The 111,560-nt window shown below is 68.8% G+C and carries 110 protein-coding genes and 1 pseudogene (2 of these 111 running past the window's edge); 62 read left to right on the top strand and 49 right to left on the bottom strand.

Annotated elements, in window-relative coordinates; all coding sequences use genetic code 11:
• The 3 genes in view from ABC419_RS01330 to timA are tightly spaced (at most 56 nt apart) and all read right to left on the bottom strand, a layout consistent with a single transcriptional unit that may run on beyond the window.
• On the bottom strand, window positions 1-868 hold the 5' portion of the coding sequence (locus tag ABC419_RS01330) for an amidohydrolase (protein WP_412876561.1). The gene continues 863 nt to the left of window position 1, outside the view; 868 of the gene's 1,731 nt are visible here — the first part of the coding sequence; the start codon lies at window positions 866-868; its stop codon lies off the left edge, out of view.
• Between the two features lie 56 nt (window positions 869-924).
• Window positions 925-2,067 (bottom strand): MltA domain-containing protein, encoded by a 1,143-nt coding sequence (locus tag ABC419_RS01335; RefSeq protein WP_412876560.1) that lies wholly within the window; start codon window positions 2,065-2,067, stop codon window positions 925-927.
• Window positions 2,067-2,684 (bottom strand): TIM44-related membrane protein TimA, encoded by a 618-nt coding sequence (timA, locus tag ABC419_RS01340; RefSeq protein ID WP_412876559.1) that lies wholly within the window; start codon window positions 2,682-2,684, stop codon window positions 2,067-2,069. The genes ABC419_RS01335 and timA overlap by 1 nt, the downstream gene beginning before the upstream one ends.
• Window positions 2,685-2,937: 253 nt before the next feature.
• Here timA and secB point away from each other — a divergent pair, with 253 nt between their 5' ends.
• Together secB and ABC419_RS01350 are read left to right on the top strand one after the other, a co-directional pair.
• Window positions 2,938-3,465 (top strand): protein-export chaperone SecB, encoded by a 528-nt coding sequence (gene secB, locus ABC419_RS01345; RefSeq protein WP_125900792.1) that lies wholly within the window; start codon window positions 2,938-2,940, stop codon window positions 3,463-3,465.
• A 103-nt stretch (window positions 3,466-3,568) separates the two neighbouring features.
• Window positions 3,569-3,910, top strand: a complete 342-nt coding sequence (locus ABC419_RS01350; protein WP_412876558.1) for a putative quinol monooxygenase — start codon at window positions 3,569-3,571, stop codon at window positions 3,908-3,910.
• On the opposite strand, the gene dnaQ is transcribed toward ABC419_RS01350, so the two are convergent.
• The 6 genes and pseudogenes from dnaQ to ABC419_RS01380 all read right to left on the bottom strand — a co-directional run bounded on the left by dnaQ (window position 3,868) and on the right by ABC419_RS01380 (window position 8,333).
• A complete protein-coding gene (gene dnaQ / locus ABC419_RS01355; RefSeq protein ID WP_412876557.1) occupies window positions 3,868-4,593 on the bottom strand; it encodes a DNA polymerase III subunit epsilon in 726 nt (241 codons plus the stop codon). The two genes, ABC419_RS01350 and dnaQ, sit on opposite strands and share 43 nt — an antisense overlap.
• 38 nt (window positions 4,594-4,631) lie before the next feature.
• A complete protein-coding gene (locus tag ABC419_RS01360; RefSeq protein WP_412878290.1) occupies window positions 4,632-5,468 on the bottom strand; it encodes an aminoglycoside phosphotransferase family protein in 837 nt (278 codons plus the stop codon).
• Window positions 5,448-6,035 (bottom strand): annotated as a pseudogene (gene coaE, locus ABC419_RS01365) (dephospho-CoA kinase); the annotation flags it as partial. The pseudogene coaE and the gene ABC419_RS01360, both read right to left, overlap by 21 nt.
• On the bottom strand, window positions 6,032-6,871 hold the full coding sequence (locus ABC419_RS01370) for a shikimate dehydrogenase family protein (protein WP_412876556.1): 840 nt from the start codon (window positions 6,869-6,871) through the stop codon (window positions 6,032-6,034). The pseudogene coaE and the gene ABC419_RS01370, both read right to left, overlap by 4 nt.
• The gene (locus ABC419_RS01375; RefSeq protein ID WP_412876555.1) at window positions 6,868-7,467 is read right to left on the bottom strand and encodes a Maf family protein; all 600 of its coding nucleotides are present in this window, start codon (window positions 7,465-7,467) and stop codon (window positions 6,868-6,870) included. Before ABC419_RS01375 ends, ABC419_RS01370 begins: the two co-directional genes overlap by 4 nt.
• On the bottom strand, window positions 7,464-8,333 hold the full coding sequence (locus ABC419_RS01380; protein WP_412876554.1) for a pyruvate, water dikinase regulatory protein: 870 nt from the start codon (window positions 8,331-8,333) through the stop codon (window positions 7,464-7,466). Before ABC419_RS01380 ends, ABC419_RS01375 begins: the two co-directional genes overlap by 4 nt.
• 484 nt (window positions 8,334-8,817) lie before the next feature.
• Between ABC419_RS01380 and hemE the strand changes: the two genes are divergently transcribed.
• The 10 genes from hemE (at window position 8,818) to ABC419_RS01430 (ending at window position 19,160) form a co-directional block, all read left to right on the top strand.
• Window positions 8,818-9,852, top strand: coding sequence for a uroporphyrinogen decarboxylase (hemE, locus tag ABC419_RS01385; RefSeq protein ID WP_412876553.1), 1,035 nt, complete (start codon window positions 8,818-8,820; stop codon window positions 9,850-9,852).
• On the top strand, window positions 9,849-10,928 hold the full coding sequence (hemH, locus tag ABC419_RS01390; protein WP_412876552.1) for a ferrochelatase: 1,080 nt from the start codon (window positions 9,849-9,851) through the stop codon (window positions 10,926-10,928). The genes hemE and hemH overlap by 4 nt, the downstream gene beginning before the upstream one ends.
• 10 nt (window positions 10,929-10,938) lie before the next feature.
• Entirely contained in the window at window positions 10,939-11,406 is a 468-nt protein-coding gene (locus ABC419_RS01395; protein ID WP_412876551.1) for a CopD family protein, read from the top strand.
• Between the two features lie 251 nt (window positions 11,407-11,657).
• Window positions 11,658-13,154 carry a transcription termination factor Rho gene (rho, locus tag ABC419_RS01400; protein WP_412876550.1) on the top strand — a complete coding sequence of 499 codons (1,497 nt, stop codon included), beginning with the start codon at window positions 11,658-11,660 and terminating at the stop codon, window positions 13,152-13,154.
• Window positions 13,155-13,242: 88 nt separating this feature from the next.
• Entirely contained in the window at window positions 13,243-13,482 is a 240-nt protein-coding gene (locus ABC419_RS01405; protein WP_105564219.1) for a DUF6489 family protein, read from the top strand.
• A gap of 4 nt (window positions 13,483-13,486) precedes the next feature.
• Entirely contained in the window at window positions 13,487-14,809 is a 1,323-nt protein-coding gene (mnmE, locus tag ABC419_RS01410) for a tRNA uridine-5-carboxymethylaminomethyl(34) synthesis GTPase MnmE (RefSeq protein WP_412876549.1), read from the top strand.
• A gap of 63 nt (window positions 14,810-14,872) precedes the next feature.
• Window positions 14,873-16,786: a tRNA uridine-5-carboxymethylaminomethyl(34) synthesis enzyme MnmG gene (gene mnmG, locus ABC419_RS01415; RefSeq protein WP_412877984.1), complete on the top strand. Its 1,914-nt coding sequence runs from the start codon at window positions 14,873-14,875 to the stop codon at window positions 16,784-16,786.
• On the top strand, window positions 16,786-17,406 hold the full coding sequence (gene rsmG, locus ABC419_RS01420) for a 16S rRNA (guanine(527)-N(7))-methyltransferase RsmG (RefSeq protein ID WP_412876548.1): 621 nt from the start codon (window positions 16,786-16,788) through the stop codon (window positions 17,404-17,406). Before mnmG ends, rsmG begins: the two co-directional genes overlap by 1 nt.
• Before the next feature lie 19 nt (window positions 17,407-17,425).
• Window positions 17,426-18,232 carry a ParA family protein gene (locus tag ABC419_RS01425; protein ID WP_125900819.1) on the top strand — a complete coding sequence of 269 codons (807 nt, stop codon included), beginning with the start codon at window positions 17,426-17,428 and terminating at the stop codon, window positions 18,230-18,232.
• Between the two features lie 40 nt (window positions 18,233-18,272).
• Window positions 18,273-19,160, top strand: a complete 888-nt coding sequence (locus ABC419_RS01430) for a ParB/RepB/Spo0J family partition protein (protein ID WP_368923074.1) — start codon at window positions 18,273-18,275, stop codon at window positions 19,158-19,160.
• A gap of 470 nt (window positions 19,161-19,630) precedes the next feature.
• Here ABC419_RS01430 and ABC419_RS01435 read toward each other — a convergent pair whose 3' ends face one another.
• The 5 genes from ABC419_RS01435 to ABC419_RS01455 form a co-directional block, all read right to left on the bottom strand.
• Window positions 19,631-20,230, bottom strand: coding sequence for a DUF6624 domain-containing protein (locus ABC419_RS01435; RefSeq protein ID WP_200167238.1), 600 nt, complete (start codon window positions 20,228-20,230; stop codon window positions 19,631-19,633).
• A gap of 103 nt (window positions 20,231-20,333) precedes the next feature.
• Window positions 20,334-21,386, bottom strand: a complete 1,053-nt coding sequence (gene holA, locus ABC419_RS01440) for a DNA polymerase III subunit delta (RefSeq protein WP_368923077.1) — start codon at window positions 21,384-21,386, stop codon at window positions 20,334-20,336.
• A gap of 10 nt (window positions 21,387-21,396) precedes the next feature.
• Entirely contained in the window at window positions 21,397-21,882 is a 486-nt protein-coding gene (lptE, locus tag ABC419_RS01445; protein WP_125900779.1) for an LPS assembly lipoprotein LptE, read from the bottom strand.
• Window positions 21,882-24,461 carry a leucine--tRNA ligase gene (leuS, locus tag ABC419_RS01450; protein ID WP_412876547.1) on the bottom strand — a complete coding sequence of 860 codons (2,580 nt, stop codon included), beginning with the start codon at window positions 24,459-24,461 and terminating at the stop codon, window positions 21,882-21,884. The genes lptE and leuS overlap by 1 nt, the downstream gene beginning before the upstream one ends.
• An 87-nt stretch (window positions 24,462-24,548) precedes the next feature.
• A complete protein-coding gene (locus tag ABC419_RS01455; protein WP_125900777.1) occupies window positions 24,549-25,004 on the bottom strand; it encodes a DUF3576 domain-containing protein in 456 nt (151 codons plus the stop codon).
• A gap of 340 nt (window positions 25,005-25,344) precedes the next feature.
• Here ABC419_RS01455 and ABC419_RS01460 point away from each other — a divergent pair, with 340 nt between their 5' ends.
• A complete protein-coding gene (locus tag ABC419_RS01460; protein ID WP_289647872.1) occupies window positions 25,345-25,749 on the top strand; it encodes an NtrZ family periplasmic regulatory protein in 405 nt (134 codons plus the stop codon).
• Between the two features lie 15 nt (window positions 25,750-25,764).
• On the opposite strand, the gene ABC419_RS01465 is transcribed toward ABC419_RS01460, so the two are convergent.
• Window positions 25,765-26,427: a thiamine phosphate synthase gene (locus tag ABC419_RS01465; protein WP_412876546.1), complete on the bottom strand. Its 663-nt coding sequence runs from the start codon at window positions 26,425-26,427 to the stop codon at window positions 25,765-25,767.
• Between ABC419_RS01465 and ABC419_RS01470 the strand changes: the two genes are divergently transcribed.
• The 4 genes from ABC419_RS01470 (at window position 26,426) to ABC419_RS01485 (ending at window position 29,052) form a co-directional block, all read left to right on the top strand.
• Window positions 26,426-27,136 carry a YggS family pyridoxal phosphate-dependent enzyme gene (locus tag ABC419_RS01470; protein WP_412876545.1) on the top strand — a complete coding sequence of 237 codons (711 nt, stop codon included), beginning with the start codon at window positions 26,426-26,428 and terminating at the stop codon, window positions 27,134-27,136. The two genes, ABC419_RS01465 and ABC419_RS01470, sit on opposite strands and share 2 nt — an antisense overlap.
• 62 nt (window positions 27,137-27,198) lie before the next feature.
• On the top strand, window positions 27,199-27,885 hold the full coding sequence (locus ABC419_RS01475; protein ID WP_003166566.1) for a response regulator transcription factor: 687 nt from the start codon (window positions 27,199-27,201) through the stop codon (window positions 27,883-27,885).
• A gap of 7 nt (window positions 27,886-27,892) precedes the next feature.
• Complete coding sequence (gcvA, locus tag ABC419_RS01480) at window positions 27,893-28,834, top strand: transcriptional regulator GcvA (protein WP_313519396.1); 942 nt, start codon at window positions 27,893-27,895, stop codon at window positions 28,832-28,834.
• 95 nt (window positions 28,835-28,929) lie between these two features.
• On the top strand, window positions 28,930-29,052 hold the full coding sequence (locus tag ABC419_RS01485; protein WP_256375772.1) for a hypothetical protein: 123 nt from the start codon (window positions 28,930-28,932) through the stop codon (window positions 29,050-29,052).
• A 7-nt stretch (window positions 29,053-29,059) separates the two neighbouring features.
• Here ABC419_RS01485 and ABC419_RS01490 read toward each other — a convergent pair whose 3' ends face one another.
• A complete protein-coding gene (locus ABC419_RS01490; protein ID WP_412876544.1) occupies window positions 29,060-29,968 on the bottom strand; it encodes a hypothetical protein in 909 nt (302 codons plus the stop codon).
• 87 nt (window positions 29,969-30,055) lie between these two features.
• On the opposite strand from ABC419_RS01490, the gene ABC419_RS01495 reads away from it, so the two are divergent.
• Window positions 30,056-31,489 (top strand): SLC13 family permease, encoded by a 1,434-nt coding sequence (locus ABC419_RS01495; RefSeq protein ID WP_412876543.1) that lies wholly within the window; start codon window positions 30,056-30,058, stop codon window positions 31,487-31,489.
• Window positions 31,490-31,496: 7 nt separating this feature from the next.
• Here ABC419_RS01495 and xth read toward each other — a convergent pair whose 3' ends face one another.
• From xth to ABC419_RS01510, 3 genes are all read right to left on the bottom strand, one after another.
• Window positions 31,497-32,294 (bottom strand): exodeoxyribonuclease III, encoded by a 798-nt coding sequence (gene xth, locus ABC419_RS01500; protein ID WP_412876542.1) that lies wholly within the window; start codon window positions 32,292-32,294, stop codon window positions 31,497-31,499.
• Between the two features lie 229 nt (window positions 32,295-32,523).
• On the bottom strand, window positions 32,524-33,165 hold the full coding sequence (locus ABC419_RS01505; protein ID WP_003166570.1) for a LolA family protein: 642 nt from the start codon (window positions 33,163-33,165) through the stop codon (window positions 32,524-32,526).
• Between the two features lie 294 nt (window positions 33,166-33,459).
• Window positions 33,460-35,973 (bottom strand): DNA translocase FtsK 4TM domain-containing protein, encoded by a 2,514-nt coding sequence (locus ABC419_RS01510; RefSeq protein WP_412876541.1) that lies wholly within the window; start codon window positions 35,971-35,973, stop codon window positions 33,460-33,462.
• 163 nt (window positions 35,974-36,136) lie between these two features.
• Between ABC419_RS01510 and ABC419_RS01515 the strand changes: the two genes are divergently transcribed.
• Window positions 36,137-37,390, top strand: a complete 1,254-nt coding sequence (locus ABC419_RS01515; protein ID WP_412876540.1) for a UbiH/UbiF/VisC/COQ6 family ubiquinone biosynthesis hydroxylase — start codon at window positions 36,137-36,139, stop codon at window positions 37,388-37,390.
• A gap of 15 nt (window positions 37,391-37,405) precedes the next feature.
• Here the strand turns inward: ABC419_RS01515 and ABC419_RS01520 are convergent, their stop codons facing one another.
• The 8 genes from ABC419_RS01520 to ABC419_RS01555 all read right to left on the bottom strand — a co-directional run bounded on the left by ABC419_RS01520 (window position 37,406) and on the right by ABC419_RS01555 (window position 43,092).
• Complete coding sequence (locus ABC419_RS01520) at window positions 37,406-37,597, bottom strand: MGR2/ROMO1 family protein (protein WP_003166572.1); 192 nt, start codon at window positions 37,595-37,597, stop codon at window positions 37,406-37,408.
• Window positions 37,594-37,797 (bottom strand): hypothetical protein, encoded by a 204-nt coding sequence (locus ABC419_RS01525; RefSeq protein ID WP_003166573.1) that lies wholly within the window; start codon window positions 37,795-37,797, stop codon window positions 37,594-37,596. The genes ABC419_RS01520 and ABC419_RS01525 overlap by 4 nt, the downstream gene beginning before the upstream one ends.
• Window positions 37,794-37,928, bottom strand: coding sequence for a hypothetical protein (locus ABC419_RS01530; protein WP_412876539.1), 135 nt, complete (start codon window positions 37,926-37,928; stop codon window positions 37,794-37,796). Before ABC419_RS01530 ends, ABC419_RS01525 begins: the two co-directional genes overlap by 4 nt.
• An 89-nt stretch (window positions 37,929-38,017) precedes the next feature.
• Window positions 38,018-38,212 carry a Trm112 family protein gene (locus tag ABC419_RS01535; protein WP_003166576.1) on the bottom strand — a complete coding sequence of 65 codons (195 nt, stop codon included), beginning with the start codon at window positions 38,210-38,212 and terminating at the stop codon, window positions 38,018-38,020.
• 102 nt (window positions 38,213-38,314) lie between these two features.
• On the bottom strand, window positions 38,315-38,974 hold the full coding sequence (locus ABC419_RS01540; protein WP_412876538.1) for an LON peptidase substrate-binding domain-containing protein: 660 nt from the start codon (window positions 38,972-38,974) through the stop codon (window positions 38,315-38,317).
• 10 nt (window positions 38,975-38,984) lie between these two features.
• Window positions 38,985-39,884 (bottom strand): thioredoxin, encoded by a 900-nt coding sequence (trxA, locus tag ABC419_RS01545; protein ID WP_412876537.1) that lies wholly within the window; start codon window positions 39,882-39,884, stop codon window positions 38,985-38,987.
• Window positions 39,885-40,150: 266 nt separating this feature from the next.
• Window positions 40,151-41,917 (bottom strand): tetratricopeptide repeat protein, encoded by a 1,767-nt coding sequence (locus tag ABC419_RS01550; RefSeq protein ID WP_412876536.1) that lies wholly within the window; start codon window positions 41,915-41,917, stop codon window positions 40,151-40,153.
• A 629-nt stretch (window positions 41,918-42,546) separates the two neighbouring features.
• The gene (locus ABC419_RS01555) at window positions 42,547-43,092 is read right to left on the bottom strand and encodes a prolyl-tRNA synthetase associated domain-containing protein (RefSeq protein WP_412877983.1); all 546 of its coding nucleotides are present in this window, start codon (window positions 43,090-43,092) and stop codon (window positions 42,547-42,549) included.
• Between the two features lie 91 nt (window positions 43,093-43,183).
• Here ABC419_RS01555 and ABC419_RS01560 point away from each other — a divergent pair, with 91 nt between their 5' ends.
• On the top strand, window positions 43,184-43,924 hold the full coding sequence (locus ABC419_RS01560; RefSeq protein ID WP_412876535.1) for a DUF6065 family protein: 741 nt from the start codon (window positions 43,184-43,186) through the stop codon (window positions 43,922-43,924).
• 95 nt (window positions 43,925-44,019) lie between these two features.
• On the opposite strand, the gene ABC419_RS01565 is transcribed toward ABC419_RS01560, so the two are convergent.
• From ABC419_RS01565 to ABC419_RS01580, 4 genes are all read right to left on the bottom strand, one after another.
• The gene (locus ABC419_RS01565; RefSeq protein ID WP_371412940.1) at window positions 44,020-44,571 is read right to left on the bottom strand and encodes a CC0125/CC1285 family lipoprotein; all 552 of its coding nucleotides are present in this window, start codon (window positions 44,569-44,571) and stop codon (window positions 44,020-44,022) included.
• Between the two features lie 88 nt (window positions 44,572-44,659).
• Window positions 44,660-45,292, bottom strand: coding sequence for a LysE family translocator (locus tag ABC419_RS01570; protein ID WP_412876534.1), 633 nt, complete (start codon window positions 45,290-45,292; stop codon window positions 44,660-44,662).
• A 53-nt stretch (window positions 45,293-45,345) separates the two neighbouring features.
• A complete protein-coding gene (locus ABC419_RS01575) occupies window positions 45,346-45,879 on the bottom strand; it encodes a hypothetical protein (RefSeq protein ID WP_412876533.1) in 534 nt (177 codons plus the stop codon).
• A gap of 100 nt (window positions 45,880-45,979) precedes the next feature.
• Window positions 45,980-46,453, bottom strand: a complete 474-nt coding sequence (locus ABC419_RS01580) for a translation initiation factor IF-2 (RefSeq protein ID WP_412876532.1) — start codon at window positions 46,451-46,453, stop codon at window positions 45,980-45,982.
• Window positions 46,454-46,639: 186 nt separating this feature from the next.
• Here ABC419_RS01580 and ABC419_RS01585 point away from each other — a divergent pair, with 186 nt between their 5' ends.
• The 11 genes from ABC419_RS01585 to ABC419_RS01635 all read left to right on the top strand — a co-directional run bounded on the left by ABC419_RS01585 (window position 46,640) and on the right by ABC419_RS01635 (window position 55,136).
• Complete coding sequence (locus ABC419_RS01585; protein WP_412876531.1) at window positions 46,640-47,200, top strand: NifU family protein; 561 nt, start codon at window positions 46,640-46,642, stop codon at window positions 47,198-47,200.
• 64 nt (window positions 47,201-47,264) lie between these two features.
• Window positions 47,265-47,858 carry a helix-turn-helix domain-containing protein gene (locus ABC419_RS01590; RefSeq protein WP_412876530.1) on the top strand — a complete coding sequence of 198 codons (594 nt, stop codon included), beginning with the start codon at window positions 47,265-47,267 and terminating at the stop codon, window positions 47,856-47,858.
• A gap of 63 nt (window positions 47,859-47,921) precedes the next feature.
• Complete coding sequence (locus tag ABC419_RS01595; RefSeq protein WP_125900753.1) at window positions 47,922-48,308, top strand: type II toxin-antitoxin system RelB family anti-toxin; 387 nt, start codon at window positions 47,922-47,924, stop codon at window positions 48,306-48,308.
• Window positions 48,309-48,329: 21 nt separating this feature from the next.
• Window positions 48,330-49,037, top strand: coding sequence for a tRNA (adenosine(37)-N6)-threonylcarbamoyltransferase complex dimerization subunit type 1 TsaB (gene tsaB / locus ABC419_RS01600; protein ID WP_200167269.1), 708 nt, complete (start codon window positions 48,330-48,332; stop codon window positions 49,035-49,037).
• The gene (gene rimI / locus ABC419_RS01605; protein WP_412876529.1) at window positions 49,034-49,468 is read left to right on the top strand and encodes a ribosomal protein S18-alanine N-acetyltransferase; all 435 of its coding nucleotides are present in this window, start codon (window positions 49,034-49,036) and stop codon (window positions 49,466-49,468) included. The genes tsaB and rimI overlap by 4 nt, the downstream gene beginning before the upstream one ends.
• A 37-nt stretch (window positions 49,469-49,505) precedes the next feature.
• Window positions 49,506-49,973: a Fur family transcriptional regulator gene (locus ABC419_RS01610; protein ID WP_125900750.1), complete on the top strand. Its 468-nt coding sequence runs from the start codon at window positions 49,506-49,508 to the stop codon at window positions 49,971-49,973.
• Window positions 49,974-50,043: 70 nt separating this feature from the next.
• Entirely contained in the window at window positions 50,044-51,447 is a 1,404-nt protein-coding gene (gene miaB / locus ABC419_RS01615; protein WP_412876528.1) for a tRNA (N6-isopentenyl adenosine(37)-C2)-methylthiotransferase MiaB, read from the top strand.
• 104 nt (window positions 51,448-51,551) lie between these two features.
• The gene (locus ABC419_RS01620; RefSeq protein ID WP_088491473.1) at window positions 51,552-52,559 is read left to right on the top strand and encodes a PhoH family protein; all 1,008 of its coding nucleotides are present in this window, start codon (window positions 51,552-51,554) and stop codon (window positions 52,557-52,559) included.
• The gene (gene ybeY / locus ABC419_RS01625) at window positions 52,559-53,029 is read left to right on the top strand and encodes an rRNA maturation RNase YbeY (protein WP_412876527.1); all 471 of its coding nucleotides are present in this window, start codon (window positions 52,559-52,561) and stop codon (window positions 53,027-53,029) included. The genes ABC419_RS01620 and ybeY overlap by 1 nt, the downstream gene beginning before the upstream one ends.
• Complete coding sequence (lnt, locus tag ABC419_RS01630; RefSeq protein WP_412876526.1) at window positions 53,026-54,618, top strand: apolipoprotein N-acyltransferase; 1,593 nt, start codon at window positions 53,026-53,028, stop codon at window positions 54,616-54,618. Before ybeY ends, lnt begins: the two co-directional genes overlap by 4 nt.
• Before the next feature lie 98 nt (window positions 54,619-54,716).
• On the top strand, window positions 54,717-55,136 hold the full coding sequence (locus ABC419_RS01635; protein ID WP_412876525.1) for a helix-turn-helix domain-containing protein: 420 nt from the start codon (window positions 54,717-54,719) through the stop codon (window positions 55,134-55,136).
• Window positions 55,137-55,213: 77 nt separating this feature from the next.
• Here the strand turns inward: ABC419_RS01635 and ahpD are convergent, their stop codons facing one another.
• Both ahpD and ABC419_RS01645 read right to left on the bottom strand, forming a co-directional pair.
• Window positions 55,214-55,747, bottom strand: a complete 534-nt coding sequence (gene ahpD, locus ABC419_RS01640; RefSeq protein ID WP_292059207.1) for an alkylhydroperoxidase, AhpD family — start codon at window positions 55,745-55,747, stop codon at window positions 55,214-55,216.
• A gap of 238 nt (window positions 55,748-55,985) precedes the next feature.
• Window positions 55,986-56,540, bottom strand: coding sequence for a peroxiredoxin (locus ABC419_RS01645; protein WP_200167278.1), 555 nt, complete (start codon window positions 56,538-56,540; stop codon window positions 55,986-55,988).
• A gap of 282 nt (window positions 56,541-56,822) precedes the next feature.
• Between ABC419_RS01645 and katG the strand changes: the two genes are divergently transcribed.
• Both katG and ABC419_RS01655 read left to right on the top strand, forming a co-directional pair.
• On the top strand, window positions 56,823-59,051 hold the full coding sequence (katG, locus tag ABC419_RS01650) for a catalase/peroxidase HPI (protein WP_412876524.1): 2,229 nt from the start codon (window positions 56,823-56,825) through the stop codon (window positions 59,049-59,051).
• Between the two features lie 113 nt (window positions 59,052-59,164).
• Window positions 59,165-60,052 carry a hydrogen peroxide-inducible genes activator gene (locus ABC419_RS01655; RefSeq protein ID WP_125900742.1) on the top strand — a complete coding sequence of 296 codons (888 nt, stop codon included), beginning with the start codon at window positions 59,165-59,167 and terminating at the stop codon, window positions 60,050-60,052.
• 6 nt (window positions 60,053-60,058) lie between these two features.
• Here ABC419_RS01655 and ABC419_RS01660 read toward each other — a convergent pair whose 3' ends face one another.
• The 3 genes from ABC419_RS01660 to acnA form a co-directional block, all read right to left on the bottom strand.
• Window positions 60,059-60,535, bottom strand: a complete 477-nt coding sequence (locus tag ABC419_RS01660; RefSeq protein WP_412876523.1) for an RES family NAD+ phosphorylase — start codon at window positions 60,533-60,535, stop codon at window positions 60,059-60,061.
• Window positions 60,536-60,543: 8 nt separating this feature from the next.
• On the bottom strand, window positions 60,544-61,029 hold the full coding sequence (locus tag ABC419_RS01665; protein WP_412878762.1) for an antitoxin Xre/MbcA/ParS toxin-binding domain-containing protein: 486 nt from the start codon (window positions 61,027-61,029) through the stop codon (window positions 60,544-60,546).
• Between the two features lie 138 nt (window positions 61,030-61,167).
• Window positions 61,168-63,873, bottom strand: coding sequence for an aconitate hydratase AcnA (gene acnA, locus ABC419_RS01670; RefSeq protein ID WP_412876521.1), 2,706 nt, complete (start codon window positions 63,871-63,873; stop codon window positions 61,168-61,170).
• Window positions 63,874-64,059: 186 nt separating this feature from the next.
• Between acnA and ccmA the strand changes: the two genes are divergently transcribed.
• Window positions 64,060-64,680, top strand: coding sequence for a heme ABC exporter ATP-binding protein CcmA (ccmA, locus tag ABC419_RS01675; protein WP_412876520.1), 621 nt, complete (start codon window positions 64,060-64,062; stop codon window positions 64,678-64,680).
• Window positions 64,677-65,342 (top strand): heme exporter protein CcmB, encoded by a 666-nt coding sequence (ccmB, locus tag ABC419_RS01680; protein WP_412876519.1) that lies wholly within the window; start codon window positions 64,677-64,679, stop codon window positions 65,340-65,342. The genes ccmA and ccmB overlap by 4 nt, the downstream gene beginning before the upstream one ends.
• On the opposite strand, the gene ABC419_RS01685 is transcribed toward ccmB, so the two are convergent.
• Genes ABC419_RS01685 through ABC419_RS01695 form a run of 3 tightly spaced genes read right to left on the bottom strand, consistent with a single transcriptional unit; the run spans window position 65,339 to window position 66,825 of the window.
• Window positions 65,339-65,959, bottom strand: coding sequence for a Smr/MutS family protein (locus ABC419_RS01685; protein WP_125900737.1), 621 nt, complete (start codon window positions 65,957-65,959; stop codon window positions 65,339-65,341). The genes ccmB and ABC419_RS01685 overlap by 4 nt on opposite strands.
• 2 nt (window positions 65,960-65,961) lie before the next feature.
• Window positions 65,962-66,195: a helix-turn-helix domain-containing protein gene (locus ABC419_RS01690; protein WP_412876518.1), complete on the bottom strand. Its 234-nt coding sequence runs from the start codon at window positions 66,193-66,195 to the stop codon at window positions 65,962-65,964.
• Between the two features lie 24 nt (window positions 66,196-66,219).
• Window positions 66,220-66,825, bottom strand: coding sequence for a DUF2975 domain-containing protein (locus tag ABC419_RS01695; RefSeq protein ID WP_243637619.1), 606 nt, complete (start codon window positions 66,823-66,825; stop codon window positions 66,220-66,222).
• Window positions 66,826-67,265: 440 nt separating this feature from the next.
• Between ABC419_RS01695 and rdgB the strand changes: the two genes are divergently transcribed.
• The 10 genes from rdgB (at window position 67,266) to ABC419_RS01745 (ending at window position 78,156) form a co-directional block, all read left to right on the top strand.
• The gene (gene rdgB / locus ABC419_RS01700; RefSeq protein WP_368923130.1) at window positions 67,266-67,868 is read left to right on the top strand and encodes an RdgB/HAM1 family non-canonical purine NTP pyrophosphatase; all 603 of its coding nucleotides are present in this window, start codon (window positions 67,266-67,268) and stop codon (window positions 67,866-67,868) included.
• Between the two features lie 100 nt (window positions 67,869-67,968).
• A complete protein-coding gene (gene hemW / locus ABC419_RS01705; RefSeq protein ID WP_412877982.1) occupies window positions 67,969-69,099 on the top strand; it encodes a radical SAM family heme chaperone HemW in 1,131 nt (376 codons plus the stop codon).
• 33 nt (window positions 69,100-69,132) lie between these two features.
• Entirely contained in the window at window positions 69,133-70,005 is an 873-nt protein-coding gene (rsmI, locus tag ABC419_RS01710) for a 16S rRNA (cytidine(1402)-2'-O)-methyltransferase (protein WP_412876517.1), read from the top strand.
• On the top strand, window positions 70,002-70,430 hold the full coding sequence (locus tag ABC419_RS01715; RefSeq protein WP_412876516.1) for a YraN family protein: 429 nt from the start codon (window positions 70,002-70,004) through the stop codon (window positions 70,428-70,430). The genes rsmI and ABC419_RS01715 overlap by 4 nt, the downstream gene beginning before the upstream one ends.
• Entirely contained in the window at window positions 70,427-71,239 is an 813-nt protein-coding gene (locus ABC419_RS01720) for a SirB1 family protein (RefSeq protein WP_046652650.1), read from the top strand. Before ABC419_RS01715 ends, ABC419_RS01720 begins: the two co-directional genes overlap by 4 nt.
• A gap of 211 nt (window positions 71,240-71,450) precedes the next feature.
• Window positions 71,451-72,401, top strand: coding sequence for a glutathione synthase (gshB, locus tag ABC419_RS01725; protein WP_412876515.1), 951 nt, complete (start codon window positions 71,451-71,453; stop codon window positions 72,399-72,401).
• A gap of 26 nt (window positions 72,402-72,427) precedes the next feature.
• Window positions 72,428-73,132, top strand: coding sequence for a hypothetical protein (locus ABC419_RS01730; RefSeq protein ID WP_368923136.1), 705 nt, complete (start codon window positions 72,428-72,430; stop codon window positions 73,130-73,132).
• Between the two features lie 66 nt (window positions 73,133-73,198).
• Window positions 73,199-74,809, top strand: coding sequence for a YifB family Mg chelatase-like AAA ATPase (locus ABC419_RS01735; RefSeq protein WP_412876514.1), 1,611 nt, complete (start codon window positions 73,199-73,201; stop codon window positions 74,807-74,809).
• A 23-nt stretch (window positions 74,810-74,832) separates the two neighbouring features.
• Window positions 74,833-76,416 (top strand): response regulator, encoded by a 1,584-nt coding sequence (locus ABC419_RS01740; RefSeq protein ID WP_412876513.1) that lies wholly within the window; start codon window positions 74,833-74,835, stop codon window positions 76,414-76,416.
• 54 nt (window positions 76,417-76,470) lie between these two features.
• Window positions 76,471-78,156 carry an AmpG family muropeptide MFS transporter gene (locus ABC419_RS01745; protein ID WP_412876512.1) on the top strand — a complete coding sequence of 562 codons (1,686 nt, stop codon included), beginning with the start codon at window positions 76,471-76,473 and terminating at the stop codon, window positions 78,154-78,156.
• Window positions 78,157-78,235: 79 nt separating this feature from the next.
• Here ABC419_RS01745 and ABC419_RS01750 read toward each other — a convergent pair whose 3' ends face one another.
• Both ABC419_RS01750 and dapF read right to left on the bottom strand, forming a co-directional pair.
• A complete protein-coding gene (locus ABC419_RS01750) occupies window positions 78,236-80,515 on the bottom strand; it encodes an NADP-dependent malic enzyme (RefSeq protein WP_200167328.1) in 2,280 nt (759 codons plus the stop codon).
• A 100-nt stretch (window positions 80,516-80,615) separates the two neighbouring features.
• Window positions 80,616-81,503 carry a diaminopimelate epimerase gene (gene dapF / locus ABC419_RS01755; protein WP_412876511.1) on the bottom strand — a complete coding sequence of 296 codons (888 nt, stop codon included), beginning with the start codon at window positions 81,501-81,503 and terminating at the stop codon, window positions 80,616-80,618.
• Window positions 81,504-81,552: 49 nt separating this feature from the next.
• Between dapF and ABC419_RS01760 the strand changes: the two genes are divergently transcribed.
• From ABC419_RS01760 to ABC419_RS01785, 6 genes are all read left to right on the top strand, one after another.
• Window positions 81,553-82,356 carry a potassium channel family protein gene (locus ABC419_RS01760; protein ID WP_125900726.1) on the top strand — a complete coding sequence of 268 codons (804 nt, stop codon included), beginning with the start codon at window positions 81,553-81,555 and terminating at the stop codon, window positions 82,354-82,356.
• A 111-nt stretch (window positions 82,357-82,467) separates the two neighbouring features.
• Window positions 82,468-84,639, top strand: a complete 2,172-nt coding sequence (locus tag ABC419_RS01765; protein WP_412876510.1) for a prolyl oligopeptidase family serine peptidase — start codon at window positions 82,468-82,470, stop codon at window positions 84,637-84,639.
• An 18-nt stretch (window positions 84,640-84,657) separates the two neighbouring features.
• Window positions 84,658-86,862, top strand: a complete 2,205-nt coding sequence (locus ABC419_RS01770; protein ID WP_412876509.1) for a prolyl oligopeptidase family serine peptidase — start codon at window positions 84,658-84,660, stop codon at window positions 86,860-86,862.
• Window positions 86,863-86,942: 80 nt separating this feature from the next.
• Window positions 86,943-87,695, top strand: a complete 753-nt coding sequence (locus ABC419_RS01775) for a DUF1223 domain-containing protein (protein WP_200167314.1) — start codon at window positions 86,943-86,945, stop codon at window positions 87,693-87,695.
• Window positions 87,696-87,772: 77 nt separating this feature from the next.
• Window positions 87,773-89,740, top strand: coding sequence for a potassium transporter Kup (locus ABC419_RS01780; RefSeq protein ID WP_412876508.1), 1,968 nt, complete (start codon window positions 87,773-87,775; stop codon window positions 89,738-89,740).
• Entirely contained in the window at window positions 89,737-91,134 is a 1,398-nt protein-coding gene (locus ABC419_RS01785) for an RsmB/NOP family class I SAM-dependent RNA methyltransferase (RefSeq protein WP_412876507.1), read from the top strand. Before ABC419_RS01780 ends, ABC419_RS01785 begins: the two co-directional genes overlap by 4 nt.
• 12 nt (window positions 91,135-91,146) lie before the next feature.
• Here the strand turns inward: ABC419_RS01785 and ABC419_RS01790 are convergent, their stop codons facing one another.
• The gene (locus tag ABC419_RS01790; RefSeq protein WP_412876506.1) at window positions 91,147-91,557 is read right to left on the bottom strand and encodes a metallopeptidase family protein; all 411 of its coding nucleotides are present in this window, start codon (window positions 91,555-91,557) and stop codon (window positions 91,147-91,149) included.
• 147 nt (window positions 91,558-91,704) lie between these two features.
• On the opposite strand from ABC419_RS01790, the gene ABC419_RS01795 reads away from it, so the two are divergent.
• Window positions 91,705-94,032 carry a PAS domain-containing sensor histidine kinase gene (locus tag ABC419_RS01795; protein ID WP_412876505.1) on the top strand — a complete coding sequence of 776 codons (2,328 nt, stop codon included), beginning with the start codon at window positions 91,705-91,707 and terminating at the stop codon, window positions 94,030-94,032.
• Window positions 94,033-94,086: 54 nt separating this feature from the next.
• Window positions 94,087-94,941 (top strand): HAD family hydrolase, encoded by an 855-nt coding sequence (locus ABC419_RS01800; protein ID WP_368923154.1) that lies wholly within the window; start codon window positions 94,087-94,089, stop codon window positions 94,939-94,941.
• Between the two features lie 26 nt (window positions 94,942-94,967).
• On the opposite strand, the gene ABC419_RS01805 is transcribed toward ABC419_RS01800, so the two are convergent.
• Window positions 94,968-95,522, bottom strand: a complete 555-nt coding sequence (locus ABC419_RS01805; RefSeq protein ID WP_200168900.1) for an ActR/PrrA/RegA family redox response regulator transcription factor — start codon at window positions 95,520-95,522, stop codon at window positions 94,968-94,970.
• A gap of 69 nt (window positions 95,523-95,591) precedes the next feature.
• On the bottom strand, window positions 95,592-97,100 hold the full coding sequence (locus ABC419_RS01810) for an ActS/PrrB/RegB family redox-sensitive histidine kinase (RefSeq protein WP_412876504.1): 1,509 nt from the start codon (window positions 97,098-97,100) through the stop codon (window positions 95,592-95,594).
• A gap of 89 nt (window positions 97,101-97,189) precedes the next feature.
• Between ABC419_RS01810 and ABC419_RS01815 the strand changes: the two genes are divergently transcribed.
• From ABC419_RS01815 to ABC419_RS01825, 3 genes are all read left to right on the top strand, one after another.
• A complete protein-coding gene (locus tag ABC419_RS01815; protein WP_412876503.1) occupies window positions 97,190-97,810 on the top strand; it encodes an SCO family protein in 621 nt (206 codons plus the stop codon).
• Window positions 97,811-97,907: 97 nt separating this feature from the next.
• Entirely contained in the window at window positions 97,908-99,188 is a 1,281-nt protein-coding gene (locus tag ABC419_RS01820; protein WP_412876502.1) for a polyhydroxyalkanoate depolymerase, read from the top strand.
• Window positions 99,154-99,867 (top strand): M48 family metallopeptidase, encoded by a 714-nt coding sequence (locus tag ABC419_RS01825; protein WP_412876501.1) that lies wholly within the window; start codon window positions 99,154-99,156, stop codon window positions 99,865-99,867. The genes ABC419_RS01820 and ABC419_RS01825 overlap by 35 nt, the downstream gene beginning before the upstream one ends.
• Window positions 99,868-99,900: 33 nt before the next feature.
• Here the strand turns inward: ABC419_RS01825 and ABC419_RS01830 are convergent, their stop codons facing one another.
• The 3 genes from ABC419_RS01830 to ABC419_RS01840 form a co-directional block, all read right to left on the bottom strand.
• Window positions 99,901-101,970, bottom strand: a complete 2,070-nt coding sequence (locus ABC419_RS01830) for a transglycosylase domain-containing protein (protein ID WP_412876500.1) — start codon at window positions 101,968-101,970, stop codon at window positions 99,901-99,903.
• Between the two features lie 197 nt (window positions 101,971-102,167).
• Window positions 102,168-102,788: a class I SAM-dependent methyltransferase gene (locus tag ABC419_RS01835; protein ID WP_412876499.1), complete on the bottom strand. Its 621-nt coding sequence runs from the start codon at window positions 102,786-102,788 to the stop codon at window positions 102,168-102,170.
• Window positions 102,785-103,729 (bottom strand): alpha/beta fold hydrolase, encoded by a 945-nt coding sequence (locus tag ABC419_RS01840; protein ID WP_412876498.1) that lies wholly within the window; start codon window positions 103,727-103,729, stop codon window positions 102,785-102,787. The genes ABC419_RS01835 and ABC419_RS01840 overlap by 4 nt, the downstream gene beginning before the upstream one ends.
• A gap of 98 nt (window positions 103,730-103,827) precedes the next feature.
• On the opposite strand from ABC419_RS01840, the gene ABC419_RS01845 reads away from it, so the two are divergent.
• The 3 genes from ABC419_RS01845 (at window position 103,828) to ABC419_RS01855 (ending at window position 107,429) form a co-directional block, all read left to right on the top strand.
• Window positions 103,828-104,943 carry a Rieske 2Fe-2S domain-containing protein gene (locus ABC419_RS01845; protein ID WP_412876497.1) on the top strand — a complete coding sequence of 372 codons (1,116 nt, stop codon included), beginning with the start codon at window positions 103,828-103,830 and terminating at the stop codon, window positions 104,941-104,943.
• A 57-nt stretch (window positions 104,944-105,000) separates the two neighbouring features.
• Entirely contained in the window at window positions 105,001-105,648 is a 648-nt protein-coding gene (locus tag ABC419_RS01850; protein ID WP_412876496.1) for a DUF1345 domain-containing protein, read from the top strand.
• Between the two features lie 278 nt (window positions 105,649-105,926).
• Window positions 105,927-107,429, top strand: a complete 1,503-nt coding sequence (locus ABC419_RS01855; RefSeq protein WP_412876495.1) for a DEAD/DEAH box helicase — start codon at window positions 105,927-105,929, stop codon at window positions 107,427-107,429.
• Window positions 107,430-107,508: 79 nt separating this feature from the next.
• Here ABC419_RS01855 and ABC419_RS01860 read toward each other — a convergent pair whose 3' ends face one another.
• Both ABC419_RS01860 and ABC419_RS01865 read right to left on the bottom strand, forming a co-directional pair.
• Entirely contained in the window at window positions 107,509-108,804 is a 1,296-nt protein-coding gene (locus ABC419_RS01860) for an OmpP1/FadL family transporter (protein ID WP_412876494.1), read from the bottom strand.
• Window positions 108,805-108,989: 185 nt separating this feature from the next.
• Window positions 108,990-109,760, bottom strand: a complete 771-nt coding sequence (locus tag ABC419_RS01865; RefSeq protein ID WP_412876493.1) for a competence/damage-inducible protein A — start codon at window positions 109,758-109,760, stop codon at window positions 108,990-108,992.
• Between the two features lie 151 nt (window positions 109,761-109,911).
• On the opposite strand from ABC419_RS01865, the gene map reads away from it, so the two are divergent.
• The 3 genes from map to ABC419_RS01880 all read left to right on the top strand — a co-directional run.
• On the top strand, window positions 109,912-110,733 hold the full coding sequence (gene map / locus ABC419_RS01870) for a type I methionyl aminopeptidase (protein ID WP_412876492.1): 822 nt from the start codon (window positions 109,912-109,914) through the stop codon (window positions 110,731-110,733).
• A gap of 26 nt (window positions 110,734-110,759) precedes the next feature.
• On the top strand, window positions 110,760-111,425 hold the full coding sequence (locus ABC419_RS01875; protein ID WP_412876491.1) for a JAB domain-containing protein: 666 nt from the start codon (window positions 110,760-110,762) through the stop codon (window positions 111,423-111,425).
• Between the two features lie 117 nt (window positions 111,426-111,542).
• Window positions 111,543-111,560: the start of a tyrosine-type recombinase/integrase gene (locus tag ABC419_RS01880; RefSeq protein ID WP_125999597.1), read on the top strand. It continues 1,236 nt past the right edge of the window; the window shows 18 of its 1,254 coding nt (coding positions 1-18); it begins with the start codon at window positions 111,543-111,545; its stop codon lies beyond the right edge, outside the window.

Below are 111,560 nucleotides of genomic sequence, written 5' to 3' on the forward strand. Positions count from 1 at the left end.
TGGGCAGGGCGCCTGCTTCGGCCAGGCCCGCGTTCATGCGGCAGGTGTCCGTGGACGACCGTCCGTCCTGGGCCGTGGTGTAGCCGAAGCGGGCGTAGTAGCGCGCGCCCTCGACGATCATCTGACGATTGGCTTCGGCGTCCAGACGGGTGAACAGGGCGCCCATGACGGCGAACAGGGCGGTTTCCTCCAGCACGCCGTTCGGCTCGCGCGAGCCGTCCTTGCGCCGGAACACCCCGCCGGGCGGGTCCGCCGTGTCCGCCGCGATCCCCGCCGCCGCCAGGGCCGCGCCGTTGGCCGCGCCCAGATGGCTCGACTGATGCAGGAACAGCACCGGCACGGCGTCGGATATGGCGTCCAGCTCGTCCCGCGTGGGGTGCCGCCGCTCCTTCAACTGGGAGTCATCATAGCCGAAGCCGATGATCAGGCCGGTGTCGCGCACCAGGGCCTCATGACGGTTCATCCAGTCGCGCGTGATCCGTTGCAGGGCGGCGATGTCGTTCCCCTCGCCATCCGGCGCAGGCAGGAGGTTGGCGTAGCGCGCCTGCAGCCCGACCATGGAGACGTGCCCATGCGGGTCGAAGAAACCCGGCAGCACGGTCCGGCCGTCAAGGTCGACCAGGCGCGCGCCTCGTCCCGCCGCCGCCTGCACCGCGTCCAGGGCGCCGACCGCCAGGATGGTCTGCCCGCGCACCGCCACGGCCTCGGCCGACGGCTGCGCATCGTCCATCGTGCGGATCGGACCGCCGTGGAAGATGGTCGTAGCAACCGCGCGGGCCTGCGCCGCCCCGCTCGCCACCAGACCGCCGACGGCGACCCCGGCCATGAACAGGCGGCGATCCATCGGATAGGCAAGGGTGCGTGTCATGGCGTCCTCCCGGCGACGGCTTCACAGTAGCAACCTTTTGCGGCGTCGAGCGGTTCCTAGCCGCGCGGGATCAGCCGCCACATGCGCAAGGGGTGGCGCACGGCGCCCGCCTCATGCCCCGCCGCATCGCCGCGACCGATGTAGAGGTCAGCACGCACCGGGCCGCGAATGGCCGAGCCGGTGTCCAGCGTCATGACCAGGCCGCGATAGCTGGCGCGGGCGCCGCGAAGATTGCCGCCGTCCGCCTCGATCCAGGCTGCTTCGCCATAGGTCCAGCGCGACGGATCCACCGCCACCGAACGCCGCGCAGGCAGAGGCACGCCCGCCGCGCCCGTCGCCTCATTGCCGTCGTCAGGGCTGGTGGTGAAGAAGATGTAGCGCGGGTTCAGCGCCATCACCCGGCGCGCCTCGGGTCCGCGATGCGAAGCCAGCCAGCCGCGAATGGCTTCGCCCGACGTGCCGTCGCGGGGCAAGAGGCCTTCCTCGGTCATCGGTCGGGCGATGCCGACGAACTTGGCCCCGTTGTCGGCGGCGTAGGCGGCGCGCAGGCGGGCGCCGTCGGGGAAGGTCAGGGTTCCCGAGCCCTGGATCTGCAGGAAGAACAGATCCTCCGCCTTCATCCAGGCCAGGGCCGAGGACTGGGCCGAGCCCGCCTCGATGGCCGCGCGATCGCCGACGCTGGACAGATTGGCCGGGCGGCTCAGAACCGGGGCGTCGAACTCGGCGTCCGGCACGCGGCGGGCCGGATACTCGGGCGCGAAATAGGCGGTCAGCAGGCCGCGCCCGCCGTCGTCGGTGCGCACCTCGGCGGCGGTGAAACGGCTTTCCAGGAAGGCGCGGGCGTCGCTGGGATTGGCGCGGGCGGCCAGGGCGCGGGCGTCGCGGCAGGTTTCAATGGCGATGCGCGACGGGCCGCAACCGGCGGCATAGGCGCGCAGGGCCGCCAGATGGTCTTCCTCGGCCCAGCCGGGCAGGGCGGCCAGGTTGAGATCTCCGGCGGCCGGCGGAACCGGCGGCGACACCGGCGGCGGCAGGGGGACAGGACCAGGCGTCGGCGGAACCGGACGCGGCGTCGACGCGCAGGCCGCCGCCAGCAGGGTCAAAGCCAGAACGCCGGACAGGCCGCCCAGGCGCCCAAGCGGAGCCGTAAGGAGACGGGCCGCGCCCGTCTGATCGAGGGGCGCGGACCGTGCGATCATCAGGCGGTCGCCGGCTCGACGCGGGCCAGGGCCCAGTTGGGGTCCGAGGCGCCCAGGCGGCGCTCGAAGGTCCAGATCTCGGCCGTGCGGCGCTCTTCGGTGACGGTCTCGCCGCCCGAAGGCGTGACCGAGCCGCGCACCTCGGCCAGGAAGCGCACCTTGGCCAGGGCGCGGTCGCCCTCTGTCGTGGCCAGTTCCAGATCGGCGCGCGGGGCGTGGACCAGTTCGACGCTCTCGGCGTCGCCGCGCGCCTCGCGCGCCGCAATGCCGGCCTCGAACGAGCCCATAACCTTGTCGGTCAGCAGTGGACGCAAGGCGTCGCGGTCGCCCTTGGCGTAGGCGCGGACGATGGTCTCATAGGCCTGGCGCGCGCCTTCCAGGAAGCGGTGCGGGTCGAAGTTCGGCTCGCGCGCCTTCAAGCCTGCGATGGCGGCCGTCAGCGCGGGGTCGACAACGGGGCCGCGCACGGCTTCAGGCGCGCCGGCAGGGGCTGCGGGAACCGGGACGGGCTTGGGATTGTCCTCGGGCTGACGGCCGACCTTCTTGCCCAGCACATTATAGAGTTGGAACAACAGCACCGCCGCGATGACGGCGAAGATCACGATCTGAAAGGTCACCGGCACGGTGGGTTCCTCGACTGGTCAGGCCTCATCTTCCCGACAGGGAAGCGCCTCGGGTTTCTCCCCAAAGGCGAAAGGGTAGCTCATACAACGTGATTAGGGGTCGATCCGGGCGGGCGCAAGGCGAAGCGAGAGGCGAACGCGGGTCTCGACGTTGCGACACAGGGTCTCGCCATGCTACCGCCGCCCCCTCAGACCCGCCTCCAGGGGGAGCGGGACGCCTCATTCCTATAAGACGGTTTTCAGACTCATGACCGACGCCACGCCGCCCGCCGACGCCAACGGCCAGACGCCCGACCAAGCCCAACCGCAGGGCGGCCAGCCGCAAGGCCCCGGCTTCCGCATCCTGGCCCAATACGTCCGCGACCTGTCGTTCGAGAACCCCAAGGCCCCGGACAGCCTGCGCATCGACGGCAAGCCTGCCATCGACATGGGCGTCGAGATGAACGCCCAGGGCCGTCCCGACGGTCTGTTCGAAGTCGACCTGAAGCTGTCGATCAAGGCCACGGCCGACGATCAGTCGCCGGTGTTTCACGTGGAACTGCTCTACGGCGGCCTGTTCGCCCTGCAAGGCGTCCAGCCTCAGGACATCGAGCCCCTGCTGCTGATCGAGTGCCCGCGCTACCTCTTCCCCTTCGCGCGTCAGGTCATCGCCCAGGCCACCTCGGACGGCGGCTTCTATCCGCCCTTCATGGTCGATCCGATCGACTTCGCCGCCATCTACGTCGCCCGCCAGCAGCAGATCGCCGGCGCCCCGGCCGAGACCGGCCAGGCATGATTTAGGTCGCTAGCGCGAGGCGCGCGGCGCCTCGCTGCTTGAGCGACCATCTATGTAGAAGGGGCGTCCGGTCGGGCGCCCCTTTTCTTGCGCAGGAGGGCCCATGCTCAAGGTCATCGCTGAGGACTTCATCAAACCCGAGCATGTCGAGGCGGTGCGGCCCCTCTATGCCGAACTGGTGCGGCTGACGCGGCGGGAGCCCTTGTGCCGCGCCTATGATCTGTTCGAGGATCGCAAACAGCCCGGCCATTTCATCTTCATCGAGGAATGGCCTGACCAGGCCGCGCTCGACGCCCACTGCGCCAGCGAGCATTTCCGGCGCCTGGTCCCCCAGATCGACGCGCACCAGGCCCGACCCGGAACCTACATATTGATGAGCCCCGTCCCGACGGACGCGCCCGATCAGGCGGCTTCTTCAGTCTCGGTCGTGACCGTCACGCCGTAGCCCGCCCACAGGCTGAAATCCTTGATCGTCGCCTTGAGGAAGGCCAGGTGGGCGGCCTCTTCCTCGGCCGTGACGAAAGAGGGCAGGGGACGCGGCCGGGCGCCGTAGGCGACCCGCTCCGCCGTTTCGGCCGCGCCGCCGCGCGTCGAGGTCAGGTCGAGCGCGCGTTCCTTGCCGCCGCGCAACTCCAGATAGACCTCGGCCAGCAGACGGGCGTCGATCAGGGCGCCGTGCAAGGTGCGCTCGACCAGGCTGATCTTGTAGCGTTTGCACAGGGCGTCCAGCGAGTTGGCCATGCCCGGAAACCGCTTCTGGGCCAGGGCCAGGGTGTCGATCCAGCGGTCCTGCGGCGGCGGCTTGCGGCCGATGCGGCCGATCTCGAAATCGATGAAGTTGCGGTCGAAGTTGGCGTTGTGCGCGATCAGGGGCGCATCGCCTAGAAACTCCATCAGGTCATCGACGACCTCATGAAACTTGGGCGCGTCCTTCACCTTGTCGTCGGTGATGCCGTGCACCTTGATGGCGTCCGGCGGGATCAGCCGCTCAGGGTTGATGAAGCGGTGAAAGGTCCGCCCCGTCGGCAGCAGATCCTCGATCTCGATGCAGCCCACTTCGATCAGCCGGTCGCCCGTCTTGGGATCGAAGCCGGTGGTTTCAGTGTCGAGAACGATTTCGCGGGCCATGCCCCTTAATGCCGGGGTTCGGCCCTCAGCGAAAGGGTTCAGCCCTCCAGGGCGCGACGGATCGCCCGTGCAACCGCCAGGCTGCGTTGCGCCTCCTCGTGGTTCTCGTCCTCCAGATGCCAGGCGGCGGAGAGGCAGGCGTGGCAGAAGCCCCAGGCCATGACCGCCTGGGCGGGCCGCTCCACCGCCGGCGCCAGGGTCTCGGCCAGCCGCCGCGCCCGTGCGGGGTCGGTCCGGAGATCCTGCCGCTCCAAGGGATTATAGAGCAGATTGGCCGCGTCATAGGCCGGATCGCCCAGAACGCCGTGCGGGTCGATCGCCAGCCAGCCGCGCGGGCCGTGCAGGATGTTGTCGTGATGAAGGTCGCCGTGCAGCGGCCGGATCGGCGTCCCCTCGGCCATCAGGCCCGCCGCCATAATCGCCGCCTCATCGAACAGACCGCCCTGTCTCGTCGCCTCAAGCCTCAGGGCGGCGAAGCGGTCCGTCATGGTCTGAAGGCCCTCGGCCGGACGATCCGAAGGCGCATGGAGCGCCCTCAGCACGTCGGCGGCGATGCGGGTCGCGGCCTCATCGCCCTCCGTCTCCAGCACGGCGGCCAGCATGTGATCGCCGGCGTCCTCAAGCCACTGCCAGGGCCCTTGAGCGCCCAGCAGGCGGATTGCGCCGGACCCATCGCGCCAGCGCAGCCAGGCCAAGACATGAGGCGCATCCGGCGCCGCCTGCGGGCTCAGGCGCTTGACCACGCTCGTGCGGCCGTCAGGCGCGACGGCCCGCCAGGCCGTTCCGCCCACGCCTTCGGCCAGCAGGACCAGACGGCCCAAGCCCCAGGCGGAAGGCGGCGCGGGCTTCCAGCTCGGTTCGAGAACCTTAGCCACGACGGCGCGCACCTGATCGCGCGCGGCCTCCAGACCATGTCCGGTATCGATCAGGAAATCGGCGCGGGCGCGCTTCTCCGCGTCCGGCGTCTGGCGCGCCAGGATGGCGTCGAACCGCTCGCGCGTCATGCCGGGGCGGGCCAGGACGCGCTGGGCCTGAATCCCGGCGTCGGCCGTGACCACCGCCACGGCGTCGACGAAGGCGTCGCCCCCCGTCTCGAACAGCAGGGGGATGTCGACCACCGCCAGACGCGCCCCGCCGTCCGCCGCCGCCTTCAGCGCCTCGGCGCGATCGGCCGCGACCAGGGGGTGGACGATGGCCTCCAGCCGCTGAAAGGCGTCCTCGTCGCGACCCAGGGCCTCGGCTAGGCGCGGCCGGTCGACCGCGCCGTCCACGACCACGCCGGGGAAAGCCTGCGCCAGCGGTGCGACCGCCGCGCCGCCGGGGCCGTAGAGGCGGTGAACGGCGGCGTCGGCGTCCCACACCACGGCGCCCTCATCGGCGAACATCTGGGCGGTCGTCGACTTGCCCATGCCGATCGAGCCGGTCAGGCCCAGGACGATCACGCCGTCTCTCCCAGATGGCTCAGCAGCAGGGCGCGCAGGTCCAGCGGCGGCGGCGGGCGGCGGAAGATGGCCTCAAACGACGGCGCCGCCTGGCCGATCAGCATGGCCAGCCCGTCCACCGTCGCCAGCCCTCGCGCGCGGGCCGCCGCCAGCAGGGGCGTGATCACGGGCTTATAGGTCATGTCCATGACCACGGCCGAAGGCTTCAGCGCCGCCAGCGAAATGTCCGGCGCGACGCTCAGGGCGTTGATGACCAGATCGGCGCCTTCCAGCACGCTCGCGTCCGGGGCGACCGACACCGCCGGACCAAGATCGGCGGCCAGAGCCTCGGCCCGTTCCCGCGTGCGGTTGAGAATGGACAGGGCCGCGCCCGCCTCGATCAGGGCGCCCGCGCCCGCTCGCGCCGCGCCGCCCGCGCCCAGCATGACGACGGTGGCGCCGTTCAGCTTCAGCTTCGGCGCCTGTTCGGCCAGGGCGTAGAGCACGCCCGCGCCGTCGGCGCTGTCGGCCCGCACCCGCCCGTCCTCGAAGACCAGGATATTGGCCGATCCCGTCATCTGCGCCGCCGCAGCAGCTTCATCCGCCAGGGCGAAGGCCTGCTCCTTGAACGGCGCCGTGACGTTGACGCCCGCGATCAACCCCGCGCGCCCCGCGGCGACCAGAGCGTCAAACCCCGAGGCGTCTTTCGGCGCAAAGGCGACGTAGGCGCCGTCGATCCCACCGGCCTCCAGCCAGGCGTTGTGGATCACCGGGCTGAGCGAATGGCTGACCGGATTGCCGACGATCCCGCCCAGCAGGGCGGCGCCGGTGATGCGGCCGACTGGCGTTCCGCTCATGACGCGATCACGCCCGCGCGCCGCAGCTCGGCCAGAACGGGCCACAGCGGCAGGCCCAGAACAGTGAAGTAGTCGCCCTCGACCGCCTCGAACAATTGCGAGCCCAGCCCCTCCAGCCGATAAGAACCGACGCAGGCCAGCAAGGCCTCGCCTTCCGCCGCCAGATAGGCGTCGAGGAAGGCGTCGGAAAAATCGCGCACCTTCATCTCGACCGTGTCCACGCCGGACCAGACCACCTGGCCGTTTCGGGCCAGGGCGGCGCCGGAATGCAGTTGGTGCGAGCGGCCGCGCATGGCGTTCAGGCGTTCGCGCGCGGCCTGAAGCGTCGGCGCCTTGGACACTAGTCCCCCCTCGAACGACAGGGTCTGATCTGTGCCCAGCACCCAGGCGTCGGCGTCATGGCGCGACACCGCCAGCGCCTTGGCCCGCGCCAGTTCGACCGCCAGTTCGACCGGGTCGACGCCCGGCGTCTTCAGGGCGTCCTCATCCACGTCGGCGACCTGGACGGCGAAAGGCACGCCGGCGTCGGTCAGCATGGCGCGGCGCGCGGCGCTCTTGGAAGCCAAGATCAGGCGTTCGCCGTCGGTCGTCGTCACATCGGGGCTCCCAGCTTGCGGCTGCGCCGCTCGCTCAGCAGGTTAATGATGGCCGCCGCCGTCTCTTCGACCGAACGGCGGGTCACGTCGATGGTCGGCCAGCCGCGCCGTTCGAAGGCGCGACGCGCCTTGATGGTTTCCTCGCGCACGGCGTCATGGTCGACATAGGCCGAGGCATGACCGGCGTTCAGCCCGTCCAGCCGGTTGCGGCGGATCTGAACCAGGCGATCGGGCGATACGGTCAGGCCGACCACCAGCGGCTTCTTCAGTCCCGTCAGCCGCTCGCCATCCTCCTGGCCGGGGACCAGGGGCACGTTCGCGGCGCGAATGCCCCGGTGCGCCAGATAGATGCAGGTCGGGGTCTTGGAGGTCCGGCTGACCCCGCACAACACCACGTCGGCCTGTTCCAGTTGCTCCAGCGTGCCCTGGCCGTCGTCGTGGGCGATGGCGTAGTCGAGGGCGCCCATGCGGTTGAAATAGCCCGTATCCAGGGCGTGCTGCGCCCCGACCCGCGCCGAGACGTCCGCGCCCAGATAGCGCGACAGGGCGCCGACCAGCGGATCCAGCGCCCCGATCTGCGGCATCTGCAGCTGGCGACAGCCTTCCTCGAGCTGTTCGCGCAATTCGCGGTCGACCAGGGTGTGCAGCACCACGCCGGGCGCGGCCGCCACCTCTTCCAGCACCCGATCCATCTGCTTGGTCGAGCGCACCAGGGCGTAGATGTGTTCGATGGGAATGACGCCGTCGAAACGGGCGACGACGGCCTTGGCCATGGCGTTCAGCGTCTCGCCGGTCGAGTCCGACACCAGGTGGACGTGGAAATAGGTGGCCAGGCGCGAAGCGCCGATCGGTCGGGCGGGGCTCATGAGATCGGCGTCTCCTTCCAGGCGGCGGTCGGATCATCCCCGCGCCCTGTTGAAAAGCCGGGGCGCCGTTCGTGAAAGACCGGGCGCCGAATCCTCTAGCAAGCCTGGCCGCCGGTCGCGAGCGGGGATCGCGGGCGCCGTTGTGGTGATCGGCGCCGGAGTCGTCCGCCTGGGCGCCGAGGATTCATCCCGTGCTGGGGGCAGGACATTTTGTCCAACAACGGCGCCCGCAGATTCACCCACAACGGCGCCCAGAGGCAAGCCAGAGTCCGACGGGCGTTTCACGGCTTATCCCCATGACTCACACCCCGCCTTGTAAACGCCTGGGTTTCCACGCCGCGATCAGGGGACAAGAGGGAGTCGAACCGGGACTGCCCGCAGTTATCCCCGCGCTCCCCGGCCCTGCTTCCACCTACCAATTCTTTCAATTCTTAAATCTGAATAGGGATTGAGGCTTGGGGGTGTGCATCCTAAAGCCCAAAGCATGAGCACGCCCCTTCTGATCCAGGCTCTCCAGGGCCAAACCCTTTCCCGCCCACCCGTGTGGTTCATGCGTCAAGCCGGGCGCTACCTGCCGGAATACCGCGAGCTGCGGGCCAAGGCGCCGGACTTCATCGCCTTCTGCCTGAATCCGGAAATGGCGGCGGAAGCGACCCTGCAGCCGATGCGCCGGTTCGGCTTTGACGCCGCCATCGTCTTTGCTGACATCCTGTTGATCCCCGGCGCCCTGGGCCAGAAGGTGTGGTTCGAGGCGGGGGAAGGGCCGCGCCTGGGCGCTCTGCCGTCGGTGCAGTCCATGGCCGACAAGGCTCAGCAGGCTGGAGAGGCCCTCAAGGCCGTGGGCCAGACACTCAGCCTCGTGCGCGCGGAACTGGAGCCTGAACGCGCCCTGATCGGCTTTGCAGGGGCGCCGTGGACGGTCGCCACCTATATGCTGGACGGCGAAGCGCGCACCATCGGCAAGGGCGAGCGCACCGCCGCCCGCACCTACGCCTATACCCACCCCGAGCTGGTGGCGGGTCTGCTGGACGTGCTGGTGGAATCCACCGCCCACTATCTGAAGATGCAACAGGACGCCGGCGCCCAGGTTCTGAAGATCTTCGAGAGCTGGGCCGAGGGCCTGCCCGACGATCTGTTCGAGACCCTGGTGCTGAAACCGCACCAGAAGCTGGTGGCCCGCGCCCGCGAACTGGGCGTCACCGTGCCGTTGATCGGCTTTCCGAGAGGCTCGGCGGCGCTGGCCGAACGCTATGCCCGCGAATGCGACGTGCAGGGCGTGGCGCTGGACACCGCCTGTCCTCTGGACGTCGGCAAGCGCGTCCAGGCGATCAAGCCCATTCAGGGCGCGCTGGACCCCTTGCTGTTGCGCGCGGGCGGCGACGCCCTGGACCGCCGCGTCGATCAGCTGATGGAGGCCTGGGGCCAGGGGCCGTGGATCTTCAACCTGGGCCACGGCATCCTGCCGGACGTGCCGATCGCCCATGTCGAACAGGTGTTGAAGCGGATCGGCGCCCAATGACCCGGACCGCCACAACCCCCGAGGGACGACCCAACCGGCGCGTGGCGGTCGTTCTGACCAATCTGGGCGGTCCCGATCGCCCCGAAGCGGTCAAACCCTTCCTGTTCAACCTGTTCAACGACCCGGCCATCATCGGCCTGCCGGGGGTGTTCCGCACGCCGCTGGCGAAGTTGATCTCCAGCCGTCGCGAGACCTCGGCCCAGGCCAACTACGCCCTGATGGGCGGCGGCTCCCCCCTGCTGCCCGAGACGCAGAAGCAGGCCGAGGCCCTGTCGCGCGCCCTGGCCGACGCGGCGCCGGGCGATGACAGCCGCGTCTTCATCGCCATGCGCTACTGGCATCCGCTGACGGAAGAGACGGCGGCGGCGGTCAAGGCTTTCCAACCGGACAAGATCGTCCTTCTGCCCCTCTATCCGCAGTTCTCAACCACAACGACGGCCTCGTCGCTGAAGAAGTGGAGCGAGTGCTACGACGGGCCGGGCGAGACCCACGTCGTCTGCTGCTATCCGGACGCCGAGGGCCTGATCGAGGCCCAGGCTCATCTGATCCAACAAACGCTGGACAGGGCCGAAGGCAGGCCGGTGCGCGTGCTGTTTTCGGCGCACGGCATTCCGGAAAAGCTGGTCGCGGCCGGCGATCCCTATCAGGCCCAGGTCGAGGCCACCGTGGCCGCCGTGGTCGCGCACATGGGCCTGACCGACTGGGCCATCTGCTATCAGAGCCGGGTCGGGCCGCTGAAATGGCTGGGGCCCGCCACGCCGGACGCCATCGAACAGGCGGCCAAGGACGGCGTGGGCGCTGTCGTCGTGCCGATCGCCTTCGTCTCCGAGCATATCGAGACCCTGGTCGAGCTGGACATGGAATACGGCGAACTGGCGCATAAGGTCGGTTGCGCGCCCTATCTGCGGGCGCCGACGGTCAGCGCCGATCCGATCTTCATCACCGCCCTGGCCGATGCGGTCGGGCAGGCGCTGGAGACGCCGGGGACGGCCCCGCAGGGGGCTTCGGAGGGTGGACCATGCGCCCACTTGAAAGCCTGCCCGTCCCGCTGTTCAAGGGCCTCCAAGGCGGCCTGAGGGGAGCGACATGGACTATTACAACCTGGCCCGCGGGCTTCACATCCTGGCGGTGATCGCCTGGATGGCCGGCATGCTCTTCCTGCCGCGCCTGTTCGCCTATGACGCCGAGCAGAACGCCAAGCCCGAGCCCCTGCGCGGCGAGATGCAGGCTCTGCTGCGCGTCTGGCAGACGCGGCTGCTGCGCATCATCATCAACCCGGCCATGATCCTGGCCTTCGTCTTCGGCGGCTGGCTGCTGTGGCTGCGCAGCGGCGAGGGCGCCGACTGGTCCTTCGCGCATCAGCCTTGGATGATGACCAAGCTGATCGGCGTCTTCCTGCTGGCGGGCTGGCACGGCTTCCTGGCGGGGCAGCGCAAGAAGATCGCGGCAGGAACGTCGAAGTATTCCGGCCGCTTCTGGCGCATGACCAATGAGGTTCCCTTCGTCCTGGCCATCATCATGGTGTTGTCGGTGACGATGGAATGGAGTTTCTAGAGGCCTTGACGCGAGCGACGCGGTCGCTCGCTGCCTGAGGGCCCTTGACCCGCACGGGTCTTTCGTGGTTCCGCTGCGGTGAACCGTGCGGCCGATCCGTGCAGTGCGGTCCCTCTCTTTTCGCGACGCCTGCCGGTTTGAGCCTGCGGGAGACCGTCGCCCTCCCTCCCAGCCCTTGCGGCTGAAACCATCGACGACCTTCTGCTCCTGAACGCTTTGCGGCGTTTGGGCGCGCGAACGAGCACGCCATCATGACCGATACGCCTGACACGCCGGAAACCGAAGTCACTGAAAACGCAGTAGAAACACTTGCTGAGCGCCCGCGCCGCACCCTGAGCTTGGGTGGAAGCCGCGCTGCCGCGCCGGTTGAGGAGGCGCAAGCCGAAGAGGTCATCGCTCCGACTGCCGCCGAAGACGAGGATCACGGCGTCGACACCACGGCCGAGGATGATGAGGACGATGACGGCGAGCCGATCGTGCCCAACGGCCGCATCACCCTGCAGGAACTGAACGAGAAGACGCCGGAAGACCTGGTCGCCTTCGCCGAGGGCCTGGACATCGAGAACGCCGGCAACCTGCGCAAGCAGGATCTGCTGTTCGCCATCCTGAAGACGCTGGCCGACGAAGAGGTCGAGATCATCGCCTCGGGCGTGCTGGAGATCCTGCCGGACGGCTTCGGCTTCCTGCGCAGCCCTGACGCCAACTATCTGCCGGGGCCGGACGACGTCTATGTCTCGCCGTCGCAGATCCGCCGCTTCGGCCTGCGCTCGGGCGACACGGTGCACGGCGCCGTGCGCGGCCCGCGCGAAGGCGAGCGCTACTTCGCCCTGCTCAAGGTCGATACGATCAACTTCGAAGATCCGGAGATGGTCAAGACCAAGGTTCTGTTCGACAACCTGACGCCGCTCTACCCCGAAGAGCGGCTGCACATGGAGATCCAGGATCCGACGCTGAAGGACCGCTCGGGCCGGGTCATCGACATCGTCGCCCCGCTGGGCAAGGGCCAGCGCTGCCTGATCGTCGCCCCGCCGCGCGTCGGTAAGACGGTCATGCTGCAGAACATCGCCAAATCGATCGAGCGCAACCACCCGGAGGTCTTCCTGATCGTCCTGCTGATCGACGAGCGTCCGGAAGAAGTGACGGACATGCAGCGCACGGTGAAGGGCGAGGTCGTCGCCTCGACCTTCGACGAGCCCGCCACCCGCCACGTCGCCGTCGCCGAAATGGTGATCGAAAAGGCCAAGCGTCTGGTCGAGCACAAGAAGGATGTCGTCATCCTGCTGGACTCCATCACCCGCCTGGGCCGCGCCTACAACGCCACTGTCCCGTCGTCGGGCAAGGTGCTGACCGGCGGCGTCGACGCCAACGCTTTGCAACGTCCCAAGCGCTTCTTCGGCGCCGCTCGCAATGTGGAGCAGGGCGGCTCGCTGACCATCATCGCCACGGCCCTGATCGACACCGGCAGCCGCATGGACGAGGTGATCTTCGAAGAGTTCAAGGGCACGGGTAACTCGGAAATCGTGCTGGACCGCAAGGTCGCGGACAAGCGCATCTTCCCGGCCATCGACGTGCTCAAGTCCGGCACCCGCAAGGAAGACCTCATCACGCCGAAGGATCAACTGGCCAAGACCTATGTCCTGCGCCGCATCCTCAACCCGATGGGTCCGCAGGACGCGATCGAGTTCCTGCTCGACAAGCTGCGCCAGTCCAAGAACAACGGCGACTTCTTCCAGTCCATGAACACCTGATACTGGCCCTAGCGCCGCCCGCGCGGCGGGCGGCTGCTTGAGGGCATGTTTCACGTGAAACACGCGCCCAGCTTGAAAGGCAGACGTCATGAAGCTGAACATCGAGATCGACTGCACCCCGGCCGAGGCCCGCGCCTTCCTAGGCCTGCCGGACGTGACGCCGCTCAACGATCACCTGGTCGCCGAGATGCAGAAGCGGATGGACGCCAACATGGCGGCCATGCAGCCTGATGAACTGATGAAGACCTGGACCAGTTTCGGCGTTCAGGCTCAGGACCAGTTCCGCCGTCTGATGGAAGCCGCCGTCACGGGCGCGCCCAAGGGCTGACGACTTGAGTTCAAACGCCGACACCATCTTCGCCCTGGCCACGCCGCCGGGGCGGGGCGCCATCGCCATCATCCGCTTGTCCGGGCCGGGCGTGGATGCGGCCCTGACTGCGCTGGGGGCAGGGGGGCTGACCCCGCGTTTGGCCTCGCTGCGGACGCTTCGTCATGACGGCGAGATGGTGGATCAGGCTCTGATCCTGCGCTTCCCCGGACCCAATTCCTATACCGGCGAAGACAGCGCCGAGCTGCATCTGCACGGGGGGCGGGCGGTGATCGAGGCCGCCAGCCGCGCCCTGATCGCCCTCGATGTTCGACCCGCCGAGCCCGGCGAGTTCACCCGTCGCGCCTTCCAGAACGGCCGCATGGACTTGGCCCAGGCCGAGGCCGTGGCCGACCTGATCGACGCCGAGACGGGCGCTCAGAAGAACCAGGCGCTTGGGCAATTGGACGGCGCTCTTTCGGCGGCCTACGCCGGGTTCCGTCGCGAGCTGCTGAAGGCTCTGTCCCTCGTTGAAGCCGAGATCGACTTCCCGGACGAGGAGGTGCCCGACAACCTGGCCCGCACGGCGGGGCCGGTTCTGGACAAGCTCTCGGCCGATCTGCGCTCTGCTTTGGCGGATTCCGATCGAGGACGGCGGGTGCGCGAGGGCTATCGCATCGTTCTGATCGGCGAGACGAACGCCGGCAAGTCATCGTTGTTCAACGCGCTTGTGGCGCGCGAGGCGGCCATCGTTACGCCTATCGCCGGCACCACGCGCGACGTGTTGGACGCGGACATTATGATCGGCGGCTACGCCGTCACCCTGTCAGACACGGCGGGTCTGCGCGACAGCGACGATCTGGTGGAGGCCGAAGGCATCCGCCGCGCCCGATTGAGAGCGGAAGGGGCCGACCTGCGCCTATGGGTCCGTTCGCCCTCCGCTGAGCCTGTTGAAGACCCAGCTGCTGCTTTTGTCGGGGAGTCCGATCTTCAGGTGCTGAACAAGGCCGACCTCGGCGCTGTGACGCCGGCGCCCGACCTTGAAGCCCTGACCGTCAGCACCACGACGGGGCGAGGGCTGACGGAGCTGCACGACTGGATCGCGGCGCGTCTGGCGCGCGATCTGTCCGGGGCCGACTTCCCCGCCGTGACGCGGGAGCGTCATCGTCGCCGCCTGGCTGAGGCTCTGGCCGCCGTTGAGGCGGGGCGCCGCGCCCTCGATCTGGCGCCGGAGATGGCGGGGGACGATCTGCGCCGCGCTGCCGACGCCCTGGCCCGCGTCACCGGCGCTATCGGCGTGGAGGATATTCTGGGCGAGGTCTTCTCTTCCTTCTGCATCGGCAAATAGGCCCGGCTTTCGCCTGTTTCACGTGAAACAACGGTTCTCGAGCCGGTGGCGATTCCGGCTCGAATGGACTATGTGGACGCCATGAGTTCGACCCCCGATTACACCTTCGATGTCGTCATCATCGGCGGCGGCCACGCCGGTTGCGAGGCTGCGACCGCCGCCGCGCGGGCGGGCGCCCGCACCCTGCTTCTGACCCAGAAGCTCGAGACTATCGGCGAGATGAGCTGCAACCCGGCCATCGGCGGCTTGGGCAAGGGCCATCTGGTGCGCGAGATCGACGCCCTGGACGGCGTCATGGGCCGCCTGGCCGATGTGTCGGGCATCCAGTTTCGCCTGCTGAATCGGTCGAAGGGCGCCGCTGTGCGCGGTCCGCGCAGCCAGATCGACCGTCGCCTGTATCGCGAGGCCATGCAGGCCGAACTGGCCGACTACCCGAACCTGACCCTGATGGCGGGCACGGCCGAGGGGCTGATCCTGAACGGCGATCGCGTGGCCGGGGTGAAGACTGGGGCGGGGGAGACCATCCGCGCCGGGGCTGTGGTGCTGACGACGGGCACCTTCCTCAACGGAGTCATTCATCGCGGCGATTTGCGCATTCCGGCCGGCCGCTATGGCGAAGACCCGTCGACCGGTCTGGCGGGCGATCTGCATTCGGCGGATCTGATGATGGGGCGCCTGAAGACCGGCACGCCTGCGCGTCTGGATGGGCGAACCATCGCCTGGGATCGGCTGGAGATGCAGCCGGCGGACGATCAGCCCGCGCCTTTCAGCTTCCTGACCGACCGGATCGAGGTGCCGCAGATCGCCTGCGGCGTCACCCATACGACGGAAGATACGCACCGCATCATCGCCGACAACCTCGGTGAAAGCGCCGTTTACGGCGGGCGTCTGTCGGGTCGCGGGCCGCGCTACTGTCCGTCGATCGAAGACAAGGTGGTCCGCTTCGCCGACAAGACAAGCCACCAGGTCTTCCTGGAGCCGGAGGGTCTGGATGATCCGACCGTCTATCCCAACGGCATCTCGACCTCGGTGTCGGATGCGACCCAGCTGGCCTTCCTGCATACGATGCCCGGCCTGGAGCAGGTCGAGGTCTTCCGTTTCGGCTACGCCATCGAATACGACTATGTCGATCCGCGTGAATTGACTCCGGCGCTGGAGGTCAAGAAACGCCCCGGCCTCTATCTGGCCGGCCAGATCAACGGCACGACCGGCTATGAGGAGGCGGGGGCTCAAGGGTTGATCGCCGGCCTGAACGCCGCCCGCGCCGCCGCGGGTTCCGACCCGCTGATCCTCGGTCGAGACCAGGCCTATATCGGCGTCATGATCGATGACTTGGTGACGCGCGGCGTCACTGAACCCTATCGCATGTTCACCAGCCGGGCTGAGTATCGCCTGACGCTGCGCGCGGATAACGCTGACCAACGTCTAACGCCGATCGGAATCGCGGCGGGGATTGTCGGCGCCGAGCGCGCCGAGGTATGGCTGGAGAAGGCGGACCAGTTGGACCGGGCGAACCATGTTTCACGTGAAACGCAGTTCACGCCCAAGGAGGCGGGGGCCCTAGGGATCACCGTCAACGCGGATGGCCAGCGGCGTTCGATCCGTGATCTGCTCGCCTTCCCGAATGTGACGCTGGATCAGTTTGTCGCCGTCCGCCCCGAAATCACGGACTGGTCGCCTGCGGTGCGGGATCAGGTCGAGATCGACGCCGTCTATGCGAGCTATCTGGATCGCCAGACGCAGGATGCGGAAGCCTTGCGGCGGGAGGAGGGGCTGTCGCTTCCCGTTGACCTCGACTACGCCGCTATCGGCGCGCTGTCGAACGAGGTGCGCGAAAAACTCGCCCTGATCCGTCCGCTGACGCTGGGCCAGGCTGGGCGCATTGAAGGCATGACCCCGGGCGCTCTGACGGCGCTTCTGGGTCATGTGAAGAAGGTCAAGGATGTGGAAGCCGACCTGGCGGCGGTGGTCGCCTGATGCCGGACGCCATCGATGCCTTCCGCGCCCAGACGGGCGCCAGCGACGCCAACATCGCCGATCTGCACGTCTTCCTCGGCATGCTGACCGAGGCCAATGAGGTGATGAACCTAGTCGGGCCGGACACTCTTCCCGACTTCTGGAACCGGCACGCCTGGGACAGCGCCCAGCTGCTGAGCCTGGCGCCGGAGGCCAAGACCTGGGCCGATCTGGGGGCCGGGGCGGGCTTCCCCGGCGTGGTCCTGGCCATCCTGCTGAAGGAACGGCCGGGCGCTCATGTGTGGCTGATCGACAGCCTGGGCAAGCGGTGCCGCTTCTTGCAGACCATCGTCGATACGCTGGATTTGCCCGCCACCGTCGTCAATGGTCGGGCTGAGGAACAGGCGATCACGGTCGACGTCGTCACGGCTCGCGCTGTGGCGGCGATGGAGAAGCTGTTGGGTTATGCACAGCCCTACTTCCAACGCGGTGCAAAAGGGCTGTTTCTCAAGGGAGAGAAGGCCGAGGCTGAGTTGAAAGAGGCCCGCCGGGTCTGGCAGTTTGAGGCTGAGCTTGCGGTCTCGCGCAGCGATCCGCGCGGCCGCATCGTTTCACTGGGGGGTCTTCGCCGTGTCCGTTGAGTCCGTAAAGCCGCCCCGCGTGCATGAAACCCGCGTCCTGGCCGTGTCCAATCAGAAGGGCGGGGTGGGCAAGACCACGACGGCCATCAACCTGGGCACCGCCCTGGCCGCGATCGGCGAAAAGGTGCTGATCGTCGATATGGACCCGCAGGGCAATGCCTCGACCGGGCTGGGTGTTCCACGTGAAACACGCCGGGTGACGATCTACGACGTCATCGTCGACGGCCGCCCGGTGGACGAGGCCGCCATTGAGACCGCAGTGCCGGGCCTGTTCATCGTCGCCGCCGACGCCGACATGTCGGGGGTTGAGATCGAGCTGAGCCAGGCGGATCGTCGTTCCTACCGTCTGCGCGACGCCCTGGCGAAACAGGGCGGCAATGGTCATTCCCGGTATGACTATGTGCTGATCGATTGCCCGCCGTCGCTGAACCTGCTGACGCTGAACGCCATGGCGGCGGCGGACGCCGTGCTAGTCCCGCTGCAGTGCGAGTTCTTCGCCCTGGAGGGGCTGACCCAGTTGATGCGGACCATCGACATGGTGCGCCAAAGCCTGAATCCGGCGCTGGAGATTCAAGGTCTGGTCCTGACCATGTACGACCGTCGCAACGCCCTGTCGGGTCAGGTGGCGGCCGACGTGCGCGCCCACTTCGGCGACAAGGTCTATGACAGCGTCATCCCTCGCAACGTCCGGGTGTCCGAGGCGCCGTCCTTCGGCAAGCCGGCGCTCATCTATGATCTGAAATGTGCGGGCAGCCAAGCCTATCTGAAGCTGGCCCGTGAACTGGTGGCGCGCGAGCGCCAGCGTCGTCAGGCCCTGGCCGCCTGATTGGCGGTCTGATCCCAAAAACAATAACGGAATCGATATCTTGTCCGAACGTCAGCGTGGTCTGGGCCGGGGTCTCTCGGCGCTTCTGGGAGAAAACACGCAGGAGCCAGTCGCTGTTGACGCGACCGGCCCGGCGCCGGCGGGCGTGCATCGGGCGCCGATCGAGGCGCTGAAGCCCAACCCGGACCAGCCGCGCAAGATTTTCACCAAGACGGATTTGGACGAGCTGACGGCCTCGATCCGTGACAAGGGCGTGCTGCAGCCCATCCTGGTGCGGTCGCAACCGGGTGAGCAGGGCGTATGGCAGATCATCGCCGGCGAGCGTCGTTGGCGCGCCGCCCAGGCCGCGCGCCTGACCCAGGTGCCGATCGTCGTGCGCGAGATGGACGACATCGAAGTGCTGGAAGTCGGCGTCATCGAAAACGTCCAGCGCGCCGACCTGAACCCGATGGAAGAGGCCAACGCCTATGCCGTCCTGATGGAGCGTTTCGGCCGCACCCAGGACGCTTTGGCGGGGGTGGTGGGCAAGAGCCGCAGCCACGTCGCCAACACTCTGCGTCTGCTGCAACTGCCCGAGGCGGTGCGCGAGCATGTGGTGCGCGGTGAGCTGTCGGCGGGTCACGCCCGCGCCCTGATCACGGCGCCGAATGCAGAGCAATTGGCGGCGGAGGTTATCGCCAAGGGTCTGAACGTGCGTCAGACCGAGGCTCTGGCCCGTCGCGCGGCCGAGGGTCAGAAGGCGCCCAAGTCCAAACCCGCGCTGACCGGCGAGGGCGCCGCCGACATCGCGGCGCTGGAGCAGGATCTGTCTGACGCCCTGGGCCTGAAGGTCTCACTGGCGGACAAGGGCGGCAAGGGTGAGATCACGGTCAAATACGGCACGCTGGAACAGCTTGACGATCTGTGCCGTCGCCTGATGCGCGGCTGATCCATGGAAGCGAAAAAGCCCGTCCTGGTCGAGCCGGGACGGGCAAGTCGGGGATGAGAGCGGGTTCGCGGTTCGCTGGTCGGCGGCGCGCAAAACCCGTTCGATGATCGAGGGATCGATCAAAGGCATAAAACACTTCTATATACTTTTCTGTCAATACTGCGGGCTTGGCTCAATCGACAGGCCCAACGGGCACTAAGGCGGCGATCTGAGACCAGGGTGAGAACGCTCTTTTTTCGGCTGTTTCTGCTAAGGTGTCGTCCATGATCGAGAACCCTGAGAAGTCGAGCGCCGCTGAAGCTCTCAAGCGAGTCCTGGCGGCGAAGCGGGCCGCGACACAGGATGGCGGCGCCTTCAGCAGCGCTGCAGGCGCGCGCAAGTCCGAAAAGACGATGCAACGTCAGGCTGCGGCCTTGAACAAGCCAGCCTTCCGTCGCGCCTCCAAAAGGGGCTGAGGGCAGGGCGCGGCTTCAGGGTTGCGGAGCCGCCGCCTGACGGGCGACGCGGAACTGTTCCAGGCGCGCGTCCTGTTCGGCCAGGTTGGGCACGCCCGCAGCGGCGCGTACGGCGGCGGGCAATAGGTCGCGATCATAGGGCTCGAGCGTCGGCTCGCCGCCGTTCATCATGCGAGTCTGGGTACCGTAGATCTGTTTCCGGTCCACCGATTGGAGGAAGCGGTCGAGTGAGGCCGCTGCGATCCAGGCCGCCTGCTTCGATCCCTTGGCGACGCCGGTGACGGCCAGGCTGTGCGCCAGAAGATAGTCCTCAGGGGTCGATCCGTGTTGGAAGACGAAGGCGGCGGCGCGGAAGTCTTCTCCGGTCTGCAAGGCGCCCGCATCGAGCAGGGCGCGGGTTCGCTCACGGCGGGCGGCGTCGTCGGCGTTCATCTGCTCGACGAAGGCGCGATCACGGAACCGGGCCGGATCAATGTTCTGACGAACGGCTTGATCGGCGACGAAGATGGCGGCCATTTCGGCGTTGTCGGTCGGTACGGATGCTTCCTGGGCCAGCGCCAGGCCAGGCAAGTTCAGAAGAACGGCGGCGGCGACGGCGGTGCTGAACAGACGCATGAAGATACCCCGAGGTCATCCCGGCTCAATGCCGAGGCGATAGGATCAGAACGCCGAATTGCCGTTGTGTCGAGTCGGCGTCATGTCGCTCGGGTTCATCGTCTCAAAGTCCCATGCGCTTGGCGCGGGCGGCGATCTCCAGCAGCAGGCGTTCGGCGATCAGGGCCTCGGGCATGCCCGTGGTCTTGGTCATGACGTCGGCGGTGTTGACGCTGTCCTGCACCTCGTCGAGCAGTTCGAGCCGCCAGGCGCGCGATTGGCGCAGCATTTCCGCTTCCTGTTTCCAGAACACGCCGGCGGCCTTGGCGGCCTCCTTGGCGCCTGCGCCGTTGGCCTGCAGGACATTGATCCGGCGCAGCTTTCCGAGATGGAGCGAGGCCATGCGCACGGCCATGACAGCGCTTTCGCCCTCGGCCAAAGCGCGGCGCAGGCCCGCCTGGGCGGGGCCGGGCCGGCCGCCGAAGGCCTGCAGCGCGGCGTCGGACAGGGAGGCGTCGGGCTCGACCCCCAGGTGGGCGTCCAACTCCTCGACGTCGATGGTGCGGCTGGAGCCCGGGCCGATGTAGAGGATCAGCCGCTCGATCTCCTGACGCATCAGGCCGCGCTCGCGGGGCAGGCGGGCGACAAAGCGATCCAGGGCGTCGGAAGACAGGCCGACCTTGTCGGCGCCCAGGGCCTCGCGCGTCATGCGGGCGACGTCGCCGACCTCGTCTTCATAGCAGGCGATGGCGACCGCCCCCTGGGCCTTTTCGGCGGCCTTGCGCAGGGCGGATTCGCGGCCCAGCGCTCCGGCTTCGATCACCAGCATGGCGTCGGGGTTGTAGGCGCCTTCGGCGTGGGCGGTCAGGGCGGCGGCAACGGCCTTGTCCACGCCTGCCTTGCCGTCCGACATCCGGATGCGCACCAGGCGCCGCCCGCCGATCATGCTGAGCGCCGTCAGCGCCTCTTCCAGCCGCACGGCGTCGCCGTCGATGTCGGCCTCGGTCAGCAGGGTGACGTTAAAGGGGTCGTTCAGGTCCGGGGTGATCGTGCGGCACAGCGTCAGGGCGCGCTCGGTCACGCCCGAGCGGTCCTTGCCGTGGATGACGGCGGCGCGGACGCCGGCGTCCGGCGCCTTAAGGAAGCGGTCGACGTCGGGCCGCTTGGACAGGATCATGCGAAGGCCATCAGCGCCCGGCCAGGACGCGCATCATGTCCAGGCGGATCAGGCGGGCCAGGTCGGCGGCGGCCCGGTCCTCGCCGTCCTGTTGTGCGGCGATGGCGGCGTAGGGCTGATCCGCGGCGGCGTAGGTGACAGTCGTGGTCTGCACGCCCTTTATCGCATCTCCGCCGGCGGCGGGGGTCAGGGCCCAGGCGGCCTTGACCGTCAGCTCATAGCGGCTGGCCGTATCGTCGATACGACGGCCCAAGGGGCGACGGCTCTGCTCGACCTCGGTCGTCAGGCGATAGAGGGGCGAAAGACCGCCTCCATCGCGACCGAAGGCGTCTTCCAGATGTTCGCGCAGCCGATAACCCAGGCGGTCGTCCGGCGTGGTCACGGCGATGCGCGAGAGGTTCGAACCCACAGCGCCTTCGCCGTACATGGGCGTGAAGCCGCAGGCGGACAGCAGGCTTGCGCCCGCCAGGACGCCGAGCAGGGTCAGACGGCGCATCAGCCGGCCACCAGATTGACGATACGGTCGGGCACCACGATCACCTTGCGGACGCTGAGGTTGTTGGCGGCAAGGTAGGCCTGAACCGTCGGATTGGCGAGAGCGGCGGCTTCGACCGTCGCATTGTCCGAACCGCGCGGCAGGACGACCTCGCCGCGCCGTTTGCCGCCGATCTGGACGGGCAGGGTGACCTGGTCGTCGGCGGCCAGGGCCGGGTCATAGACGGGCCAGGGCGCGTCCAGCACCATTCCGGCCTCGCCCAGCTGGGTCCAGGCTTCCTCGGCCAGGTGGGGGGTGAAGGGCGCCATCAGCCGCGCCAGGGTCGACAGGGCGGTCTTCTTCGCTTCGGCGCCGGCCTTGTCGTGTTGACGGATGGTCGCCAGGAAGGCGTAGAGCTTGGCCACGGCCGAGTTGAAACGGAAATGCTCGACGCCTTCGCTGACGGCCTTGATGGCCTTGTGCGTCTCGCGGATTAGGGCGGCGTCGACATCGGCGTTTGCGGGCGCGGCGACGTCGAAGGCGGCGTATTCGCCCCAGACGCGCTGGACGAAGCGGGCGGCGCCTTCGACGCCGCCGGTCGACCATTGGATGTCGCGTTCAGGCGGGCTGTCGGACAGGATGAACAGGCGTCCGGCGTCCACGCCATAGGCGGTGATGATGTCCTGGGGCGCGACCACGTTCTTTTTGGACTTGGACATCTTTTCGATGTCGCCGATCGTCACCGGGGCGCCGGTGGATAGGCGGGTGGCGACGCGCTGGCCGTCCACGGTCTCGATGCGGACGTCCGACGGCTCGACCCAGCGCGGTTTGCCGCTGTCCTCATGACCGTCGAAATAGGTCTCGTGGATCACCATGCCCTGGGTGAACAGGCCGGCGAACGGCTCCTTCACGTCCATCAGACCGGCGTCCGACAGGGCGCGGGTGATGAAGCGGGCGTAGAGTAGGTGCAGGACCGCGTGCTCGACGCCGCCGATGTACTGATCCACCGGCAGCCATTTGGCGGCGGCGGCCTTGTTGATCGGCTCGGCCGCCTTGGGATCGGCGAAGCGGGCGAAATACCAGCTGGAATCGACGAAGGTGTCGAGCGTGTCCGTCTCGCGCCGGGCGGCGCCGCCGCACGACGGACAGTTGACGTGTTTCCACGTCGGATGGCGGTCCAGCGGGTTGCCCGGTACGTCGAAGGTGACGTCCTTGGGCAGTTCGACCGGCAACTGGTCGGCCGGAACCGGCACGACGCCGCAGGCCTCGCAGTGAATGACCGGGATGGGGCAGCCCCAGTAGCGCTGACGGCTGACGCCCCAGTCGCGCAGGCGATAGATGGTCGCGCCTTCGCCGGTTCCGGCGGCCTCGATGCGGCGGATGGCCTCGGCCTTGGCGGCCTCGATGTCCAGACCGTTCAGGAAGTCGGAATGGAAGATGGAGCCGGGGCCGGTATAGGCCTCGTCCGCCACGGCGAAGTCGTCGCCGGCGCCCTCGGGCCGGACGACCGGGATCACCGGCAGGTCGTATTTGCGGGCGAAGTCCAGGTCGCGCTGGTCATGCGCCGGGCAGGCGAAGATGGCGCCCGTTCCGTAGTCGGACAGGATGAAGTTGGCGATCCACACCGAGACCTCGGCCCCGGTGAAGGGGTGGACGACCTTCAGGCCCGTATCCCAGCCGATCTTCTCGGCCTGTTCGATGTCGGCCTGGCTGGCGCCGCCCTTGCGGCACTCGGCGACGAAGGCGGCGACCTTGGGGTCGGCCTCGGCCAGTTGCTTCGAGATCGGATGATCCGGGGCCAGACCCATGAAGCTGGCGCCGAACAGGGTGTCGGGGCGGGTGGTGTAGATCTCCAGCCCGTCATCGAAACCAGCCGGGGCGGCGCCCGCCCAGGCCCATTTCATCTGCAGGCCTTTGGAACGACCGATCCAGTTTTCCTGCATCAGGCGGACCTTTTCAGGCCAGCGGCCTTCCAGCTCGGCCAAGCCGTCGATCAGATCGTCCGCATACTGAGTGATGCGCAGGAACCACTGGTTCAGCTTGCGCTTTTCGACCACGGCGCCCGAGCGCCAGCCGCGCCCGTCGATGACCTGCTCATTGGCCAGGACGGTGTTGTCGACCGGATCCCAGTTGACCACGCCGTCCTTGCGATAGACCAGGCCGCGCTTGAACAGCTCCAGGAACCAGGCCTGCTGCTTGCCGTAGTAGTCGGGGTCGCAGGTGGCGAACTCACGCGACCAGTCCAGCGACAGGCCCAGCAGCTTCAGCTGGTCGCGCATGGTGGCGATGTTGGACCAGGTCCAGTCGCCGGGATGGACGCCGCGCTCCATGGCCGCGTTCTCGGCCGGCATGCCGAAGGCGTCCCAGCCCATCGGGTGCAGGACGTCGAAACCCTGCGCCCGCTTGTGACGCGCCACCACGTCGCCCATCACATAGTTGCGGGCGTGGCCCATGTGGATGTTGCCCGACGGATAGGGGAACATCTCCAGGACGTAGTATTTCGGACGGCCGGTGTCGGCGTTGGACACCGAAAAGGCGTCGGCCTCGGCCCATCGGGCCTGCTGGCGGGGTTCGGCGGTCTTAGGCTCGTAGCGGGCCACGGCGTATCCTGAGGCGGCGCCTCAGGCGCAAAGCTTGAGGCGGGCCTGAGGACGCATTTGAGACGAAAGGTGAGGGGCGGTCGAACTTTAGCGACGGGCCGCGTTGGCGAGGTTGAGCTGGCGCGCCTTGGTCAGGATGGCGTTTTCCAGATCGGTTTCGGTCTGGGCCGCGACCGGGGCGGAGACCCAGGCGCCGGCGGCGTCCTTGACTTCCTTGGTCACGGCGACGTTCAGGGCGTCGGCGCGCAGGCGGCGATCCAGGATGAAGACGGTCGCCTTGAAGCGCTCGTTCGGCGCCTGCGGATTGACGTACCAGTCATAATTGACGACGCCGCCCCACGGATCGGCGTTGGCCAGCGGCATGAAGGACAGGGTGTCCAGGGTGGCGCGCCACAGATAGGCGTTGACGCCGATACCCAGCTGAGCTTCGGCCGAAGGCGCCTTGGCCTTGGACTCGCCGCCGACGAAGGGCAGGCTGGAGCAGCCGCCGAGCAGCAGTCCCGAAGCGATCAGGGCGACCGCAGCGCCGCGAACAAGAGCCATTCCGTGTCTCCGCAAAAGGGTTGGACGCCATGACGCTGGGCGGCGTCGGATCGTCGTCCGACGTCGCCGCGAACGCACGCGCCGCAGCGACGCTCTATAACACGGCGAAAAGGGGCGATGACAAGGCGAACCCGCGTTCTGAGCCTCCAATATCGATCAGGGAATGCCGTGACGGCGTGACGCAGGCGCCACAGCCGCCGCCGGACTCGTCGAGAACCTGCGCCTTGGACGTCTGACGCGTTGACCCCGGCGCATCAGTCCATATCTTATCCCCAGGCCGGATGGTTCCGGTTCGTCAACGATGGATCGACGACTCAAGTCGGTCTTCTGGGTGGGTGGAATGCGTTTCGTCGCCGTCATCGCTGGATGCGTGGGCGCCCTGGCTCTGGCCGGGATGACGAACGACGCCTCGGCTCAGACGCGTGGCCGTGCGCCCGCCGTCAGCCTGGCGGACATCGCCGCTCAATCCTCGGCCACGCCAGCGTCTCCAGCGCAGCGGCGCGGCCTGCGTTGGAACGAGAACGGCCGCTGGGGCCTGAACTTCAACCTGAACCAGCCCGTCGGCCGCGAAGCCGACTGGGGCGACGTCGAGGCCGGGGCCTATTACCGCCTCAGCCCGCGCCTGCGCGTCGGCGCCGCCGCCAACCTGGCCTCGCCGGAAGTCGATCCGGCCCGTGCGCCCGAAAGCGCCGCCGATCGCCGCGCCGCCCCGCGCGTGCGCCTCGAGACCATCTTCAAGTTCTGATCCTGGGCGCCTCTCTCAGCGAGAGGTGAACGCCGCCTGGATCGCTTCCACGCCCGCCAGACCGCACGCGCCTGATGCGCTGAGGGCTTCGGCGTTTCGCGCCGTGATCCCGCCCAAGGCGTAGGCCGGGCAGGAGGCCAGGGCCGCCAGGTCGGAGAAGGCTTTCACCCCTAATGCGGGCTTGGCCGCCGAGGCGCCGCCGGCCGGGAAGACGGGCGACAGCACCAGGGCGTGCAGGTCGCGCGCGCCGCGCACCGTCGCTTCGGAATGCGCCGCGCCGGTCAGCAGCCAGTCCGGCCGCCGTCCCGACAGGGCGTAGGCCGAGGACAGGGCGCGTTCGGGCAGATGCACGCCGTCGGCCTCCACCCGCTCGGCCAGGACGGCGTCCAGTCCGACCAGCAGCAGTCCGCCCGCCGCCCGGGTCGCCTCGCGCAGACGAAGCCCGGTTTCGACGGCGTCGGCGGCGCCGAAGGCGCGGTACACGACGCCCGCGCCCGCAGGCAGGCGCGCCGCCGTCTCCCACGGCCGGGGCGTGCGCTCGGGGTCGGTGAAGAACAGCAGGGGCGGCAGGGGGCGCGGGCTGACAGGCGCCGCCGTGAGGGGTACAGACTGCGACAGGGCCTGGGCCGTCGCCCACAGGGTGCGCGCGTCCTCGGCCATGAGTTCGGACAGGGTCATGACCGCCACTACGCCCGCTTTCGCCGTTTCGTCCATCGCCGACCGCTTCGCCGAGGTGCGCCGCCGCATCCATGACGCGGCCTTGGCGGCGGGCCGCGACCCCGCTTCGCTGGTGCTGACGGCGGTGTCCAAGACGCAGGGCGACGCCGCCCTCGACGCCGCCCTGGCGACCGGCCAGCGGGTGTTCGGCGAGAACCGGGTGCAGGAGGCCAAGGTCCACTGGGACGAGCGCCGCGCCGCCCTGCCGGATCTGGAGCTGCGCCTGATCGGCCCCCTGCAGACCAATAAGGCGCAAGACGCGGTCGAACTGTTCGACGTCATCGAGACCCTGGATCGCGAACGCCTCGCCGCCGCCCTGGCCGCCGCCGCGCGCAAGACGGGCCGTCGTCCCCGCGTGCTGGTTCAGGTCAATACGGGCGCCGAGCCGCAGAAGGCGGGCGTTCTGCCGGGCGACGCCGACGCCCTGATCGCCGCCGCGCGCGACGTTCACGGCCTGACGGTCGAAGGGCTCATGTGCATTCCCCCGGCCGATGAAGACCCCGCGCCGCACTTCGCCCTGCTGGTCGCGATCGCCGCTCGCAACGGCCTGAGCGTGCTGTCGATGGGCATGAGCGGCGACTATCTGACGGCGATCGAGGCGGGCGCGACCCATGTTCGAGTGGGTTCGGCCCTGTTCGGGGAACGAAATATGGTCCCTGGGGCCTCTTAGGACGCAATATCGCGTTTGGCGCCCTTGGCGTCGGGCCCAAGCCTCGCCATTCTAAAGAGACCATGCGCACGCCCAAGACCATTCTGATCATCGATGACGACAACGATCTGCGCGAGGCCTTGGCCGAGCAGTTGGCGCTTCACGAGGAATTCCGCCCGGCCCAGGCCGCGACGGCGACCGACGGCGTGCGCCAGGCCAAGGAGGCGCGGGCCGATCTGATCCTGCTCGATGTCGACCTGCCCGACATGGACGGCCGCGAGGCCTGCCGCCTGATCCGCAAGGCGGGCGTGTCCACCCCGGTTATCATGCTGACGGCGCAGTCGTCGGATTCGGACGCCATTCTCGGCCTCGATTCCGGCGCCAACGACTATGTCACCAAGCCCTTCCGCTTCGCGGTGCTCTTGGCGCGCATCCGCGCCCACCTGCGCAGCCACGAACAGTCCGAGGACGCCGTCTTCCAGGTCGGCCCCTATGAGTTCCGCCCGGCCTCCAAGCTGATGGTCGACGACAAGGGCAAGAAGGTCCGGCTGACGGAGAAGGAAACCAACATCCTCAAGTATCTCTATCGCGCCGGGGCCAAGCCGGTGTCGCGCGAAGAGCTGCTGACCGAGGTCTGGGGCTACAACGCCGGGGTCACCACCCACACCCTGGAAACCCACATCTATCGCCTGCGTCAGAAGATCGAGGTCGAGCCGGGCCAGGCCCGTCTGCTGCTGACCGACGCCGGCGGCTACCGCCTCCAGCCCTGACGTCCAGATGAGCGAGCGTCGCCCGACCCCGCCGCTGGTGGCGCTTCGGGCGTTCGACGCAGCCGCCCGCCTCGGCAGCTTCCGCGAGGCGGCCGAGGAGCTGGGCGTCACCCCCGGCGCCGTCAGCCGCCATGTGAAGGCGCTGGAGATGCGGCTGGGCCTGCGCCTGTTCGATCGCTTCAACCGCTCTGTGCGCCTGACCGCCGACGGCAAGCGCCTGGCACAGGGCGTGGCCGACGCCTTCGAGCGGCTGGAAAGCGCGCTGGAGGCCGTGCGCCCCGGCCGCTCGCGCCAGCTGCGCATCACCGCCCTGCCGTCGCTGGCCAGCAAATGGCTGTCGCCGCGCCTGCATCGCTTCAGCGAGGAAAACCCGGATCTCGATCTGATCGTCTTCGCCGAGGACCGCATCGCCGACCTGTCGAACGGCGAGGCCGACGTGGCCCTGCGTTACGGCGAAGGCCCCTATCCCGGCCAGGTGGCGCGACGACTGGTCAATGAGCGGCTGATCCCGGTCTGCGCCCCGTCCTTCGCCGCCGCGCGGCGGTTGAATCAGCCGTCCGACCTGCTGGACGTGGTGCTGATCCATGAGACCTGGCACGACATGCCCTACGCCGACCGCATGGGCTGGAAGGCCTGGTTCGAAAGCGCCGGGGTTGATGATCCGCGCGTGAACCACCTGCGCGGCCCCCATTTCAGCCACAGCCATCTGGCGCTGGAGGCGGCTCTGTCGGGGCGCGGCGTGGCCCTGACCTCGGCGCCGCTGGCGGCGGACGACCTGCGCGAAGGGCGGTTGATCCAGCCGGTCGATCACGCCCTGACCAACGACCTGGCCTATTGGGCGGTGGTCCTGCCCGAACGAGCGGACGAACCCAAGCTGCGGCGCTTCCTGAACTGGATCGTGGCGGAATCCCGGCTGGATCAGGACGCAGATGCGGACCGGATGACTTGAGATCACTCGACGCGGCCTAACCGTGGTTTGTCCCCGGCGGCCCCGCTTTCTATCTTGAGACCGTTCGGAACTCCCCCGCCGAAAGGAACCAAGTCATGAAACTCGTGCATCCCCGCGCTTCGAGCTTCTCGTTCGAAGGCATCGTTGTCTTCACCGGCAGCGTCACCCTGATCCTTCTGGGCGTGCTGGCCGGCGCCAAGCTGCTGGGTGCAGCCTGAGCTTAAATCAACGCGGGCGCCATTCGCTGAGAAGGGCGCCCGTGGCCCCATCCTCGAAGGCCAGCCGGTCCAGCCGCAGCGCGGCGACGCAGACCGGACGGCTTTCGGCGTCCTTCTGGACGCAGTGGACGGCCTTGCCGTCCGCGAAGGCGGTCAGCCGCCCTTCCAGCCGCAGCGCATAGCCGCCCGGCGCCGGCGTCGGCGCGACGCCCTTCTCCCCCCGAATGACATGGACATAGGCCTGGCCCTGACGACGGCCCAGGCGCGAGCCGCCCGTCTCGAACACGGCGGCCAGCCCGGCTGTGCGTTCGGGCTGGACGATTGGCGGCGCCGTGACGTCGTCAACGGTCTTGGCCTCAGCCGTCTTGCCCTCGGCGGGCGTCTTGATCGCCGTTTGAGCCGGCGAAGGCGCGAGATCCGGGGCGGGAGCGGCCAGAGCCGCTGACGCCGGACAGGCGTCCAGACCGCTCCATGGCCGGGCGATCCAGAAACCTTCGACCGCTTCCCACTTGTCGACCGCCCCTTCGCGGGTCGCGGGAACCAGGGCCGACGCGCCCAGGTCTTCCGGCGTGACCGTCAGGGTCAGGCTTCCGTCCGCATTGCGAACGAGGCGAGGCAGGCCGCCGACCTCGCTGACGACGGCCGCCTCGCCGCCGCAACCGAAGGGCAGGCGCACTGACACCGTTCGGCCGGTCAGGGCCGCGTCGCGGGTCTGGCCGTCGGCCAGGGCGGTTCCGGCCTCGGTCAGGGCGGCCAGCAGGGCGGCGCGGTTCAGCGTGGAGTCCAGCACGACCGTCGGCGGCGGGGTCGGCTCCGCAGGCGCGGCCGGTTCCGGCGGACGTTGACACCAGGTCAGAAGCGGCAGGGCCGCCGCCAGGGCGAGCGGCGCGGCGAGACGGGTCGTTGTGATCGACATGGAACCAGCCTAACACGGGAAACGCTGATTGACGCCCCGACCCGTGATCGTGGTCGCGGCTGGGCTGAAAGAGGGGGTCTTGCGCGGGTGACGCTGGACCAGATTATCGCGCTTATCGTTCTGATCGCCGTGGTCGGGGTGATGATCCACGGGCGGATGCGTTCGGACGTGGTGGCGCTCAGCGGCGCGGCGGCCTTGCTGCTGTTCGGCGTGGTGCGCCCGGTCGAGGTGCAGAGCGCCTTCGCCAGCCCGGCGGTCATCGCCCTGGCCGGGCTGTTCGTTATCGCCTACGCCATCGAGCTGTCCGGCCTGCTGGGTTTGATGATCCGCAAGGCGACGTCCTTGTGTCGGCGTTTCGGCGCGACGGGCATCTGGGTGGTGATCGGCCTGTGCGGGTCGGTCGGCGGCTTTCTGAACAATACGCCGGTGGTGGTGCTGGCCGCGCCGGTCGTGCGCGACATGGCCAAGTCGCTGAAGCTGTCGCCCAAGCGGTTCCTGATGCCGCTCAGCCATGTGACGGTGCTGGGCGGGCTGCTGACCCTGATCGGCACCTCGACCAATCTGCTGGTCAACGACATGGCGCGCAACGCCGGTCAGCCGGTGTTCAGCCTGTTCGAGATCACGCCCGTGGGCCTGGTCATCGCCCTGGTCGGCGGGTTGTGGCTCTATTTCTTCGGCGCGCGCCAGTTGGGCCGTACAGCGACCGCCGAAGAAGAGGCCGAGGCCGAACGCGAGCGACAGGAGGCCGAGGCTCGCGCCTTGGCGGACGCCCGAACCCGGACGAAGTCGGCGCGACTGGTCCGCTGGCGTCTGCCTTTCGCCCTGCCCAGCCTCATGCATTTGGGCGAAAGCCGAAGCCAGCGCGACGGCACCGGCGACGCCCATCTGGGCGACGTCGACCTCTACGCCTCGGCCGACCGGCCCTTGCAGTGGAAGCGGGCGCTGATCGCCCTGGCGGTCTTCGTGATGGTGGTGGCGGCGGCGGGGCTGGGGATCGCGCCGATCGCGGCGGCGGCCTTCGCCGGGGCGGTGGCTCTGATCCTGCTGGGCGTGCTGACGCCGGAAGAGGCCTATTCGGGCCTGAAGCCGGACATCCTGCTGCTGATCGCCGGCATGGTGGTGGTCGGCACGGCGATCGAGGTGACGGGGCTGGCGGCGCAGGGCGCGGGCCTGCTGATCGAGGTGATCCGCCCGTTCGGGCCGCTGGGCGCCTTGATCGTGCTCTACGGCGTGACCCTGTTCGCGACCGAGCTTCTGTCCAACGCCACGGTGGCGGTGCTGGTGACGCCGATCGCCGTCGCGCTGGCCGAGAGCCTGGGCGTCGATCCGCGCCCCTTCCTGGTGGCGGTGATGATGGCCGCCTCGGCCGCCTTCGCCACGCCCTTCGGCTATCAGACCAACGTCCTCGTCTATCAGATGGGCGGTTACAGCTACATGGACTTCGTCCGGGTCGGCACGCCGCTGAACCTGATCACCTGGGCGGCGGCCATGGTCGCCATCCCGATCTTCTTCCCCTTCTGAGTCGGCCTCAGACGTCCAGGTCCATCACGACCGGGGCGTGGTCGCTGGGCCGTTCCCATTCGCGCACCGTATCGAGGATGCGGGCGCTGCCCTTGACCACGGCGGGCGTCAGGCCGGGCGAGGTCCACAGATGGTCTAGCCGCAGGCCTCGGTTCGACTTGCGGAAATCCTTGGCGCGATAGCTCCACCAGCTGGCCAGCTTGACCGGATCGGGAATCTGATCGCGCACCACATCGGCGAAACCGCCCGCGTCCTGAAGCCGGTACAGGGTCTCGACCTCGCCGGGGGTGTGGCTGACCACCTTGGACATGAAGCGGTGGTTCCAGACGTCGTTCTCGCCCGGCGCGATGTTGAAATCTCCGGCCAGGACCAGGGGCCGCTGGCGGTCGCGGGTCTTCATCTCGGCGGTCAGCCGCTCATAGAAGTCCATCTTGTGATCGAACTTGGGGTTCAGCGCCCGGTCCGGCAGGTCGCCGCCCGCCGGTATGTAGAAGTTCTGCACCTCGACGCCCTCGACCACGGCCGAAACGCAGCGGGCGTGGCCTTCGCGGCAGACATCCAGTTTGGGGCTCGCGACGATGGGCAGGCGGCTGGCGATGGCCACCCCGTGCCAGCCCTTCTGGCCGCCGATCCGCAGGTAGGGCAGGCCCATGTCGATGAAGGCCTGACGCGGAAACTGGTCCTCGGTGCATTTGATCTCCTGCAGGCACAGGACGTCCGGGGCGTTCTCGGCGACGAAACGGGCGACCTGATCAATGCGCAGGCGGACCGAGTTGATGTTCCAGGTGACGATGCGAAGGCTCATGCAAGCGGGCTTAGCAGCTTGGCGAGGCGGGGTCTAAGCCGGTTGTGGCGCGCATTAAAAAAGCGCCCGGAGCGACGTCCGGGCGCATGAAGTTCGTCTCTCTCGCCGCCAGGCGGGGATGAATCCGTGGCGGGCGGGACGGCCGCCGCCGTCCTGTGCCCAAAGTGTCACGCCCGGCGAAAAAGGTCAAACTGTCACAAAATCGCCCCGCTTCTTTTTTCGCGACAGATCAGTTGCGGCGATTGCGACGGGTCGGGTCACGCAGCTGGAACAGGCTGGCGGCCAGGCCCGGCGCCGGTTGCAGCGTGGTCAGCTGGACCCGCGTGCGCGAGCCTTGCGCGTCGGTGATGGTCCATTCCTGCAGGCGCACGGGCGAGCCGGCGAAGGCCAGGATGACCGAGCCTTCGTTGGGGCGGCGAGCATCGCGGGCGGTGATGGCGAAGGCGCCGGAGTCCATGCGCGTGATCCGATCGATCTTCACGCCCTGATCCAGCCGGACCTCGCGCGCCAGGAAGGTGGACAGCGGGGTCTGGCCCAGCGGCGCCTGACGGAAGACGTTCAGGCGCGGATCCCAACGGCTGACGTTATTGCCGTCGGCGACGACCAGCAGGCCTTCCGGCTCGGTGTATTCGAACCGCATCTTGCCGGGGCGCTGCAGATAATAGCGGCCGGTGCGGCGCTGATTGTTCGGCCCGGTCTCGACGAAGGTCCCCTGGGCCGTGGTCATGGCGGTCAGATAGGTCTGGGCTTGGCGCAGCACGGCCTGATCGTCGGCCGACAGCCCGGCCTGCGCCAGGACGGCGGCGGGGGCGGCGGCGAGCGCGACCAGGGCGGCGGAGCCGAGGCCGAAGGCGCGGCGGGAAATGCTCATGTCTTTTCTTCTCCCGTTCTGAACGGTTTTCGACCCGATGAGGGTGGGGGCTTCATCCGGCAGGCTGATGACGCCAGCCTGACCATATTCCGGCGCTCCGATGAAGCGGCGTTCATTGTTTTAGTGTCCTAGCGCTCGCCGCGCGGTCGCTCGCTGCTTGAGGACGAGAGGCGTTTAAGCGTCAGCCGAGGCGTGTTGTTCCCCCTCGCGCGCGATTGGCGCTCAAGCAGCGAGCCGCCGCGCGGCGAGCGATAGCGCCCGGCGGCAAAGCCGCCGCCTCGGCGTAAGCCGAGACTACATGGGGGGCGGTCCGGCCAGGACGTCGCGCTTGCCGGCGTGGTTGGCGGGGCTGACGACGCCTTCCTGCTCCATGCGTTCGATCAGGGTGGCGGCGCGGTTGTAGCCGATCTGCAGGCGGCGCTGGACGTAGGAGGTCGAGGCCTTGCGGTCGCGCGTGACCACCGCCACGGCGCGGTCATACAGGTCGTCGCCGGTGCCGCCGTCGTCGCCGCCCATGGCCCCGTCGCCGTCGCCGTCCGGCTCGTCGGTGATCAGGTCGAGGTATTCCGGCTCGGCCTGGGCGCGCAGATGCTTGCAGACCTCCTCGACCTCCTGATCGCCGACGAAGGGGCCGTGCAGGCGGGTGATACGTCCGCCGCCCGCCATGTAGAGCATGTCGCCCTGACCCAGCAGCTGCTCGCCGCCCTGTTCGCCCAGGATGGTGCGGCTGTCGATCTTCGACGTGACCTGGAAGGAGATCCGGGTCGGGAAGTTGGCCTTGATAGTGCCGGTGATGACGTCGACCGACGGGCGCTGGGTGGCCATGATCAGGTGGATGCCCGCTGCACGGGCCATCTGGGCCAGACGCTGAACGGCGCCTTCCACGTCCTTGCCCGCGACCAGCATCAGGTCGGCCATCTCGTCCATGACCACGACCAGATAGGGCATGGGCTCGGGGCGGATCTTCTCGCTCTCGTAGACCGGGCGGCCCTGTTCGTCGAAGCCGGTCTGGACGGTGCGCTCGAAATGCTCGCCCTTCTCCTGGGCCTCGCGGGCGCGGTCGTTGTAGCTGGCGACGTTGCGGACGCCGAGCTTGGACATGCGGCGATAGCGGTCCTCCATCTCGCGCACGGTCCACTTCAGGGCCACGACCGCCTTCTTGGGGTCGGTCACGACCGGCGCCAGCAGGTGCGGGATGCCGTCATAGACCGACAGTTCGAGCATCTTGGGGTCGATCATGATGAAGCGGCACTCGGCGGGCGAGTGGCGATACAGGATCGACAGGATCATGGCGTTGACCCCGACCGACTTGCCCGAGCCGGTGGTGCCTGCGATCAGCAGGTGGGGCATCCGCGCCAGATCGGCCACATAAGGCTCGCCGCCGATGGTCTCGCCCAAGGCGAGCGGCAGCAGATGGCTCTTCTTGTCGTATTCGCCGGACGCCAGCAGGTCGCGCAGGAAGACGGTCTCGCGCTTGGCGTTGGGCAGTTCGATGCCGATGGCGTTGCGGCCCTGGACCACGCTGATGCGGCAGGCGCGGGCCGACATGGAGCGGGCGATGTCGTCCGCCAGGGCGACGACGCGGCCGTGCTTCACGCCGGGCGCGGGCACCAGTTCATACAGGGTGACGACGGGGCCGGGGCGGATCTGGTCGATCTGGCCGCGCACGCCGAACTCCTGAAGCACGCCCTCCAGCATCTTGGCGTTGGCCTTCAGCGATTCCTCGTCGACGGCGCCGCCGCGTTGGCCGGGCTTGGCCAATATGCCCAGCGGCGGCAGTTCGAAGCCGCCTTCGCCCGCGAAGTCGAAGGCCTGTTGGTCGGCGTCGCTGCGCACGGGCTTGGGCGCCTTGACGGCCGCCACCTTGGGCTCGGCCGGGCGGTTGGCGCGGGCCGAGGGTGGAGCGATGGGGGCGGGCGCCGCGTCCTCCCACGGCGGGGTGTAGGCGTCGACCTCGTCGGCATAGGAGTCCGCATCGTCATGGGCCTCGGTCGGGGGCGCGAAGGGGCCTTGAGCGGGCGCTGAGACGGGCGCTGAGACGGGCGCTGCGAGGGGGCCGTCCGCCTCCATGTCGTCGGCTTCGGGCAGGCGATGGCGCGGCTTGCGGGCGGGGGCGGCGGCCTCGGCGACGGCGCGCGGCGCCTTGCCCGGTTTGGCGGTCTTGGCCGGTCGGGCGGCGCGGGCCTCGGCGCCCTTCTGGGCGGCCCAGCCTGCGGTGTCGGTGAAGTCGCGCAGGCGCAGGCCCACGGTGTAGGCCAGGCTCCACAACGCCAGGATCACAAACAGAAGGCCTAGGATGATGCGCGCGCCCGGCACCTTCAACGCGCCCAGGCCGTTGGCGGCCAGGCCGGTGACGGCGTCACCCCACAGCCCGCCCATGCCTGCGGCCAGCGGCCATTTGGCGGGCGCCGCCGGGGCCGACAGGGCGGCCGACAGCAGCAGCACGCCCGCGATGGCGCAGAAGATCTTGAACGGCGTCGGCTGCAGCCGGTGCTGCAGGGCGTCGCCGATCGCCACCGCCAGCCCGAAGGCGATCACCAGCAGGACCGCGGGCCAGGCCGCCAGCCCCAGCGACTGCATGATCAGGTCGGCGAAGGTCGCGCCCGCCCCGCCCAACCAGTTGGTCGGCGCCTGCGCCGATGCGGCGTTCCAGCTGGGATCGGCCGGGTTCCACGAGATCAGGGCCACCAGCAGAAGGGCGGCCAGCATGGCCTGCAGCACCCCCCTGAACCGCACGGCGAAGGGCGCCGCCCAGACGATGCGGGCGGTGCTCCAGACGCGATGGCCGAGCGCGAGGGCGGCGGACATGAAGGCGGACCTCTGAAAACGGGACTCTGGCCCTTAGTGCCTCGCATAAGGTTAAAGCGGCATTTACCAGCCCGGTCTTTGCTGGCGCGGATGAGCCCTTATGTCCCAGTGCGCCTGCGGGCTTGAGGTGGCGTGACGCGCGATAGGGGCCTAAAACGACAGCATGAGCGGATTGGACGACTACGACATCATCATCGCCGGCGCAGGGCTGGTCGGGGCGACCTTTGCGCTGGCGGCGGCGCAGGGCGGCCTGCGGCCCGTCATGGTGGACCCCCAACCGTTCACCGCCCAGCTGGCGCCGACCTTCGACGGGCGGGCGACGGCGATCTCCTACGCCAACTTCCGCATGTTGAAGGCCTTGGGGCTGGGCGAAGCGCTGGAGCCGCACGCCTGCCGCATGGACCGCATTCTGGTGACGGACGGCCGCCGTCCCGGCGCGGCCAGCCGTAAGCCCTCGGCCGCCTATATCCGCTTCGACGCGGACGAGATCGGCGACCGCAACGGCGGCGAGCCGCTGGGCTATATGGTCGAGAACCGCCGTCTGCGTTCTGCGCTGGCCGAACTGGTCGAGGCGCAAGGTCTGGAGGTCCGCGCCCCCGCCGCTGTGGCCGATGTTGCGGTCGGGCCGGGGCGGGCGACGGTGACGCTGAAGGACGGCTCCACTCTGTCCGCGCCGCTTGTGATCGGGGCCGAGGGCCGCAACTCGACCGTGCGTCGCGCGGCGGGCATCGACGTCTTCGGCTGGACCTATCAGCAAAGCGGCGTGGTCTGCACCGTCCGCATGGAGAAGCCGCACGGCAACGTCGCCCATGAGTATTTCCTGCCGGACGGCCCCTTCGCCATCCTGCCGCTGACGGAGAACCGGGCCAATCTGGTCTGGACGGAAAGCACCCGCCGGGGCGAGGCGTTGCGCTCGGCCTCGGACGAGGCTTTCCACGCCCATATGACGCGGCGGTTCGGCGACTTCTTGGGAGGGCTGACGATCGAGGGGCCGCGCTTCGTCTATCCCCTATCGCTGCAACTGGCCGAGAGGCTGACGGCGCCGCGCATGGTCATCATCGGCGACGCCGCCCACGGGGTGCACCCCGTGGCGGGGCAGGGGCTGAACATGGGCCTGAAGGACGTCGCCGTCCTGTCCGAAGTGCTGACCGAGGCCGCGCGTATCGGCGAGGATATCGGCTCGGAGTTGGTGCTGGAGCGCTATGCTCGCTGGCGCCGGTTCGACAATGCGGCGCTGGCGGCGGGTTTCGACGGTTTCGTGCGCCTGTTCTCCAATGATATCGCCCCGGTGCGGCTGGCCCGCGATCTGGGCATGGCGGCGGTCAACCGCATCGCCCCCCTGCGCCGCGCCTTCATGCATGAAGCCGGCGGGGCGACGGGGGATCTGCCCCGCCTGCTGCGCGGCGAGAGTTTGTAAGAGGGCCTGCTCGGCTCAGTCGTGGGCGTGCAGCAGCACGTCGGCGTCGTCGCGGCGGTCGGCCTCTTCCACCGCGCAGCGCAGGGCCGAGGCCCGGTTCTGGAACAGGCCGAAGAAGAGCCCGTCCGAGGAGGTCAGCCGCCAGACGCGGCCCAGGCGGCGAATCTCGAACAGGACGGGCCGGGCCTTGGCGCGGGCGGCGGTCATGAGCGCGGCTCGGTCTGGAGCAGGCCGTCAGCCTGACGCTGCAGCTGGCGGGCGATGCGCGCGGCGGCCTCGCGGTCCTTGAAGGGGCGGGTGGCGCAGCCGTCCAGGGTGACGCACCAGCCGCCGTCGCGGGCGACGACGCCATAGGCGCGCGGGCGGTGAGGGGCGGCGGGGCGCCCGTCGGGATAGCCGCTCATCATCGCGGGCGGCTCCCGTTGCGAGGCGTGCAGCCCAGGTAGAGGGCCAGCACGGTCTGGGCCATGCGCCAGACGCCGGGCTCGGGCGAGGCTGGGCGGCTCAGCGACTGGTTCAGCAGGGCGCGGCGACTCATGAGGGGCTCCTTCATGAGACGAAGAAACACCCGACGGCCATAAGGGCGCGATGAGGAAAGCGGGGCGCCGCCTAAGCGCGACGTAAGGTTCAGTCCAGCGGGCGGGCGTCTTCGGCCAGCATGATCGGCACGCCGTCGCGGATGGGGAAGGCCAGCTTGGCGCCCGCCGAGACCAGTTCGTTGCGCTCGCGGTCATAGGTCAGGCGGCCGCGCGTGACCGGGCAGACCAGCACCTCCAGCAGGCGGGGATCGACCGAGACGGGGGTGTTGAAGGCGTCGCTCATTATTTAAGTGCCCTATCGCTCGCGCCGCGGGCGCTCGCTGCTTGAGGGCGCCGGGCGCCCCGTTCTGTTGGTTGTGTATTTATCGGGTTGAGTGCGCTCAGACTACTGCATCGCCGGGCCGGGCTCGTCGTCGTCGGGGGCGACGGCTTCGATGCGCAGGAGGGCGGTCAGGGCCGCTTCGCGCTCGGTCAGGGTCAGGGCCTCCAACAGGGCCTGTTTCTCGGGCGGATCAAAGGGCAGGGCCATGGCCAGGCTGTTGACCAGGGCCTCCTGCGGCGCCGCGCGGGCCGTGTCCCAGTCGATGTCCATGCCGCGTCCCGCCAGATAGGGCGCCAGGGCCGAGAGGAAGGGCTCGCGGTCGAAATCCTCGGCCGGGTCCGGGGCGCGCAGGTCCGTCTCATAGGGCAGGAAGTCGACTCGCGCCTGGCGATAGGGGGTGCGGACCTGCATCTCGGTCGCTACGGCGAATCGGCACACTCCGGTCAGGGTGATCAGATAGCGCCCGTCCGAGGTTTCGGCGAAGCTGGTGATCCGCCCGGCGCAGCCGACGCGGGTCAGGGGCGGGCGCAGGCCCGCGGGGCCGACCGGCTGGATCAAGCCGATCATCCGGTCGCCCGCCATGGCGTCGTCCACCATGTTCAGATAGCGCGGCTCAAAGATGTTCAGCGGCAGCTGGCCCCGCGCCAGGAGGATGGAGCCCGGCAGGGGAAACACCGGGATCACCTGGGGAAGTTCGCTGGCCTTGACGTAGCCCTGAGCCATGATCGCGCCGTTAGGAGAACAGGATGGAAGACAGGCGCCGTCGCCCGTCGCGGGCGACTTCGCTGTTGGGGCCGGCGGCCTCGAACACCGTCAGCAACTGTTTGCGCGCCGCCTGGTCGTTCCACTCGCGCTCGGCCTGGACGATGGTCAGCAGGTGGTCGACCGCCCCCTTCAGATCGCCCGCAGAGGCCAGGGCCTGGGCCAGGTCGAAGCGGGCCTCGTGGTCGTTCTTGTTCGCGGCCAGCCGGGCCTCCAGCTCGCCGGTCGCGCCGGTCGGGGCGGCCGAGGCCAGCGACAGCTGGGCGCGTACGGCCTGAACCGTCGGTTCGGTGGAATCGGCGGGGGCCATGGCGATGGTCTGGGCCGCCTGTTCGGCGTCGCCCTCGGCCAGATAGACGCGGGCCATGCCGGCGATGGCCTTCTGGTTGTCCGGCTCCATCGTCAGGACGTGGGCGAAGGCCTGGGCGGCGCCGCCCAGATCGCTGAGGCCCAGCGATTCCTCGCCCAGCGACAGCAGTTGCTCGACGTCGGTGTTGACGCCTTCTCCGCCGGTCAGCTTGTCGATGAAGGCCTTGATCTGGCTGTCGGGAATGGCGCCCTGGAAGCCGTCGACCGGCTGGCCGTTGACGAAGGCGTAGACGGTCGGGATCGACTGCACCCGCAGCTGGCCCGCATAGGCCGGGTTGGCGTCGACGTCGATCTTGACCATCTTCACCGCCCCCTTGGCGGCGCGCACGGCCTTCTCCAGCGCGGGACCGAGCGTCCGGCACGGTCCGCACCAGGTCGCCCAGAAGTCGACGATGACCGGCTGATGCTTCGAGGCCTCGATCACATCGGTCATGAAGGAGGCGTCCGTGCCGTCCTTGATCAGGTCGGGCGGGGTGGTCAGGGACGGGTCGGCGAAGGTCATGGTCGGGTCCGCATGGGGGTCGAAGGAAGGTAACGGATCAGATGGCGTCGGGATGCCTCGCCATCAAGCCGAAAGCGCGCCTTGCCGCAGGCGAAGGCGAGGAGAGCGGAAAAAAACAGAGTCCAATTCGTCTGAATCGTCTGAAATCTCTCCTTCGGCCGGAGTGGATGGCGCTGCAGCATCCTTCTCCCCTTGTGGGAGAAGGAAGAAAGAGAGGCGGCTTCGTCATGCCGTAGCAGGCGGGTGCGTCAGAACGGGGCGCAACCCTACAGCCGGTCCATCCGCAGCCAGCGGGCGTCGCCCAGCCAGGCGGTCTTGAGAGCTTGATCCGCGGCGGCGGCTTCGGCGACGCGGCCCTGGGCGGCCTCGGCGCGGGCCAGGCCGTAGAGGGCCCAGCCGTTGTTCGGAGTCTGGGCCAGGGCCAGGCGGAAGGCGTCGGCGGCCAGGTCCGGGCGTCCGGCCTGATAGAGGGCCGCGCCCAGAGACTGATGCACCGGATAGTACCAGAAGGCGGGCTCCATATAGGGCAGGGCGGCCTCCAGATCGGCGGCGCGGCGATAATGCTCCGTCGCCTCGGCGGGGCGGCCGCGCGCCATGGCCATGCGCCCGTAGGCCACGGCCTCGGCCAGGGCCAGAAGATCGGGCGCGGGCACGCCCTGGGCGACCATGTCGGCCAGGGCGGGGGAGGCCTTCAGCGCGTTCAGCGCCGCCATTTCGCGGTCGAAGCTTCTCTGGTCGTGCAACCGGGCGTGGGCGACGGCGCGGGCGTAGTGGCGCATGGCGGCGGCGTAGGGCAGGCGGGCGTCGGGGGCGGGCGCGGCCAGGACGGCGCGCGGTTCGGCGAACTGGGCCAGGGCCTGATAGGGGGCGGCGTCGATGACCTGGACCCAGGCGATGCGGGCCGAGGTCGCCGGGTCCAGCACGGTGCGCAGGCGCCGCGCCTCGCGCAGCGCCGTGTCCATGTCGCCGGCCATCTGGGCCGAGGCGACGATGAAGTGGATGTTGTGCGGATAGTAGCCGTAGCGGACCAGGCTCTCGTCGTTGGTGTCGCGGATGAAGGCCTCGTCCGCGCGCGCCGCGGCGAGGTTCAGGCGCATGGCCTCGGCGTAGCGGCCGCGCCGCAGATAGATGTGGCCGGGCATGTGCACCAGATGGCCCGCGCTGGCGGGACGCGCGACGGCCAGGCGGTCGGCCGCCTTCTCGGCCCGCGCGGGATCGGCGGCCTCCATCAGGTGAATATAGAGATGGGCCGCCTGCGGATGGTCGGGACTGCGGTCCAGAACCGTTTCGATCAGGCGGATCGCGTCGCCGATGCGGCCGACGGGGGTGCGCTGGTCGGCCTCCCAATAGTTCCAGGGCGTGGTGTCCATCGCCGCCTCGGCGGCCAGGACGGCGACGTCGTCGTTGTCGGGAAAGCGGCGCGCGGCGACCAGCATGGCGTCGGCATAGGCGGCGTCCAGGGCGGCGCGGTCGGCCGCCGGATCGTCGGAGTAGCGCAGGCCCAGGGCGTCGATCAGCGCCTGCTCGTGCGGCGCGGCCCCGGCGCTCAGGACCAGGGCGCGGTTCAGGGCCTTGAGCGCCGCCGCCCGGTCGCGTTCGTCCATCGGCGCGTTGATGTTGGGGCCCAGGGCCATGGCCTCGCCCCACCAGCAGGCGGCGCATGCGGGATCGCGGCTCTGCGCCTCGCGGAAGGAGCGCACCGCCCCGGCGTGGTTGAAGCCGTAGGCCAGGGTCAGCCCCTGGCTGAAATAGGCCTGGGCGCCGGCGTCGTCGGTGGTCGCCTTGAACGGCGAGGTCGTCAGATCGGGATAGAGGGGAATGAGCTGGGCCTGGCTGGCGGGCGCGGCGACGGCCGAGGCGACCAGCAGGCTGCGGGCCAGGGCGCCGCCGCCGGAACCCGGCCCGCAGACGCCGCTGAACAGGCGTTCAAGGCGCAGCGCCGTTGCGGCGTCGGACGCAGGGAGGGCGGTCATCGGCCCGGCCAGAACCAGACCGGCTCCGCCCACGGCGAAGGCTTTCCAGAACAGTCTCATGCACCGTCCCCTTTCAGGGCCTGACGCGATGAACGCTGCCGCACAGGCGCGCGTGATGAAATCGAGAACGGCGATATTACGCCTCGGCGCGCCCCTTAGACAGGGCGATTCCGGGAAACGGGACTTTCCAGGGCGGGCGGCTCACAGACGGAAGCGGTTGGGGGCTGCTGCGGGTGGAAAGCGGACATCGACGCCGTTCGCTTTCATACCTGTCGGTTCGCCAGTCGCCTCAGGGCGATGCCACAAATCAGCCCCACAAAAACGGTTGCCGCCAGTACGACCAAAACCATAACGCTGCCTATGCCTGACATGGTCAGAAACGCCAACGTTCCGAACGCCACAATTCCCACGCATGCGCCAATGTAGAGCGGCGTGGTCGTTGGTGACAGGGGAAGGGCGCGGTCACTCTCTTTTGGAAAAGCGCGGGAACTTAGGGCGCCTATAGCGCCAGCCAAGGCCAGGATGATCAACGACGTAGCGGTCATATTCTTCTCACCGGCAAGACTTTTGCTCAGCCGAAAGCTGAGAAGCAAATTGGCAACCAACGATATATTGGCGCCAATCTCGAATGGACGAAAGATCGCAACAGGTCGATTCCAGGCATAGCCTACCGCTTGCGAAGTCGCCGTTCAGTCCAGCGCGTCGAAGTCCACTATGATCGGCTCGCGGTTCAGCAAGGCCAGGACGCGGCGGAAGCTGTCCTGGCTCAGGGCGGTGGTGGCGATATTGGCCAGGGGGTGGAAGTTGACGACGGCCGTCTCCCACAGGCGGCGGTCCAGGACGAAGGTGACGCGGCGCTCCGCATCGTTGATGAGGCCCAGCGCCGTGACCGAGCCGGGGCGCACGCCCAGCGTCTCCCACAGCAGGGCCTCATTGCCGAAGGACAGGCGGTCCGATCCCATGGCGCGATGGGCGCGTTTCAGGTCGATGACCGTGTCCTGGGCCGCCGAGATCAGCCACAGGCGACCCTTCTTGTCCTTGAGGAACAGGTTCTTGGTGTGCAGGCCCGGCAGGTCGGCCTTGAGGTCCAGCCCTTCCTCGACGCGGAAGACGGCCGGGTGGTCGTGGGTGGTCTGTTCGATGCGGTGCTCGGCCATCCAGGCCAGCAGGCGGGCGCGGTCATACGCGGGCTCGTGCAGGATATCGGAGGCGGGATCGGCGGCGATGGCGGTCATCTCGGTCTTGTCGGGCGGGCGGCGAGGGCGATAGGGGAGGAAGCCGACCCTCAGGGTCGCCGCCTTATTCGTCAAGCTTGGGAGCCGCGTCTTGGAACTGGAATGCTATCCGATGAATGCGCGTCCGTGCGACCTGGTGCCGGGCCGCCAGTCGCGCAACTGGATGGACGCCTTCGCCAGCCGTCACCCCTATCGCTGTCTGCCGCTGACCATGGCCAACACCACGGGGTGGGAGATCCTGTGTCCCTTCGGCTTCACGGCCGAGTGGAACGGCGGGCCGTCGCAGACCGATATCAAGATCACGCCGGACCGGCCGCAGCCCGAGCTGGATCACTTCGTCAGCTCGCACTTCTCGCGCGGGGTGCTGACCATGCATCCGCAGTATCTGTTCCGTACGCCGCCGGGCTGGGGCCTGATCGCGCAGGGCTCGCCCAACCACGTCAAGGACGGCATCCATCCGCTGAGCGGCCTGATCGAGACGGACTGGCTGCCCTTCCCCTTCACCATGAACTGGATCTTCACGCGGCCGGGCCGGGTCAAGTTCGAGAAGGGCGAGCCCTTCTGCTTCATCCTGCCGGTCGAGCACCGCAAGGTGGAGCAGTTCGAGCCGGTGATCCGTTCGCTGGAGTCCAACCCCGGCATGAAGGGGCAGTTCGAGGCCTGGAACCGCTCGCGCACCGACTTCAACACCCGCCTGGCCTCGGGCGACCCCGACGCGGCCAAGGAGGCGTGGCAGCGCTTCTACTTCAAGGGCGAGGTGCCCGAGGCCCTGGGCACGGCGCCGGCGACCCATGCGAACAAGCGCCGCCTGAAGAACCCGCGCATCGGCTGAGGCCAAGCGCCTGATGCAGCAACGCCCGCCTCCGTCGCCGGAAGCGGGCGTTGTCATATCTAGCGCCGCTCAAGTCGCGAGCGTTAGTGGCCCGCTTAAGAAGCCGGACGGGTCACGCGCGAGCCGAGGTTGTTGATGACCTCGCGGGCGTCGAAGGCGTTGGGGTCGCCGGCGGGCTTAGGCCCGCGGCCCATGACGATCTCGGCCGTGGCCTCATAGCGGTCGACCTGGCGGATATCGCGCTCCCGGCCCCAGTAGGGATCCCAGGTGCTCCAGTAGCCGCGCTGGTAGAAGCGCCAGGACGGACCCCAGTAGGGACCGTAGCGGTCGTAGTAAAAGGGATCCGGCGTCGTGTAGAACCGGGTGTCGCGGTCGGTGGCGCGGGTGACGGTGGCGAACCAGTCGTAGCCGTTCTCGACCGTCAGTTCAGCCGAGCGCAGCAGCAGGGACATCTCGACCTGGTCGCGCGAGGTGACCGAATTGCCCGAGAAGCTGACGGCGTAGCGGTTGGACTCCAGGCGCTGCTCGGCATAGCCGCCCTGACCCTTCGAGCCGATCGGCTGGTAGGGGGTGGCCGTCGCGCAGGCGCCCAGGGCGAGCGCGCCCGCCAGGGCGATCAGCACCGGGGTTTTGCGAAGCTTCATCATGGAAAACTCTCCTTGAGCGTTCATTGAACGCCCGTCGGTCTGAACGAGGGGTGAATGGTCAAGTTCCAAACCGCTCATCCCGCACCCATCACAGACGCGAGACGATGAGAACGGCGGCGAGGAGCAGAAGGCATCCGACCACAATGCCGAAACCCTTGCGGAAGCGCGGCGCGGTCATCTGTCGCGCCAGGGCGGCTCCGCCCAGGCCGTAGGCGGACATGCCCAGGAGATCGAGGCTGATCGTGCCGACGGCGAACAGGGCCAGCTGCGGCGCGACGGGGCGGCTGACATCGAGGAAGGGCGGTAGGACGGCGGTGAAGAAGAGGATGGCCTTGGGATTGGCGATCTGGACCATGAAGCCGTCGATCAGGGCGTTGCGGCCGCGCCGGACCTGGGCGTGACCGGGTTCGGCGGCGGTGTTGAAGGCCCCGTGCAGGGCCTTGATCCCCAGCCAGGCGACATAGAGGGCGCCCAGGACGGCGATGATGCGGAAGACCTGAGGAAAGGCCGCGACCAGCGCGCCCAGGCCCAGGGCGGCGGCGGCGAACCAGACCAGGGTGGCTGCGTTCATGCCCAGGACGGCGGTCAGGGCGGCGGCCTTGCCCTTCTCCATGCCCGTGGCGACGGCGAAGATGTTGGCCGGGCCCGGCGTAACGGCCATCACGGCCATGACGCCGAGAAAGGCCAGATAGAGATGCGGATCAACGGGAAGCGCGGCCATAAGGCCCTTTCGGGCCCGGCGCGTTCTGCGTCAAGCCGTCGCGGGCGCCGACGTCAGATTTCGGCCGGGATCGGCGGCGTCGGCGGAACGGTCAGGGCGGCCTCGACTTCGTCCATGGCGTCCAGGGCCTGATCCATGCCGTACTGGGCGATCAGCCCGTAGGTGATCATCTGTTCCGGGTCAGCCTGGGCCCAGGCGCCGTTGGTCGCCAGGCCTTCGATCGCAGGTTCGACGCCGGCCATGGCCTCGCGGACGATCGCCTCGACGTCGATCTCGGCCAGTGCGGCTTCGGCGATCAGGCCGGCCTGGCGGGTCGCCTCGGCGGTAAAATCGACCACGTGCGGTTGATAGTCGGACCACAGAGCCGCGACGCGCAGGCCTTTCTGGGTCTCGGTCAGGTTCTCGTCCGCCTGGATGCGTTCAGCGCGCGCGCCGAATTCCTCCATCTTCTGCTCGAAGGCGGCGGCGGCGTTTTCGAGCTGGATATCAGCGGAGGTTTTCTGTTCCTCAGCCACCGCAGCGGAAAACGGCAGCAAGGCGAGGGCGGCGGCGAGCGAGAGGGGGGCGAGCGAGAGGGCGCGGACCATGGGAAGCTCCTTCGGCGGACGCTGCAAGGTCCGCCGAAGGGCGCGAACGCTCAAGTGAAATCGCGGTAAGGCGCGAAAGACGACGCCTCAATCCGTTGGATCAGTCCGCAGCGGCGGGAGCAGGCGGAGCGGTCACGGCCTGGGCGACGGCTTGACGGATCTGGGCCGGAATGGCGCGGATTTGGGCCGGGGCGGCTTCGGCGGCGGCCAGGATTTCGGTCTTCTTCTCGGCGTTCTCTGGCTTCTCGGCGAAGGTGCGGAAGAAGGCGCCCAGGTCGTCGGCGAAGGCGTTGAAGGCGGGTTCGTAGCGGGTGATGATGGCGTCGGTACGGGTCTTCTTGGTCTTGGCGTCCAGAGCCGGATCCTCGATCACGGCGTCCAGTTCGGCCTTCATCCGCTCGGCCTCGGCGTTGAAGGCCTCGCCCCTGGCTTCAAAGGCGGCTTCTTCCGGCGAGGGGGTGCGGGCGGGCGCAGGCGCGGCGGCCGGCGGCGCTGGCGGGGCGTCCTGTGCGAAGGCGGGGGCGGCGCAAACGGTCAGGGCCGCGACAGCGGCGGCGAGAGTCAGGCGGGACATGATGGGGGCTCCGGCAGGCGACGGGCGCGCCCGTCAGACTAAGAACTCGCCGGCCGGGAGCGACCGGAGATGGGGCGCACGGTGGGGGCGTCGCGGACGAAGCGCAAGCGTGACCTTGCATGAAAGCGCAAGAGGCCGGGCGGCGGGGCTCTTGAACCGGCGCGCGTCAGGGCGCATCTGCGGGCCATGTTCATCCAGACCGAAGCCACGCCCAATCCGAACGTCCTGAAGTTCCTGCCCGGCCGCGAGGTCGCGATGGAACAGACGCTGGAATACCGCACCATCGACGAGGCGGCGGCCTCGCCCCTGGCCGAGGCTCTGTTCGAGCTGGAAGGCGTCGAGGGCGTCTTCTTCGGCGCCGACTACGTGTCGGTCACGCGCGCGGCGGACGGCCCGGACTGGACGGCGATGAAGGCGCCGATCCTGTCGGTGGTGATGGATCATTTCGTCTCGGGCGCGCCCCTGGTGCGGGCGGGCGTGGCGGCGGTCGATGAAGACGGCGCGCCGGACAGCGAGATCGTGGCCGAGATCAAGGGCCTGTTAGACAGCCGCATCCGTCCGGCCGTGGCCCAGGACGGCGGCGACATCCTGTTCGACCATTTCGACGAAGACACCGGGGTTCTGCGCCTTCGGATGCGCGGCGCCTGCGCCGGCTGTCCGTCGTCCTCGGCCACGCTGAAGGCCGGGGTGGAGCAGATGATGCGCCACTATGTTCCCGAGGTGACGAGCGTCGAACAGGTGCTCTGAGCCCTTCGAGGGCGTTTCACATGAAACGCTCGCGCCGGGCGACGGCGCGAGGCATGGTGACGCCATGCGCGCATCAGACGATCAGACCGAAAATGAGGCCCGCCTTCTGGGCGAGGCCCTGACCGCCTTGCGCCGCGAACGCGGCTTGAGCCAGGCCGAGGCCGGCCAGAAGATCGGCATGACCAGCCAGGGCTGGGGTCTTTATGAAGCCGGCAAGCGTCCCGGCCTGTTTCGGCCCGACGTGCAGCGACGCCTGACCGGGGCGCTGGACCTGACGCCCGAGGATCTGGCGCTGGCTATGCTGGGCGCGCCGGCGACGCCGATACCGACGCGGGACGTGCGCGGCCTTGAGGCGCGGGGGCGGGCGTTCGACGGCCCGGTCGCCGACCGGCGGCGCCTGCGGCTGGAGACCGATGAACTGGCGCCCTGGGCGGCGGCGGGGACGGTGCTGGAGTACGCGCCCGGGCGCTGGCCGCGACGGGACCAGGGATGCGTGATCGAGACCGAAGACGGCCATGTGCGGGTGCGAATCTATGAGCGCGCCGACGAGGACGAGATCATCGTGCGCGGCGCGGGCGGGCTGGACGGAATCGAGCGCATGGCGCGCGCAGCCGTGCGTGCGGTGTCGGCTGTAACGGCGCGTCTTGATGAGGAATGAAACGAAATAGTTGCGTTTTGCGGCGGGTTGTGAAACGTTGTGATTGCAATCGGAGGTGTCGTCATGTCGCGCAGCGTTCAACAGATCGACCAGGCCGTCGGCTTGAGGATCGCCGCCCGACGGTCCGCCCTGGGCCTGTCGCAGTCGGCGCTGGCGCGCGAGCTGGGCGTCAGCTTCCAGCAGGTTCAGAAGTATGAGGCGGGCGCCAACCGGGTCTCGGCGTCGCGTCTGCATCAGGTGGCGACGGCCTTGGGCTGTTCGGTGGCCGACTTCTTTCCCGTCCGGCCGGATGCGGTCGAGACGGAGAATCCGGCGGCGGCCCTGCTGGGCAGTGTCGAGGGGCGGGGTCTGGCCGACGCCTTCCCCCGTATCGCCGACCCCGAGGTGCGTCGCGCCCTGACGCGGGTGGTTCAGGCTCTGGCCGAACCGGCGCCGCTGGCGGCGGCCTGAACGACGCGCTAGGGACAGGCCATGAAGGTCATGGTCATCGATACGGCGCTGGGCGCTTGCGTCGCCGGGGTGTTCGCGGACGGCGGAGTCGACGCGGGCGCGGGTTTGCACGTTCTGGGACTGCGCAGCGAACAGATGACCAAGGGCCATCAGGAGCGACTGGGCGGTCTGGCCCGCGACGCGGCGGATGAGGCGGGGGGCTTCGACGGCGTGGACCGCATCGGGGTGACGGTGGGGCCGGGCTCGTTCACCGGCCTGCGCGTGGGTCTGGCCTTCGCCCTGGGCCTGGGGGCGGCGCTGGATCGGCCGGTGATCGGGGTCTCGACGCTGGACGCCCTGGCCGCCTCGGTCGAGGCCGAAGGGCTGGTCGCCGCCGTGATCGACGCCCGCCGGGGTCAGGTCTATGCGCGGCTGTTCCGCGGCGGCGCGCCGTTGGGCGAAGCCGAAGCATGGCCTTTGGAGACGGCGCGCGACCGCATCCTGGCCGAGGCGGGGGCGGGGACGCCGGTCCTGGTCGGATCGGGAGCGGCGGTTCTGTCCGAGGCCTTCCCTGAGGATTTCACCGCCGCGCGGCTGTCGCTTCTGGCGGCGCCCGCGCCAGAGGCGCTGGCCGCCCTGACACTGGCCGCCGATCCGGCGACGTCGCCGCCTGTTCCCCTCTATCTGCGCGCGCCCGACGCTACGCCGCCCAGTCGCTTGCCGGGCCAGCCGCGTCAGCCCGCCGCGTGAGCGCGCCGCTCTTTCCGGCGGTCGATCCTGGGCGTCTGGCGGCGATCCACGCCGAGGCCTTTGCGGCGTCGTGGGATGAAGCGGCCCTGACCGAACTGCTGGCCGCGCCGGGCGTGTTCGCCGTGGCCGAGGAGGACGGCTTCATCCTGATCCGCGTCGTGGTCGACGAAGCCGAGATCCTGACCCTGGCGGTGCGGCCCTCGGCGCGTCGCGCGGGTCTGGGCGTTCGCCTGGTCGAGGCGGCGGTGGTGCGGGCCGTCGCCCTGGGAGCCGAGCGGATGTTCCTGGAGGTGGCCGAGGGTAACGTCGCCGCCCGCGCCCTCTACGCCCGAAGCGGCTTCGTCGAGATGGGGCGCCGTCGCGGCTATTATTCGCATGCGGACGGAAGCGGAGAGGATGCGTTGACGCTTGTCCTGAACTTTCCTCGATAGCTTCCATAAGGCGACGGTACAGCCTATCTTCGCCGCCATGGACCGGATCGAAAAACTCTGCGCCGAACGCGGCATGCGCATGACTGAGCAACGTCGGGTGATCGCCCGCGTCCTGTCGAACGCCGAAGACCATCCCGATGTGGAGGAACTGTATCGCCGGGCCTCGGCGATCGATCCGCATATCTCCATCGCCACCGTCTATCGCACCGTGCGCCTGTTCGAAGAGGCGGGCGTGGTCGAGAAGCACGACTTCGGCGACGGCCGCAGCCGCTATGAAGAGGCCGGCGACGACCACCACGATCACCTGATCGACACCAAGACGGGCGAGGTCATCGAATTCTTCGACGCCGAGATCGAACGGCTGAAGACCGAGATCGCCAAGCGCCTGGGCTTCGAACTGGTCGGCCACAAGCTGGAGCTGTACGGTCACGCCATCCCCGGCGTCGAGCCGAGCGAGCGCGAAGGCCTGATCTACAAGCGTCATCGCGCCGAGGACGAAGGCTGACTTCGGTCGCCGTTCGTCCCGGGCCGCGCCCGCGCTTGCCGTCGTCGATTTCGGCGATCATAAGCCGTGCATGACTGATACGCTCGACACTCCCGCCCTGGCGGACGCTGGCGCATCTGAGGCGAGCGCCGCGCCCAAGCGCCTGTTCATCAAGACCTATGGTTGTCAGATGAACGTCTATGACTCGGAGCGCATGGCCGATGTGCTGCGCCCGTTGGGCTATGCCTCGACCGAAACGCCGGAAGACGCCGACTTCGTCATCCTGAACACCTGCCACATTCGCGAGAAGGCGGCGGAAAAAGTCTATTCCGAGCTCGGCAAGCTGCGGGAAATGCGGGATCGTCGCGTGGCGGCGGGACAGGGTGCCATGACCATCGCCGTGGCCGGCTGCGTCGCCCAGGCCGAGGGCGAGGAGATCATGAAGCGCCAGCCGGCGGTCGATCTGGTGGTCGGGCCGCAGGCCTATCACCAGCTGCCGGAGCTGCTGACCCGCACGGCGCGGGCGCGCGGCGAGCGCATCGGCGCTGACTTTGCGCCGAATGAGAAGTTCGACGCCTTGCCCGCCGCGCGCGGCACGGACGGGGTGACGGCCTTCCTGACGGTGCAGGAGGGCTGCGACAAGTTCTGCACCTTCTGCGTCGTGCCCTATACGCGCGGCGCCGAATGGTCGCGCCCGGTCGCGGCGGTGCTGGCCGAGGCCCGGTCCCTGGCCGACCGGGGCGTGCGCGAAGTCACCCTGCTGGGCCAGAACGTCAACGCCTATGATGGCGAAGGGCCGGACGGAAAGCCGTTCACCCTGGCGAAGCTGGCCTACGCCCTGGCGGCCATCCCCGGCATCGACCGCATCCGCTATACGACCAGCCACCCGAACGACATGTCGGACGACCTGATCGCGGCGCACGGCGAACTGGACGCCCTGATGCCCTATCTGCACCTGCCGGTTCAGGCGGGCTCGGACCGCATCCTGCGCCTGATGAACCGCAAGCATGGGCGTCAGAAGTATTTCGATCTGATCGACCGCATCCGCGAGGCGCGGCCCGACATGGCGATGGCGGGCGACTTCATCGTCGGCTTCCCCGGCGAGACGGACCGCGATTTCGAGGACACGATGGATCTGGTGCGGCGGGTGAACTACGCCAGCGCCTTCTCCTTCATGTATTCGCCGCGTCCCGGCACGCCCGCCGCGACCATGGCGGCCCAGGTTCCGGACGCGGTGGCTAAGGAGCGTCTGCACGCCCTGCAAGGCTTGCTGACCGAGCAACAGGTCGCCTTCAACCAGTCACTGGCCGGGCGCGCCCTACCGGTGCTGTTCGAGAAGAAGGGCCGCCACGGCGCCCAGGCCATCGGCCGCTCCCCCTATCTGCAATCGGTCCACGTCGACGACGCGGATCAACTGATCGGCCGGATCGTTCCGGTCGAGATCATCAGCGGCCAGCAGAACAGCCTGTCCGGCCGCCTGATCCAGACGAACTGACGCCTTTTCCGCCACGCGCCGTGTGCGGGATAGGAACACGCAACAACGTCCCTCAGGCAGCCTCGCATCGCGTGCGAGGCGACAGGGACTCTTAAGGAGACCTCATGGCGCGAGAGTCCGAGTTCCTGTCCCTCAGCGATGAGGCCCTGCGCGCCGTCATCGGGCCGCAGAGCCGTCACCTGGCCCTGATCGAGGACGCCTTCAAGGTGCTGGTCGAGACGCCGGGCGGCGGGGTGTCGATCAACGGCTCGACGCGGGATCGGGCCCAGGCGCGCCGGGTGATCGAGGCCCTGTCCAACCGGGCCGAGGCGGGCGCCGAGATCACCGAGGCCGACGTGCGCACCGCCCTGGGCGCCGCCGTGACCCAGCCGCGCGCCGAGCCGGCGGGCCGCAGCGGGGGACGGAGCGTGCCGGAGGGCGCCGCCCTGCCGGTCGGCCGTCGCGGCGCCATCGCCCCCAAGACGGCGTCTCAGGCGCGCTATCTGGAGATGCTGGGCCGCTGCGAACTGACCTTCGGCGTCGGCCCGGCGGGCACGGGCAAGACCTTCCTGGCGGCGGCCTACGGCGCCTCCCTGCTGAAGCGGGGGCAGGTGGACCGGCTGGTCATCACCCGCCCGGCGGTCGAGGCGGGCGAGAAGCTGGGCTTCCTGCCGGGAGATCTGAACGAGAAGGTCGACCCCTATCTGGCGCCGATCTGGGAGTCGCTGAACGACATCCTGGGCGTGGACGACGTGCGCCGCCGCCGCGAGAAGGGCGAGATCGAGGCCGCCCCCATCGCCTTCATGCGCGGCCGCACCCTGAGCCACGCCTTCATCATCGTCGATGAGGCGCAGAACACCTCGCGGATGCAGATGAAGATGGTGCTGACCCGTCTGGGCGAGGGCGCGCGCATGGTGGTGACGGGCGATCCGTCTCAGGTCGACCTGCTGAACCCGCGCGATTCCGGCCTGGCTCACGCCCTGCGCATCCTCAAGGACGTGGAGGGCGTCGGCGTCCAGCAGTTCAAGTCCGAGGACGTGGTGCGCCACGCCATGGTCGAGCGCATCGTGCGCGCCTATGATTCCGATGCGGCGCGCAGCCGCCCCTTCCCCGACCTTGAGGACGACGCCTGATGATCGAGGTCGAGATCGACAGCGAGGGCTGGACTGAGGCCCTGCCCGAGGCGGCGGCGGTCGCCGAGCGCGCGGCCGTGGCCGTCCTTGGAACCATCGAGGGCGATGTGGTGGTGCTGCTGGCCGATGACGCGGCGGTGCAGGATCTGAACAAGCGTTTCCGCGACAAGGACCGGCCGACGAACGTCCTGTCCTTCCCGGCGGCGGAAAGCGCCTTTCCGCATTTGGGCGACGTGGTGCTGGGCTACGCCTATTGCGCGGCGGAGGCGCAGGTGCAGGGCAAAACCCTGTCGGATCATCTGAGCCATCTGGTCGTCCACGGCGTGCTGCACCTGCTGGGCCGCGATCACGAGGACGACGCCGAGGCCGAGGAGATGGAGGCCGAGGAGCGCGAGATCCTAGCCGAACTGGGCGTCGCTGATCCCTATGCCGCCGAAAATGGGGCGATCGAGCATGAGGGCGCCGCGTGATCGAGGCGATCGCCGCCCGGTTCGCGGGCCTTCTGAACAACCGCTGGGGCCGGATCGCTCTGGCGCTTCTGGCCGGGGCGGGCGCCGCTCTGGCCCATCCGCCGTTCGGTTTTCTGCCGGGCCTGCTGGGCTATCCGCTGTTGCTGCTGCTGGCGGATCGTTCAGGCGGCATGAAGGGCGGCTTCTGGGTCGGCTGGCTGGCGGGCTTCGCCTATTTCTTCATCGGCTGCTGGTGGGTGGCCGAGGCCTTTCTGGTCAATCCGGCCCAGGCTTGGATGGCGCCCTTCGCGGCCAGCCTGCTGCCGGCGGGCATGGGGCTGTTCTGGGGGCTGGCGACCATGGCCTATCGCCGGCTCAGTCCGGCAGGCGTGTGGCGCGTCCTGCTGTTCGCGGCCCTGTTCGCCCTGCTGGAATGGACGCGAGGCCATGTGCTGACGGGCTTTCCGTGGAACCCGGCGGGCGCGAGCTGGGCGGCCGGATCGGCCATGTCGCAGTTCGCCTCGATCGGCGGGGTCTATGGGCTGGGCCTGATCACGGTGGCGGCGGTCAGCGCCTTGGCGCCTCTGGCCGACGCCGGGCCGCGTCGACCGCGCCTGATCTCGGCGGGGCTGGGCGTGTCGACCCTGATCGGCCTGTTCGTTTTCGGCGCCGTGCGCCTGTCATCGGCGCAGCTGGTGGAGACGCCGACCCTGGTGCGCCTGGTCCAGGCCGACATCGCCCAGGACTATAAATGGAGCCCGGAGGCCTATCACGCCATCCTGGGCCGTTATCTGGAGTTGACCGCCCAGCCCGCCGCCGCCCTGCCTGACGTGGTGATCTGGCCCGAGGGCGCCCTGCCGACCACGGCCAATGACCTGTTCGCCACCAACGACGCCTATGCGGTGGCCGCTGCGCTGCAGACCGGCCAGACCCTGTTGGCGGGCTTGAGCCGGGGCGAGTCGGACCCAAGCGCCGAGACCGGCGCCCGCTATTACAACAGCCTGTTCGCCCTGCACGACGAAGGCGGCGAGGCGGGGCTGCGCATCGGCCCCATCTATGACAAGCACCGGCTGGTGCCGTTCGGCGAATACCTGCCGATGGGCGAACTGATGAGCAAGATCGGCGTGCGTAGCCTGGTTCACGTTCCCGCCGATTTCACCGCCGGACCGACGCCCGCGCCGATCAGCCTGGTCAACGCGCCGCCGGTGCAGCCGCTGATCTGCTACGAGGCCCTCTATCCGGGCTTCACGCCGGCGACGCGGGCGACGCGCCCGGCGTGGATCGTCAACGTCTCCAACGACGCCTGGTTCGGCAAGACGTCGGGCCCGCGCCAGCATCTGAACCTGGCCTCCTATCGCGCGCTGGAGACCGGCCTGCCGGTGGCGCGGGCCACGCCGACCGGCGTTTCGGCCATGATCGATCCGTGGGGCCGCATCGTCGAAGGCAAGCGGCTGGACCCCGGCCAGGCCGGCATCATCGACGTGCGTCTGCCGCAGGCGGCGGCGCCGACGCTCTACGGCCGGTGGGGCGATATGGGGTTCGCCGTCTTGCTGATTATAATGCTGATCACGGGACGTCGCCGCGCCGGAAATGAGCGGCTGGAGCGTTAACCCTATCGAGAGGGGCGGCGCCCCTGTGACGCGAAAACGCATGACAGAAGCCGAGGGCGGCGGCATGTCGAAAAGAAAATCAGGGAAGAGGGCAGGACATGGTCAGGGGTTCCGGGACTGATGGTCCCCATCTGGTGGATCGGCATGTGGGGCGGCGCGTCTGCGAGAAGCGCATCGCCCTGGGCTACAACCAGACCGATCTGGGCCAGGCGCTGGGGGTCACCTTCCAGCAGGTGCAGAAATACGAAAAGGGCGCCAACCGGATCTCGGCGTCCAAGCTGTGGGACATCGCCCGCTTCTTTCGCGTGGACATCGGCTATTTCTTCGATGGGCTGACCGGCGCGGCCCAGCCGGGTATGGCCGAGGGCGAGGCCGAGCCCTTCGTGCATGACTTCCCCGCCACCCGTCAGACCATCGAGATCGGCCGCCTGGCGCCGCGCCTGTCGTCGCGTCAACAGAAGCTGGTGGTCGATCTGATGCGCGAGTTGGTCGAAGACGGCGTCGACAACGACGGCTGAGGGCGTCGCGAGCCGGCGGACAAAGAAAAAGGCGCGGAGCGATTCGCGCCTTTTCCTGTCTTGGAGCCCGCTTGGGATCAGGCGGTCAGCGCCGTCTCCGAGGCGATGATGCGGCTGGCGGCGTGGACCACGGCGCCGATGCGCAGGGCGGCCTGGATCTGGACGTTCGGCACGGCGTGCTTGCGCAGTTCGCCTTCGTGGGCGTCCAGGCAGGCGCCGCAGCCGTTGATGGCCGAGACGGCGGTCGACCACAGTTCGAAGTCCAGCTTGTCGACGCCCGGATTGGCGATGATGTTCATCCGCAGCTTGGCCGGCAGCGTCGTGTACTCCTGGTTCTTCATCAGGTGCAGCGAGCGATAGTAGATGTTGTTCATGCCCATGATGGCGGCGGCGGCCTTGGCGGCGTTCATCGCCTCGGGCGACAGGACGGTCGCGGCCTGGGCCTCTATCAGCTTGACCACGGGGCCGACGCCGATGGCGTGCGCCGAGGCCAGGAAGCTGCCCCATTTCTGCTGATCGTTCAGCACGGTCTCGTTGGCGAGCGAGGACAGGTTCAGCGAGATGTCCTTGCCATAGGCCGGGATCAGGTCGCGCAGGGCGTCGATGGACATTTTCGTGTTCCTTTCAGGAAGCGGCTATCGTTCGCGACGCGGTCGCGCACGGCTTGAGCCGCACGGCTTGGATGGGCGCTCAAGCCGCAAGGCTCCGCGAGCCGAGCATAGCGCCCAAGAATAACGAAGCAGGCATGAAAAAGGCGGCGACAGTCGCCCGCCGCCGCCTCTTTCGAGGGGCGGCCCGGACCCTACTCACGCGGTCCGGGCCTGGTCGTTGCGACCCTTGGGCCAGTACTTACGCGGCCAGGGTGTCGCCGCCGACCGGACGGTTGCAGGCGCACAGTTCGTCGGTCTGCAGGGCGTCGACCACGCGCAGGGTGTCTTCCGGCGAACGGCCGACGTTCAGGTTGGTGACATAGACGTGCTGGATGACGTTGTGCGGGTCGACGACGAAGGTCGCGCGCAGGGCCACGCCTTCTTCTTCGTCCAGCACGCCCAGGGCGCGGGCCAGCTTGCCGCCGTTGTCGGCGAACTGCCAGATCGGCAGCTTGTTCAGGTCGGCGTGGTCACGACGCCAGGCCAGCTTGGTGAACTCATTGTCGGTCGAACCGCCCAGAACCACGGTGTCGCGGTCGGCGAAGTCCTTGCCCAGCTTGGCGAAGGCGGCGATTTCGGTCGGGCAGACGAAGGTGAAGTCCTTCGGGTAGAAGAAGATGACCTTCCACTTGCCCTCGAAGCTGTCCTGCGTGACGGCTTCAAACGCCGAGACGCCGTTCTCTTCGTGAGCGTTGAAGCCCGGCTTTACACCGATGATCTTGAATTCAGGCAGTTTTTTACCGACGCCGAGCATCGCGCTTCTCCATCCGATGATAAAAGATTTCGGCGGCGTCGATTGGGGAGGACGCCGTCGATGGACAGGGGATCGGCTTTTCCCGGCTTGAAGTCAAATCGATGATTTGACGCATGACGATAGATTTAATCTATCAAACCGGTCGTGCTTGATAAGCGAGGCCTGCAAAGCGAATCCAGGCTTCGCTATAAGTTTCTTCTGTGATCGCGAACAAGTTAATCGATTTTCCTTTCCGCCTGAGGGGTCATAGCCTCGAGGCTTCGAACCTGAGGAGGAACGATCATGGACGGCAACACCGACGGGGCCCCCAAGGGCCGCCCGATGAAGAAAGACGCGGTGCGTTCGCTGCTGGGACGCACCAATCGCGACTGGTGGCCCAATCAGATGTCGCTCGACATCCTGCATCAGCAGGGGATCAACGGCGATCCGATGGGCGACGACTTCAACTACGCCGAGGCGTTCAAGTCGCTGGATCTGGCGGCGGTCAAGCGCGACCTGACCGCCCTGATGACCGACAGCCAGCCCTGGTGGCCGGCGGACTACGGCCATTACGGCCCCTTCTTCATCCGCATGGCCTGGCACTCGGCCGGCACCTATCGCACCGGCGACGGGCGTGGCGGCGCGGGCGCCGGCCAGCAGCGGTTCGCGCCGCTGAACTCCTGGCCGGACAACGGCAATCTGGACAAGGCGCGCCGCCTGCTGTGGCCGATCAAGCAGAAGTACGGCGCCAAGCTGTCGTGGGCCGATCTGATGATCCTGGCCGGCAATGTCGCCATTGAATCGATGGGCGGGCCGGTGTTCGGCTTCGGCGGCGGCCGCGCCGACGTCTGGGAGCCCGAGAAGGATGTCTACTGGGGCACCGAGGAGCAGTGGGTCGGCGAAGAGGGCAATGAAACCCGCATCCAGCCCGACAAGGGCATGGCGCTGGAAGAACCGCTGGCCGCCATCCAGATGGGCCTCATCTACGTCAACCCCGAAGGCCCCGGCGGCGTGCCCGAAGCCCTGGCCTCGGCCCGCGACATCCGCGAGACCTTCGCCCGCATGGGCATGAACGACGAGGAGACGGCCGCTCTGACCGCCGGGGGCCACACCTTCGGCAAGGCGCACGGCGCCGGCGACGCCGGCAAGGTCGGCGCCAGTCCCGAGGGCGCGGACATCGCCCAGCAGGGCCTGGGCTGGATCTCGGGCCATGAGAGCGGCGTGGGCGACCACGCCATCACCTCGGGCATCGAGGGGGCCTGGACGCCGACGCCGATCACCTGGGACATGACCTTCTTCGACATGCTGCTGGACCACGACTATGAGCTGGTCCGCAGCCCGGCGGGCGCCAAGCAGTGGCAGCCGATCGGCAATCCGCCCGAGACCCTGGCCCCGGCCGCCCATACGCCGAGCAAGCGCGTGCCGACCATGATGACGACCGCCGACATGGCGTTCAAGATCGACCCCGAGTACCGCAAGATCATGGAGCGGTTCCGCGCCGACCCGGCCTATTTCGGCGATACGTTCGCGCGGGCCTGGTTCAAGCTGTGCCACCGCGACATGGGGCCGAAGGCTCGGTACCTGGGCGCCGACGTGCCGGCCGAAGACCTGATCTGGCAGGATCCGATTCCGGCGCAGCAGGGACCGGTGATCGACACCGCCGACATCAAGGTGTTGAAGGCCAAGATCGCCGCCTCGGGTCTGACGGTGGCGGAGCTGGTGCAGACGGCCTGGGCCTCGGCCTCGACCCATCGCGGTTCGGATCATCGCGGCGGCGCCAACGGCGGCCGCATTCGCCTGGCTCCGCAGAAGGACTGGGACGTCAATCAGCCGGAACAACTGGCCCGCGTGCTGAAGGCCTATGAGGCGATCAAGGCTGAGTTCGACGGCCAGGCCTCGGGCGGCAAGACGGTGTCGATCGCCGATCTGATCGTCCTGGGCGGCGGCGTCGGGGTCGAGACGGCGGCCCGCGCGGGCGGTTATGCGACGGAGGTTCCCTTCGTCCCCGGCCGCACCGACGCCTCGCAGGAGGAGACCGACGTCGAAGGCTTCGCGGTGCTGGAGCCGCGCGCCGACGGCTTCCGCAACTATCTGCAGGTGCGGTTCAACGTGCCGACCGAGGAACTGATGGTCGACCGCGCCCAGCTGCTGGGCCTCAGCGCCCCGCAGATGGCGGTGCTGGTCGGCGGTTTGCGGGTCATGGGCGCCAATCACGGCGGCTCGACCCACGGCGTGCTGACCAATCGTCCGGGCGTCCTGTCCAACGACTTCTTCGTCAATCTGCTGGACATGGGCACGGCCTGGAAACAGGTGGACGACAGCGCTGACGAGGTCTTCACCGGCAATGACCGCGCCAGCGGCGAAGAGTTGTGGACGGCGACGCGCACCGACCTGGTGTTCGGCTCCAACGCCCAGCTGCGCGCTTTGTCAGAGGTCTATGCCTCGGCCGATGCGGGCGAGAAGTTCGTCCGCGACTTCGTGTCGGCCTGGGTCCAGGTGATGAACGCCGACCGCTACGACCTGGCCGCCTAAAAGGGCTGCGAGGCCGAACTCCACGCGGGCGCCGTCGATCGGCGGCGCCCGCAAGCGTTCGGAGCTGCATCATGGATTTTGCTCTCTGGGCCGCGAGCCCCTATGTCGCTCGCATGCTCCCCACCCTGCGCCAGCTTCAGTATCTCAAACTCCTGGCCGAGCACGGCTCCTTCAGCCGCGCCGCCGAAGCCGCTCACGTCAGCCAGCCGGCCCTGTCGGCCGGCGTTCAGGAGCTGGAGAAGATACTGGGGGCGCCCGTCGTCGAGCGCACGCGCGGAGCGGTGATCCTGACCGCCGTGGGCGCCGAGGCGGTCAAGCGGGCCGAGGACGTCCTGGCCCGCACCGAGGATCTGGTCGAGGCGGCCCGCAACGCGGGCAAGCCCCTGTCGGGCCGGTTCCGCCTGGGCGTCATCCCGACGGTCGCCCCCTTCCTGCTGCCCAGGACCATGCCGGGGCTGCGCGACCGCTACCCGGGCCTGCGCCTGTTCCTGCGTGAGGATCTGACGCCGCGACTGATCAGCGCCCTGAAGGCGGGACAGCTGGACGCCGCCGTCATCGCCCTTCCCTACGACGCGCCAGGCATCGACCACGCCCGTATCGGCGACGATGAAATCCTGGCCGCGGTGCCCGCCGGTCACGCCCTGGACGGCGCCGGACCCATCCCTGAAGGCCTGCTGAAGTCCGAGGATCTGATCCTGCTGGAGGACGGCCACTGTCTGCGCGACCAGGCCCTGGCGGCGGTGAAGATCGAGGCGCCGCGCGGCGAGGACGTCTTCGCAGCGACCACCCTGCCGACGCTGGTGCAGATGGTCTCGTCCGGCCTGGGGGTCAGCTTCTTGCCCAATATGGCGGTGAAGGCGGGCCTGGCCGATCATCCCGGCGTGGTCATGCGCCCCATCGCCGAGAACGCCCCGCACCGCGAGATCGTCGTCGCCTGGCGGGCCGGATCCAGCCGCGCCGCTGAGGCGCGCCTGCTGGCCGAGGCGCTGAAGCTGGACTGAGCCGCGTCAGCCGAACAGGCGGCTGTCCCACCAGACCGGCGTCTCCAACCCCGGCTTGATGCGTGCGAAGTCGGGATGCGTGGTGTTGAAGACGAAGTTGCGCTCCATCCGCGCCACGACCGAGGGCGTGATCAGCAGGGCCGAGCGGCCTTCCGCATGCCAGGCCCGTCCGAAGGCGCGGGCGGCCGCCCCGCCCGGCTCGGCCCAGCCGGGGACCAGGTCCGGGTTGACCACTTCATAGGAGACGCCCGCCGGGATGTGGATCTCCACATGATGCTGGCCCAGCGGCAGTTCGCCGCCGAAGTGGACCAGCTTCTCCAGCATGGCGGTGGAATAGTGCTCGGCGGCGTAGATCACCCGCTGGCCCGCCTCTTGCCAGCGGCCGGAAGCCCGGCGCGAACCGCCGTCGCTCCAGATGGGATATTCGCCGCGTGGATCGCCGATGCGGAATCCCTTGAGCGCGTCGTCCAGCCGACGGTGCATGGACGGGCCTAGACCGCGAAGCCGGCGTCGGCGCGGCGCACCAGATTGATCACCGCCTCGGCCCCCGCCGAACTGGACTGGGCCATGGCCAGGGGGGTGCGACCGTTCAGCAGCTGGTGCGAGCGGTTCAGGAAGCGGACGACGGCGGCGCTGTCGCCGCGATAGGCGCGGCCCACGGCGTCGACCACGCGGCCGACCTCGTACAGGCGCTCGCTCATCTCGCGCGACAAAGGCTTGCGGCTGGTGCGGGCGCGCCGCAGCGTCGCCTCGGGAATGATCTGGCCGACCACGCGGGGCATGCCGATCACCTGGCCCAGGGCGGCGGCGGCGGCGGGTTTCAGCCCCTGCGACACCCGCTCGGCCAGGGCTACGTCGTCCATCGTCTCATTGTCGTTCAGGCCCAGCAGCTTGCCGATCCGCGCCGCGTCGCTGGCAGGCAAGGTCTCGGGCGAGGCGTAGAGGTCGAGGGCGGTCATGGCGGCGGCTTTCGTCATATGACGATAATATGGGCGTCAAGCGACGGAAGGACAAGGGATGAGTGACGGTCGGGCTCCAAGAAAAAAGGCCGGCGGATCGCTCCGCCAGCCTTCATTCTGGTTGGTCTAACGCGCTTTCGCGCTGCTTGAGACCGCTTACTTCTCGTCGCCGCGTGCCAGGTTGCGCAGGACGTAGGGCATAACGCCGCCAGCCTTGAAGTAGTCCAGCTCCGTCTGGTTATCGATGCGGCAGCGGACCGGGAAACGGGCCATCTTGCCGTCCGACGGACGGAACATCTCGACCCACAGATCCTGGCGGGGCTTCAGCTTGCCGACGTTGGCGTCGGTCAGGCCGCGGATCGTGACGATCTCTTCGCCCGTCAGGCCCAGCTTCTGCCAGCCGTCTTCCTTGAACTGCAGCGGGACGACGCCCATGCCGACCAGGTTCGAGCGGTGGATGCGCTCATAGCTCTCGGCGATGACGGCGCGGACGCCCAGCAGGCGGGTGCCCTTGGCCGCCCAGTCGCGCGACGAACCGGTGCCGTATTCCTTGCCGGCGAAGACGACCAGCGGGCGGCCTTCCGACTGGTAACGCATGGCCGCATCGTAGATCGACATCGTGTCTTCCGAGGGGAAGTGCTTGGTGACGCCGCCTTCGATGTCCGGGGTGATCTTGTTGCGAATGCGGATGTTGGCGAAGGTGCCGCGCATCATGACTTCGTGGTTGCCGCGGCGGGCGCCGTAGCTGTTGAAGTCCAGGGCCTCGACGCCGTGGTTGGTCAGGTACTGACCGGCGGGCGAGGCCTTCTTGATCGAACCGGCCGGGCTGATGTGGTCGGTGGTGATCGAGTCGCCGAAGATGCCCAGGATGCGCGCCTCGACGATGTCCGTGACCGGAGCGGGCTCCATGGTCAGACCCTCGAAGTAGGGCGGGTTCTGGACGTAGGTCGAGGTGTCTTCCCACTCATAGGTCTGACCGCCGGTGACGGCGATCGCCTGCCAGTGCTCGTCGCCCTTGAAGACGTCGGCGTAGCGCTTGGCGAACATCTTGGGCGTGACCGACTTCTTCTGGATGGCGGCGATCTCTTGCGAGGTCGGCCACACGTCCTTCAGGAAGACGTCATTGCCCTTCTTGTCCTTGCCGATCGGCTCCTTGGTGATGTCGATGCGCATCGAACCGGCCAGGGCGTAGGCGACCACCAGCGGCGGCGAGGCCAGGTAGTTGGCCTGGACGTCCGGGTTCACCCGGCCCTCGAAGTTGCGGTTGCCCGACAGGACCGAGGTGGCGACCAGGGCGTTGTCGTTGATGGCCTTGGACACGGCCGGGTCCAGCGGACCCGAGTTGCCGATGCAGGTGGTGCAGCCGTAGCCGACCAGGTTGAAGCCCAGGGCGTCCAGATCCTTCTGCAGACCGGCGTCGGTCAGATAGTCGGTGACGACCTGCGAGCCGGGGGCCAGCGAGGTCTTGACCCAGGGCTTGGGCTTCAGGCCCAGGGCGTTGGCCTTGCGCGCCACCAGACCGGCGGCGATGAGCACGCTGGGGTTGGAGGTGTTGGTGCAGGAGGTGATGGCGGCGATCACCACATCGCCGTCGCCGATGTCGAAGCCTTCGCCTTCGACGGCGGCGCGCGGGGCGTCGGCCGGACGGGCGAAGACGCCGGTCAGGGCTTCTTCGAACGACGGGGCGGCGACGGTCAGTTCAACGCGGTCCTGCGGACGCTTCGGACCGGCCAGCGACGGCACGACCGTCGAGATGTCCAGCTCCAGAACGTCGGTGAAGATCGGGTCTTCGGACTCTTCGTCGATCCACAGGCCTTGCGCCTTGGCGTAGGCTTCGACCAGGGCGACGCGCGCCTTCTCGCGGCCGGTGGCCGTCAGATAGTCGATGGTGGCCTGCGAGACGGGGAAGAAGCCGCAGGTGGCGCCGTATTCCGGGGCCATGTTGGCGATGGTGGCCTGGTCCTCGATGGTCATGCCGGCGATGGCGGGACCGAAGAATTCCACGAACTTGCCGACCACGCCCTTCTTGCGCAGCATCTGGGTGACGGTCAGCACCAGGTCGGTGGCCGTCGCGCCTTCCGGCAGCTTGCCGGTCAGCTTGAAGCCGATGACTTCGGGGATCAGCATCGGGATCGGCTGGCCCAGCATGGCGGCCTCGGCCTCGATGCCGCCGACGCCCCAGCCCAGGACGGCCAGGCCGTTGATCATGGTGGTGTGGCTGTCGGTGCCGACCACGGTGTCCGGATAGGCGACGGTCTTCTTGCCTTCGTCGGCGGTCCAGACGGTCTGGGCCAGGTTCTCCAGGTTCACCTGGTGGCAGATGCCGGTGCCGGGGGGCACGACGCGGAAGTTGTTGAAGGCCGACGAGCCCCAGCGCAGGAAGTTGTAGCGCTCGATGTTGCGCTCATACTCACGCTCGACGTTCTGGCCGAAGGCCTGGGCGTTGCCGAAGTGGTCGACCATGACCGAGTGGTCGATGACCAGGTCGACCGGGACCAGCGGGTTGATCTTCTTGGCGTCGGCGCCGAGCTTGTCCATGGCGTCGCGCATGGCGGCCAGGTCGACGACGGCCGGAACGCCGGTGAAGTCCTGCATCAGCACGCGGGCCGGGCGGAAGGCGATCTCGTGCTCGACGGCGCCCTTGTTCTCGATCCAGGCGGCGACGGCCTTCAGGTCGTCCTCGGTGACGGAGACGCCGTCTTCGTTGCGCAGCAGGTTCTCCAGCAGCACCTTCATCGAGCGCGGCAGGCGGGAAATCCCGGCCAGACCGGCTTCCTCGGCGGCGGGAAGGCTGTAATAGGCGTATTTCTTGCGCCCGACCGCGAGGTCTTGGCGGGTCTTGAGGCTGTCAATCGACGGCATGGAGAGTAGTCCTCTGACAAACGCCGCCCGACAATTCGGTTGCGCCTTCGCGCGCTGGACGTCGGGGCGCACAGGTCCCCGGCGCGCGCGGCGAAAGCCTGCTGCGGCGCTTGCGCATATAGTCCCGCGCGCGTGGGCCGTCCATGTATCCACACCCTTGACGTGGACATTGAGAGAGACTCGCAAGTGCTGACCCGCCTGGAGATCGCAGGTCTGAGCCTGTCGCGCGGCGAGCGGCGGTTGTTCGGCGGCCTGTCCTTCGCCCTGTCGGCGGGCGAGGCGGCGGCGCTGACCGGGGCCAACGGCGCGGGCAAGACCAGCCTGCTGCGCGCCGTGGCGGGCTTCATCCGGCCCGATGCGGGCGCGGTCGTTTTTCACGATGCGGACGGCGAGATCGAGGCCGAGACGGCGCGGCGCGCGGCGCTTCACGTACTGGGCCACCACGAGGGCCTGAAGCCCCAGCGCACGGCGCGGCAGGAGCTGGGCTTTCAGGTCGAATGGCTGGGCGGTTCGGCCGTCGCCATGGACGCGGCCGTCGAGCGGCTGAAGCTGGCGCCCCTGCTGGACCTCGAAACGCGCAAGCTGTCGGCGGGGCAGAGGCGGCGGCTGTCGCTGGCTCGTCTGGTCGCCGCCCCGCGCGCCCTGTGGCTGTTGGACGAACCGCTGGCGCCGCTGGACGAGGTATGGCGCGGCGTCGCCGCCGAACTGATGGCGGAACATCTGGCGGGCGGGGGGATGATCCTGGCCGCCGTGCACGACCCCCTGCCCGTTCCGGCCCGCCCTCTTGATCTCGGAGGCGTCCGATGAAGGCCGTGCGCGCCCTGTTCGCGCGCGAGCTGTCGCTGGCCTGGGGCGGCGGCGGCGGGCCCTTGCTGGCATGCGGCTTTCTGTTGTGCCTGACGGCCATCCTGCCGCTGGCGGCGGGCGGCGATCCGCGCGTTCTGGCCCCGGCGGCGTCAGGCGCGTCGTGGATGGCGCTGGCCCTGGCCTCCCTGCTGTCGCTGGAGCGGATGTTCGAGCGCGATCTGGAGGATGGGGCGCTGGATCTGTTGGCGACCGGCCCCTTGCCGCTGGAGGCTGTGGTGGGGATCAAGGCGCTGGCGCAATGGCTGGCGACCGGCCTGCCGCTGGCGCTGGCCGCGCCCGTCGCGGCCCTGGCCCTGGGCCAGCCGCCGGAGCTGATCGCGCTGACCGGCGCCTCGGCGGCGCTGGGCGGTCTGGGGTTCGCCTTCACCGGGGCGCTGGGCGCGGCGCTGGCGCTGGGCGCCCGGCGCGGCGGCCTGCTGATCGCCGTGGTGGTGCTGCCGCTGTTCATTCCGCCGGTGGTGTTCGGCGCGGGCGCCTTGACCCGCGCGGCCAGCGGTCAGAGCCCGGCCTCGGCGCTGGCCCTGCTGGGCGCCTATGTCCTGTTCGCCCTGGTGATCGCGCCGATCGCGGGCGCGGCGGCGGTCAGGAACGCGCAGGGCTAGCGCGGTTTCAGCGTCACATAGAGCGCCCCGTCGCCGCCGTGGCGCTGGTGAGCGGAGGCGAAGCCCGACACCACTCCGCGCAGGTGCGGACTGGTCAGCCATTCGTGCACCGAGGCGCGGATGACCCCGCCGCCACGCCTGCCCTGGCCTGTGATAACCAGCACCGAGCGCAGGCCGCGCATCTGGCAGCCGATCAGGAAGCCGCGCAACTGATCCTCGGCCTCGAAGCGGCCGAAGCCGTGCAGGTCGATGCGCGCCTCGATCGGATCGCGCTCGCGCGACAGGCGGCGCTGGCGGCGCGGCTCCAGCTCTTCCGGCGCGGAACGAGGCCGTGGCGCAGCGGCCTTCGGGGGCGGAGGCGTCGCCGCCCGTCCGGCCGAGGCGGTCGTCAGGGCGGTCGCGCGCTTCTTGCCCGCGACGCCGCGCGGCGGCGGCGCGATGAGAGGCGCGGCTTCATCTCCAAGCGCAGGAATAACGGCGCCGGGCGTCACGCGCGCGGCCTTGCGGCGGACGGGCGGCGTCACCGTGGACGTCACCCGGTTCCAGATGCGCTTGTCGTCGTCGCCGGTCGCGGAGGCGGCTTTCGGCGGTCCCTTGCCCGAAGGGGGGCGGGCCACGCTCAGCCCTCGTCGTCGAAGGGGTCCGGCGGACCGGGCTTATGGGCCAGCAGGTCGCCGGGCTGGCAGTCCAACTCGCGACACAGGGCGTCCAGGGTGGAGAAACGCACGGCGCGCGCCTTGCCCGTCTTGAGGATGGACAGGTTGGCGACGGTCACGCCGACGCGGTCGGCGAGTTCCGTCAGCGACATGCGGCGCTGGGCGAGGATACGGTCGAGTTGGACGCGGATGGCCATGGGGTGAGCTTTAGCGTTTCTCGATCAGATCGTCAGTTCGGATTCGCGACGAAGGCGCGCGCCCTCGCGGAACACCTCGGCCAGGACGAAGACGACTAGGACGGAAAAGACGGGGGTGAGCAGGTCGCTGATCCCTTGCGGCTCCATCACCCCGGGCGCCAGACGCGCGGCGACCAGCCCCTGTACGATCCAGACGCCGCCGGTGACGACGGCCAGGATCAGGCCGATCTGGCGCAGGCGACGGACGTTGTCCGGTTGGAACGGATCGCCCAGGGTCAGGGTGCGGAAAATCTTGCGCAGATGGCGCAGGATCATCAGGAATCCGCCGAAATAGGCGGTCAGCGCGCCCAGGCCGAACAGCAGCAGCGGACGGGTCAGCGGCATTTCGCGGCCGTCCGCGCCGTCCGAGACGGTGACATTCAGGTTGTCGATCGGAATGAAGATCGAGGCGACCCACAAGAGCAGAAGCAGGCCGGTGACGAGGATCATCACCACATAGGCCACGTCCAGGGCGATCTTCAGCAGGCTGGAGACCGAGCCGGGGCCCAGGGTGCGCAACGGGGTGCGGAAGTGAGGCGCGCGCAGCGGGGTCTGATGGCCGAGAGGTTTCGGTTTCCGCAAGCGCGTCATCGGGCGTCTCAGGCCGGGGACAGGGGCGCCGTCGCCGCGGCGGGTCCGGCCGACCCGCGCACGGCTCTATTCTTCACGGCGTTCATGGCGATCGTCAAAGCCCCCTCGCTCGCTGGAGCGGTCAGAAGCTTTGGATGATCAGGGCGATCGCGGCGGCCGGCAGGGAGGCCAGCAGGAAGGCGTTGCCCAGGCTGTGCGCCAGACGGTCCATCAGATTGGTTTTGTGCATGGCTTGCATATAGGTCTCTCCATCGATGCACGTTTTTTGTGCGTATCTGCTGTGCCGCTGGATCATTGTTGCGAGATGTTTCTCTCGTTTGAACGGTGCGGCCGTCCGTCCTTGAAAATGAAGATAGGTCGTGCGCCGACCAAAGCCAACTTACATATCGTTTAACGATGTTACCATTTCGCAATGGATCGGACGGGGCTAAGGTCGCGCCATGAATCTCAAGTTGATCAAGGGGATGCGGCTCGTCGCCGCCACCCACAATCCGGGCAAGGCGCGCGAGATCGAAGCGCTGCTTGACGGACATTACACGATCGTCACCGCCGGAGAGCTGAATCTGCCTGAACCGGACGAGACGGAGACCACTTTCGTCGGCAACGCCATGCTGAAAGCGCGCCACGCGGCCCAGGCCTCGGGCGAGGTCGCCCTGGCCGACGATTCCGGCCTGTCGGTCGCAGCCCTGGACGGGGCGCCGGGCATCTATTCCGCGCGCTGGGCCGGGCCGACCAAGGATTTTGATCTGGCCATGAAGAAGGTCGAGCAGCGGCTGGAGGAGATCGCCTCGACCGACCGCCGCGCATGGTTCACCTCGGCCCTGGCCGTGGCCTGGCCCGACGGCCCTTGCGTAGTGGTCGAGGGGCGGATTGACGGCGAATTGGTCTTCCCGCCGCGCGGCGACCGGGGCTTCGGCTATGATCCGATCTTCCGGCCGGAAGGCTCCGCCCTGACCTTCGGCGAGATGGACCCGGTCGAGAAGGACGCTCTCAGCCACCGCGCCCGCGCCTTCGCCCGCCTCAAGGCGGCGCTGATTGACTGAGAGGACCGCCCCACAAGCCGCGGCCCTGCGCCAAGGCGGCGATCGAGGCGAGCATCAATCTGTCCCTCAAGCAGCCGCCCTCCGCGAGGGCGGCGACTCCATCGCCCTCTATGTCCACTGGCCCTACTGCGCGCGCATCTGTCCCTATTGCGACTTCAACGTGGTGCGCGACCGGGGGCGGACGCAGGAGCAGGCGGAGCTGGCGCAGGCCATCCTGAACGACCTGGAGGCGCAGGCCGCCCTGGTCGGGCCGCGCGCCCTGGCCTCGATCTTCTTCGGCGGGGGCACGCCGTCCTTGATGCCGCCCGACGCTGTGGCGGCGGTGACGGCGCGGGCCAGGGCGCTGTTCCCTCCTTCTGGCGATATTGAGATCAGTCTGGAGGCCAATCCCACCGACGCGGAGGCCGGGCGCTACGCCGCCCTGGCCCGGGCCGGGATCAACCGCCTGTCGATGGGGGTGCAGTCGTTTGACGACGCGGCGTTGAAGTTCCTGGGCCGCGATCATTCGGCCGCCGAGGCGCGTCGCGCCATCGCCCTGGCCGCGCAGGCCTTTCCGCGGCTGTCGATTGACCTGATCTACGCCCGGCCGGGCCAGGGCGTCGCCGACTGGACGGCCGAGCTGACCACGGCGCTCGATCTGGGGTTCGAGCACGTCTCGCCCTATCAGCTGACCATCGAGGGGACGACGGCCTTCGGCCGGGCCGTGGCGCGCGGCGCCTGGTCGCCGCCGGACGAGGATCTGGCCGCCGCCCTCTATGAAGCCACGCAGGCGACGCTCGAGGCGGCGGGGTTCGAGGCCTATGAGGTGTCCAACCACGCCCGCGACGTGGCGGCGCGCTCCAGCCACAACCTGCATGTCTGGCGCGGCGGGGACTATCTGGGCCTGGGGCCGGGGGCGCATGGGCGGCTGACCCTGGCCGAGGGGCGGGTCGCCACCGTGGCTGCGCGCCGCATCGGCGACTATGTGGCGGGCGTCGCCGCCGGATCGCCCTGGGCCGAGCGCGAGGTTCTGGAGCCGCAGGACGCCGACGAGGAGCGCGTGCTGCTGGGCCTGCGCACCGTCGAGGGCGTACCTTTGGCCCTGCTGCAGCGGCTGGGGCTGTCGGCGGACGAGGGTCGGTTGGCCGATCTGCTGGCCGACGGCTTTCTGAGCCAGAAAGACGGCCGCATCGCCGCTACTGCGACCGGCCGTCCCTTACTGGACGCGGTGCTCAAGGCCCTGTTGACCTAGACCGCGGCGCGCCGGACTGGCAGGGTCCGGCCGATGTCCGACGCCCCGCTTTTTCCGCCGACCGCCCCGCCCGCGCGCCCCGTTTCGCCGGGCCTCTATCTGGTGGCGACGCCGATCGGCAATCTGCGCGATATGACGCTGAGGGCGTTGGACGTGCTGGCGGCGGCCGATCTGGTGCTGGCCGAGGACACGCGGGTGACGGCCAAGCTGCTGACCGCTTATGGGCTGAAGGCCAGGCTGGAGCGTTGCGACGACCACGCCTCGAACCGCGCCGCCGAGATCGCCGTCGAGCGGTTGAAGGCGGGTGAGGTGGTGGCCCTGGTGTCGGACGCCGGCACGCCGCTGGTGTCCGACCCCGGCTATGTGGTGGCGCGGGCGGCCGTGGCTGAAGGTCTGCCGGTTCACCCCGTGCCGGGTCCGTCCAGCCTGCTGGCCGCCCTGTGCATCGCCGGCCTGCCCGCCGACCGGGTGCTGTTCGCGGGCTTCCTGCCGCCCAAGTCGGCGGCGCGCCGCACGGCGCTGGAAGAGCTGCGGCCCGGCCGTCAGACCCTGGTCTTCTTCGAGAGCGGGCCGCGCCTGCGCGACAGCCTGGCCGACATGGCCGAGGTGCTGGGCGCCCGCCCGGCCGCCGTCGCCCGCGAACTGACCAAGCTCTATGAAGAATGCGTGCGCGGCGACCTGGCCGATCTGGCCGTCGATCCGCGTTTGGACGCGCCCAAGGGCGAGATCGTGGTGGTGGTCGGCCCCGGCGAGGCCGAGACGGCCAGCGCCGCCGACGCCGACGCCGCCCTGGCCGAGGCCCTGACCCGCCTGCCGCCCGGCGAGGCGGCCGCCGAGGTGTCCAAGGCGCTGAGCCTGCCGCGCAAGTCGCTCTACAAGCGCGCGCTGGAGTTGAAGGGGCGGTGAGCCAGGCCCTGCGACCGCATCCGCCGCCGAAGACGTCCAAGCCGGGCTGGCGCCGCAGCCTGGGCGGGCGGTCGCACCGTCAGGGGCACGACGCCGAGTGGATCGCCGCCCTGTGGCTGATGCTCAAGGGCTATCAGGTTCTGGCCTTCCGCCTGAAGGGCCGGGGCGGAGAGATCGACATCCTGGCCCGGCGCGGGCGCGTCCTGGCCGCCGTCGAGGTCAAGCGCCGCGCGACGCTGGAGGCCGCGACCCTGGCCCTGGGGCCGGACCAGCACCAGCGCCTGATCCGCGCGGCCGAGGCGGCGGCGCGCGGGCGACCGGCCCTGTCGGGGCTGGAGCTGAGAATCGACATGGTGGCGCTGGCCCCCGGACGCTTTCCGCGCCATCTTCGCGGCGTGATCTCCACGGGAGCGGACCGGCGTTGACGCGCGAGGAAGCAGAGGCGGTGCTGGCCCAGGCGGGACAGGGGGCGGACGAGGCCTTCCCCCTGCTGGATTGCGCCATCGCCTGCGCCATCCACGACTATCCGTTCCGCGACGCCGACTGCGTGCGCATTCTGGCCGATCACGCCGCCCAGCGGCTCAAGGAACGGGCCGCCAACGAAAGTCCCGACGACGCCCTGACCGAGGCCCTGGCGGGCGACCTGCGGCTGAACGGCGACCTGCTGAACTACGACCATCCGGCCAATACGGACGTGATCGACGTGGCCGAGCGGCGGCGAGGTCTGTCGGCGGTGCTGGTCATCTTCTATCTGGACGCGGCGCGCCGGGCCGGGCTGACGGCGGCGCCGGTCGATTTTCCCGGTCACGTCCTGCTGCGGGTCGAGACGCCCGAGGGGCCGGTGGCGCTGGACCCGTTCAGCCAGGGGCGGCTGGTCCTGCCGTCGGAGCTGACGCGCCGCGCCCTGCTGGCGGGCCTGACCCCGCATGTGGCCGACCGTCTGGACCTGCTGATGGCGCCGGTCAGCGAGCGTCAGGCCTTGATCCGTCTGCAGAACATCCTGTTCACCCGCGCGCTTCAGGCCCGCGACTATGAAGGCGCCGAACGCTCGGCCCTGCGTCGCGCCCTGCTGGACCCCGAGGATCACCGCCCCTGGCTGGACGTGGCCGCCGCCCGCGAGAAGCAGGGCGCCCTGACCGGGGCCATGCAGGCCCTGTCGCGCGCCCGCACCCTGGGCGAGCCGATCGCCGCCTGCGACGCCCGTCTGGACCGGGTGCGGATGCGGTTGAACTGAAGCGCGGCCTTGCGGCGCGCAGCCTCGCGCCTCAAGTAGGCACTGACGGCGCTTCGGCGCTCAAGCAGCGCGCGCCCCCAGGGCGAGCGTTAGCGCCACTAAAACCAGCTCAAGCAGTGCGCGCCCGCGTCGCGCGCGATAGCGACTAAAAACCAGCTCAAGCAGCGAGCGCCCGCGGCGCGAGCGATAGCGCCACAAAGAAGGACACCCCATGCTCAAGGTCGCCATCCAGATGGACCCGCTCGAGGCGGTCAACGTCGAGTCGGACACCACCTTCCTGATGGCCCTGACCGGGCAGGCGCGCGGCCACAAGCTGTGGGTCTATGACTTCCGCACCCTGGCGCTGGAGGACGGCCGCCTGTTCTGCCGCGCCCGTCCGGTGACGGTGCGGCGCGAGCAGGGAAACCACGCCGACTTCGGCCCCGAGCAGCGGCTGGACTTGGCCGAGGACGTGGACGTCATCCTGATGCGCCAGGATCCGCCGTTCGACATGGCCTATGTCACCGCCACCTATCTGCTGGAGCGGGTGCATCCCAAGACCCTGGTGGTCAATGATCCGGCCGAGGTGCGCTCGGCGCCCGAGAAGCTGATCGCCACCCTCTTCCCCGGCCTGCAGCCGCCGACCCTGGTGTCGTCCGACCCAGAGGCTCTGGTGGACTTCCACCGCCGTCACGGCGATGTGGTGCTCAAGCCCCTGCACGGCGCGGCCGGGTCGGGAGTGGTGCGGCTGAAGGCGGATGATCCGAACCTGGAGGCCCTGATCGAGATCCACGCCGCCGGGTCGCGCGATCCTCTGGTGATCCAGAAATTCATTCCCGCCGTCTCGGCGGGCGACAAGCGCGTCATCCTGATCGACGGCGAGCCGGTCGGCGCCATCAACCGCATTCCGGCCAAGGACCAGGTGCGCTCCAACCTGCGCGTCGGCGGCACGGCGGCGCCGGTCGAGCTGACGCCGCGCGACCGGGAGATCTGCGCCGCCATCGGCCCCTATCTGAAGGAACGCGGGCTGATCTTCGTCGGCATCGACGTGATCGGCGACTATCTGACGGAGATCAACGTGACCTCGCCCACCGGCGCTCAGCAGCTGCTGAACTTCGCCGGGATCGATGCGACCGAGCGCATGTGGGAGGTCATAGAGCAGAGGAAACGCGCGGCCGCCTGACGCCGCGCTGCATGGGAGGGGACTTTATGAGCGTACTGAACAAGGCCGGGGCGTCCGCCGCCCTGGCGCTGGCGATCGCCTGCCCGGCGGCGGCCCAGGAGGCCTCGCCAGACGTCGCGCCGAAGCGCCCGTCGCTTGAGGTGCTGGAGCGGATCATCGAGACCCGCACGCCGCAGACCCGGATCGAGACGCCGGATCACGACCGCATCAGTGCGCGGCGTATCGACATCGTCGACGCCGACGGGACCATCCGCATGACCCTGTCGGGCGCGACCCCGCCGCCGATCATTGACGGCATTCAATATAAGCGCGCCTTCAATGTCGCCGGACTGATCCTTTACGACGACAAAGGCAGCGAGCGCGGCGGTTTCGGCACGGCAGACGTCGAGGACGGCATGGCCGTTCTGGCGCTGGATCACCCGGCGATGGACGCCGTCGGCTGGCGGGTGTCGCCCGACGGCTCGGTCAGCTTCGTCTTCAACCAGGCGCCGCCGCTGGTGCGTGAACCGGGGCTGGGCGGGGCGCTGGTTCCGGGCGTGCAGACGCCGACGCGGATGCGCCTGTCGCTGGCCGCCGACGGCACGCCCGCCGTCGCCCTGTCGGACAGGAACGACAAGCCGCGCCTGCGCCTGACGGTGACCGAGGAAGGATTCGGCGCCATCCAGTTCCTGAACGCCGAGGGTCAGGTGATCCATACGATCGCGCCGGAGGCCGACCTGCCGTCGAACTGACCGAACAACGCTCTTGCAGTGTTGATTGGTTCGTGATTTGTTCTCTCGACTGCGGGAGGGAACGACATGGTCGCGCGGGTGGTGACGGTGGCTTTCGACGGCGTCGACGCGCGTCGGGTCGATGTGGAGGTGCAGCAGGTCGGTTCGCCCGCCGGGGCCTTCGCCATCGTCGGCCTGCCGGACAAGGCGGTGGCCGAGAGCCGCGAGCGGGTGCGCGGCGCCTTTGCGGGCATCGGCCTGGCGCTGCCGGCCAAGAAGGTGATCGCCAATCTGGCCCCCGCCGACCTGCCCAAGGAGGGCAGTCATTTCGACCTGCCCATCGCCCTGGCCCTGCTGGCCTCCATGGAGGTGATCGGGCCGGACGCCCTGGACGGCTGGGCGGCGGTGGGCGAACTGGGCCTGGACGGCCAGATTGCGGCGGTCGGCGGAACCCTGCCCGCCGCCATGGCGGTGAACGCCATGGGGCTGGGCCTGATCTGCCCCGAGGCCAACGGGCCGGAAGCGGCCTGGGCGGGCGAGGCGCGGCTGCTGGCGCCGCGCTCCCTGATCGGCCTGATCAACCATTTTCGCGGAACTCAGGTGCTGCGCCCGCCTCAACCGGGGGCGGTGCTGGAAGGGCGCGCGGTTCCCGACCTACGCGAGGTCAAGGGACAGGAAGGGGCCAAGCGGGCGCTGGAGATCGCCGCCGCCGGGGGCCACAATCTGCTGTTCGTCGGCCCGCCGGGATCAGGCAAGTCGATGATGGCGGCGCGCTTGCCGGGCCTGCTGCCGCCGTTGACGCCGATGGAGCGGCTGGAGACGTCGATGGTCTGGTCGGTGGCCGGGCTGATCGAACGCGGAGGGCTGACGCGCGAACGGCCGTTCAGGGCGCCGCATCATTCGGCGTCGATGGCGGCCCTGACCGGCGGCGGGCTGAAGGCCAAGCCGGGCGAGGCCTCCCTGGCGCACAACGGCGTGCTGTTCCTTGATGAACTGCCCGAGTACTCGCCGCAGGCGCTGGACAGTCTGCGCCAGCCGCTGGAGACGGGCGAGATCGTGGTGGCGCGGGCCAACGCCCATGTGCGCTATCCGGCGCGGTTCCAGCTGGTGGCGGCGATGAACCCCTGTCGCTGCGGGCTGGGCGGGCCGGGGCGCGGCGCCTGCGGCAAGGCCCCACGCTGCCAGAAGGATTACCAGAACCGCATCTCCGGCCCGATGTTCGACCGCATCGACCTGACGGTGGAGACCCCGGCGGTGACGGCGGCCGACATGATCCTGCCCGCCCCGGCCGAGGGGACGGCCGAGGCCGCCGCCCGCGTCGCCGCCGCCATGCAGATGCAGGAGGCCCGCATGGCCGAGGCGGGGCTGACGGGAATGCAGGCGCTCAACGCCCGGGCCTCGGGCGCGGCGCTGGAGCGGTTCGCCGCGCCGGATCAGGCGGGCCGCGCCCTGTTGATGAAGGCGGGGGAGGCCGGGGGACTGACCGCGCGGGGCTGGACCCGCACCCTGCGTCTGGCGCGCACCATCGCCGATCTGGACGGCGCGGACGGCGTGCTGCGCCGCCATGTGGCCGAGGCGCTGATGTATCGGCGCAGCACGGTCGGCGCCCATGAGGACTTCGATCGTCAGGCCAGTCGCCGCGCGCTGTTTCCCGTGCAGGAAGGCGAGGCGGGACAAACGCCGTTCGTCTGGAATTAACCCCTCGGCCCTAGCGTGGCCTTATGGGACAGACCCGTCGCAAACCGTCGCCGCAGAGCGATCTCTTTCCTGTCGCGCCCGACGTCGCGCAGGCCGCGATAGAGGCGTCCGCCGACGGCGCTTCGCCTGAGCAGCAATTCCTGCGACTGATGAGCCATGAGATGCGCACGCCTCTGAACGGGGTGATCGGCATGCTGGGACTGCTGTCGCGCACCCGTCTGGACGGCGCCCAGCGCGCCTATGCCGAGGCGGCGCAGAAATCGGCCGAGCATCTTCTGGGCCTGGTCAATGATCTGCTGGACTACGCCCGGCTGGAGGCCGAGGCGCTGGAATTCGACCCTGCGCCGGTCGAACTGGAAGGCTTGGTGCGCGGCGTGGCCGAACTGCTCAGCCCGCGCGCCCACGACAAGGGGTTGGAGATCGTCTGGTCGGTCGCCGCCGACGCTCCGGATGTCGTCGCAGACGAGGGTCGTCTGCGGCAGATCCTGTTTAACCTGACGGGCAATGCGGTGAAGTTCACCGACCGGGGCGGGGTGCGTCTGGCGGTTGAGGCGGTCGGCGAACGCATGGATGGGGCGCCCGCGCGCCTGGCCTTCATCGTCGACGACACCGGCCCCGGCGTGCCCGAAGCGGCGCGCGGCCGCATCTTTGAGGAGTTCGGACACGCCGACATCTCGGACGCCGCCCGGTTCGACGGGGCGGGCCTGGGCCTGGCGGTGGTGCGACGGCTGGCCCGCGCCATGGGCGGCGACGCCGTGGTCGAGGATCGGCCAGATGGTCCCGGCGCCCGCTTTCGCTTTGAAGCCGAGTTTCCGGTCGTGGCCGACGCCGAGGCGCGCGCGCGCCCTCTGGACGGGCTGGCGGTGGCGATCCGCACGCCGGACCCCTTCGTGCGCCGGGCGGCGGCCGATCAGATCGAGGCCTCGGGCGGTCGGGTGGCGCGTCAGGCCGGCGTGACCCTGATCGACCACGCCGGCGCCGAAGAGGAAGCGCTGGCGGCTCGGCCCAGCCAGGGTCAGACCATCATCCTGCTGCGTCCCTCTGAGCGCGACCTGATCAGCCGTTACCGGGCGGCGGGCTTCTGCGGCTATCTGATCAAGCCCCTGCGCCGCGAGTCGCTGGCGGAGCGCGTGCTGGCGGCCGCTGCGCCGCGCCGCGGCCTGCCCTCGCCGCCGGTGCGGCCGGGCGACGACGATCGCGTGGCCCATGTGGCCTTCAAGGGCGTGCGGGTGCTGCTGGTCGAGGACAATCCGGTCGGCGCCCTTCTGGCCAAGACCTTGCTGCGACGCGAGGGCTGCGTGGTCCAGACCGCCGCCGACGGCCAGGAGGCGCTGGACGCCCTGAAGGCGGCGCGGTTCGATCTGGTCTTCATGGACATGCGGATGCCGCGCCTGGACGGACCGAGCGCCGCGCGGGCGTTGCGGGCGCGCGGGGACCAGACGCCGATTATCGCCCTGACCGCCAACGCCTTCGCCGAGGATCGCGTCGCCTGCCTCGAGGCCGGGATGGACGATCACCTGGCCAAGCCGCTGGAGGCGGACGCGCTGCGCGTCGCCCTGGCCCGCTGGACGAACGCCGCCAACCGCGCCAAGGTCGCCGTTTCCTGATCTGCCAGTAGTCCGTCGTCCGTATCGCCCGGCGGCGCCCCGCCGGAGCCACGCATGACCGATTCCAAGACGCCCGCTTCCGAGGTCGCGGCGTTGCAGCCGTCTCCCAAGGGCCTGGGCGTGCTCAAGGCGGCGTTCCGCGAGCGGCGCACCCTGGCCATGCTGCTGCTCGGCTTCTCGGCGGGCCTGCCCTTCGCCATGTTGTTCGGAACGCTGAACGCCTGGCTGTCCGATGCGGGGGTGTCGGTGGCGACCATCGGCGTCCTGTCGTGGGTCGGGCTGTTCGGGGCCTTCAAGTTCCTGTGGTCGCCCGCGGTCGGGCTGACGCCGCCGCTGATCGGTCGGATGGGCCGGCGTCGGTCGTGGCTGATCCTGTGCCAGATCGTGCTGGCGGGCGCGCTTTTGACCATCTCCCTGTCGCATCCGGGCACGGGCGCCATCGTGGTGCTGGCGGGCGCCGCGGCCCTGGGCGCCTTCGCCTCGGCGACCCAGGACATCGTCATCGACACCTGGCGGATCGAGGTGGCCGACGAGCGGACGCCGGTCGACCTGCTGTCGACCGTCTATCAGCTGGGTTTCCGCACGGCGGCCCTGGTCGGCGGGGCGGGCGCCCTGGTGCTGGCGGATCAGCTGGGCTGGTCGGCGACCTTCGTCATCGGCGCCGGGCTGATGGGGCTGGGCGTTCTGGGCACGCTGATCGCGCCCGAGCCCAAGGCCGCGCCGCGCGCCGCCATCGCGCGCGAGCGCATCGGCTCGCCGCGCCTGCGCATGACCGCCCTGATCGTCACCCTGGCCGCCTGGGCCTGGGCCGCCTTCATGCTGGTGCGCTTCATGGTCACGGCCCTGACGGTCAAGCCTGCGCCCAGCGCCGGAGAGTTCACCGCCGTCTGGGGGCCGTGGATTGTGGGCATGGCGGTGATCCTGCCGGCCGTCCTAGCCGGGATCATCGTCTGGCGCGGCGGCAAGTCGGCCCCATTATCGTCGCCGTCGAGCGCCAAGGGAACGAGTTTCGCCGACACCCTCTACGACGCCATCCTGGCCCCCCTGGTCGAGCTGATGGGCCGTCTGGGCTGGGGCGCCGTCATCGTGCTCGGCCTGATCCTGACCTATCGCATCACCGACGGCGTCTGGGGGCCGTTCGCCTTCCCCTTCTACATGGGGGACACGGGCGGGGCGCTGGGCCACACCAAGACCGAGATCGCCCTGGCCTCCAAGACCTTCGGCGTGGTCATGACCATCGTCGGCATCGCCCTGGGCGGCTGGGCGTTGCTGGTCATCGGGCGGATGGCCAGTCTGCTGCTGGGCGCGGCCCTGTCGGCGGCGACCAATCTGCTGATGATGGACCTAGCCATGGGCGCGCCGGTGATCGGCGGCTTCATGAGCGCGACCGGCCTCTACAAGCTGTTCGGCGCCTTCGGCGTGGGCGAGCCCCTGGCGCGGCTGATGATGGCCATTGCGGGCGAGAACATCGCCGGCGGCTTCGCGGGCGCGGCCTTCGTGGCCTATCTGTCGGCCCTGTCGAACAAGATGTTCGGGGCGGTGCAGTTCGCCGTCTTCACCTCCCTGGCCCTGCTGATCGGCACCCTGGGGCGCGGGGCCCTGGGCGAACTGATCGAACGTCAGGGCTATGCCGCCATGTTCGTCATCGCCGCCTGGCTGGGCGTGGTGGCGGTGGTGTTCTGCGCGATGGAGTGGGGGCGTCAGACGATGGAGCGTCGTCGCCTCAACCTCGATACCTAGAGGCTGAAGCGCCCTGAGTTGGAACGCAAAGAGGCGGCCCGAAGGCCGCCTCTCAACGTCGTCGCGACAGAGCGGACGATCAGTCCTCGATCTCCACCCCTTCGGCGTAGGCGGCGAAGGTGGCGGCGGTGATGATCTCGCCGACCGAGGCGCCCAGAGGCACGATCTGCACCGACTTCTCCAGGCCGACCAGCAGGGGGCCGATCACCGTGGCGCCGCCCAGCGACTGGACCAGACGGGTCGAGATGGCCGCCGAATGGATGGCCGGCATGACCAGGACGTTGGCGTCTCCGGTCAGGCGCATGAAGGGATAGTTGGCCCGCGCCTCGGGGTTGAGCGCCAGCTCCGGCGGCATCTCGCCTTCGTATTCGAAGTCGACGTCCATGGCGTCCAGGATGCGGATGGCTTCGCGCACCTTCTCGCCGCGATCGCCCGGCGGGTCGCCGAAGGTCGAATAGCTGAGGAAGGCCACGCGCGGCTTGCGGCCCAGCTTCTTGACCGTGGCGGCGGCCTTGACCGCGATCTCGGCCAATTCGGCGGCGTTGGGCAGTTCATGGATCGAGGTGTCGGCCACGAACAGGGTGCGGCCCTTGGCCAGTAGGATCGACAGGCCGATCATGCGGTCCGTGACGTCGAGGACGCGGCGGACCTCCTTCAAGGCCATGTTGAAGTTGCGGGTGACGCCGGTGACCATGCAGTCCGCCTCGCCGCGCGCGACCATGGCGGCGGCGAAGTAGTTGCGGTCCTGGTTGATCATGCGCTGCACGTCGCGGCGCAAATAGCCGCGGCGCTGCAGGCGGGCGTACAGCCACTCGACGTATTCGGCGTTTCGCTCGGACACGCGGGCGTTCATGATCTGAATGCCCAGGTCGTCGAAGTGGAGGCCGGCCTCGACGGCGTTCTGGCGGATCAGTTCTTCGCGGCCAACCAGGATCGGCACGCCGAGATCCGCCTGCTTGAAGGCCCAGGCGGCGCGAATGACCGACTGCTCCTCGCCCTCGGCGAAGACGACGCGCTGCTTCGGACCCGAGCGCACGCTGGCCTGGATCTTCTGCATCAGGGCGGCGGACGGATCGACCCGCTGGCGTAGGGCGATGCGATAGGCGTCCATGTCGGCGATGGGCTTTCGCGCCACGCCGGTCTCCATCGCCGTCTGGGCGATGAAGGGCGGGATGTACCAGATCAGGCGCGGGTCGAACGGGGTGGGGATGATGTATTCAGGGCCGAACTTCAGCTTGCGGCCGCGATAGGCGGCGGCGACTTCGTCCGGCACGTCTTCGCGGGCCAGGGCCGCCAGGGCCTGGGCGCAGGCGATCTTCATTTCGTGGTTGATCTGGCGCGCGCGCACGTCCAGGGCTCCGCGGAACAGATAGGGGAAGGCCAGGACGTTGTTGACCTGGTTCACATAGTCCGAACGGCCGGTGGCGATGATGGCGTCGGAACGCACCGACTTGACGTCTTCCGGGGTGATTTCCGGGTCGGGGTTGGCCATGGCGAAGATGATCGGATTGGGCGCCATGGAGGCGACCATTTCCTTGGAGATCGCGCCCTTGGCGGACAGGCCCAGCACCACGTCGGCGCCGACCATGGCCTCGGCCAGGGTGCGCAGCGGCGTGTCGGTGGCGTGCGCCGCCTGCCATTGCGAGACGTTGTCGCGGCCCTTGTAGATCACGCCCTGACGGTCGCAGATGACGGTGTTCTCGGCCTTGACGCCGGCGGCCTTCATCAGGGCGATGGACGACAGGCCTGCGGCCCCGGCGCCCGACAGGACGACTTTCAGGTCTTCCAGCTTCTTGCCGACGATATGGGCGGCGTTGATCAGGCCGGCGGTCGAGATGATGGCCGTGCCGTGCTGGTCGTCATGGAAGACGGGGATGTCCAGCAGATCCTGCAGCTGGGCTTCGATCTCGAAGCACTCGGGGGACTTGATGTCCTCCAGGTTGATGCCGCCCCAGGTGTCGCCGATGTTCTTGACCACGGTGACGAACTCGTCCGGGTCGGTGGTCTTCACCTCGACGTCGAAGCTGTCGACGTCGGCGAAGCGCTTGAACAGGACCGACTTGCCTTCCATCACCGGCTTGGACGCCATATGGCCCAGGTTGCCCAGGCCCAGGATGGCGGTGCCGTTCGAGATGACGGCGACCATGTTCCCCTTGGCGGTGTAGTCGTAGGCCTTGTCCGCATCGGCGGCGATGGCCAGGACCGGCACGGCCACGCCCGGCGAATAGGCCAGCGACAGGTCGCGCTGGGTCGCCATCGGCTTGGTCGGGGCCATGGAGATCTTGCCCGGCGTCGGCGCGCTGTGGAACTCCAGAGCGTCGTCGTCGGAGAAGGTCTGTTTGTCGGTCAATTCGGGCATTTCGATCTCGGGAAGGGGCAGGCGCATTTCGTTCCTAGATCGTGGGATCGGCGGCGACAACCGCTGACGCTGGGTCAAGGCCGATTGCGTGGTTTCTCCGTCACCCGGCGGGCAGGAGTCCTGTTCCTTCGATCTCGACCGGGCCGGTCATGAAAACGTGGCCGGACGCCTCGTCCCAGTCGATGATCAGTTCGCCGCCGTCGACCGTCACGGCGGCCTTTCGGTCGGTCAGACCGCGTCGCGCCGAGGCGACCAGGGCGGCGCAGGCGCCCGTGCCGCAGGCCAGGGTCAGGCCCGCGCCGCGCTCCCATACCCGCAACCGAATGTGATCCCGGGCCAGCACGTCGGCGAAGCCGACGTTGACCCCTTCGGGGAACAGGGGGTGGTGTTCGATCAGGGAGCCGGAGCCGCGCACGAAGGCGTCGTCCTGTCGGTCGGTGAAGAAGACAACGTGGGGGTTGCCCATCGAGACGGCGCCCGGCGTGTGCAGCACGGGGGCGTCGATCGGCCCGACCTGCAGCTCGATCCCGCGCGTGTCCATTTCTTCGGACAGCGGCACCTGGGCCCAGTCGAGGCGCGGCGCGCCCATGTCCACGGTGACTTGATGGGTTGCGGTCGTCGGCTCTTCGGGATTTCCGGACCCGACGCGGCCTGCCGCCCGGCGCGCCGTCGTCGGTCCGCCCAGGGTGTCGATGACCACCTCTTCCTTGTCCGTCGCCTCCAGCAGCAGCCAGCCGACGCAGCGCAGGGCGTTGCCGCAGGTCTCGACCATGGAGCCGTCCGCGTTCCAGACGCGCATGAAGGCGTCGGCCGTCTCGGACGGTTCGACGCCGATCAACTGGTCGAAGCCGCCCAGACCCGCCGCCGGATCGGCCAGGGCGCGCACCTGATCCTCAGTCGGGTGGAACGGCGCTTCAAAGGCCTGGACGACGATGAAGGCGTTTCCGGCGCCGTTCATGCGGATGTAGGGTCGGGCGGACTGGCTCATGTTCGTCTTCATATAGGATTTTTCGCCGGTTCATGTATCGGTGGCGGCGATGACGTCTGACCAGAGCCAAACCGCCAAATCCGACGGGCTGCGGCTGAGGGCGCGTTTGCGCTACCTCTATCACGGCTCACAGCCGGCGGCGGTGAAGTTCCGCCTGATGGTCATCGTCATCGATCTGATCATAATCGGCTTCTTCCTGGCCACGCCGATCCTGAAGGAGGCGGGCTGGGCCTTCTATGTGCTGGACTATCTGATCGCCGCCGTCTTGGGGCTGGACCTGGCGGCGCGCGCCTACGCCTATTCCGACATCCGGTCGTGGCTGAAGCGGCCGATCGTCTGGGTCGATCTGTTCGTCCTGGCGACCCTGCTGTTCCCGGCCTGGCTGGCCAATCTGGGCTTCCTGCGGCTGTTGCGCTTCTGGAGCCTGCTGAACAGCGACCTGTTCTGGCGCACCATCGGCCGCCGCTTCGACGACACGCGGGTCGAGGAGGTCACGCGCGCCTTGACCGCCCTGGTCACCTTCGTCTTTGTGACCACCGGCTTCGTCTACGCCTACTTCCGGGGCAAGGCCGAGCACATCAACGGCTATCTGGACGCCCTCTATTTCACCGTCGCCACCCTGACGACGACGGGCTTCGGCGACATCACCTTGCCGGGCAACTGGGGGCGGGTCATCTCCATCGTCGTCATGCTGGTGGGCATCACCCTGTTCATCCGCCTGGCCCAGACCCTGATCCGGCCGCACAAGGTCAAGTTCCCCTGCCCCACATGCGGGCTGCAGAAGCACGATCCCGACGCCGTCCACTGCAAGGCCTGCGGCCAGATCCTGTGCATCCCCGACGACGGCGACTGAGGCGCGCCCTGCGGCGAAAGATTACAAGCCTGTAAGATTACACACGCTTGCCCCCTGCCTCCGGTCTCGCCAAGGTGCCGCGCGAAACACACCGTCCGTTGGGGGACCATCATGATCATCCGCACCCTGGCGTCCGTCGCCGTCCTTTCCTTCGCCGCCGGAGCCGCACCCGTCGCCATGGCCCAAGCCGCCGCTTCCGCAACCGCCGCCTCGACGGCTCCGGGCTTCGCCACCAGCGACGCTACCGACCCCTACATCTGGCTGGAGGAGGTCGAGGGCGACCGCGCCATGGAGTGGGTCAAGGCGCACAACGAAACCTCGCTGGGCGTGCTGCAGGGCGACCCGCGCTATGAGGGCCTGCACCAGCAGGCGCTGGACCTGGTGCAGTCGCGCGACCGCATCCCGTCACCCGGCTTCACCCACGACGGCCATGTCGACAACTTCTGGCAGGACGCCGAGCATGTGCGCGGCATCTGGCGCCGCACGACGCTGGACTCCTACCGCACCGACGCGCCGCAGTGGGAGACCATCCTGGACATCGACGCCCTGTCGGCGGCCGAGGGCGCCAACTGGGTTTATAAAGGCGCGTCCTGCCTGCCGCCGGACGAGCGTTACTGCCTGATCTCCCTGTCGAACGGCGGCAAGGACGCGGTGACGGTCCGCGAGTTCGACAGCGTCACGAAGACCTTCGTGGAGGGCGGCGTCAACCTGCCGGAATCCAAGGGCGGCGCCAGCTGGATCGACAAGGACACCCTGCTGATCTCGCGCGACTTCGGCGAGGGCTCGCTGACGGACTCGGGCTATCCGCGCACGGTGCGACTGATGAAGCGCGGCCAGAGCGTCGATCAGGCGGTCGAGGTCTTCGCCGGTCAGCAGACCGACGTCTCGGTTTCGGGCTACACCCTGCGTGACGCCGACGGGGTGGTTCAGGCGGTGCTGCTGAACCGGGGGATCAACTTCTATGAGAGCGAGACCTGGCGCCTGAACGCCGACGGCTCGACGACCAAGCTGGAGCTGCCGCTCAAGTCCAACATCAACGCCCTGGTCGCCGGCCAGCTGGTGGTGACGACGGATCAGGACTGGACCGCGCCCTCGGGCCAGGATTTCAAGACCGGCGATGTCATCGCCTGGAATCTGCAGGCCTGGCTGGCCGACCCCAAGACCCCGGCGCAGCTGGTGATCCGTCCCGGCGAACGCGAAGCGATCGAGGGCGTCAACGCCACCCGCAACAAGCTGGTCGTCGCCCTGTACGAGAACGTGCGCGGCTCGGTCTATGTCTATGACCCGGCCGACTGGAGCCGCACGCGCCTGGACCTGCCGCAGAACGTCTCGGTCGGCGTCGGCTCGGCGTCGGAGCGCGACGACAAGATCTTCGTCAGCGTCACCGGCTATCTGAATCCGTCCAGTCTCTACCTGGCCGACGCGGCGACCGGCGCGGTCGCCCTGACCAAGGCCCTGCCGGACAAGTTCGACGCCAGCGGCATGCGCGTCGATCAGTTCGAGGCGCGCAGCGCCGACGGGACGATGATCCCCTATTTCGTCGTCCACAAGGACGCCATGGCGATGGACGGATCGAACCCGACGCTGCTGTACGGCTACGGCGGTTTCCAGTCGTCGTTGCTGCCCGGCTATTCGCCGACGGTCGGCAAGCTGTGGCTGGAGCGCGGCGGCGTCTATGTCATCGCCAACACCCGCGGCGGGGGCGAGTTCGGTCCGAAATGGCACCAGGCGGCCCAGCAGGAAAACCGCCAGCGCGCCCACGAGGACTTCCAGGCTGTGGCCCAGGATCTGATCACGCGCGGCGTCACCTCCCAGCCGCGCCTCGGGATCATGGGCGGCTCGCAAGGCGGCCTCTTCATGGGCGCCATGCTGACCCAGCGCCCGGACCTGATCAACGCGGCGGTCATCCAGGTGCCCCTGTTCGACATGCTGCGCTTCCACAAGCTGCTGGCCGGCGCCTCGTGGATCGGCGAATACGGCAACCCGGACATCCCGGAACAGCGCGCCTGGATCGAGCAGTACTCGCCCTATCAGCGTCTGGCGGCGGGCCAGCCCTATCCGGAAGTCTTCATCCACACCTCGACCAAGGACGACCGCGTCCACCCCGGCCACGCCCGCAAGGCGGCGGCGCGGATGGAGGAGCTCGGCTATCCGGTCCTCTTCTATGAAAACGTCGACGGCGGCCACGCGGCGGGCGCCAACCTGCGCGAGACGGCCCGCCGCATCGCGCTGGAATACACCTATCTGACCCGTCGGCTGATGGATCAGCCGGCCCAGCCGTAACCGACGGAGCCCGAGATCATGATGAAGTCCCTGTTCTTGTCCGTCGCCTTGCCGACCCTGATGCTGGCCGCCGCGCCCGCTATGGCCAAGGGCGCCGTGTCCGATCCGGTCGCCGCCTCGGCGACGACCCCGCCGCCGCACTTCCCGCGCGACCTGTCGCCCGAGGGGGTCAAGGCCGCCGACGATCATCTGGCGCTGGAAGAGGTGGACGGCGCCGCGGCTCGCGCCTTCGTCGCCGCCTCGAACGAAAAGGCCTTGGCCGCCCTGACCGGCGACCGCCGCTATGAGCCCTTCCGCCGGCAGGCCGAGGCCATCCTGACCGCCACCGACCGCATCCCCGGCGTCAGCTTCCTGGGCGAAGGCCTGGGGAACTTCTGGCAGGACGCGGCCAATCCGAAGGGTGTCTGGCGCCGCACGACGCTGGACAGCTATCGCACCGCCCAGCCCCAGTGGGAGACCCTGCTGGACATCGACGCCCTGGCCAAGGCTGAGGGCAAGGACTGGGTGTTCAAGGGCGCGAACTGCCTGGCGCCGGACGAGACCCGCTGCCTGATCAATCTGTCGGACGGCGGCAAGGACGCCGTGACGGTGCGTGAGTTCGACCTGACGACGAAAACCTTCGTGGACGGCGGATTCGTCATCCCCGAGGGCAAGCACCGCATCAGCTGGCTGGACCGCGACACCCTGCTGATCGCCACCGACTTCGGTCCCGGCAGCCTGACGGAGTCGGGCTATCCCTACATCGTCAAATCCCTGACGCGCGGCCATCCGCTGGCGCACGCGACCGAGGTCTATCGCGGCCAGCAGGGCGACGGCGGCTACGGCGTCTCTCCCATGGTGTTCCGCGACAAGGCGGGCGCGGTCGAGGCGGTGCTGTTCAGCCGCCCGCTGGACACCTTCCGGTCAGAAATCTGGGCTTTGGGCTCCGACGGCAAGCCCTACAGGCTCAACCTGCCAGAGCGTGTGGCGGTTCAGGGCGTGCTGGGCGGCAAGCTGATCTTCTCGCCCGAACAGGCGTGGAGCTTCGACGGTCAGGATTATGCCGCCGGTTCGCTGGTCGCCATGCCGATGGGCGTGCTGGGCGATGTGCGCCAGAGCATCCGCATCGACGCGAAGACGGCGACCATATTCGCCCCCGGCCCGCGCCAGTCGCTGCAGGACGTCCGGGTGTTCGAGGACAGCATCGTCGCCGTCATCGCCGACAACGTCGTCGGCACGCTCAAACGCTTCACGCCGGGCGTCGGGGGCTGGACCGCTGCCGACATCGCCGTCCCCGCTAACAGCGCCGTGGGCCTGGGCGACAGCTCCAAGGCCAAGGGCCAGGTCTTCGTCTCGGCCCAGGGCTTCCTGACGCCGCCGACCCTCAGCCTGGCCGATGTCGCCACCGGCGCCCTCAGCGAGCTGAAATCGGCCCCGGCCAAGTTCGACGCCTCGACCCATGTGGTCGAGCAGTTCGAGGCGACTTCGACCGACGGGACCAAGATCCCCTACTTCGTCACTCGGCCCAAGAACCTGGCGATGGACGGGACCGGCCCGACCATCCTGTTCGGCTACGGCGGTTTCCAGGCCAGCTTCCCGCCCGCCTACAAGCCCGAGATGGGCAAGCTGTGGCTCGAGAACGGCGGCGTCTTCGTTCAGGCCAACATCCGCGGCGGCGGCGAGTTCGGCCCCGGCTGGCACCAGGCGGCTCTGCGCGAAAACCGCCAGCGCGCCTTCGACGACTTCGCCGCCGTGGCCCGCGATCTGGAGCAGCGCCGCATCACCAGCCCGCGCCACCTGGGCATCTACGGCCGCTCGAACGGCGGGGTGCTGACCTCGGTGTCCATCACCCAGCATCCGGAGCTGTTCAACGCGGCGGTGATCGAAAGCCCGCTGATCGACATGCTGCGCTATCAGGAGCTGCCGGCGGGCGCTTCGTGGATGGGCGAATACGGCGATCCGCGCATTCCGGGCGACGCTGAATTCATCGCCCGCTACTCGGCCTATCAGCAGCTGCGGCCCGAGGTGAAGTATCCGCGCGTCTACATCACCACCAACACGCGCGATGACCGGGTGCACCCCGGCCACGCCCGCAAGTTCGCGGCGCGTCTGGGCGACCAGGGTCACGACCACCTCTATTTCGAGGACACGGCGGGCGGCCACTCCAACGACGCCGACCCGGTCGCCAACGCTCGCCGCTGGGCGCGCCACTACGTCTATCTCAGCCAGCAACTGATGGACTGATTGTAAAGCTCGTCGCGCCCGACGCGCCGCTCACGCATTTATGAGCGGCGTTATCGGGCCGAAGGGATAGGATCGCCGCCATGATGGCACGGGGCCTGTTCAGCTACGGAATGACGGCGGCGGTCGCGGGCGTGGGCCTGCTGGCCGTCGCCGCCGCGCCGTCGCGCGAGCGGGACGCCCCGGTCCAGCCGGTGGTGGTCGAGCTGTTCACCGCCCAGGGCTGCGCAGGTTGTCCCGACGCCAACCGCACGGTCGAGACGGTGGCGGCTGAGCCGGGCGTGATCGTCCTGACCTACGGCGTCGACTACTGGGACTATCTGGGGTGGTCCGACACCTTCGCTCGGCCCGAGTTCGCCGAGCGCCAGCGCGCCTATCGTCAGGCCCTGAAGCTGCGGAACGTCTCGACGCCGCAGGTGGTGATCGACGGACGCCGTCATGTCTCGGGCGCCCGTTCGCCGGAGCTGAAGGCCGCCGTCGAGGCCGAGGCGCAGGGCCGGGGCTGGCCGCCCGAGATCGAGTTCCGCGAGACCGGCGATCGCGTCGGCGTCGGTTCAGGGCGTCCTCCGGAAGGCGGAGCCGAGGTCGTCGCCGTCGTCTATCGACCGGGGCAGCAGACGGTCGAGGTCAAGGGCGGCGACAACCGCGGCCGGGCCGTGACCCACGTTAATGTGGTGCGCGAGGTGCGTCGTCTGGGCGACTGGAACGGACGGCCGGTGCTGTTCCCTCTGCCCCAGGACGCGGGGAGCGACGAGGGGGTGGTGGTGCTGCTTCAGGCCAAGGACGATCGCCGCATCCTGTCGTCCGCCGCGCGCCCGGAACCGGGGCGCGATTGAACCGCTGACGGAAAAGGTCTAAAGGCCCGCCGCTCTTGATGGGCGCGCGCCTCCTCGCGCGACCCGGAGAACATTGCATGGTCGGGGATACGCCCCGCGGCGACGCCGCGCCAACCGCCAACGCCTCCTCTTCTGCGAACGCCCAGACTCCGCCTTCCGGCGGGGCGGACGGTCATGGCGGAGGCAAGGCCAGCCATCGCGCCCTCATCCTGGGCGCCATCGGCGTGGTCTTCGGCGATATCGGCACCAGCCCGATCTACGCCCTGCGCGAGGCGACGGCCCACGCCCAGAAGGGCGTCGGCGGCGATCTGGCGATCATCGGCGTGGTGTCCCTGGCCTTCTGGGCGCTGATGATCGTCGTGACGTTCAAATACGTCATGTTCCTGATGCGGGCGGACAACAAGGGCGAGGGCGGCACCCTGTCGCTGATGGCCCTGGCCCAGCACGCCATCGGCCGACGCAGCGCCTGGCTGTTCGTCCTGGGCGTCTGCGGCGCGGCCCTGTTCTACTCCGACGGCGTCATCACGCCTGCGATCTCGGTCCTGTCGGCCGTCGAGGGCCTGCAGGAGGCGCCTGGCCTGAACGGACGGCTGGATCCCTTCATCCTGCCGCTGGCGGCGGGCATTCTGATCGCCCTTTTCCTGGTGCAGTCGCGCGGCACGGCGGGCCTGGCCAAGTTCTTCGGCCCTATCACCCTGATCTGGTTCCTGTCGCTGGGCCTGCTGGGCGTGGTCCATATCTTCGACGACCTGTCGATTCTGAAGGCCCTGTCGCCCTATTATGGGATCAAGCTGCTGATCGCCGACGGCTTCCTGGGCTTCGTCATCCTGGGCAGCGTCTTCCTGGCCGTCACCGGCGCCGAGGCGCTGTATGCGGACATGGGCCATTTCGGCAAGGCGCCGATCCGCCAGAGCTGGCTGTTCATCGTCCTGCCGTGTCTGACGCTCTGTTACCTGGGCCAGGGCGCCTTCCTGCTGTCGCACCCCGGCGCGGCGCATAACCCGTTCTGGAACATGGTGCCGCAGCTGGCCTATTGGCCCATGCTGATCCTGGCCACGGCGGCGACGGTCATCGCCAGCCAGGCGATGATCACGGGCGCCTTCTCGGTCACGCAGCAGGCGGTCCAGCTGGGCCTGTTGCCGCGTATCGACATCCGCAATACTTCCGAGACCCAGGCCGGCCAGATCTATGTGCCCGCGATCAACAGCCTGCTGCTGGTCGGGGTGCTGTTCGTTCTGGTCAGCTTCCAGTCGTCGCACAACCTGACGGCCGCCTATGGCGTGGCGGTGACGGGGACCATGATGGTCAACACCCTGATGGCCTTCACCGTCGTGCGTCACAAGTGGAAGTGGTCGTGGTGGGCCATCCTGCTGACGCTGGTGCCGTTCGGCTTCATCGACGCGGTCTTCCTGACCTCCAACCTGCTGAAGATCCCGGCTGGGGCGTGGATGCCTCTGGTGCTGGGCGGGGGCTTGGTCATGCTGATGTGGACCTGGGTGCGCGGTTCCCAGATCCTGGCCGACAAGACGCGCAAGGACAGCCTGCCGCTGAACGATCTGATCGAGATGCTGCGCGCCCGTCCGCCGCACCGGGCGCCGGGTACGGCCATCTTCCTGACCTCGGACCCGGACGTGGCGCCGGTGGCCCTGATGCACAATCTCAAGCACAACAAGGTGCTGCACGAGAAGAACATCATCCTGACGGTTCACACCTCGGACCGTCCGCGCGTGCCGGACCTGCAAAGAGTGGCGGTCGAGCCGATCAGCGATGATTTCAAGCGACTGACCCTGACCTTCGGCTATATGGAGACACCGAACGTGCCGCGCGCCCTGGGTCTGTGTCGCAAGCAGGGGCTGAAGTTCGACATCATGTCGACCAGCTTCTTCCTCGGCCGACGCTCGGTCGTTCCATCCGCCCGCCAGGGCATGCCTCTGTGGCAGGACAAGCTGTTTATCTTCCTGATGCGTAACGCCGCCAATCCGACCGACTTCTTCCGCATTCCGCCCGGCCGCGTGGTCGAACTCGGCACCCAGGTGTCGGTGTGAGCGGGGGGACGCCCAAGGGCAGAAGCTCCGCCGCGCGCGGCCGCCGCATCGCCGAAAAGGCGCGCGGGCCGCGTCGTGAACCGACGCGGCAGCCCGTCGCGGACGATCCGCACGCCGACATCGGCGTCGAGGCGCGGTTGGTCGCAGGCATCCTGCTGAACGCGGCGCTGGAGAAGCGCACGGGTCTGGACGAGGCCTTGTCGCAATCGCCCGCGCGCGACCTGCCGCCCCAGGACCGGGCCTTCGCCCGCGCCGTGGCCATGGCCGCCCTGCGCCGTCTGGGCGAGATCGACCAGATCCTGGAACGTCGTCTGCAGAAGGCGCCGCCGCTGGCGGTGCTGACGATCCTGCGCGTCGCCCTGGCCCAGACCCTGGTGCTGGACACCCCGGCGTTTGCGGCGGTGTCGACGGCGGTCAAGCTGGCCGAGCGCGACGCCAAGACGCGGCCGTACAAGAATCTGGTCAACGCCGTGCTGCGCGGCGTCGGTCGCGACGGCCCCGGCTTGACGACCGCTGAATCCAACCTGCCTGACTGGCTGGCTCAGCGTTGGAAAGCCACCTATGGCGAGGCGGCCCTGATCGGCCTGGCTCTGGCCACGCGCGAAGAGCCGGCGACCGATTTGACGGCCAAGCCGGGCGTCGATCCGGCCGAACTGGCGGCGTCGGTCGAGGGCGAGGCCCTGCCCGGCGGCACGGTCCGCACGGGCAAGCGCGGCGATGTCGCTTCCTGGCCCGGTTTCGAGGCCGGCGACTGGTGGGTGCAGGATGCGGCCGCCGCCGTCCCCGCCCGCCTGCTGGCGGTCAAGGCGGGCGAGACGGCGCTGGACCTGTGCGCCGCGCCGGGCGGCAAGACGCTGCAACTGGCCGCCGCCGGGGCCGAGGTCGTCGCCCTGGACCGCTCCGAGGCGCGCCTGAAGCGCCTGCGCCAGAATTTCGAGCGTATGAACTTCAAGGCCGAGGTCGTCGCTGTCCCGGCCGAGGACTGGGAGGACGAGCGCACCTTCGACGCCGTGCTGCTGGACGCGCCGTGTACGGCCACCGGCACCTATCGCCGCAATCCGGAAGTGCTGCGCGCCACCCGCCCCGCCGACGTGGCCAAGCTGGCCGACGTGCAGCACCGTCTGCTGGACACGGCCGCCGCAAAGGTGAAGCCGGGCGGTCGTCTGGTCTATTGCGTCTGCTCGCTGGAACGTGAAGAGGGCGAGACGCAGATCATCGCCTTCCTGCGCCGCAACCCGGTCTTCCGCACCGTCGCAGCGGTCACGGCTGAGATCGGCGCCCCTGACGAGGCCCTGACCCCCGAAGGCTGGCTGCGCATCCTGCCTTCGCAATGGGCGGAAAAGGGCGGGCTGGACGGCTTCTTCGCCGCCAAGCTGGAGCGGATCGCGGACTAGGACGCGGGTGTCTCAGTCCTCGTCGTCCTCGATGGCGTGGATCTGGTCGTCGTCCAGGCCCAGGTGGTGGCCGATCTCGTGGATCAGGACGTGGGCGATGATCTCGGCCAGGCCGACGTCGCCGCGCTCGCACCATTCGTCGAGGATCGGGCGGCGATAGAGGAAGACGCGCGACGGCTCCGGCGCCGGGCCCATGGCGTCGCGTTCGCCGATGTGGACGCCGGAATACAGGCCGGTCAGCTCGAACGGATCCTCGATCCCGAGGTCGTGCAGGGTCTCCTCGTCGGCGAAATCGTCGATGCGGATGACGACTTCTCCCGCCGCCTGACGGAACAGGGCGGGCAAGGCGGCGAAGGCGTCTTCGGCCAGGCGGGCGAAGTCGTCGAGGGAAGGGGCGGTCTGATTGTTCCAGGTCTGGCTCATGCCTTTGGATATCGCGCGCCGGGCGCGCTCCGGCAATCGGCGGCGACGCCGCATCGCAAATCGCGCAATCAGGTTATGGTAAACGCGAATCGGTCGGCTGGCTGACGATCAGCGGCGGCCGCAGCGCGACGCATCATTCGGGGATCCATGGCCGAGGCCGACATCGCTTATGCAGCCACAGCAGGGGCGGCCGGTCTGGCGCTGGCGGTCAGCGCCTGGACCTGGCGGCTGCGCGCGCGGCTGGGCGCGCGCGAGGTCGAGGTCGAGCGCTGGCTGGGCGGCGCCCAGGCGTCCGCTGCCGCCAGCGAGGGCGCCCTGACCGCGTTTGACGACGTGCGTCTGGCCCTGACCCCGGAAGGAAGGCCGCTGGCCGTGTTCGGATCGGTCGAGGCCTTGTCGACCCTGGCGCCTGGCATGGAAGGGACTGCGGCGGCGGAAGCGGTCGTCGATGTCCTGAACCGGCTGCATACGGGGCGCATGGAAGCTCTGGTTCAGGGCGGTGAAGCTTTCGAGACCTTGATGGAGACGCCCGAGGGCGCCTGGGCGGTCGAGGGGCGGCCGCACGGCGGATCGGCCTGGCTGCGGCTGTCGCGCCTGACTGGGGTCGGGGGCGGGGAGGGCGCGCTGGACGGCGGCGTGAGCGCGGGGGTTCTGGCCGAACAATCGCCAGCGCCGACCTGGGTTGTTGACGGGGCCGGGCGGCTGGTCTGGGCCAACAGCGCCTGGCTGGTCGAGACGGGCGCCGAAACCCTGGCCGAGGCGCGCGAGCGGGGACTCAGCTTCGACCGCGGCGCGGACGGGGTGGTGGGCGAGGCCCTGCGCCTGAACGCGCGCCAGGAGGGCTTTCGCTGGACCACCGCGGGCGGGCGGCGGCGGGCGTGGAAGATCCTGGCCGAGCCGCTTGCGGGCGGACGGGGCGCCGTCATCGCCTTCGCCGTCGAGATGACCGAGGCCGAGGAGACCCGAGACACCTTGCGTCGTCATGTCGAGGCCCATGACGAAACGCTGAACCACCTGGCGGACGCCGTGGCGATCTTCGGCCCGTCCAAGCGGCTGGCCTTCCACAACACCGCCTTCCAGTCGTTGTTCGGGGTTGATCCGGCCTGGCTGGACGAGCGCCCGACCCACGCCGAACTGCTGGACCGGCTGCGTCAGAAGCGACTGCTGCCCGAGGTCGTCGACTACGCCGCCTGGAAGGCCGAGGAGCTGGACTTCTACGGCGCCGCCGAGGCCTCGCCGGACGACAGCTGGTCCCTGCCCGACGGGCGGACGCTGCGGGTGGTGCGCCAGCCGCACCCGCTGGGCGGCATCCTGCTGATCTTTTCGGACATCACCGGCGAGCTGCAGCTGCGCAGCCGCTACAACGCCCAGATTCAGGTCCAGCGCGCGACCCTGGACAAGCTGAACGACGCCGTGGCCGTGTTCGGCTCGGACGGGCGGCTGCGGCTGCACAATGAGGCGTTCGAGACCTTCTGGGCCGTCTCGTGCGAGCGGCTGAACGAAGCCGCCGACTTCGACGCCGTGGCGGCCCTGTGCCGTCCGGTCCTACCCGATGCGGCCCTGTGGCTGGGCTTGAAGGCGCGGGTGGCCGATCCCGATCCCGAAAGCCGGGTGCCGATTGCGGGCGAGGGGCGAACTGAGGACGGCCGCAGCGTCGCCTGGCAGACCCGGCCTCTTCCGGACGGCGCGACCCTGGTCGCCTTCTCGGACGTCACGGCACGGCGTGGACTGGAGCAAGCCCTGGCGGCCAAGGAGGCCGCCCTGGCCGAGAGCCAGGCGCTGAAGCGCGAGTTCGTCGGCAGCGTCTCCTATGAGCTGCGCACGCCGCTGACGACCATCGTCGGCTATTCCGAACTGCTGGAGGCCATGGGCGACCTGCCCGAGCGCAGCCGTCAGCACGCCGGCGCCATCCGCGTGGCGGCCAGCCACCTGGCCCGCTCCATCGACGACGTGCTGGACATGGCCCAGATCGACGCGGGCGAGATGGAGTTGACCCTGGGCGACGTGCGGGTCTGCGACCTGCTGGACGAGGCGGCGGAAAAGATCAGGGCCAAGGTCGAGGGCCGCGGCGCCACGCTGTACCTGGCTTGCCCGACCGGGCTGAAGCCGATCCGCGCCGACGCCCGCCGCATCGCCCAGGCGGTCGATCATCTGCTGGAGAACGCCTGCCGCGCGGTGTCCGAAGGCGGCGCCGTCAGCCTGACCGCCGAGGCCGGACCCGGCGAGGTCCGCATCCGTGTCGAAGACACCGGCCGGGGCATTCCCTACCATCTTCAGGCGCACGTCTTCGATCGCTTCGTGCGGCGCGAGCGCGGCGGACCGGGCGTGGCCCTGGCCCTGGTCAAGGCCCTGGTCGAGTTGCACGGAGGCTGGGCCGAGGTTCAGTCGGAACCGGGCAAGGGCGCGGCCTTCATCCTGCACCTGCCGGTCGAGGCGACGGCGCCGACCGCCGCGCCGGAACTGCTGCTGGGCTGATCTTGGCCGTCCAGTCGTGCTAGAGGGCGTGTCCAAGCCTTCCAGGACGTCCTCATGGCCGACACGACCCGCCCCCTGCTCAAGACCGCCGTCATCTATGATTTCGACGGCACCCTGGCGCGAGGAAACATGCAGGAGGTCAGCTTCATCCCCTCGATCGGGATGACGCCGGCCCAGTTCTGGAACGAGACCGTCCGTCCACGGACCATCGCTTCGGACGGCGACGGCATCCTGATGTACATGCAGATGATGCTGCTGGCCGCGCGCGAACAGGGCGCCCCGGTGACGCGCCAGGCGCTGCGCGACCACGGCCGCGACGTGGCCCTGTTCGAAGGGCTGCGGGATCGCTCCTGGTTCGACCGGATGAACGCCTTCGGCGCCCAGTTCGGGCTGGAGATCGAGCACTATATCATCTCGGCGGGCCTGACCGAGATGATCGAGGGCTGCCCCATCGCCGAGGCCTTCACCCACGTCTTCGCCTCGAAGTACGCCTATGACGACGAAGACGTGGCGGTCTGGCCCGCCGTGGGCGTCAACTACACCACCAAGACCCAGTATCTGTTCCGCATCAACAAGGGGGTGCACAACCACTGGGATGATGAGCGCATCAACCGCTTCATCCCGGACGAGGAACGCCCCATTCCCTTTGATCGCATGATCTTCCTCGGCGACGGCGATACCGATGTGCCGACCATGAAGATGATGCACACCAAGGGCGGCTTCTCCATCGCCGTCTACGACCCCGACAGCACCCCGCGCGACCACGACAAGATCCACCGCCTGATCTCGGAGGACCGGGTCAACTTCGTCGCGGCGGGCGACTATCGCGAAGGCTCGCCCGTCGACCTGATCGTCAAGGGGCTGATCGGCCGCATCGCCGTCAACTATGGCCGGATGCCGGCGGACTGAAGCAAGCGGGCTGAGGCGGGTCCGCCTTAACGCGGGGCGCGTTTCGCCAGGATGCGTTGCAGGGTGCGACGGTGCATGCCTAGGCGGCGCGCCGTCTCGGACACGTTGTGGTCGCACAGCTCATAGACGCGCTGGATATGCTCCCAGCGCACTCGGTCGGCCGACATCGGGTTCTCGGGCGGCTCGGGCGCTTCGCCGGACGACAGAAGGGCCTTGACCACGTCGTCGGCGTCAGCGGGCTTCTGCAGATAGTCGACGGCGCCGGCTTTGACCGCCGCGACAGCCGTGGCGATGGCGCCGTAGCCGGTCAGCATGACGATGCGGGCGTCCTCGCGCCGCTCGCGGATCATTTCGACCACCTTCAGGCCGTTGCCGTCCTCAAGGCGCATGTCCAGAACGGCGAAGGCCGGGACCGACTGGCGCAGGGCGTCGCCCGCCTCGGCCACTGAGCTGGCGACGGTGACGGTGAAGCCACGCGATTCCAAGGCTCGGCCCAGGCGGGTGCGCAGGGCTTGATCGTCGTCCAGCAACAGCAGGGACTTGTCGTTGAGGGCGGCGATCTGGGTCTCGAGTTCGGACATGAAATTCTCCTGCGGTTCAGGTCGTGCGTCAGCGACGCAGGGTCAAGGGCCAAGCTCGCAACTGCGACATCAGGTTCCATCGCCTTCCATGGCCGAGGCGGTGACTTCCAGCACCTGGCGCGGCCAGCGAACCGAGACACGAGCGCCGCCGGGCTGGCCCTTGGCGGCGTCGCCGGCGCCGACCGACACCTTGGCGCCGGACCGTTCCAGCAGGGTGCGGGCGATGAAGAAGCCCAGGCCCATGCCGCCCTGGCTGGGGGCGATGGGGGCGGTGACCGGCGGCGGCGTTCGGCGTCCGCGCTTGACCGCCGACCGGCCGGGGCGGGTGGCCGAGGCGATCTGGGCGGCCAGGGCGCGGCGGGCCTTGGCCTGGGGGCGGCTGGTCACATAGGGCTCGCCCAGACGCGGCAGGATTTCGGAGGCGAAGCCGGGGCCGTCGTCGACGATGTCGATCTCGATCCACCCGGCGTCGACCACAGCGGTCAACTGGACGCGGGCGGTGGCGAAATCGGCGGCGTTCTCGACCAGGGTGGACAGGCCGTGGACGATCTCGGGCAGGCGGCGCAGGCGCGGGGCGTCCTGGCCGGACGGGATCTTCAGGGCGATGTCGAAGTCGAGGTCGAAGCCGCGATGCGGTTCGGCCACCTCTTCCAGCAGGGCCTTCAGGCCGATGTCGGCGAACAGGGCGTCGCCCTCCTCGGGCTGGGCCGACAGTTGTTTCAGAATGGCGCGGCAGCGTTCCGCCTGTTGCAGGATCAGGGCGGCGTCCTCGGCCGCCGGACTGTCGGGAGCGGCGTCGCGCAGCATCTCCTTGGCGACGACCTGGATGGTAGCCAGGGGCGTGCCCAGTTCATGCGCGGCGGCGGCGGCCAGACCGCCCAGGGCGGCCAGTCTCTGTTCACGTTGCAGCACGTCCTGGGTCGTGGCGAGGGCCAGCTCCAGCTTGTCGGCGTCGGCCGCCACCTTCCAGGCGTAACCCGAGGTGAACAGCACCCCCGTCACCAGGGCCAGCCCCAGGCCCAGGCGATAGAGGCCCGGCAGTTCCAGATGCTCATGCAGCCGCCACGGCAGGGGCAGGGACCAGGAGAACAGGAAGCCCACGGCGATCAGCGCCATGACGCCCAGAATCACCGCCTGGCGCGCAGGCAGGGCCGCCGCCGCGATGGTCACGGGCGCCACCAGCAAGAGGCAGAAGGGGTTGGCCAGCCCGCCGGTCAGGGCCAGCAGCGTGGCCAACTGCAGAATGTCGAAGCCGAGCTGGGCGGCGGTTCTCGGCCCGTCGGGCAGGCTGCCGTCGATGCGCCGCGCCCGCGCCATGGTGGCCAGGTTCATCGCCACGCCCGCGCCGATCACGGTCAGGCACTCCCACAGAGGCAAGGGGAAGTGCAGGGCGAAATAGGCGGTCAGGATGGCGGAGGTCTGGCCGATCACCGCCAGCCAGCGCAGCACGATCAGGGTGCGCAACGACAGGCCCCGTCCGCGCCGGGGCAGTTCCGGCAATCCGGCCAGTTCGCCGCTGGCCTGAGCCAGAACATGCGGATGGGCGTGCGACGGGATGGGGGCTTCTGTACGGCTCACCGCTCTTCTATAGACCGGGCGAAGAGCGGCTGCACGGTTCGCCGTGTCGCGGCCGCCGAAATGACCTCCGTGCCTGATGAGGAGACGCCATGCCCCGCCGTCCTGTGATCCTGTTCGCCGCCGCCTGCGCGGTCATCGCCCTGGCGCTGGGCCTGATCACCATGGTGGTCGTCGGCGGCCGCCAGCAGGCGGCCCGGACCACGGACGTCGCGACGGGCCAGCCCCTGGTCGGCGGCGACTTCACCCTGACGGATCAGGACGGCAAGACGGTCGATCAGACGATCCTGAACGGCAAATGGACCCTGGTCTTCTTCGGCTTCACCTACTGCCCCGACTACTGCCCGACCACCCTGGGCGTGCTGAACGCCGTGCAGGAGCGGATGGGCGACAAGGCTGAGGATCTGCAGATCGTCTTCATCAGCATCGACCCCGAGCGCGATACGCCGCAGATGCTGAAGGACTACCTCTCGTCTGACGGCTTCCCCGACGGCGTCATCGGCCTGACCGGCACGCCGGAGCAGGTGGCCAAGGCCGCCAAGGCCTATCGCGCCTTCTATCAGAAGGTCGGCGAGGGCGAGGGCTACACCATGAACCACGGCCTGACCGTCTATCTGATGGGGCCGGACGGAAAGTTCCGCAGCGCCGTCGCCCATGACCTGGGGCCCAGCCGCACCGCCACCCTGATCGAAAACGCGATGGAGAAGGGCTGATCACCTTTCCCTGAACGAAGCGTCGCCGGCCTTTTTTGCGGCGCAGCACTCTGTATGATCGGCGTTCCGCATCGGCGGGGGCCGCAGTCGGGGTTTCATGCTCTACGCTTTTCACGAGCTCGCCTATCATTCGGCGACGCCATTCCGGATCGGGGCCCAGATGGCCCGTCAGTTCTGGACCTCTCCGTTCAATCCGGCGTCGGACACGGCGATCGGCCGCACCGCCTATGCCTCGGCCGAGGTGTTCGAAAGCCTGACGCGCCGTTACGGCAAGCCCGACTGGGGCCTGGAGACGCTTGAGATCGACGGCAAGCCGGTTCGCACCACCGAACAGGTCGTCTGGTCCTCGCCCTGGTGCCGCCTGGTGCGGTTCGCGCGCAACATCGGCGACTTGAAGCGCGCAGGCAAACCCGCGGCGGCGCCCGCCGTAGTGATCGTGGCCCCGCTGTCGGGCCACTACGCCACCCTTCTGCGCGGCACGGTCGAGACCTTCCTGCAGGACCACGACGTCTATGTCACCGACTGGACCAACGCCCGCCAGGTGCCGATGCTGGAAGGCCGGTTCGACTTCAACGACTACATCGACCATGTGCGCGAGATGCTGGCGGCGGTGGGGCCGCGCGCCCACGTCGTCGGCGTCTGCCAGCCGGGACCGCCGGTGCTGGCGGCCTGCGCCGTGATGGCGGCCGAGAACGATCCGAACCGGCCGGCCTCCATGACCTTCATGGGCTCGCCCATCGACGCCCGCCTGTCGCCGACGGTGACGAACCAGCTGGCCGAGGAAAAGCCCTTCACCTGGTTCAAGTCGAACATGATCCACACCGTGCCCTGGCCCTATCCGGGCGTGGGGCGGCGGGTCTATCCGGGCTTCGTCCAGCTCTACAGCTTCATGTCGATGAACGAGGACAAGCACGTCGACGCCCATCGCCGCTATTTCGAGGATCTGGTGGCGGGCGACGGCGACGGGGTCGAGAAGCACGAGCAGTTCTACGACGAATATCTGTCGGTGCTGGACCTGACCGAGGAGTTCTATCTCCAGACCATCGACATCGTCTTCCAGCAGCACCTGCTGCCGCGCGGCCTGTTGCAGCATCGCGGCGCGACGGTCGATCTGACCGCGATTACGGACATCGGCCTGGCCACCATCGAGGGCGAGATGGACGACATCTCCGGCGTCGGCCAGACCCAGGCGGCGCACGGCCTGACGCCCAACATTCCCGACGACCGCCGCCTGCTCTACGTCCAGCCCAAGGTCGGCCACTACGGCGTCTTCAACGGCCGCCGTTTCCGCGAGGAGATCTATCCCCGCGTGCGCGACTTCATCGCCAGCAACGAAGCCCTCAGTGTCGTACCGGAACGGTCAGCGTCTGCCGCTTGAGGGCGGCGGCGCCCTGAGGCTGTCGGTCAATCCGCGCGCGCGTCGGCTGTCGATCCGCATCGACGCCCGCGCCGGCGAGGCCGTGGCCGTGGCGCCCAGCGAGCGACGCCTGGGCGAAGTCGTGGCCTTCGCCCGCACCAAGGCCGGATGGATCGCCGAACGGCTGGCCGCGCGGATCGACACTCAGCCGTTCGAGCCGGGCGCCGTCGTGACCTGGCTGGGGCGCCCGGTGCGCCTGGAAGCCAGCGGGGGCGCAGGGGCGGCGCGCCTGATCGACACGCCGGAGGGGCCGGTGCTGCGCTCGGGCGGCGAGGGCGAGGCCTTTTCCCGCCGCATCGAGAACTGGTTCCGCCGCGCCGCGCGCGACTTCCTGGTCGAGCGAACCGACGTCCATCTGAAGACCCTGGGCCAGAAGCCGGTGAAGGTGTCCATCGTCGACACTCGCTCGCGCTGGGGCTCGTGCAGCCCGCACAATCGCTCGATCCGCTATTCCTGGCGCGTCATCATGGCCCCGCCCGCCGTCGCCGACTACCTGGCCGCGCACGAGGTCGCCCACCTGGTCCACGCCGACCACAGCCCGGCCTATTGGGCGGTGGTCGCCCGCCTGGTCGGAGATCACCGCCCGCACCGCCGCTGGCTGCGCGATCACGGCGCGGCCCTGCACGCCGTCGGCGGCTAAAGCCCTGTTCCCACAAGGGGAGCAAGAAAGAACTCAGAAGAAGAGCGCGTCGGGGCGGCGTTCCTGTTGGGGCGCGGCCTGCGGCGGAGCAGGGCGCGCCGCCGGGGGCTGTTGCGGCTGGGCCGGCTGCGGAGCCTGGCCGTCGATGACGACGGGCGGTTGCGCGTCGTCATAGGGCTGCGCCGTGGCGTAGGGATCCTCGACCTGGCCCATCAGGTCGCCGACGGGATCGGGCGGGATCCAGCCCTCGGGCAGGGGCGGGCCGTTGGGGATAGCCTGGACCGCCAGCTTGGGCAGGGCCGCCTCCATGAAGCCGCGCCAGATGGCGGCGGGCGAGGAGCCGCCGGTGATGCGGGCCATCGGCTTGTTGTCGTCCTTGCCGACCCAGACGGCGGCGACGAAGCCGCCCGTGTAGCCGACGAACCAGGCGTCCTTGTAGTCCGAGGTGGTGCCGGTCTTGCCCGCGATGTCGCGCCCGCCGATGGCGGCCGAGCGGCCGCTGCCCGAGGTGATCACCCCGCGCAGCATCTGGTTCATGTAGTAGAGCGGCGGATTGTTGATGGCCTGGCCGCCTTCGGACGGGCCATGGGTGTAGATGACGCGGCCGGACGGGGTGCGGATGCGGCTGATGCCATAGGCGTCGATGCGGCGGCCGCCGTTGGCGAAGGCGTCATAGGCCTGGGCCATCTCCAGCGGGCTGACCTCGACGGCGCCCAGGGCCATGGACGGCTGCAGGCCGATTTCGCTGGTGATCCCCAGGCGCTTGGCGGCGCGGGCCACGCTGTCGCGGCCGACCTGGTCGGCGACATAGGCGGCGACGGTGTTGGTCGATTGGGCCACGGCCTGAGCCAGGGTCATCTGGCCTGAGAAACGGCCGGAATAGTTGCGCGGCGACCAGCCGCCGATAGTCACGGGCTGATCGACCACCGGGGTCTCGGGCGTGTAGCCGGCCTCGACCGCCGCCAGATAGACGAAGGGCTTCCAGGCCGAGCCGGACTGGCGACGCGCATCGACGGCGCGGTTGAACTGGCTGTCGCCGTAGGCGGCGCCGCCGATCATGGCGCGCACCCGGCCGTCGCCGTCCAGGGCGACCAGGGCGGCCTGTTCGACGCCCTTGCCCTTGTCGCGATCCAGGATGCGGCGCACGGCGCGTTCGGCGTCGGTCTGCAGCGTCAGGTCCAGGGTGGTCTCGACCACGAGGTCTTCGGTCGGCTCGCCGACCAGGCCGCGGATCTGCTTGTCCAGCCAGTCGATGAAGTATTGGGCGTGCTGGCTGGCCAGGGTCTTGGACACCCGCACCGGCTCGGCCACGGCGGCTTCGCGCTGGGCCGGGGTGATGGCGCCGACCTCGACCATTTCGTTCAGCACGACGTTGGCGCGGGTGGCGGCGCGCTCGCTCTCGGACACGGGCGAATAGCGTGAGGGCGCCTTCAGCAGGCCCGCCAGCAGGGCGGCCTCGCCGACCGTGAGCTTGTCGGCGCTCTTGTCGAAATAGCGTTGCGAGGCGGATTCGATGCCATAGGCGCCGGCCCCGAAATAGACGCGGTTCAGATAGAGGGCGAGGATCTCCTTCTTGGAGAACTTCATCTCCAGCCACACGGCCAGCATCAGCTCCTGAACCTTGCGCTTCATGTTCTGATCGGGCGTCAGGAACAGGTTCTTGGCCAGCTGCTGGGTGATGGTCGAGCCGCCCTGGACCACGCGCCCGGCCTTCAGGTTCGAGGCCATGGCGCGGCTCATGCCGATCGGGTCGAAACCGGGGTGGTGATAGAAGCGGCGGTCCTCGATGGCCACGAAGGCGGCGGGGACGTAGTCGGGCAGGGCGTCCAGATCGACCGGCGGCGCCATCTGGGTGCCGCGCACCGCGATCAGGGCGCCGGAGCGGTCCAAATAGGTGATCGAGGGCTGGCGATCGACTTCATACAGGCTGGAGGTGTCGGGCAGGTCGCGCGCGAAGACGGCGAAGAAGACGACGGCGAAGATCAGGCCCCAGACCGCCAGAACCGCGCTCCAGTAGAAGAGGCGGCCCATGAAGGTCCGGCGCGGTTTTCTTCCGCCCTGATCGTTCCCATCGGGTCCGCGGTCTTTGCGCGCCATGAACATCCCTCTATGCCAGCGGCGCGAACCCTAGACCATTTTCGGTTCAGTCGGAATCGACTGAACCTAGAACAATGGTCCAGAATTAAGCTGGAGCGAATATCTGGGTTCAGTTGAACGCAGTCCAACTGAACCGATTTCGCTCTAGCCGTTCGCATCGCCGACGAAAACGCCCCCGTTTCCGATCACGGCAGCGTGAGCGCCTATTTCGCCGAAAGAATGGCGCGCGCGGCCAGCCAGACGCCGTTGTCGCCAGGGTTCTCCACCGTCAGATCGGCCTCGGTCAGAAGGGCGCGATAGGCGTCGGGGTCCAGGCTGCCGTGATAGAGCGCCTCGCCGCGCCATTCGCCTATCGCCTCGCCGTGGGCGGGACCGGCGGTGAACATCAGCCGTCCGCCGGGCGTCACATGGGCGGCCAGGGCGGGCAGGACCGCCGTCTGCGCTTCCGGCGTCAGGTGGAACAGGCTGTGCCAGGCCAGCACGCCGTGAAAGGCGCCGTCCGGCAGGCCGTCGCGCATGTCGCCGACGCGCCAGTCGCCTTTGGGCAGGGTCTCGCGCGCATGGGCGATCAGGCCGGGCGAGGCGTCCAGGCCGACGATTTCAAAGCCCCGCTCCAGCAGGGCGGCGCCCATCGGCCAGCCCGAGCCGCAGCCGACGTCCAGCACGCGGGCGCCGGGCGGCCAGCCTTCTGTGAAGCGATCCAGCCAGTCGACCTCGTCCCAGTCGCCTTGGTGTCGGCTCAGGGCGTCGCCCCGGTCGCGAATCCAGTCCGCCGCCTTGTCCTGATACAGGCCGACGATCCGATCCGCGGCTGGATGGCTCATTTGGCCAGGAAGGCGTCCAGTTCGCCGTAGAAGGCCGTCGGCTGGTCGAACATGATAAAGTGGGCGCTGTCGTCGATGCGCTTCAGCTTGGCGCCGGGCAGGGTCGCGAAGGACATCTGATAGATGGCGTCGGTGACGGCGTCGGTCATGCGGGCGTCGTTGAACTTGACGTAGAGCACCTGGGTCGGGGCGGTGATCTTCGCCAATTCGGGGCGCAGGTCGGTCGTGACCAGTTCGCGGAAGGCGGCGGCCGAGACCTTCTGGTCGCTGTCGCGCATGTCCTGAAGCGCTTCCTCGCGGCGGCTCTCGGTGTTGATCATGCCGTTGATGGCGGTGGTGGCCTGGGCGACGTAGGCCTCGCGCGGGCTGGTCGACTGGGCGGTCCAGATCTGATCGGCGACGGGGGTCACGCTTTCGGCCGTTGTTCCCGGCGCGCCGAACATGGCGCCCATGAAGGGGATCATGTCCACGACCATCAACTTGCCGACCAGGTCCGGGTGCCGGGCGGCCAGCATCATGCCCATGGTTCCGCCCATGGAGTGGCCGACGACGGCGGGGTTGTTCAGATGCTGTTCGCGGATGTAGCGGGCGATCTCCTCGGCCACGGGGGCGCCGACCGGCTGGGGCGCATCGCCCTGGGCGTTGGCTTGCGGCGCGGCGCCCGCGAAACCGGCGACATGGATGCGGTGGATGCGATAGCGCCCGGCCAGGTGGTCGACCGTGCCCTGCCAGATGTCGGGCGAGGACGACAGGCCGGGGATCAGGATCAGATCGGGCGCGCCTTCCGGCCCGTCGACGCGGACGCTGAGGCGGTCGGAGGCGAAGGCGGCGTGCGCCGCGCCGTGGGCCGCATGGTTGACGTGGCCGTCCTGAGCCAGGGCGGGGGCGGCGGCCAGCAACAGGGCGGCGGCGATGAAGGCGGCGGAGGCTGTGCGGATCAAGGCGTCTCTCCCAAGAGAATTTGAGACAGATTAATTCATCGGCTGAGGAAGGGAATGGCCTTTGGACGGCCGCCCGTCCCTGCTGCTACAAGGCGGCCATGACCGCAGACGCCGCGCCCGCATCTTCCGCCACGCCTGAAGCCAAAGCCCCGCCGACGGCCTTCGGCAAGGGCTTCGTCACCGACGCCTGGTATTTCGTCGCCCTGGCGCGCGACGTGCCGGTCGCCAGCCTGAAACGCTATGAGATCATGGGCGAGCCGGTCCTGATCGGGCGGACGCGCGCGGGCGAGGTCTATGGCATGCGCGACATCTGCCCCCACCGCGCGGCGCCGCTGTCGGCCGGGCGACTGGTCGAGAAACCGGGCGAGGGCGAGACGATCGAATGCCCCTATCACGGTTGGCGCTTCCGCCCCGACGGCGTGTGCGCGGCCATTCCGTCGCTGGTCGAGGATCAGGCGTTCGAGGCGAACCGCATCAAGGTCCGCTCCTATCCGGTGCGCGAAAGCCAGGGCATGGTCTTCGCCTGGATGGCGGCCGACGCCCGCAACCCGTCCGAACCGGATCAGGAGCCGCCGCAGTTTCCCGGCGCCGCCGGCCAGCCGCGTCTGGTCGAGTGGATGGATTTCGACAGCCATATCGACCACGCCGTCGTCGGCCTGATGGACCCCGCCCACGGGCCCTATGTCCACCAGCAGTGGTGGTGGCGCTCCGAGCATTCGATGCACGAGAAGGCCAAGACCTTCGCTCCGGTCGACTTCGGCTGGGCCATGGTGCGCCATGCGCCGTCGTCGAACAGCCGCCTGTACAAGGTGCTGGGCGGGGCGCCTGCGACCGAGATCACCTTCCGCCTGCCGGGCTATCGCTGGGAGCATATCCAGGTGGGGGCAAAGCAGGTGCTGGCCCTGACCTGCCTGACGCCGGTGAGCGAGACCAAGACCCGCATCACCCAGATCTTCTGGTCCGACCACTGGGTGTTCGGCATCGCCAAGCCCTTCCTGCGGATGGGCGTCGTCGCCTTCCTGAAACAGGACGGCGGCATGGTGAATCTTCAGAACGAGGGGCTGAAGTACGACCCGGCCCTGATCTGGATCGACGACGCCGACAAACAGGCCAAATGGTATCAGCAGCTGAAGCGCGAATGGCTGAAGAGCCGCGCCGAGGGCCGCGCCTTCGTCAATCCGATCAAGGAGACGGTGCTGCGCTGGAAGAGCTGATGGTCAGGGCGGCGGGGGGCTCTGGTCGTCGGCGCTCAACAGCGTAATCATGCGGCCATGAAGCGGGTCGCGCGCATCTTCCGTCTGCATTTCGCCCTGTGGCTGGGACTCGCCGTGCTGGCGGTCGCCGTCGCGCTGACGCCCGCCGGCTGGGACTGGCCGATGCGGATCGCCGCCGCCTGGGACGCCAGCGTCAGCGTCTTCCTAACCGTGACCTTCATCCGCCTGTACCGTCACCGCACGGCTCCGGCCATTCGCAAGCGGGCGGCGGACCTGGATCAGGCGGGCGGCGCCGTTCTGCCGCTCAGTTTGCTGGCGGCGGCGGCCAGCGTCTTCGTGATCGTCATGGAGACGGCGGACGGCGGCAAGCCGAGCGTGGGCGAGGCGTTGTTCTCCCTCGGCACCATCGCTGCGTCGTGGCTGTTCACCCACGTCCTGTTCGCCCTGCACTACGCACACGAATTCTATGCGCCCGCTCACGGCGGCGGCGATCGGCGCGGGTTGATCTTTCCCGGCGAAGAAGAGGCGGACTACGGCGACTTCCTGCATTTCTCCCTGATCATCGGCGTGGCCAGCCAGACGGCCGACATCCAGATCAGCAGCCGTAAACTGCGCCGGATCGCCACCGTGCACAGCCTGATCGCCTTCGTCTTCAATACGGTGATCCTGGCCCTGGCGGTGAATATGGCCGTGAGCCTGCTCTAGGCTTTCGCAGGCCCATTCCTGCCGGGCGCCTTGACTTGGCCGCTATTGAGGCCCATCTGCGCTGCATCGCACAATGCGGTGACCGGCGCCTCCAGCGCGTGTTTGGGCTTCCCTCCCCGGAAGGCCTGTCTGTCGAGCGGCCGGTTCATTCGATTTCATACGTCGTCCATACACGCGGGGCGGCGCCCGTTCCCCGCCCGATTTCGGGCAGGCGACGTGCGCCCTTTGTGAAGGTTGGTTCGTCCAGCCGCGCGCGCCGCCGTTCGTGAAAGACAGACGTGAGCGACACCATCACCTTCGAATCCATGGGCCTGAACAAGGCTCTCCTGACCGCCCTGGCGTCGACCGGCTATGAGAAGCCGACGCCGATCCAGGCCAAGTCCATTCCCGACGTCATGAAGGGCAAGGATCTGCTGGGCATCGCCCAGACCGGCACCGGCAAGACGGCGGCTTTCGCCCTGCCGATCCTGCATCGCCTGGCCGAAAACCGCGTGGCGCCCAAGCCGCGCACCACGCGCGCCCTGATCCTGAGCCCCACGCGCGAGCTGGCGACCCAGATCGCCGACAGCTTCAAGCAGTACGGCGCCCATCTGGGCTTCCGCGTCGCCGTCATCTTCGGCGGCGTGAAATACGGTCCGCAGGAACGCGCCCTGCAACAGGGTCTCGACGTTCTGGTCGCGGCGCCGGGCCGCCTGCTGGACCACCTGCAACAGAAGACGCTGGACCTCAGCTCGACGGAAATCTTCGTCCTGGACGAAGCCGACCAGATGCTGGACCTGGGCTTCATCAAGCCGATCCGCCAGATCGTCAGCCGCATCCCGGCCAAGCGCCAGAACCTGTTCTTCTCGGCCACCATGCCGTCGGAGATCGGCAAGCTGGCGGGCGAGCTGCTGAAGGATCCGGTCAAGGTCCAGGTCACGCCGCAGTCGACCACGGTCGAGCGCATCAAACAGTCGGTGATCTGGATCGAACAGGGCAAGAAACGCGCCCTGCTGACCGAGCTGTTCTCTGATCCCGCCTATACGCGTTGCCTGGTCTTCACCAAGACCAAGCACGGCGCCGACAAGGTCGCGGCCTATCTGGAAGCGGGCGGCGTCGAGGCCGGCGCCATCCACGGCAACAAGAGCCAGCCCCAGCGCGAGCGCGCGCTGGAAGCCTTCAAGAACGGCAAGCTGCGCGTCCTGGTCGCCACCGACATCGCCGCCCGCGGCATCGACGTGGACAAGGTCACCCACGTGGTGAACTTCGAGCTGCCCTATGTGCCGGAAGCCTATGTCCACCGCATCGGCCGTACGGCCCGCGCGGGCAAGGACGGCACCGCCATCAGCTTCGTCGCCGGCGATGAGATGAAGCTGCTGAAGGACATCGAGAAGGTCACGCGCCAGAAGATCCCGGCGATCGACCGCCGCAACGACAAGGCCCTGGCCCAGCTGGACGCCTCCATCATGTCGGCGGGCGTGGCCAAGAAGGCGACCCTGCCCGAGCGTGAAGGCCGTTCGGACGGCGAAGGGCGCGGCGGCCGTCGCGGCGGGCGCAACCCGCACCGCGAAGGCGTCAAGCAGGAGGGCGGCGGTCAGCCGCACCGCCAGCGTCGCGGCCGCAACGGCGCGCCTGCGGCCGAGCGTACGGCGGCGGCCTATGATCCGATGGCGGGCGACCGCGCCCGTTCGTCGGTGCGCGCCGCCCCTTCGGCCGAGCCCAAGCCGGTCGGCGAGTTGCAACGTCGCCCGCGTCGTCGTCGCCCGTCGAACGGCGGCAAGGGCCACGCCGCCCAGGGCTGATGCTCTCGGCGTAGAGACGAATAAAAACGGCGGCTCCTTTGCGGGAGCCGCCGTTTCCATGTCAGCCGTCAGGCCTGGGTCAGAAGGCCCAGCGCGCGCCGACCGAGGCCACCAGGGCCGAGCCTTCGGCCTCGCCGCGCAGATGCGAGGTCATGGCGCCCTGGTACAGGGTGCGGTCGTCGCGGATCGTCGAGTCGCTGAAGGCGATGTAGGTCAGGCCCGCGTCGAAGGTGACGCCTTCGGTCACTTCGGTCGAGCCGCCGACCGAGAACAGCCAGCGGTCGGCGTCCGGGATGCGGGCGGTGCGCAGGCTGTCGCGGGTCGGGGTCGGGTCATAGCCGACGCCGGCGCGCAGCGTGGTCTTGTCGCTGAGGGCGTAGTCCAGGCCGATGGCGCCGGTGGTCACGTCCTTGTAGTCCTGATGGATGACGTCGCCGCCGCCCGTGTATTCGACGGTGATGGCGTCGAACTCGGACCAGCCGATGCGGTTGACCTGGGCGCTCAGGGTCAGCTTGTCGTTGACGGCGTAGCGGACCGAGGCCGAGGCGAACCACGGGGTGTTGAAGCTGGCCTTGCCGCCGGTCGAGACGTTGGCGCCTGCCAGCGGGCCCAGCAGGCCGGCCACGGTCACGTCGCCTTCCAGTTCATGCTCGATCTTGGAGCGGTAGGACAGGCCGAAGTCCCACGGACCCTTGTGCACCTGGGCGCCGACGTTCCAGCCGAAGTCCCAGCCGTCGCCTTCCAGGCTGTTGGAGCCGTCGGGCAGCAGCGGCGACAGGTTCGGCATGGCCGAGGTCAGCTTGGCCTTGACGAACTGGGCGTTCAGCCCGGCGCCGACGTCCAGCCAGTCGTTGACCTGATAGGCCACGGTCAGGCTGGCGTCGCCCGAGCGCAGCTCCGACGTCAGGGCGTCGTAGCGGGCGAAGGAGCCCTGTTCGTACTTGGTGGTGAAGTTGTAGGGGGCGGCCACCGAGACGCCGACGGCGAAGCGGTCGCCGATCGGCGTGGCGAAGGCGAAGTTCGGCACCAGGCCGCTTTCGATCGGATCGACCTCGGTGTTGCGCGGGTTGACCACCGGCACGTCCACGCCGCCCGGATAGGTCAGGTAGGAGCCGGCGTTCTTCACTTCGGAATCGATGCGGATGGCGTGCATGCCGACGGAGACCTCACGGCCGCTGCGGGCGATGGAGGCGGGGTTCCACCACATCGAACCGACGCCGCGGTCGGCGGCCTCGCCCGAGAAGGCGCGTCCGGCGCCGCGCACGGACTGTTCCTGCAGATAGAAGGAGCCGGCGAAGGCCGGGGCGGCGACGCCCGTCATCAGGGCGGTGGTCAGAGCCAGGCCGCCGAGGCGGGCCATGTTCCTGGGGGTCATTTACGCTTCACCTATGTAATGGGCCGGCCATTTTTGTAGAGGCGGCCAGCCTTGGTTCGGGGAGAGCCGTCACGCTAACAGCCACAGCGTCCGTGTCATGAAAGCGTTGCGTCCAAGGCCGGTGTCGGACCCCTTCTCGGCGAAAGCGTGGCGCAAAAATCGCACAATTTCACACCTTGGTGAGGTTACGTAACGGCAATTTCGATGCCTGAAGAACGCAGGTTTACGGTTAGATCGTGTTCCGCAGCGTCAACTTCGGACTGATCTCGACCCCGGATCACCAGCTGGGTTCCGACCTCGCCGGCGGTCTGTCCGGCGCCGAAACCGAAGGGGTAGGAGCCGAAGGACAGGTGCGGTCGCGCGTCGGCGGCGGCGCGCAGGATGTCGGCCACGGCGCCCTCGCCGACGCCGGTGACGCGCAGGGATCGGCTGTGCACCGGCGCGCCCGTCTTCAGGCGCGGCGCCACGTCGTCCAGCATCGCCTCCATGATCTTGGGCACGCCGGCCATGACGAAGACGTTGTCGACCTGGAAACCCGGCGCGTCGCTGACCGGATTGGCGATCAGGACGCCGCCTTCGGGCACGCGGGCCATGCGGCGCCGCGCAGCGTTGAACTCGCCCGGCGCATAGCGGCGCGCGAGGATGGCGAGCGCCTCGGGGTGTTCGCGCACGGGAAGGCCGAAGGCGGCGCCGACCGCATCGGCGGTGATGTCGTCATGGGTCGGGCCGATGCCGCCAGTGGTGAAGACGTAGTCGTGCGCCGCACGCAGGGCGTTCAGCGCCGCGACGATCTGGTCCTGACGGTCGCCGACCACCCGCGCTTCCATCAGATCGACGCCCAGCGGCGACAGGAAGCGGGCCAGGGTGTTCAGATTGGTGTCGCGCGTGCGGCCCGACAGGATTTCGTCGCCGATGATCAGAACGGCGGCGGTGGGGGAGGGCAGGGGCTGGGACATGGCCCGTAGATAGGAAGGGCGCGCGCTTGCGTCAGCCGTGAACCCTGACGGGCTTGAGGTTTTGTGCTAGTCTGACCATCTGAAGTCCTGAAAGCAGCCTCTTCGCCCGTTCCGCGCCCTTGCGGAGCGCGCGCCTCCCCGAAAGCCGAGCATGTACGAGACCCCCGACCTGGAAACCGATGTCTTCGTCCGCAGCCACGAAATCCGCATCTATGACGCGGAAGGGTTCGAGGGCATGCGCAAGGCGGGCCGTCTGGTCGCCGAGGCGCTGGACATGATCGGCGAGCATGTGAAGCCGGGCGTCACCACGGGCGAACTGGACGATCTGGTGCGCGAGTTCACCCTGGACAACGGCGGCATCCCCGCCTGCCTGGGCTACAAGGGCTATACCAAGACGGTCTGCACCTCGATCAACCATGTCGTCTGCCACGGCATTCCCGGCGACAAGGTTCTGAAGGAAGGCGACATCGTCAACATCGACCATACGGTCATCGTCGACGGCTGGCATGGCGATAGCAGCCGCATGTATCCGGTCGGCGAGATCAACGCCCGCGCCAAGAAGCTGATCGACGTCACCTATGACTCGCTGGACCTGGGCCTGGCCCAGATCAAGCCGGGGAACACCTTCGGCGACATCGGCTTCGCCATTCAGAAATTCGTCGAGGCCCAGCGCATGAGCGTGGTGCGCGACTTCTGCGGTCACGGCATCGGCCGGGTCTTCCACGACAGCCCCAACGTCCTGCACTACGGCCGTCGCGGCGAGGGCGCCGTGCTGAAGCCGGGCATGTTCTTCACGGTCGAGCCGATGGTGAACCTGGGCAAGCCTGCGGTGAAGGTGCTGTCGGACGGCTGGACCGCCGTGACGCGCGACAAGTCGCTGTCGTCGCAGTGCGAACATTCGATCGGCGTGACCGAGGACGGGCTGGAAATCTTCACCGCCTCGCCCAAGGGCCTGTTCCGCCCGAAATTCTGAGCTAGTCTCCCTTCCGGGGGAGGCTGATGCTGGATCAACCGCCGGAACAACCGAAGGCCAAGCCGCACCACGCCGGTCATCGCGAACGGCTGCGCGAACGCGCGCGCACGGCGGGCCTCCACCATCTGCCGGACTATGAGCTGCTGGAGCTGTTCCTGTTCCGCAGCCAGCCGCAGGGCGACGTCAAGCCGGTGGCCAAGGCCCTGCTGACGCGGTTCGGATCGCTGGCGGCGGTGCTGGCGGCCTCGGTCGAGGATCTGATGACGGTCAAGGCCGAGGATTCGCGCGGCCGGGCCAAGGGGTTGGGGCCTGAGACGGCGCTGGACCTGGCCGCCCTGCACGAAGTCTCGCGCCGCGTGGCCAAGGAAGAGGCGAACAAGCGCACCGTCATCTCGTCGTGGACGGCGCTGCTGGCCTATGTGCGCCTTAGCCTCCAGCACGAGCCGCGCGAACAGTTCCGCGTCCTCTATCTCGACAAGAAGAACCAGCTGATCCTCGACGAAATCCAGAACCGGGGCACGGTCGATCACGCCCCTGTCTATCCGCGCGAGGTGGTGCGCCGGGCGCTGGAGCTGTCGGCCAGCGCCATGATCATCGTCCACAACCATCCCACTCGGTCAAAAAGATCACGCTGGAGCACGCACAAGCACGCTGAAACACTAGGAAAATTGGGCACTTTTGCCATTGCGTAGTGGGGGCGGTTTTGGCACATTGGGGGCGGTTTAAGGGGTAGAAAACGGCTTCCCGCTCCCAGCAAGCGATCCCTGTATCTCCTGAACCGATCCCAGTTGCGGAACAGGAGAATCGTGATGCCCAGCCTGACCGAC

The organism is Brevundimonas phoenicis, assembly GCF_047237745.1.
Lineage (GTDB): Bacteria > Pseudomonadota > Alphaproteobacteria > Caulobacterales > Caulobacteraceae > Brevundimonas.

Bases quoted from the DNA above. Each gene is read 5' to 3' on its own strand.
- ABC419_RS01335 (WP_412876560.1), bottom strand. From the start codon at position 2,067: ATGATCGCACGGTCCGCGCCCCTCGATCAGACGGGCGCGGCCCGTCTC.
- secB (WP_125900792.1), top strand. From the start codon at position 2,938: ATGACCGACGCCACGCCGCCCGCCGACGCCAACGGCCAGACGCCCGAC.
- ABC419_RS01350 (WP_412876558.1), top strand. From the start codon at position 3,569: ATGCTCAAGGTCATCGCTGAGGACTTCATCAAACCCGAGCATGTCGAG.
- dnaQ (WP_412876557.1), bottom strand. From the start codon at position 4,593: ATGGCCCGCGAAATCGTTCTCGACACTGAAACCACCGGCTTCGATCCC.
- ABC419_RS01370 (WP_412876556.1), bottom strand. From the start codon at position 6,871: ATGAGCGGAACGCCAGTCGGCCGCATCACCGGCGCCGCCCTGCTGGGC.
- ABC419_RS01380 (WP_412876554.1), bottom strand. From the start codon at position 8,333: ATGAGCCCCGCCCGACCGATCGGCGCTTCGCGCCTGGCCACCTATTTC.
- hemE (WP_412876553.1), top strand. From the start codon at position 8,818: ATGAGCACGCCCCTTCTGATCCAGGCTCTCCAGGGCCAAACCCTTTCC.
- hemH (WP_412876552.1), top strand. From the start codon at position 9,849: ATGACCCGGACCGCCACAACCCCCGAGGGACGACCCAACCGGCGCGTG.
- ABC419_RS01395 (WP_412876551.1), top strand. From the start codon at position 10,939: ATGGACTATTACAACCTGGCCCGCGGGCTTCACATCCTGGCGGTGATC.
- rho (WP_412876550.1), top strand. From the start codon at position 11,658: ATGACCGATACGCCTGACACGCCGGAAACCGAAGTCACTGAAAACGCA.
- ABC419_RS01405 (WP_105564219.1), top strand. From the start codon at position 13,243: ATGAAGCTGAACATCGAGATCGACTGCACCCCGGCCGAGGCCCGCGCC.
- mnmG (WP_412877984.1), top strand. From the start codon at position 14,873: ATGGACTATGTGGACGCCATGAGTTCGACCCCCGATTACACCTTCGAT.
- rsmG (WP_412876548.1), top strand. From the start codon at position 16,786: ATGCCGGACGCCATCGATGCCTTCCGCGCCCAGACGGGCGCCAGCGAC.
- ABC419_RS01435 (WP_200167238.1), bottom strand. From the start codon at position 20,230: ATGCGTCTGTTCAGCACCGCCGTCGCCGCCGCCGTTCTTCTGAACTTG.
- holA (WP_368923077.1), bottom strand. From the start codon at position 21,386: ATGATCCTGTCCAAGCGGCCCGACGTCGACCGCTTCCTTAAGGCGCCG.
- lptE (WP_125900779.1), bottom strand. From the start codon at position 21,882: ATGCGCCGTCTGACCCTGCTCGGCGTCCTGGCGGGCGCAAGCCTGCTG.
- ABC419_RS01455 (WP_125900777.1), bottom strand. From the start codon at position 25,004: ATGGCTCTTGTTCGCGGCGCTGCGGTCGCCCTGATCGCTTCGGGACTG.
- ABC419_RS01460 (WP_289647872.1), top strand. From the start codon at position 25,345: ATGCGTTTCGTCGCCGTCATCGCTGGATGCGTGGGCGCCCTGGCTCTG.
- ABC419_RS01470 (WP_412876545.1), top strand. From the start codon at position 26,426: ATGACCGCCACTACGCCCGCTTTCGCCGTTTCGTCCATCGCCGACCGC.
- ABC419_RS01465 (WP_412876546.1), bottom strand. From the start codon at position 26,427: ATGACCCTGTCCGAACTCATGGCCGAGGACGCGCGCACCCTGTGGGCG.
- ABC419_RS01475 (WP_003166566.1), top strand. From the start codon at position 27,199: ATGCGCACGCCCAAGACCATTCTGATCATCGATGACGACAACGATCTG.
- gcvA (WP_313519396.1), top strand. From the start codon at position 27,893: ATGAGCGAGCGTCGCCCGACCCCGCCGCTGGTGGCGCTTCGGGCGTTC.
- ABC419_RS01485 (WP_256375772.1), top strand. From the start codon at position 28,930: ATGAAACTCGTGCATCCCCGCGCTTCGAGCTTCTCGTTCGAAGGCATC.
- ABC419_RS01490 (WP_412876544.1), bottom strand. From the start codon at position 29,968: ATGTCGATCACAACGACCCGTCTCGCCGCGCCGCTCGCCCTGGCGGCG.
- xth (WP_412876542.1), bottom strand. From the start codon at position 32,294: ATGAGCCTTCGCATCGTCACCTGGAACATCAACTCGGTCCGCCTGCGC.
- ABC419_RS01505 (WP_003166570.1), bottom strand. From the start codon at position 33,165: ATGAGCATTTCCCGCCGCGCCTTCGGCCTCGGCTCCGCCGCCCTGGTC.
- ABC419_RS01510 (WP_412876541.1), bottom strand. From the start codon at position 35,973: ATGTCCGCCGCCCTCGCGCTCGGCCATCGCGTCTGGAGCACCGCCCGC.
- ABC419_RS01515 (WP_412876540.1), top strand. From the start codon at position 36,137: ATGAGCGGATTGGACGACTACGACATCATCATCGCCGGCGCAGGGCTG.
- ABC419_RS01520 (WP_003166572.1), bottom strand. From the start codon at position 37,597: ATGACCGCCGCCCGCGCCAAGGCCCGGCCCGTCCTGTTCGAGATTCGC.
- ABC419_RS01525 (WP_003166573.1), bottom strand. From the start codon at position 37,797: ATGATGAGCGGCTATCCCGACGGGCGCCCCGCCGCCCCTCACCGCCCG.
- ABC419_RS01530 (WP_412876539.1), bottom strand. From the start codon at position 37,928: ATGAGTCGCCGCGCCCTGCTGAACCAGTCGCTGAGCCGCCCAGCCTCG.
- ABC419_RS01535 (WP_003166576.1), bottom strand. From the start codon at position 38,212: ATGAGCGACGCCTTCAACACCCCCGTCTCGGTCGATCCCCGCCTGCTG.
- ABC419_RS01540 (WP_412876538.1), bottom strand. From the start codon at position 38,974: ATGGCTCAGGGCTACGTCAAGGCCAGCGAACTTCCCCAGGTGATCCCG.
- trxA (WP_412876537.1), bottom strand. From the start codon at position 39,884: ATGACCTTCGCCGACCCGTCCCTGACCACCCCGCCCGACCTGATCAAG.
- ABC419_RS01550 (WP_412876536.1), bottom strand. From the start codon at position 41,917: ATGAGACTGTTCTGGAAAGCCTTCGCCGTGGGCGGAGCCGGTCTGGTT.
- ABC419_RS01555 (WP_412877983.1), bottom strand. From the start codon at position 43,092: ATGACCGCCATCGCCGCCGATCCCGCCTCCGATATCCTGCACGAGCCC.
- ABC419_RS01565 (WP_371412940.1), bottom strand. From the start codon at position 44,571: ATGATGAAGCTTCGCAAAACCCCGGTGCTGATCGCCCTGGCGGGCGCG.
- ABC419_RS01570 (WP_412876534.1), bottom strand. From the start codon at position 45,292: ATGGCCGCGCTTCCCGTTGATCCGCATCTCTATCTGGCCTTTCTCGGC.
- ABC419_RS01575 (WP_412876533.1), bottom strand. From the start codon at position 45,879: ATGGTCCGCGCCCTCTCGCTCGCCCCCCTCTCGCTCGCCGCCGCCCTC.
- ABC419_RS01580 (WP_412876532.1), bottom strand. From the start codon at position 46,453: ATGTCCCGCCTGACTCTCGCCGCCGCTGTCGCGGCCCTGACCGTTTGC.
- ABC419_RS01585 (WP_412876531.1), top strand. From the start codon at position 46,640: ATGTTCATCCAGACCGAAGCCACGCCCAATCCGAACGTCCTGAAGTTC.
- ABC419_RS01590 (WP_412876530.1), top strand. From the start codon at position 47,265: ATGCGCGCATCAGACGATCAGACCGAAAATGAGGCCCGCCTTCTGGGC.
- ABC419_RS01595 (WP_125900753.1), top strand. From the start codon at position 47,922: ATGTCGCGCAGCGTTCAACAGATCGACCAGGCCGTCGGCTTGAGGATC.
- tsaB (WP_200167269.1), top strand. From the start codon at position 48,330: ATGAAGGTCATGGTCATCGATACGGCGCTGGGCGCTTGCGTCGCCGGG.
- ABC419_RS01610 (WP_125900750.1), top strand. From the start codon at position 49,506: ATGGACCGGATCGAAAAACTCTGCGCCGAACGCGGCATGCGCATGACT.
- miaB (WP_412876528.1), top strand. From the start codon at position 50,044: ATGACTGATACGCTCGACACTCCCGCCCTGGCGGACGCTGGCGCATCT.
- ABC419_RS01620 (WP_088491473.1), top strand. From the start codon at position 51,552: ATGGCGCGAGAGTCCGAGTTCCTGTCCCTCAGCGATGAGGCCCTGCGC.
- ybeY (WP_412876527.1), top strand. From the start codon at position 52,559: ATGATCGAGGTCGAGATCGACAGCGAGGGCTGGACTGAGGCCCTGCCC.
- ABC419_RS01635 (WP_412876525.1), top strand. From the start codon at position 54,717: ATGGTCAGGGGTTCCGGGACTGATGGTCCCCATCTGGTGGATCGGCAT.
- ahpD (WP_292059207.1), bottom strand. From the start codon at position 55,747: ATGTCCATCGACGCCCTGCGCGACCTGATCCCGGCCTATGGCAAGGAC.
- ABC419_RS01645 (WP_200167278.1), bottom strand. From the start codon at position 56,540: ATGCTCGGCGTCGGTAAAAAACTGCCTGAATTCAAGATCATCGGTGTA.
- katG (WP_412876524.1), top strand. From the start codon at position 56,823: ATGGACGGCAACACCGACGGGGCCCCCAAGGGCCGCCCGATGAAGAAA.
- ABC419_RS01655 (WP_125900742.1), top strand. From the start codon at position 59,165: ATGCTCCCCACCCTGCGCCAGCTTCAGTATCTCAAACTCCTGGCCGAG.
- ABC419_RS01660 (WP_412876523.1), bottom strand. From the start codon at position 60,535: ATGCACCGTCGGCTGGACGACGCGCTCAAGGGATTCCGCATCGGCGAT.
- ABC419_RS01665 (WP_412878762.1), bottom strand. From the start codon at position 61,029: ATGACGAAAGCCGCCGCCATGACCGCCCTCGACCTCTACGCCTCGCCC.
- acnA (WP_412876521.1), bottom strand. From the start codon at position 63,873: ATGCCGTCGATTGACAGCCTCAAGACCCGCCAAGACCTCGCGGTCGGG.
- ccmB (WP_412876519.1), top strand. From the start codon at position 64,677: ATGAAGGCCGTGCGCGCCCTGTTCGCGCGCGAGCTGTCGCTGGCCTGG.
- ABC419_RS01690 (WP_412876518.1), bottom strand. From the start codon at position 66,195: ATGGCCATCCGCGTCCAACTCGACCGTATCCTCGCCCAGCGCCGCATG.
- ABC419_RS01695 (WP_243637619.1), bottom strand. From the start codon at position 66,825: ATGACGCGCTTGCGGAAACCGAAACCTCTCGGCCATCAGACCCCGCTG.
- rdgB (WP_368923130.1), top strand. From the start codon at position 67,266: ATGAATCTCAAGTTGATCAAGGGGATGCGGCTCGTCGCCGCCACCCAC.
- rsmI (WP_412876517.1), top strand. From the start codon at position 69,133: ATGTCCGACGCCCCGCTTTTTCCGCCGACCGCCCCGCCCGCGCGCCCC.
- gshB (WP_412876515.1), top strand. From the start codon at position 71,451: ATGCTCAAGGTCGCCATCCAGATGGACCCGCTCGAGGCGGTCAACGTC.
- ABC419_RS01730 (WP_368923136.1), top strand. From the start codon at position 72,428: ATGAGCGTACTGAACAAGGCCGGGGCGTCCGCCGCCCTGGCGCTGGCG.
- ABC419_RS01735 (WP_412876514.1), top strand. From the start codon at position 73,199: ATGGTCGCGCGGGTGGTGACGGTGGCTTTCGACGGCGTCGACGCGCGT.
- ABC419_RS01740 (WP_412876513.1), top strand. From the start codon at position 74,833: ATGGGACAGACCCGTCGCAAACCGTCGCCGCAGAGCGATCTCTTTCCT.
- ABC419_RS01745 (WP_412876512.1), top strand. From the start codon at position 76,471: ATGACCGATTCCAAGACGCCCGCTTCCGAGGTCGCGGCGTTGCAGCCG.
- ABC419_RS01750 (WP_200167328.1), bottom strand. From the start codon at position 80,515: ATGCCCGAATTGACCGACAAACAGACCTTCTCCGACGACGACGCTCTG.
- dapF (WP_412876511.1), bottom strand. From the start codon at position 81,503: ATGAGCCAGTCCGCCCGACCCTACATCCGCATGAACGGCGCCGGAAAC.
- ABC419_RS01760 (WP_125900726.1), top strand. From the start codon at position 81,553: ATGACGTCTGACCAGAGCCAAACCGCCAAATCCGACGGGCTGCGGCTG.
- ABC419_RS01765 (WP_412876510.1), top strand. From the start codon at position 82,468: ATGATCATCCGCACCCTGGCGTCCGTCGCCGTCCTTTCCTTCGCCGCC.
- ABC419_RS01770 (WP_412876509.1), top strand. From the start codon at position 84,658: ATGATGAAGTCCCTGTTCTTGTCCGTCGCCTTGCCGACCCTGATGCTG.
- ABC419_RS01775 (WP_200167314.1), top strand. From the start codon at position 86,943: ATGATGGCACGGGGCCTGTTCAGCTACGGAATGACGGCGGCGGTCGCG.
- ABC419_RS01780 (WP_412876508.1), top strand. From the start codon at position 87,773: ATGGTCGGGGATACGCCCCGCGGCGACGCCGCGCCAACCGCCAACGCC.
- ABC419_RS01790 (WP_412876506.1), bottom strand. From the start codon at position 91,557: ATGAGCCAGACCTGGAACAATCAGACCGCCCCTTCCCTCGACGACTTC.
- ABC419_RS01795 (WP_412876505.1), top strand. From the start codon at position 91,705: ATGGCCGAGGCCGACATCGCTTATGCAGCCACAGCAGGGGCGGCCGGT.
- ABC419_RS01800 (WP_368923154.1), top strand. From the start codon at position 94,087: ATGGCCGACACGACCCGCCCCCTGCTCAAGACCGCCGTCATCTATGAT.
- ABC419_RS01805 (WP_200168900.1), bottom strand. From the start codon at position 95,522: ATGTCCGAACTCGAGACCCAGATCGCCGCCCTCAACGACAAGTCCCTG.
- ABC419_RS01815 (WP_412876503.1), top strand. From the start codon at position 97,190: ATGCCCCGCCGTCCTGTGATCCTGTTCGCCGCCGCCTGCGCGGTCATC.
- ABC419_RS01820 (WP_412876502.1), top strand. From the start codon at position 97,908: ATGCTCTACGCTTTTCACGAGCTCGCCTATCATTCGGCGACGCCATTC.
- ABC419_RS01830 (WP_412876500.1), bottom strand. From the start codon at position 101,970: ATGTTCATGGCGCGCAAAGACCGCGGACCCGATGGGAACGATCAGGGC.
- ABC419_RS01835 (WP_412876499.1), bottom strand. From the start codon at position 102,788: ATGAGCCATCCAGCCGCGGATCGGATCGTCGGCCTGTATCAGGACAAG.
- ABC419_RS01845 (WP_412876497.1), top strand. From the start codon at position 103,828: ATGACCGCAGACGCCGCGCCCGCATCTTCCGCCACGCCTGAAGCCAAA.
- ABC419_RS01850 (WP_412876496.1), top strand. From the start codon at position 105,001: ATGAAGCGGGTCGCGCGCATCTTCCGTCTGCATTTCGCCCTGTGGCTG.
- ABC419_RS01860 (WP_412876494.1), bottom strand. From the start codon at position 108,804: ATGACCCCCAGGAACATGGCCCGCCTCGGCGGCCTGGCTCTGACCACC.
- ABC419_RS01865 (WP_412876493.1), bottom strand. From the start codon at position 109,760: ATGTCCCAGCCCCTGCCCTCCCCCACCGCCGCCGTTCTGATCATCGGC.
- map (WP_412876492.1), top strand. From the start codon at position 109,912: ATGTACGAGACCCCCGACCTGGAAACCGATGTCTTCGTCCGCAGCCAC.
- ABC419_RS01875 (WP_412876491.1), top strand. From the start codon at position 110,760: ATGCTGGATCAACCGCCGGAACAACCGAAGGCCAAGCCGCACCACGCC.